The 111,259-nt window shown below is 29.0% G+C and carries 90 protein-coding genes, 1 pseudogene, 1 riboswitch and 1 other annotated feature; of the genes and pseudogenes, 25 read left to right on the top strand and 66 right to left on the bottom strand.

Annotated elements, in window-relative coordinates:
• Positions 1–401: 401 nt before the first annotated feature.
• On the bottom strand, positions 402–1,862 hold the full coding sequence (locus L1S46_RS16235) for a GH25 family lysozyme (protein ID WP_238900439.1): 1,461 nt from the start codon (positions 1,860–1,862) through the stop codon (positions 402–404).
• Positions 1,863–2,293: 431 nt separating this feature from the next.
• Here L1S46_RS16235 and L1S46_RS16230 point away from each other — a divergent pair, with 431 nt between their 5' ends.
• Entirely contained in the window at positions 2,294–2,443 is a 150-nt protein-coding gene (locus L1S46_RS16230) for a hypothetical protein (protein WP_017211686.1), read from the top strand.
• Between the two features lie 373 nt (positions 2,444–2,816).
• A complete protein-coding gene (locus L1S46_RS16225) occupies positions 2,817–3,206 on the top strand; it encodes a thioesterase family protein (RefSeq protein WP_238900438.1) in 390 nt (129 codons plus the stop codon).
• Between the two features lie 66 nt (positions 3,207–3,272).
• Here the strand turns inward: L1S46_RS16225 and L1S46_RS16220 are convergent, their stop codons facing one another.
• From L1S46_RS16220 to L1S46_RS16200, 5 genes are all read right to left on the bottom strand, one after another.
• Entirely contained in the window at positions 3,273–3,878 is a 606-nt protein-coding gene (locus tag L1S46_RS16220) for a TetR/AcrR family transcriptional regulator (RefSeq protein ID WP_017211688.1), read from the bottom strand.
• Between the two features lie 215 nt (positions 3,879–4,093).
• Complete coding sequence (locus L1S46_RS16215; protein WP_077856571.1) at positions 4,094–5,374, bottom strand: TolC family protein; 1,281 nt, start codon at positions 5,372–5,374, stop codon at positions 4,094–4,096.
• A gap of 233 nt (positions 5,375–5,607) precedes the next feature.
• Entirely contained in the window at positions 5,608–8,697 is a 3,090-nt protein-coding gene (locus L1S46_RS16210; protein WP_077856570.1) for an efflux RND transporter permease subunit, read from the bottom strand.
• Between the two features lie 12 nt (positions 8,698–8,709).
• Positions 8,710–10,005 (bottom strand): efflux RND transporter periplasmic adaptor subunit, encoded by a 1,296-nt coding sequence (locus tag L1S46_RS16205; RefSeq protein ID WP_238900437.1) that lies wholly within the window; start codon positions 10,003–10,005, stop codon positions 8,710–8,712.
• Positions 10,006–10,064: 59 nt separating this feature from the next.
• Positions 10,065–10,688, bottom strand: a complete 624-nt coding sequence (locus L1S46_RS16200) for a TetR/AcrR family transcriptional regulator (RefSeq protein WP_238900436.1) — start codon at positions 10,686–10,688, stop codon at positions 10,065–10,067.
• A gap of 449 nt (positions 10,689–11,137) precedes the next feature.
• On the opposite strand from L1S46_RS16200, the gene L1S46_RS16195 reads away from it, so the two are divergent.
• Both L1S46_RS16195 and L1S46_RS16190 read left to right on the top strand, forming a co-directional pair.
• A complete protein-coding gene (locus L1S46_RS16195; RefSeq protein ID WP_012058687.1) occupies positions 11,138–11,815 on the top strand; it encodes a response regulator transcription factor in 678 nt (225 codons plus the stop codon).
• Entirely contained in the window at positions 11,808–12,842 is a 1,035-nt protein-coding gene (locus tag L1S46_RS16190) for a HAMP domain-containing sensor histidine kinase (RefSeq protein ID WP_012058686.1), read from the top strand. Before L1S46_RS16195 ends, L1S46_RS16190 begins: the two co-directional genes overlap by 8 nt.
• 346 nt (positions 12,843–13,188) lie before the next feature.
• Here L1S46_RS16190 and L1S46_RS16185 read toward each other — a convergent pair whose 3' ends face one another.
• The 3 genes from L1S46_RS16185 to L1S46_RS16175 form a co-directional block, all read right to left on the bottom strand.
• Positions 13,189–13,899, bottom strand: coding sequence for a YdcF family protein (locus L1S46_RS16185; RefSeq protein ID WP_238861488.1), 711 nt, complete (start codon positions 13,897–13,899; stop codon positions 13,189–13,191).
• A gap of 290 nt (positions 13,900–14,189) precedes the next feature.
• Positions 14,190–14,624: a hypothetical protein gene (locus tag L1S46_RS16180; protein WP_238900435.1), complete on the bottom strand. Its 435-nt coding sequence runs from the start codon at positions 14,622–14,624 to the stop codon at positions 14,190–14,192.
• Positions 14,625–14,731: 107 nt separating this feature from the next.
• The gene (locus tag L1S46_RS16175; RefSeq protein ID WP_238861487.1) at positions 14,732–14,926 is read right to left on the bottom strand and encodes an alpha/beta-type small acid-soluble spore protein; all 195 of its coding nucleotides are present in this window, start codon (positions 14,924–14,926) and stop codon (positions 14,732–14,734) included.
• Positions 14,927–15,139: 213 nt separating this feature from the next.
• Here L1S46_RS16175 and L1S46_RS16170 point away from each other — a divergent pair.
• Positions 15,140–15,346: pseudogene (locus L1S46_RS16170) on the top strand (alpha/beta-type small acid-soluble spore protein).
• A gap of 216 nt (positions 15,347–15,562) precedes the next feature.
• Here L1S46_RS16170 and L1S46_RS16165 read toward each other — a convergent pair.
• On the bottom strand, positions 15,563–16,621 hold the full coding sequence (locus L1S46_RS16165) for a cell wall-binding protein (RefSeq protein ID WP_238900434.1): 1,059 nt from the start codon (positions 16,619–16,621) through the stop codon (positions 15,563–15,565).
• 349 nt (positions 16,622–16,970) lie between these two features.
• On the opposite strand from L1S46_RS16165, the gene glgX reads away from it, so the two are divergent.
• Both glgX and L1S46_RS16155 read left to right on the top strand, forming a co-directional pair.
• Positions 16,971–19,151, top strand: coding sequence for a glycogen debranching protein GlgX (gene glgX, locus L1S46_RS16160; RefSeq protein ID WP_238900433.1), 2,181 nt, complete (start codon positions 16,971–16,973; stop codon positions 19,149–19,151).
• Positions 19,152–19,286: 135 nt separating this feature from the next.
• Positions 19,287–21,278 (top strand): fructose-1,6-bisphosphatase, encoded by a 1,992-nt coding sequence (locus L1S46_RS16155; protein ID WP_238900432.1) that lies wholly within the window; start codon positions 19,287–19,289, stop codon positions 21,276–21,278.
• A gap of 54 nt (positions 21,279–21,332) precedes the next feature.
• Here the strand turns inward: L1S46_RS16155 and L1S46_RS16150 are convergent, their stop codons facing one another.
• Positions 21,333–22,082, bottom strand: coding sequence for a DeoR/GlpR family DNA-binding transcription regulator (locus L1S46_RS16150; protein ID WP_077830245.1), 750 nt, complete (start codon positions 22,080–22,082; stop codon positions 21,333–21,335).
• Positions 22,083–22,329: 247 nt separating this feature from the next.
• Between L1S46_RS16150 and L1S46_RS16145 the strand changes: the two genes are divergently transcribed.
• Positions 22,330–23,169: an HAD-IIB family hydrolase gene (locus L1S46_RS16145; RefSeq protein ID WP_238900431.1), complete on the top strand. Its 840-nt coding sequence runs from the start codon at positions 22,330–22,332 to the stop codon at positions 23,167–23,169.
• Between the two features lie 100 nt (positions 23,170–23,269).
• Here the strand turns inward: L1S46_RS16145 and L1S46_RS16140 are convergent, their stop codons facing one another.
• Complete coding sequence (locus tag L1S46_RS16140) at positions 23,270–24,208, bottom strand: GTP-binding protein (RefSeq protein WP_238900430.1); 939 nt, start codon at positions 24,206–24,208, stop codon at positions 23,270–23,272.
• A gap of 252 nt (positions 24,209–24,460) precedes the next feature.
• Here L1S46_RS16140 and L1S46_RS16135 point away from each other — a divergent pair, with 252 nt between their 5' ends.
• Positions 24,461–24,625 (top strand): hypothetical protein, encoded by a 165-nt coding sequence (locus tag L1S46_RS16135; protein ID WP_238900429.1) that lies wholly within the window; start codon positions 24,461–24,463, stop codon positions 24,623–24,625.
• A 774-nt stretch (positions 24,626–25,399) separates the two neighbouring features.
• On the opposite strand, the gene L1S46_RS16130 is transcribed toward L1S46_RS16135, so the two are convergent.
• On the bottom strand, positions 25,400–26,500 hold the full coding sequence (locus L1S46_RS16130) for a CobW family GTP-binding protein (protein ID WP_238900428.1): 1,101 nt from the start codon (positions 26,498–26,500) through the stop codon (positions 25,400–25,402).
• 223 nt (positions 26,501–26,723) lie between these two features.
• Here L1S46_RS16130 and L1S46_RS16125 point away from each other — a divergent pair, with 223 nt between their 5' ends.
• A complete protein-coding gene (locus L1S46_RS16125) occupies positions 26,724–27,689 on the top strand; it encodes a DUF523 and DUF1722 domain-containing protein (protein ID WP_238900427.1) in 966 nt (321 codons plus the stop codon).
• Between the two features lie 113 nt (positions 27,690–27,802).
• Here the strand turns inward: L1S46_RS16125 and msrB are convergent, their stop codons facing one another.
• From msrB to L1S46_RS16100, 5 genes are all read right to left on the bottom strand, one after another.
• Entirely contained in the window at positions 27,803–28,252 is a 450-nt protein-coding gene (msrB, locus tag L1S46_RS16120; RefSeq protein WP_077831656.1) for a peptide-methionine (R)-S-oxide reductase MsrB, read from the bottom strand.
• A 157-nt stretch (positions 28,253–28,409) separates the two neighbouring features.
• Positions 28,410–31,355, bottom strand: a complete 2,946-nt coding sequence (locus L1S46_RS16115) for an EAL domain-containing protein (RefSeq protein WP_238900426.1) — start codon at positions 31,353–31,355, stop codon at positions 28,410–28,412.
• Positions 31,356–31,794: 439 nt separating this feature from the next.
• Positions 31,795–32,817 (bottom strand): 2-keto-3-deoxygluconate permease, encoded by a 1,023-nt coding sequence (locus L1S46_RS16110; protein ID WP_077831858.1) that lies wholly within the window; start codon positions 32,815–32,817, stop codon positions 31,795–31,797.
• 478 nt (positions 32,818–33,295) lie between these two features.
• Positions 33,296–34,132 carry a 5-dehydro-4-deoxy-D-glucuronate isomerase gene (gene kduI / locus L1S46_RS16105; protein ID WP_238900425.1) on the bottom strand — a complete coding sequence of 279 codons (837 nt, stop codon included), beginning with the start codon at positions 34,130–34,132 and terminating at the stop codon, positions 33,296–33,298.
• 271 nt (positions 34,133–34,403) lie between these two features.
• Positions 34,404–35,402, bottom strand: a complete 999-nt coding sequence (locus tag L1S46_RS16100) for a LacI family DNA-binding transcriptional regulator (RefSeq protein ID WP_238900424.1) — start codon at positions 35,400–35,402, stop codon at positions 34,404–34,406.
• Positions 35,403–35,737: 335 nt separating this feature from the next.
• Between L1S46_RS16100 and L1S46_RS16095 the strand changes: the two genes are divergently transcribed.
• Positions 35,738–36,127, top strand: a complete 390-nt coding sequence (locus tag L1S46_RS16095) for a NusG domain II-containing protein (protein ID WP_012058670.1) — start codon at positions 35,738–35,740, stop codon at positions 36,125–36,127.
• Positions 36,120–36,650 (top strand): Gx transporter family protein, encoded by a 531-nt coding sequence (locus L1S46_RS16090; RefSeq protein WP_238861472.1) that lies wholly within the window; start codon positions 36,120–36,122, stop codon positions 36,648–36,650. Before L1S46_RS16095 ends, L1S46_RS16090 begins: the two co-directional genes overlap by 8 nt.
• A 166-nt stretch (positions 36,651–36,816) precedes the next feature.
• Here L1S46_RS16090 and rnfB read toward each other — a convergent pair whose 3' ends face one another.
• The 7 genes from rnfB to L1S46_RS16055 all read right to left on the bottom strand — a co-directional run bounded on the left by rnfB (position 36,817) and on the right by L1S46_RS16055 (position 42,415).
• Positions 36,817–37,668 carry an RnfABCDGE type electron transport complex subunit B gene (rnfB, locus tag L1S46_RS16085; RefSeq protein WP_017211713.1) on the bottom strand — a complete coding sequence of 284 codons (852 nt, stop codon included), beginning with the start codon at positions 37,666–37,668 and terminating at the stop codon, positions 36,817–36,819.
• 18 nt (positions 37,669–37,686) lie between these two features.
• Positions 37,687–38,262: an RnfABCDGE type electron transport complex subunit A gene (locus L1S46_RS16080; RefSeq protein WP_012058667.1), complete on the bottom strand. Its 576-nt coding sequence runs from the start codon at positions 38,260–38,262 to the stop codon at positions 37,687–37,689.
• Positions 38,262–38,885 (bottom strand): electron transport complex subunit RsxE, encoded by a 624-nt coding sequence (rsxE, locus tag L1S46_RS16075; RefSeq protein WP_077831465.1) that lies wholly within the window; start codon positions 38,883–38,885, stop codon positions 38,262–38,264. Before rsxE ends, L1S46_RS16080 begins: the two co-directional genes overlap by 1 nt.
• A gap of 1 nt (position 38,886) precedes the next feature.
• The gene (locus L1S46_RS16070) at positions 38,887–39,453 is read right to left on the bottom strand and encodes an RnfABCDGE type electron transport complex subunit G (protein ID WP_012058665.1); all 567 of its coding nucleotides are present in this window, start codon (positions 39,451–39,453) and stop codon (positions 38,887–38,889) included.
• Positions 39,454–39,457: 4 nt separating this feature from the next.
• Positions 39,458–40,495 carry an RnfABCDGE type electron transport complex subunit D gene (locus tag L1S46_RS16065; protein WP_238900423.1) on the bottom strand — a complete coding sequence of 346 codons (1,038 nt, stop codon included), beginning with the start codon at positions 40,493–40,495 and terminating at the stop codon, positions 39,458–39,460.
• A gap of 16 nt (positions 40,496–40,511) precedes the next feature.
• Positions 40,512–41,825, bottom strand: coding sequence for an electron transport complex subunit RsxC (rsxC, locus tag L1S46_RS16060; RefSeq protein WP_238900422.1), 1,314 nt, complete (start codon positions 41,823–41,825; stop codon positions 40,512–40,514).
• Positions 41,826–42,004: 179 nt separating this feature from the next.
• Positions 42,005–42,415, bottom strand: coding sequence for a SoxR reducing system RseC family protein (locus L1S46_RS16055; protein ID WP_012058662.1), 411 nt, complete (start codon positions 42,413–42,415; stop codon positions 42,005–42,007).
• A 626-nt stretch (positions 42,416–43,041) separates the two neighbouring features.
• On the opposite strand from L1S46_RS16055, the gene L1S46_RS16050 reads away from it, so the two are divergent.
• A complete protein-coding gene (locus L1S46_RS16050; protein ID WP_012058661.1) occupies positions 43,042–43,320 on the top strand; it encodes a GNAT family N-acetyltransferase in 279 nt (92 codons plus the stop codon).
• A gap of 130 nt (positions 43,321–43,450) precedes the next feature.
• Here L1S46_RS16050 and argF read toward each other — a convergent pair whose 3' ends face one another.
• Both argF and L1S46_RS16040 read right to left on the bottom strand, forming a co-directional pair.
• Positions 43,451–44,446 carry an ornithine carbamoyltransferase gene (gene argF, locus L1S46_RS16045; RefSeq protein WP_023974615.1) on the bottom strand — a complete coding sequence of 332 codons (996 nt, stop codon included), beginning with the start codon at positions 44,444–44,446 and terminating at the stop codon, positions 43,451–43,453.
• 702 nt (positions 44,447–45,148) lie between these two features.
• Positions 45,149–46,171, bottom strand: coding sequence for a hypothetical protein (locus L1S46_RS16040; RefSeq protein ID WP_238900421.1), 1,023 nt, complete (start codon positions 46,169–46,171; stop codon positions 45,149–45,151).
• A 297-nt stretch (positions 46,172–46,468) separates the two neighbouring features.
• On the opposite strand from L1S46_RS16040, the gene L1S46_RS16035 reads away from it, so the two are divergent.
• Together L1S46_RS16035 and L1S46_RS16030 are read left to right on the top strand one after the other, a co-directional pair.
• A complete protein-coding gene (locus L1S46_RS16035) occupies positions 46,469–47,629 on the top strand; it encodes a YibE/F family protein (RefSeq protein WP_238900420.1) in 1,161 nt (386 codons plus the stop codon).
• Between the two features lie 4 nt (positions 47,630–47,633).
• A complete protein-coding gene (locus tag L1S46_RS16030) occupies positions 47,634–48,410 on the top strand; it encodes a YibE/F family protein (protein ID WP_238861466.1) in 777 nt (258 codons plus the stop codon).
• 105 nt (positions 48,411–48,515) lie between these two features.
• Here L1S46_RS16030 and L1S46_RS16025 read toward each other — a convergent pair whose 3' ends face one another.
• A complete protein-coding gene (locus L1S46_RS16025; protein WP_238900419.1) occupies positions 48,516–49,043 on the bottom strand; it encodes a 2'-5' RNA ligase family protein in 528 nt (175 codons plus the stop codon).
• A 166-nt stretch (positions 49,044–49,209) separates the two neighbouring features.
• Positions 49,210–49,767: an NUDIX hydrolase gene (locus L1S46_RS16020; protein ID WP_238900418.1), complete on the bottom strand. Its 558-nt coding sequence runs from the start codon at positions 49,765–49,767 to the stop codon at positions 49,210–49,212.
• 350 nt (positions 49,768–50,117) lie between these two features.
• Here L1S46_RS16020 and L1S46_RS16015 point away from each other — a divergent pair, with 350 nt between their 5' ends.
• Positions 50,118–50,663 (top strand): hypothetical protein, encoded by a 546-nt coding sequence (locus L1S46_RS16015; RefSeq protein ID WP_238900417.1) that lies wholly within the window; start codon positions 50,118–50,120, stop codon positions 50,661–50,663.
• A 300-nt stretch (positions 50,664–50,963) separates the two neighbouring features.
• On the opposite strand, the gene L1S46_RS16010 is transcribed toward L1S46_RS16015, so the two are convergent.
• Positions 50,964–51,761, bottom strand: coding sequence for a cytochrome b5 domain-containing protein (locus L1S46_RS16010; RefSeq protein ID WP_238900416.1), 798 nt, complete (start codon positions 51,759–51,761; stop codon positions 50,964–50,966).
• A 387-nt stretch (positions 51,762–52,148) separates the two neighbouring features.
• On the opposite strand from L1S46_RS16010, the gene L1S46_RS16005 reads away from it, so the two are divergent.
• Entirely contained in the window at positions 52,149–53,177 is a 1,029-nt protein-coding gene (locus L1S46_RS16005; protein WP_238861461.1) for a 3-deoxy-7-phosphoheptulonate synthase, read from the top strand.
• Positions 53,178–53,363: 186 nt separating this feature from the next.
• Here L1S46_RS16005 and L1S46_RS16000 read toward each other — a convergent pair whose 3' ends face one another.
• Complete coding sequence (locus L1S46_RS16000) at positions 53,364–53,651, bottom strand: DUF503 domain-containing protein (protein WP_012058651.1); 288 nt, start codon at positions 53,649–53,651, stop codon at positions 53,364–53,366.
• Positions 53,652–53,677: 26 nt separating this feature from the next.
• Entirely contained in the window at positions 53,678–54,580 is a 903-nt protein-coding gene (locus L1S46_RS15995; RefSeq protein WP_012058650.1) for a 3'-5' exoribonuclease YhaM family protein, read from the bottom strand.
• Positions 54,581–55,032: 452 nt separating this feature from the next.
• Here L1S46_RS15995 and L1S46_RS15990 point away from each other — a divergent pair, with 452 nt between their 5' ends.
• The gene (locus L1S46_RS15990) at positions 55,033–56,910 is read left to right on the top strand and encodes a PAS domain-containing sensor histidine kinase (protein WP_238861460.1); all 1,878 of its coding nucleotides are present in this window, start codon (positions 55,033–55,035) and stop codon (positions 56,908–56,910) included.
• A 75-nt stretch (positions 56,911–56,985) separates the two neighbouring features.
• Here L1S46_RS15990 and L1S46_RS15985 read toward each other — a convergent pair whose 3' ends face one another.
• The gene (locus L1S46_RS15985) at positions 56,986–57,981 is read right to left on the bottom strand and encodes a C40 family peptidase (protein WP_012058648.1); all 996 of its coding nucleotides are present in this window, start codon (positions 57,979–57,981) and stop codon (positions 56,986–56,988) included.
• 577 nt (positions 57,982–58,558) lie between these two features.
• On the opposite strand from L1S46_RS15985, the gene L1S46_RS15980 reads away from it, so the two are divergent.
• Positions 58,559–58,828: a hypothetical protein gene (locus tag L1S46_RS15980; protein WP_012058647.1), complete on the top strand. Its 270-nt coding sequence runs from the start codon at positions 58,559–58,561 to the stop codon at positions 58,826–58,828.
• Between the two features lie 153 nt (positions 58,829–58,981).
• Here L1S46_RS15980 and L1S46_RS15975 read toward each other — a convergent pair whose 3' ends face one another.
• The 3 genes from L1S46_RS15975 to L1S46_RS15965 all read right to left on the bottom strand — a co-directional run bounded on the left by L1S46_RS15975 (position 58,982) and on the right by L1S46_RS15965 (position 63,106).
• On the bottom strand, positions 58,982–60,073 hold the full coding sequence (locus L1S46_RS15975; RefSeq protein ID WP_012058646.1) for a ribose-phosphate pyrophosphokinase: 1,092 nt from the start codon (positions 60,071–60,073) through the stop codon (positions 58,982–58,984).
• 326 nt (positions 60,074–60,399) lie between these two features.
• Positions 60,400–61,095: an ABC transporter ATP-binding protein gene (locus L1S46_RS15970; RefSeq protein ID WP_023974604.1), complete on the bottom strand. Its 696-nt coding sequence runs from the start codon at positions 61,093–61,095 to the stop codon at positions 60,400–60,402.
• 253 nt (positions 61,096–61,348) lie between these two features.
• Positions 61,349–63,106: a helicase-related protein gene (locus tag L1S46_RS15965; RefSeq protein WP_012058644.1), complete on the bottom strand. Its 1,758-nt coding sequence runs from the start codon at positions 63,104–63,106 to the stop codon at positions 61,349–61,351.
• A gap of 246 nt (positions 63,107–63,352) precedes the next feature.
• Between L1S46_RS15965 and L1S46_RS15960 the strand changes: the two genes are divergently transcribed.
• Positions 63,353–63,610 (top strand): hypothetical protein, encoded by a 258-nt coding sequence (locus L1S46_RS15960; RefSeq protein ID WP_238900415.1) that lies wholly within the window; start codon positions 63,353–63,355, stop codon positions 63,608–63,610.
• A gap of 410 nt (positions 63,611–64,020) precedes the next feature.
• On the opposite strand, the gene pepT is transcribed toward L1S46_RS15960, so the two are convergent.
• The 10 genes from pepT to L1S46_RS15910 form a co-directional block, all read right to left on the bottom strand.
• Positions 64,021–65,241, bottom strand: a complete 1,221-nt coding sequence (gene pepT / locus L1S46_RS15955) for a peptidase T (protein WP_238861459.1) — start codon at positions 65,239–65,241, stop codon at positions 64,021–64,023.
• Positions 65,242–65,641: 400 nt separating this feature from the next.
• Positions 65,642–66,214 (bottom strand): xanthine phosphoribosyltransferase, encoded by a 573-nt coding sequence (locus tag L1S46_RS15950; RefSeq protein WP_012058641.1) that lies wholly within the window; start codon positions 66,212–66,214, stop codon positions 65,642–65,644.
• Between the two features lies 1 nt (position 66,215).
• Positions 66,216–67,568 carry a nucleobase:cation symporter-2 family protein gene (locus L1S46_RS15945; RefSeq protein ID WP_023976519.1) on the bottom strand — a complete coding sequence of 451 codons (1,353 nt, stop codon included), beginning with the start codon at positions 67,566–67,568 and terminating at the stop codon, positions 66,216–66,218.
• Positions 67,569–67,712: 144 nt separating this feature from the next.
• A riboswitch (purine riboswitch) is annotated at positions 67,713–67,814 on the bottom strand.
• 148 nt (positions 67,815–67,962) lie between these two features.
• A complete protein-coding gene (locus tag L1S46_RS15940) occupies positions 67,963–69,696 on the bottom strand; it encodes a FapA family protein (RefSeq protein ID WP_012058639.1) in 1,734 nt (577 codons plus the stop codon).
• A 31-nt stretch (positions 69,697–69,727) separates the two neighbouring features.
• Positions 69,728–72,697: an EAL domain-containing protein gene (locus tag L1S46_RS15935; RefSeq protein ID WP_238900414.1), complete on the bottom strand. Its 2,970-nt coding sequence runs from the start codon at positions 72,695–72,697 to the stop codon at positions 69,728–69,730.
• A 59-nt stretch (positions 72,698–72,756) separates the two neighbouring features.
• The gene (locus tag L1S46_RS15930; protein ID WP_238900413.1) at positions 72,757–74,226 is read right to left on the bottom strand and encodes an extracellular solute-binding protein; all 1,470 of its coding nucleotides are present in this window, start codon (positions 74,224–74,226) and stop codon (positions 72,757–72,759) included.
• Between the two features lie 135 nt (positions 74,227–74,361).
• Positions 74,362–75,219: a S66 peptidase family protein gene (locus L1S46_RS15925; RefSeq protein WP_238861457.1), complete on the bottom strand. Its 858-nt coding sequence runs from the start codon at positions 75,217–75,219 to the stop codon at positions 74,362–74,364.
• Positions 75,220–75,367: 148 nt separating this feature from the next.
• Entirely contained in the window at positions 75,368–76,531 is a 1,164-nt protein-coding gene (locus tag L1S46_RS15920; protein ID WP_017213095.1) for an iron-containing alcohol dehydrogenase, read from the bottom strand.
• Positions 76,532–77,043: 512 nt separating this feature from the next.
• A complete protein-coding gene (locus tag L1S46_RS26360) occupies positions 77,044–77,613 on the bottom strand; it encodes a cell wall-binding protein (protein WP_077306720.1) in 570 nt (189 codons plus the stop codon).
• 232 nt (positions 77,614–77,845) lie between these two features.
• Positions 77,846–79,903: an RNA degradosome polyphosphate kinase gene (locus L1S46_RS15910; protein WP_039769754.1), complete on the bottom strand. Its 2,058-nt coding sequence runs from the start codon at positions 79,901–79,903 to the stop codon at positions 77,846–77,848.
• Positions 79,904–80,106: 203 nt separating this feature from the next.
• Between L1S46_RS15910 and ppx the strand changes: the two genes are divergently transcribed.
• Together ppx and L1S46_RS15900 are read left to right on the top strand one after the other, a co-directional pair.
• Positions 80,107–81,615 carry an exopolyphosphatase gene (gene ppx / locus L1S46_RS15905; RefSeq protein WP_238900412.1) on the top strand — a complete coding sequence of 503 codons (1,509 nt, stop codon included), beginning with the start codon at positions 80,107–80,109 and terminating at the stop codon, positions 81,613–81,615.
• 101 nt (positions 81,616–81,716) lie between these two features.
• A complete protein-coding gene (locus L1S46_RS15900) occupies positions 81,717–82,898 on the top strand; it encodes an AI-2E family transporter (RefSeq protein WP_238900411.1) in 1,182 nt (393 codons plus the stop codon).
• Between the two features lie 98 nt (positions 82,899–82,996).
• Here the strand turns inward: L1S46_RS15900 and tyrS are convergent, their stop codons facing one another.
• The 14 genes from tyrS to L1S46_RS15830 all read right to left on the bottom strand — a co-directional run bounded on the left by tyrS (position 82,997) and on the right by L1S46_RS15830 (position 101,950).
• Positions 82,997–84,208 (bottom strand): tyrosine--tRNA ligase, encoded by a 1,212-nt coding sequence (gene tyrS / locus L1S46_RS15895; RefSeq protein WP_238861456.1) that lies wholly within the window; start codon positions 84,206–84,208, stop codon positions 82,997–82,999.
• Between the two features lie 91 nt (positions 84,209–84,299).
• Positions 84,300–84,562: a binding site (T-box leader), on the bottom strand.
• 124 nt (positions 84,563–84,686) lie between these two features.
• On the bottom strand, positions 84,687–85,712 hold the full coding sequence (locus L1S46_RS15890; protein ID WP_238861454.1) for a transglutaminase-like domain-containing protein: 1,026 nt from the start codon (positions 85,710–85,712) through the stop codon (positions 84,687–84,689).
• 229 nt (positions 85,713–85,941) lie between these two features.
• Complete coding sequence (gene uvsE, locus L1S46_RS15885) at positions 85,942–86,904, bottom strand: UV DNA damage repair endonuclease UvsE (protein ID WP_238861452.1); 963 nt, start codon at positions 86,902–86,904, stop codon at positions 85,942–85,944.
• A 329-nt stretch (positions 86,905–87,233) separates the two neighbouring features.
• A complete protein-coding gene (locus L1S46_RS15880; RefSeq protein ID WP_238861451.1) occupies positions 87,234–88,577 on the bottom strand; it encodes an MATE family efflux transporter in 1,344 nt (447 codons plus the stop codon).
• 619 nt (positions 88,578–89,196) lie between these two features.
• On the bottom strand, positions 89,197–89,736 hold the full coding sequence (locus L1S46_RS15875; RefSeq protein WP_012058626.1) for an NUDIX hydrolase: 540 nt from the start codon (positions 89,734–89,736) through the stop codon (positions 89,197–89,199).
• 540 nt (positions 89,737–90,276) lie between these two features.
• The gene (locus L1S46_RS15870) at positions 90,277–90,912 is read right to left on the bottom strand and encodes a DUF3793 family protein (protein ID WP_039769757.1); all 636 of its coding nucleotides are present in this window, start codon (positions 90,910–90,912) and stop codon (positions 90,277–90,279) included.
• A 22-nt stretch (positions 90,913–90,934) separates the two neighbouring features.
• Positions 90,935–91,351 carry a flavodoxin gene (locus L1S46_RS15865; RefSeq protein ID WP_238861450.1) on the bottom strand — a complete coding sequence of 139 codons (417 nt, stop codon included), beginning with the start codon at positions 91,349–91,351 and terminating at the stop codon, positions 90,935–90,937.
• Between the two features lie 142 nt (positions 91,352–91,493).
• Positions 91,494–92,354, bottom strand: coding sequence for a DMT family transporter (locus L1S46_RS15860; RefSeq protein WP_238861449.1), 861 nt, complete (start codon positions 92,352–92,354; stop codon positions 91,494–91,496).
• 139 nt (positions 92,355–92,493) lie between these two features.
• Positions 92,494–92,937 carry a hypothetical protein gene (locus L1S46_RS15855; RefSeq protein ID WP_238900410.1) on the bottom strand — a complete coding sequence of 148 codons (444 nt, stop codon included), beginning with the start codon at positions 92,935–92,937 and terminating at the stop codon, positions 92,494–92,496.
• 142 nt (positions 92,938–93,079) lie between these two features.
• Positions 93,080–94,105: an IS1595 family transposase gene (locus L1S46_RS15850; protein ID WP_238900409.1), complete on the bottom strand. Its 1,026-nt coding sequence runs from the start codon at positions 94,103–94,105 to the stop codon at positions 93,080–93,082.
• A 139-nt stretch (positions 94,106–94,244) separates the two neighbouring features.
• Positions 94,245–95,015, bottom strand: coding sequence for a hypothetical protein (locus L1S46_RS15845; protein WP_077306714.1), 771 nt, complete (start codon positions 95,013–95,015; stop codon positions 94,245–94,247).
• A 193-nt stretch (positions 95,016–95,208) separates the two neighbouring features.
• Positions 95,209–96,276 (bottom strand): hypothetical protein, encoded by a 1,068-nt coding sequence (locus L1S46_RS15840; protein ID WP_238900408.1) that lies wholly within the window; start codon positions 96,274–96,276, stop codon positions 95,209–95,211.
• A gap of 92 nt (positions 96,277–96,368) precedes the next feature.
• A complete protein-coding gene (locus tag L1S46_RS15835; RefSeq protein ID WP_238861444.1) occupies positions 96,369–97,409 on the bottom strand; it encodes a phosphodiester glycosidase family protein in 1,041 nt (346 codons plus the stop codon).
• A 227-nt stretch (positions 97,410–97,636) separates the two neighbouring features.
• The gene (locus L1S46_RS15830; protein WP_238900407.1) at positions 97,637–101,950 is read right to left on the bottom strand and encodes a 2-hydroxyacyl-CoA dehydratase; all 4,314 of its coding nucleotides are present in this window, start codon (positions 101,948–101,950) and stop codon (positions 97,637–97,639) included.
• A 216-nt stretch (positions 101,951–102,166) separates the two neighbouring features.
• Here L1S46_RS15830 and L1S46_RS15825 point away from each other — a divergent pair, with 216 nt between their 5' ends.
• Positions 102,167–102,523 carry a CDC27 family protein gene (locus L1S46_RS15825; protein WP_012058618.1) on the top strand — a complete coding sequence of 119 codons (357 nt, stop codon included), beginning with the start codon at positions 102,167–102,169 and terminating at the stop codon, positions 102,521–102,523.
• 1 nt (position 102,524) lies between these two features.
• Here L1S46_RS15825 and L1S46_RS15820 read toward each other — a convergent pair whose 3' ends face one another.
• From L1S46_RS15820 to L1S46_RS15810, 3 genes are all read right to left on the bottom strand, one after another.
• The gene (locus L1S46_RS15820) at positions 102,525–103,244 is read right to left on the bottom strand and encodes a transglutaminase-like domain-containing protein (protein ID WP_171781030.1); all 720 of its coding nucleotides are present in this window, start codon (positions 103,242–103,244) and stop codon (positions 102,525–102,527) included.
• Between the two features lie 138 nt (positions 103,245–103,382).
• Positions 103,383–104,024, bottom strand: a complete 642-nt coding sequence (gene recX, locus L1S46_RS15815; protein ID WP_077855264.1) for a recombination regulator RecX — start codon at positions 104,022–104,024, stop codon at positions 103,383–103,385.
• A 35-nt stretch (positions 104,025–104,059) separates the two neighbouring features.
• Positions 104,060–105,301: a pitrilysin family protein gene (locus tag L1S46_RS15810; protein ID WP_012058615.1), complete on the bottom strand. Its 1,242-nt coding sequence runs from the start codon at positions 105,299–105,301 to the stop codon at positions 104,060–104,062.
• Between the two features lie 697 nt (positions 105,302–105,998).
• Between L1S46_RS15810 and L1S46_RS15805 the strand changes: the two genes are divergently transcribed.
• Both L1S46_RS15805 and L1S46_RS15800 read left to right on the top strand, forming a co-directional pair.
• Positions 105,999–106,670, top strand: a complete 672-nt coding sequence (locus L1S46_RS15805; RefSeq protein ID WP_238900406.1) for a response regulator transcription factor — start codon at positions 105,999–106,001, stop codon at positions 106,668–106,670.
• Positions 106,671–108,191, top strand: a complete 1,521-nt coding sequence (locus L1S46_RS15800) for a HAMP domain-containing sensor histidine kinase (protein ID WP_238861441.1) — start codon at positions 106,671–106,673, stop codon at positions 108,189–108,191. It begins immediately after the preceding gene.
• 11 nt (positions 108,192–108,202) lie between these two features.
• On the opposite strand, the gene L1S46_RS15795 is transcribed toward L1S46_RS15800, so the two are convergent.
• From L1S46_RS15795 to L1S46_RS15785, 3 genes are all read right to left on the bottom strand, one after another.
• Positions 108,203–108,946 carry an SDR family oxidoreductase gene (locus L1S46_RS15795; RefSeq protein WP_012058612.1) on the bottom strand — a complete coding sequence of 248 codons (744 nt, stop codon included), beginning with the start codon at positions 108,944–108,946 and terminating at the stop codon, positions 108,203–108,205.
• Between the two features lie 235 nt (positions 108,947–109,181).
• On the bottom strand, positions 109,182–110,117 hold the full coding sequence (locus L1S46_RS15790) for a dipeptidase (protein WP_077855263.1): 936 nt from the start codon (positions 110,115–110,117) through the stop codon (positions 109,182–109,184).
• 31 nt (positions 110,118–110,148) lie between these two features.
• Complete coding sequence (locus tag L1S46_RS15785) at positions 110,149–111,081, bottom strand: metallophosphoesterase (RefSeq protein WP_012058610.1); 933 nt, start codon at positions 111,079–111,081, stop codon at positions 110,149–110,151.
• Between the last annotated feature and the right edge of the window lie 178 nt (positions 111,082–111,259).

The following is a 111,259-nucleotide window of genomic DNA, read 5'->3' as shown; positions in this document are numbered from 1 at the left end:
CAAATTAAACATCTTGCATTTGGTTAAAATTTATTAAATTTTACTCAAGGATATTTTGCGCATTTTTATACTACAATAATTGCAATACAAAAATTAGCACAACGCGTTAAACTATGAAATATATTCATTTCGGCGAGTTATATGCATAAGTTCAGGTATTAGTGTGGTTATCTATATCTAAAGTATAAAAGTTTTTTTAACTAAAAGCGTTACAAAAAAGTTACAATATTATGGTGAAGACTTTCAGTAAATTCCTTTGTTAATTAGTAAAAAAATTCTATTGCAATAATATTAATTGATTATAATAAAGAATTTTTTCGTTTTGAGGCATATAAAAAAAAGCCATCCTTTAAGGATAGCTTTTCTTTTAAGCTGCTTTGCTTGCTTTTTGGGTGAAACATTTAATTGCTAAGAATATCTTGTGTAAATTCATCTAAGTCTACATCTCCATAGATTCCATCGATAACACCTTTATCTGTATATTGATGTCCTGCTCTAGAATTCCATACACTATTAGCTGGTAAGTTAAATGGACTCTTATAATAATTTGCTTCCCATAATGTATATTTAGATAATCTACTATCTAAATTATTTTTTATAAAATCTGAATATGTATATATACAAATGTCCATATTACTTAATTTTTTGAATTCATCTATGAACCTTAATGCATAACCCATGACATCAAATCCATCTTGTTCTATATCCAAAGCAGGTTTTAGGTCATTCTGCTTATCCTTTATGTTATTATAAAAATTACGTGCTTGTGTTTCAGGAGAGCTTGTCCCAACTAAAAAATGATAAAAACCTGTATTTAATCCAGCATTTTGAGCACCACTATAACTAATTCCTAAATAATTATCCACATAGGTTGTCCCCTCTGTAGCTTTTATGTATACACATTGGATCCCTGAAGCTTTGACTCTTTTAAAATCTATGTCCCCATTGTAGTGACTAATATCTATACCTTTTAATAAAGTATCAGAATTATTATTGACTGGATTTCCTGGCCCTATCTTCTTGCCATCAGAACCGATTTTATAGCCATCTATTGTAGAATTTGTAACTAAAGCTCCAGATGATTTATCTAAATAATAAGTATCACTTCCAGAATTTATCCATCCTGTTGACATTGCTCCACTAGATTTTAAATAATACCACTTTTCATCAATATTAACCCATCCTTTAGCCATTGCACCAGTATCATATAAATAATACCAAGTTCCATTATCTTTAATCCATCCAGTTGCCATGCTTCCACTACTGCTAGAGTAATACCAATTATCACCTGATTTATACCATCCTGTAGCCATTTCACCACTACTATAAAACATATAAATTTTATTATCAATTTTATTTAGTCCTGTTACCATAGCCCCTGAACTGTTTAAGAAATACCAAACATTATTTAATTTACTCCAACCAGTAACCATACTGCCTGATTGATCCAAATAATACCATATTCCATTCACATTAAACCAGCCAGTTACCATTCTTCCATCGTATTTTAAATAATACCACTTGTTATCTGGTTTTATCCACCCAGTTGCTCTTGTATTATCTGATTTATAGTAATACCAGTATCCATTCTCTTTTTTCCACCCAATAGTTGATGTTATGTTAACTTTTCCATCATTACTATTTACAATATCTTGGGTACTATATTTATAAATAACATTTAATTCACTTGGCTTATTTTCAGGTATACCTGGATTAGGAATTTCATCTGATATCTTGCTAACAGTATTGCTAGATACTACAGTTGAATCAGTAGTTGCAGCTTGTACATTTACTACTTGTCCAAAACTTATACTAGTTAATAAAACCAGTATAAATGAAGTAAGTTTCTTTCTAATATTCACATGGATCATTCTCCTTTTAATTTTCATTAAGTGCTTACTTATTTTTTAATCCGCTTCAATCAATTCATCTAAAATTATACAATTAATGTAATTTTCAATCAATTGATTTACTATGGATGTAGAGGAAACTTATGTCAACATCATCTTATATAGCTTACTAACTTCTTTATTTAGCCAACTATGATAGGAACTATACCAGTATTTATTCTCTAATTGTATATATAAAATTTACTAGGTAAAAAAGTTAATAAATTTTATATATACATCATAGATTTATAATAATACTGGAATAATAAAACTATTATGCTTTTTTATTCCACAAAAATAAATGTATTATACTGGATAATAATTATTATTTATTAATAAAATGTTGCAATTTTCCGAATATTCCAATATAATTAATGTAACATATAGGTAAGGAGTGATGTTAAATGAAAAAAATACTCTCTAAGGCTTTTGCTAAGAAAATTATCGAATTTTTGATATATGGTCCAGGGTATAAAGCTCCTGAATATGCATATGTTCGTGTAACTCCTCCATCTTCTAACAAAGATATTTACGAAGATAACTTGAGGCGATAAAATTATATTTTTAATATATACAACTTATTAATAGTAAATATTTACGTGTGCATATAGAAAAAATAACTAGTGGAATTTAATCTGCTAGTTATTTTTTATTAACACTTCCTTATATACTTTAAAATATAAATAATTTAATTCTTTACACACTTTTTTATTGCTTTTCATATGTAATTTTTATAAATTTTCCTTTTTAACTTTAAAACGATTTATACTTAAAACCATAAACCTTAAAAAAAAACAATCTTTTTCTTAATCCTTACCAATTTTTATTATTCTTGAAAAATACGAAAATATTTAGTACTATAAAATTATTATTAATGTAATATATCTAATAAAGAATCTATATTTATTGAGAGGAGAAATTTGTTCGATGGAATTTAATTTAAATGAAGGTACTTCATATGTCAAAGAGTTTAAAGTTACAGAAAATGAAACAGCTATAAAAATGGGATCAGGTGATCTAGAAGTCTATGCAACCCCTGCTATGATTGCTCTAATGGAAAATGTATCAAAAAGTTTAGTAATAGAGGAACTTCCAAGTGGCTATACTACAGTTGGAATTGACATGAGTGTCAAACATATTAAATCATCTCCAATTGGCGCAAATATAAAATGCAAATCTACCCTTACAAAAGTAGATGGAAAAAAATTATTTTTTGATGTGGAAGCAAGTGATGACCAAGGTACTATCGGAAAAGGTTCTCATATAAGGTTTATTGTAAACTCAGAAGATTTTATGAGAAAAACTAAAAATTGCTAAATAAATGATAATAACTATATTTAAAGAGATTCTCTCTTTAAATATAGTTATTGCTTTAAAATTGCTTTAAATTGGACTTACTCCGATACTTTTCCATAAATATTTAAAATTAGTTTTGAATAATAAATTTATATCGATACTTTGATTCATTGCCCAAAGTACCATAGAACTTTGCAACATCGACACAATACTCTTTGATGTAGATAGAGAATCAATTTCTGGCAAAATCTCACCTAATTCTTTTCCTTCTTCTACAACATTGTCTATTCCTTCCAATAATCTATGGTTAAAATCATTTACTAGATTTCTATTTTCATAACTTTTCAATCCTTCAATTGTTATAAATGTGACAGCAATATAGTTAAATCTATTTATATTTAGAATCTTTTTTAAATATGGTATTATTCCACAATATTTTATAAAAATTGTTTTCAGCCTTTTTTTTGCGGATTCATTGCATAAATTGGTAGTACCTATAATTTCATCAAAGTATGGAGAACAAAACTCTTCTATCACTTTATATATAAGCTCATCTTTACTTTTAAAATACTTATAAAAAGCACTTTTATTTATGTTAATTTGTTTAAAAATATCTCTAATAGACACTTCAAAAAAACCATTTTCCATAAATAGTTTGATAGATGACTTTAAAATTTTTTCTTTAATTTCCACCCTAAAATTCTCCCTCTTTTTATTTAGCATTTTCCACCATTAATAAAAAAAACAAACTAAATATTATAATCTAAACTTAGTTTAGATCGTCTTAAGGCCACTGAACTTTTATATATTATAAATAATTCATACTAATCACCTTATTTATGTGATAATTAGTATGAATATATTTTTGAAGTCTTCAGATTTCTAAAAATCTGAAATCCAAGTTAATACTATTGTGCTCCAGAAAATGCTATCCAAGGTTTTTGGATTTCTTGCTTTAATGTATTATAGTTATCAATTTGGCTTCTTAATTGAATATTTAGATCTTCACTGCTCAAAACTTGGGAATTGTAAGCAGATTCAGTTATCATTCCTAAGTCATATTTAAGTTTTGCATCACTAAGGTTCTTGTTGCTTAATTCTATATTTTGCTTAATATAATTAATATTATCTTGTGCTGTAATAAGATTTGTATAAAGTGTTCTTAGTTGATTTTTAAAGTTCTTTTTGTCCTCATCTATACTTGTTTGTTCTTGATCCACACTAAGTCTATTACCTAAATAAGTTAAACGTGCCGATATGGCATTTGCATATGCACTTTTAGCAGCTTGATATTTATTGTAATCTGTGAGATAAGCTTCAATATTTCCGTTATAATCACTTAATTTAGGTTCTTGAGCTTCATCTGTTATTTTTTTTGCATCACTTACATCGCCGTCACTTATTTTATTATCAGAATCATAATAATGATCTTTCTTAAGCTTAAGTATTTGTTCCCTGTATTTTAAATAGTTATCTATAACTTTATCTAGGTAAGTATCTATAGATCCATCTATTTTTAATGTTTCATAAGGAATATCCTGTTCCAAAGTATATTGTGTTACATCCTTACCTGTCAATACTTTGAAGCTATATTCAGCGTCCTTTAATGTATTTTCACTTGTTTTCTGTGTTATTTGTAAATTTTCAATTTCAAGTTCAGTTGATTTCAAATCACTTGATGTTACCATTCCTAGACTGCTTTTAAGTTTTGCATCATTTAATGTCTTGTTTTTAATTTGCAATTCTTTTCCGGCTTTATCTATTTTCATTTGACTTGTAACGATATTATTATATGCTTTAGTAACTTTTTGAATTAAAGCATCTTGATCAAAATCCCTTTGTTGCCTAGCTTTATTTGCATTAGCTTCTCTAGTATCATCATTAAAGTCTTCTTCATCTCCACTAACATCTTTAGAATCATCTAAGTCTTCATTTATGTCATTAGTCTTATCTTGGTAAGTTATTTTACTAGTATCAAGTTGTAATATTTCGCTTATGCTGATTGCCTCTTTTACAGCTTCATCTAAAGTAAGTAATGGCTTTCCGTTTACGATTTGTGAATTTGTTGCAGTGCTTGTACTAGTAGTTGTTTGTTGAGTTGAATCTGCTGCAAGTGCTGGTACCACGCTACCACTCATAACACTAATCCCTATTGCAAATGCTATTATCTTATTTATATTTTTTCTCATGTATAAATCTCCTCTTCATTAATATTTATTTTAATATAAATTCGAATTTTCTTTTTATTTACTAGATTATTTTTCTGTTGTAGCTTTATTTTACTACAATTTTATTGTTTAGTAAATGTAGTCATAATTTAGGATTTACTCCTGAACTTTGTATTTAAACTAATACACTTTATATATGGATCATACTAAAACTTAATTTTAGTATGATCTTATTAAAATTAGCAATTTCTTTGTTATATGCTTACATTTGATTCACTATCAATTGGTGTTGATTTTTTTCTATGAATTTTTTTTGCAAATCTTTTTTTCAATCCATCAAGTATTGTATAAACTATTGGAACTACGAATAATGTTAATATCGTTGAAGTGATTAATCCTCCAATTACCGCTTGTGCCATCGGCTTACGCATTTCAGTACCTGCTCCTGTAGCTAATGCTGTAGGAATCATACCAAATATCATTGCTAAAGTAGTCATGATTATAGGACGTAATCTTACAAGACCAGCTTCTACTAAAGCCTCATTTCTTGGCATTCCCTTTTTAATTCTTTCCTTTGCAGCATCAATAAGCAATATACCATTTTTAGCAACCAGTCCCATAAGCATTACAATACCTATTGCTGCCATCATGCTTAATTGACTTCCACCAACATATAATCCTATTATTGCTCCAATCAATGCTAGTGGTAGAGCGAACATTATAGCTATAGGGTCAACAAAACTTTCAAATTGGGCTGCCATAACTAAATATAATAAAAGAACTGATAAAACTGAATTTTGCACCAAACTAATCATACTCTTCTGCATAGTTCCATTCATTCCTCCAACAGACAAAGAAACTCCCGCCGGCAATTCACTTTTTATCTTAGCTAAATACTTATTTTGTAAAGTTCCAGTAGATAAACCTCTTACATTACAAGAAAGCTCGACTTGTGCCTGCTTATTGTATCTATGTAATGTTGAAGAAGTTGTTCCAACAACTTTTTTAGTTACTTCAGTTAGCGGAACAAGCTTATTGTTTGAACCCGAAACGTAAATTCCATCAAGATTACTAAGATTTTTACGCTGCTCATCTTGAAGCAAAACTTTAACATCATATCTATCTTTTCCACCATCATACTTAGTTACAGTTGAACCATTAAATAATGTAGCCAAGGTACTAGCTACGTCTGAACTGTTAACACCTAAATCAGCAGCTTTATCACGATCAACAGTCATTTTTACCTCTGGTGTACCTGAATTGGTATTAACACCAACATTAGTAGCATCTGGATCTTTAGCCATCTCTGCTTTCATCTTTTCTGCAAAAGCTTGAACTTTTGCTCTATCATCACCAACAAGATTAATGGCTACATCTTTTGAGGATCCGCCACCACCTCCCATAGAGGCAGCTGATGCTGTAATATCCATTCCAGGCAGTATCTTTAGATCTGTTCCAAGTTTTTGCGCCATATCTCTGGAGCTAATCTTACGTTGTTTCTTATCTACCAATGTAATATTAACTGTTGCTTTACTATTAGTAACTGTTGAATATACATATTCAACTTCTGGATTTTTCTTAACAATCTCTTCAATCTGTTTAGTCTCCTTACTTGCAGTATCTAATGTTATTCCTGAATCAAAATTAGCATTAACTGTTATTTGTCCTTTATCAGTTATAGGTATCATTACGAAACCTAATGATGGAATAAGCGAAAGACTCGCTATAAACATAACTGCACAAACAGCCAAGACTGTTATCCTCTTATGAAGAAGAAAAGCTAATAAATGTGAATATTTCTCGGCAAAAAGATCGAATTTATAATTAAACCACCCAAAAAACTTACCAATAAATGTTTTACTTTCTTTTCTTTCTGATCTAAGCATTCTAGATGACATCATTGGTACAAGGGTAAAGGATACAAACAATGAAACTGCCATACTAAAAACAATTGTAAGTGCAAACTCAATAAAGAACTTTCCAATTATTCCAGCTATCATTGCCATAGGCAAGAATACTGCAATAACAGCTAAAGTTGTTGCTATTACTGCAAATCCAATTTCTGAGGTAGCATCCTTAGCCGCATCAATTGGATGTTTTCCCATATGGAGATGCCTTACAATGTTTTCTATAACAACTATAGCATCATCAATTAAAAGTCCGACTGCAAGTGATAATGCCATTAAAGACATAGTATTTAATGTAAAGTCCATCTCTTTCATACAAATAAAAGTAGTTATTATAGATATCGGAAGAGATGATGCACTTATAAGGGTACTTTCCCATTCATTTAAGAATAGAAATACAATAACAACTGCTAATATACATCCTTCTATGATAGTATTCATAACATCATCTACTGTATCTTTTATTGATGTTGAATTATCAGTAACAATATCAGCATGCATACCTTCTGGTAATGAAGTTTTAACTTGTTCTAATGCTGCTTTAACTTCTTTTGCAACTTCTACTGTATTAGCACCAGATTGCTTAACAATATCAATACCAATTGACGGATTACCTTGATAGTAAGCTTGGCTTGTTTTTTCAACAATCCCATCTTCAACTGTTGCAATATCTTTTACTCTAATCTCTGTTCCGTTTTTGTTGGACACCAAGATATTCTTAAAATCTTCTACTTTTTGTATTTTACTATTTGTTGTAATAGATATCTGGTTATCTCCATCAATAACTTTACCAGTTGACTGATCAATATTATCACTCTTGATACTATTTATTACAGCACCTGATGTAAGGCCATATTGTAATAATTTATTATTATCTAACTTTATATGAATTTCTCTTGTATCCTCACCAGATACATTTACGGCTCCAACACCCGATACCGCATATAACTTTGGCTTTAAAGTATTATCTACAAAGTCTGTCATTTTTTGATTATCAGTTGAACCATAAACAGCTATGGATATAATTGATGTCGCCGACATATCAAACTTAGAAATTATCGGATCATCAGCATCAGTTGGTAATTTACCTCTAACACTTGAAATCTTATCTCTAACTTCTTGTGCTGCAACTTCACCATTTTTACTTAAATCGAACTCTATAACAGTTTGTGACATCCCTGAACTTACACTTGAAGTTATATTTTGAACTCCAGAAATTTGCTGTACTGCATCTTCTATCTGTTTTGTTACTTTACTTTCTATATTTTCTGGTGTAGCTCCATTTTCTGTTACTACAACGGAAACATAAGGCATATCAGCATTTGGCATATCATTAAGTGTCAATCCCTTATAGCATACAAAGCCTAAAATAGTAAGGACAATCATTATAACTGATATAAATACAGGTCTTTTAATACTAATATTTGCTATATTCATTTATTATCCCTCCTACTTATTTGTTGTATCATCTGCACCGCCATCTTGTTCAGAAGCTGTGTTATCTGAAGAACTATCATCCTTTATAATTGCATCTACTTCACTACCCTCTTGAAGCGTACTTATATTAGTACATATTACCTGATCCCCTTCTTTAATACCATCTGTTATTTCAACGTTATTTTCATTAGTTTCACCAATTGTAATTTTTTGCTTTTTAGCTGTTCCATTATCATTTAAGAAAACAGAATAATCTCCTTCGTTACCAGCTAAAGCACTAATCGGAACAGTTATAACTTGTGCTTTTTCCTCGCTAATAAGCTGTACCTTTCCAAAAATACCAGGTAACAGTGACTTATCGCCATTATCTATTTTTACTTTACAATTGAATACTCTAGTTGTAGCATCCGCTGCAGAGTCCATAGCTTCAATAGTGCCATCATATGTTTTATCATTTCCATCTACGGTAATTGTTGCAACTTGACCTATTTTTACTCCAGTTATTTTCTCTTGTGGCACTTGTATTGTTGCATATACAGACGATATATCATTAACTTTTGCAAGGGCCGCTCCCTGAGATGCCATCTGTCCTACATTTAAGGTTTTATCGCTTATAACTCCGCTTATAGGTGCTTTAATCACTGTGTTGGCCAAATCATTTTGAGCCTTCTGTAAATTTACTTTTTGTGCTTCTAAACTTGCTTTTGAACTTTCAATGCTTGCTTTTGCTGATTCAATACTTGCTAATCCTGAACTATAATCAGCTTTAGAAGTGTTTAGAGCTTTTTCAGCTGATTCAAGATCTGTTTTTGATATAGCGCCTCCATCAAAAAGAGTCTTTTGTCTATCATAATTACGCTGTGCATCGTCCATAAGAATTTGCAATTTCTGTAGCGTTACTTGCGATGAATTTAGTTGTTGCTGCGTTGAATTGACTTGCTGCTCACTAACTTCTACCTGAGCTTGTGCAGTTTTTATATTATTTTGTATATCTTGGTCATCAAGCGTAGCTATAGTATCACCAGCATTTACATATTGTCCATTCTCAACCGACACAGCAACAACCTTTGCTGCTATCTTACTAGTTACTATTCCTTGCTGATAAGCTTCTAGTGTTGCTTTATATGAATCCCCTAAACTTTTTTCTTGTGCTTTGGCAATCTGTACTTCAACAGTAGTTTTACTAGCAGCAACGGCAGTGGTTGCTTCTTTTTTAGCTGTGAATAACTTAGTTTTAGCTACTGCAGCACAGCCTATTACAGCTATAACAATTACAGCATATATAACTATTTTTTTTACATTTTTCATGTTTCACACTCCTAATCTGTAAACATATAGTTTATTTTGTTAATTTATATATTATAAAATTAATTTTTCTTTGCACCAATTCCATCCATAATGAAATTTATAAGCTTTTCATTTTCCTCTCTTCTTTGTTCTACTGAATAATAATTTTCATGACAAGTCCGATGACAATGTAATGCCACCATTCCTCCTATAACATTTGTAGCAAAATCAATATCTATACCTGTATGCCTTACCTCCCCCTCTTCGATTCCTTGCTTTAAAATATTGTATGTAATATTTCTCCCATTTCTTTTTATATCTTTTATAAAATCTTCAAGATCACGTTTTGCTTCAGGATTTAATTCTGAAATCTCATTTGCTATATAATAACTTATCCTTCCAGCCTTTTCTATAACAGCATGCTCAGTTAATTCTATAAGCTTTCCTAGCTTTTTAAGAAATGATTCTTCTTGTGATATCTTCTGGTTTGCATTCATAGTGAAATTTCTATGGTCGTACTTTAAAGCTTGTACAAATAAATCATCTTTACTTCTAAAGTATTCATATATTGTACCCTTACCTATCTGTGCCTTGTCCGCAATATCCTGCATATTAGTTCCCGAAAAACCTTTTTTGAAAAATATGTCTATTGCAGCGGCAAGAATTTCATTTTCCTTATTTTTCAATCTTGCCAAAAAAACCACCTCACTTATAAAAATACTGTATTACAATAAATTACTGACTCATTATATTCACATTTTATTTAAATGACCGACCAGACAGTCAATGATTCACATGCAAATAAATCATTGAAATATTTTATATGTACATGAAAATAATACCATACTTTTAATTTTTATACTTTGTTTGTAACCTAAAAAATATCTTAATTTTTATGAGTTACAAAACATATCTGCCTAAAATTGTTTGGATTATTATTTATCTATAGCTATCATTTGCTACTTATGTTATTTTAATATGGAGTGTATCATAGAATTGTTAACTGAATTTAAACTTTTCTATTTATTTGAAATTTAATTATTATAGTAAATATTTTATCTATAATTAAATACTTGAATTTATATATAGATATGATACTTTTAAACATAGATAAAAAAGTAGTATAATTAGTGCATAAAATGGAGGTATATAAATGTTTCATATTTTGATTGTAGAAGATGATAAAGAATTAAGAGAATTATTTTCAACTGTTTTACTTAAAAATGGCTATAAGACTACTGGTGCGAAAGATGGAATTGAAGCACTTAATGTTTTGGATAAAGAATATATCGATTTAATTATTTCTGATATCATGATGCCAAATATGGATGGTTTTGAACTAATAAAATCTATTCGTGATGCTCAATTTAATCTGCCTATATTAATGATTACAGCTAAGGAAAGATTTCAGGATAAACAACGTGGTTTTCTTCTTGGAATTGATGACTACATGGTTAAACCAATTGATGTTAATGAGATGGTGTTAAGAGTAGGTGCATTACTTAGAAGGGCTCAGATTATTAGTGAAAGAAAGCAAAGTGTTGGTGATACCATGCTTGAATATGATTCCTTGTCAGTATATCAAAATGGTGAGGCAACAGTCCTTCCACAAAAGGAATTTTATATTTTATATAAGCTTATTTCTTACCCTAATCGTATATTCACAAGACAAGAACTTATGGATGAATTTTGGGGGCTTGATTCTGAAACTGATATAAGAACAGTAGATGTACATATTAACCGTTTGCGTGATCGCTTTAAAAATAACATAGATTTTGATATTTTGACTGTAAGGGGACTCGGATATAAGGTGGTAAAAAATTATGAATGATAAACCAAATTTAAAATTAGGACTAGTCTTTTCATTTATTATTTTTTCAATAATGTTTGTATCATCAGTACTTACTGCAATTTTAGCTATATTCTTTCATCCAAATTTCTCTTCGGAAGCTAATAAGTTTCTTTGGCCAATTATCGATCTATCTATAATTAGTATAATAGTTGGGACAACCATATCAGCTATAATAGGTAAAAAAATATTAGCTCCACTAGTAAAATTTAGTGAAGCAATTATGGAAGTCGGAAAAGGTAATTTTAATATCAAATTAGATGAAGATAAGTATTACTACGTTGAAGAGCTAAAAAAAATGTCTCAAAACTTTAATATTATGGTAGACGAACTAAATAACATAGAGACCTTTCGAAGTGACTTTATTGCTAATGTATCTCATGAATTTAAGACTCCCCTTGCCTCTATTGAAGGTTACACAACTTTGCTACAGGATAACAATCTAAGTAAAGAAGAGAAGTCTAAATATACAGATAAAATATTAAATAATACAAAAAGGCTATCAAGCTTAGTTGGCAGCATATTACAGATTTCAAGATTAGAGAATCAAGATATAATAGCAGAAAGAAGTAGATTCAAATTAGATGAACAACTAAGGCAAACTCTATTGCTTTTAGAATCCAAATGGTCCAATAAAAATATTGACTTAGATATAGATTTAGACTCAATTACTTTTCATGGAAATGAAGAACTGTTGATGCAAGTATGGATAAACATACTTAGTAATGCAATAAAATTCACACCTGAAGATGGTACTATTAGATGCACTTTAAAGAAAGATAAAAACTGGATTACAACAAGTATTTCAGATAACGGCATAGGTATGAACGAAGATACCCAAAAGCATATCTTTGATAAGTTTTACCAAGGCGATAAATCACATTCTTCTGAAGGCAACGGTTTGGGATTAGCCCTAGTAAAAAGAATTATTGACTTATGTGGTGGAAAAATAGAGGTATATAGTGAATGTAAAAAAGGATCTACTTTTGTAATCAAGTTACCATGTTAATTCTTAATTTCTATAAACACAAAAAGGCTATCTTAATGAATAGATAGCCTTAAATTATATCTGCTTAGTTTTAAAAAAAATCCCATTTAGTTTTATAAAGTTAGTCTAATTTTGCTTGACGATTTCTATTTTTCAACTTTTATCGGTATCATAAAAAGCATTACATACAATTAATACTATGCAAACTAAAATAACTACCGCCAACATACTTATCCCCTTCTAACTAAATATATAATCCTTTATATTATTATATATTAATTATGTATATCTTGTGCTTGTAATCGTTTGTTGTTGTAAGTTAAATTTATAGACCTTGTTGTAGTATAATTATTTCACAATCACTCATTTATTTGTCAAGCAATATACTCTTAATAACTGCAGTGGATTCCCTAGCATATGTTGAAGGTACAAAATACCAAGGCATAGTGCTTGAATAATTATCAAAATTTTTATACCCATTCTTCTTTGCTAAAACACTACTTCTAAAAGCATGAAAGTCTGTTGTTACTATTTTTACTTTTATATCACTTATTGGTTTGTTACTAAATTCTTCAATCTTTTCTTTAGAATATTTTAGATTTTCATTAGTATCTCTTGATTTATCCTCTAATATTATTTTGTTTTTTTCTATCCCTTTAGCCTGTAAATATTCACTCATGGCCTGTGCCTCTGATATACTTTCATCTGTGCCTTGTCCTCCAGATAAAACGATATATTGGGCTAAATTTTCTTTCATACATTTTATAGCAATATCAAGTCTTTCCCGAAGTATTAAATTAGGAACTACTCCATGATCAAGTCCTGCGCCAAGTACAATAATATAATCGTCGCTATTTCGATTATACTTTGGATAGTTAATTATTAAAGCTTCTATTATTATAAAAGAAATAAATATTATGCAAGATGATATCTTGACATATCTAAAAATTTTACAGAAAACTATGTTCTCTTTTATTCTCTTCTTAGAAAAGTAATATGCTAAAATTATGATTCCTAAAATTATACTTGGGAAACCAAACGCAATCCATAATTCCGATAACACATATCTAATTTTCATCAAACTCATCTCCTCCAGATTAATTATCTATACATAATTTAGTTAATCTTAAGCTTCTTATAAATATTATATCTGTAACTGAGAAAGATGAAATACGCTTATATAAATCTTATAAAATATATAATAATATCGTAATATTGTTGTCATATATATCAATAATTTCATATTTATAAATTATTTTCCTAACCATATTTATAATTACTTTATGATGAAAAATATTCATATACTTTTTATTGGTAGTTTATAGAGGTAATAAATTCATGAAAAAATAGCCTTAGATTCTACTAAAGCTATTCATTGATGAATTTTATAAATTTTTCCTTTTTCATAAAAATTGACGCATATATACTTGAAGCTGCAAAAAATATATTGATTATTGGCACAATACTAATAATAAGTATGGTTATCAGTAGACCTCTTTTTTCCTTGTTACCAAAAATATTAATATTATTCTTGTTTAAAACAAGCCTAAATAATAGTAATATTAAGGATAAACAACTTAACTTTATTGATATAGTATATAAATATAACATATTATTCAACTCCTTTGAGTATATGTTTAATTGCCTTCTTTTACATTTTATACCATATTGTAAGGTAATTCCATATGAATTTTCTGCCATCTCTCTCATTTTATTTTCATTATTTTTCATAATCTCATCTATGCTTCTAATTTCTTTTATTCTCTTTTGTTTTCCATAGACTTCATTTGAATATAAATTCATACATAAAAAAAGCTAGTAGAACATAAATCATTAGCTATGTTCTACTAACTTTCATTTTAGGATCTATGGTAATTAATGAACCGAGTTACGACATTAAATATCTATTTCTAGAGACTTTGTTCATAACCCTCTATCATTCTCTTAACCATTTCTCCGCCAACACTACCATTTTGTCTTGAAGAAAGGTTCCCTTTATCAATGTTTTCATAGTTATTTAACCCAATTTCTGAAGCTACCTCAGTTTTTAATCTGTTTAAACCTGTTTTTGCCTCTGGAACTAAAGTTTTATTTCTTGAAGCCATCTTAATCTACCTCCCTTAATCTATGATTTTGTTTGGCATTAATATATTAACCACTCTCATAAATTTTAATCTATGCAAATACTTGTAAAAAAAGTATTAAAATCCTCCTTTCCATTAATTTTTCACAAGTTCCATTCATTTAAATTCAATAATTTATTAAGTATATTTTACTATAAATTTATAAAACTAATACTGATATGGAGGTGTTAAATTATGAGCAGAAGGCCTTTAGTTCCGGAAGCTAGAGAAAAACTAGATAAGCTAAAAATAGAATTTGGAAATGAACTTGACATAGAACTTAATGATAATTATAAATGAAATAAGTCATCAAAATTAAACGGACTTGTAGGTGGACCAATTGGAGGATTGATGACCCAAAAAATGATAGAGGAATATGAAAAAAATTTAATTGACAAATAATTTTCTTTTCAAAAAAATAAATGACTAGTTACTAAAATTATGTAACTAGTCAAAATATAATATTTATATTCTTTTTCATTTAAGTTTGTATTACTACTTATATAAATTCCTCAATTCTTCTATTTGAGTTTATATTTTAATTCAACATTAAATATATATTAAAATTAACTTAACAACCATAAAAATATAAATTTTATGCATTATCAGTATAGAAAATTATTCAGTAACTACTACATCAAATGAAGTCTTGGTTCCATTAACATTTATTGTAATAGTAGTTTTTCCTGCTTTGTATGCGATAACTGTTGGATGAATCTCTTTAAAAAATCCATCCTCCAAACTTAAATTTATTCCTGAAACGGCAACACTATCATCTTCACTCTTAGACAATGCTATTAAATTAGGAAATGATGAACTTTTATCATCTACACTACTTACTTTTATCATTCCTAAATCTATAGCTTGATTAGTTCTACAATATAAAGTGTTTCCATTAATAGTTGCCTTTGGTTTGGTATTGTCTAATTTGTAACCTGTTCCATCTTCAATTCTTACTCCATCCTTTTCTGGGTCATCTGAATTGACATCAGTTATAGTAAACATATTATTATCATCTAATTTAACTTCATAATTCTCTGTAGTTGATTTAGTAGTCAGTGCATATTCTGGACATAAATTATAATTTTTGTCACTAAGACATTCTATAACTTTGCCATCATCTCCTAAGCTATATTTTCTGCCACTTTCTGACGTATATTCGCCTTTTTGCAACACACCATTTTCATCAAAAATATATATATTACCATCTATATTCCATACACCTTTTAAATAATAGCTATCTTGAATTTTAAAATACGTATTTCCGTTTTCATTAAACAAGCTAAAATCTGGGGTTGTACTCATTTTTTCCTCTGAAGGAGGTCTGCTAATGTTCATATTAACATTTTTATTAGGAAGAGCATTATTTATCCATTTCCCATTATTATCAAGCTCATAATCCTTACCTTTAATTGATGTTTTACCAGATGCCATAGCGCCGTTATCCTGTAAATAATACCACCAAACCTTATCTAAAATCCATCCAGTCTTCATATAACCATCATTACCAAAATAGTACCATGATCCATTTATTTGTTTCCAGCCAGTACTATAAGATTTTCCTTCCTCATACCACCAACCAGTATTATTATGCTTCCATTCTGCTGAAACTTCTTTTGGTATTGCAGAAACTACCGCTGCTACAATAAGTAAACTGTAAATTATTTTTTTAGTCATCTATTTCCCCCTCATTCCCAAATCTTATAGTGTATATAGTTTCTCCATTTGTTTTATACAAAACATTCTTCATTTTGTTTATTATCTATAATATATTACCCTTCATCAGAGATTATTTTTTATATAACCAATTTTGTGCAATTAATAGCTTATATGAAAATTATACCACAACTTAAATATCTTAATCCCATATTTCTAACTTAATTAGTTTAAAACATGTAAATTGGAATCTTAATACAACAATTTAAGTAATAATTAAATAATGATTTCATTCACTGATTCAAATCATATTCGTTCTAATATAATAAAAGTAAGAGGATCCTAATAATATCAAGGAGGAAAATATATTATGGATACTTCTAAATTTTCAATTGCTGAGAATATAGAACTAGATATAAATACCTTAAAAAATACTGTAAATTTCGATGAATTTGTAAAAACACTCCAGAAAAATTTAATCCCCACGGACGAATTTGAGGGATTTAAAATTCGCCCTGGATTTTATCTAGAAAATGGTGCAGTAGTTATACCATGGGGTGTTAACTTCACTATCCACTCTCAGAACGCAACATCATGTAAACTACTCTTATTTAAGACTGCTATGTGTGAACCTTATGCTGTCATTCCTTTTCCTGAATATTATCGAATAGGTAATGTATACTCTATGATAGTACTTGGATTAGATATTGAAGAATTCGAATATGCATATAGTGTTGACGGTCCATATATACCTGAAAGAGGATTAGTTTTTGATAGTAGTAAATTTTTACTTGATCCCTACTCAAAAGCAATTGCTGGGCAAAGTGTATGGGGAACAAAAACACTATGTGGAAATCAATATAAATCAAGAGTTGTCTCTAATGATTTTGATTGGGGCAACAGTAAAAGGCCTTTAATTCATATGAAAGATTTGATTATTTACGAGTTACATGTAAGGGGCTTTACTAAGCATCCATCGTCAGAAGTTAATTATCCTGGAACATTTGCCGGATTAGCCGAAAAGATTCCTTATTTTAAAGAGCTTGGAATCAATGCAGTAGAACTTATGCCAATTTTTGAATTTGATGAAATGCTTGATGCACGATATGTTAGAGGTAATTTGCTTTGTGATTATTGGGGTTATAATCCTGTGTGTTTCTTTGCTCCAAACACCAGTTACACTGCTGGAATTGAACGTAATAAAGAAGGTGATGAACTGAAGTCTTTGATAAAGAAATTTCATGAAGATGGAATAGAGGTTATTTTAGATGTTGTTTTTAACCATACTGCTGAAGGCAATGAATATGGCCCATATATATCTTTTAAGGGGTTTGATAATAATGTTTATTACATGCTTACACCAGATGGTAAATATTATAATTTTAGCGGATGTGGAAATACTTTAAATTGCAATCACCCAATTGTTCATAGAATGATTTTAGATTGCCTTCGTTACTGGGTTACAGAATATCGCGTTGACGGATTCAGATTTGATTTAGCTTCAATCCTCGGTAGAAACGAAGATGGATCACCAATGAATAATCCTCCACTATTGCAAAGCCTAGCATTTGATCCTATTCTTGCAAATACAAAATTGATAGCTGAAGCATGGGATGCAGGTGGATTATATCAAGTCGGCAGTTTTCCATCTTGGAAAAGATGGTGTGAATGGAATGGAAAATATAGAGATGATATTCGCAGGTTTCTAAAGGGTGATTCAGGGTTAGCTGCCACTGTTGCTGAAAGAATTACCGGATCTTATGACCTCTATAATCCAGATATAAGAGGAAAAAATGCTTCAGTAAACTTTATTACATGCCATGATGGATTCACTTTATATGACTTATATTCTTATAATGATAAACACAATGAAGAAAATGGTTGGAATAACACAGATGGTGAGAACAACAATAATAGTTGGAATTGTGGTACTGAAGGAGAAACTGACGATGAAAATATAATAAAGTTGCGAAGAAAGCTAATAAAAAATGCTTGTGCTGTTCTTCTTTCTAGCCAAGGAGCGCCAATGCTTTTATCTGGAGATGAATTTGGAAATACACAGTTTGGAAATAACAATCCATATTGTCAGGATAATGAAATTTCATGGTTAAACTGGAGTCTTCTATATAAGAATCATGATTTATTTACTTTCTTTAAGAATATGATTTATTTTCGAAAACGGCATCCTGCTATTAAAGACAGAATTGAAGAATCACGATGTGGCTTACCTCCTGTTAGTAAACATGGTATAGAGCCTTGGTATTTAGATCCATCAGATAGTACTAGAACTGTTGGGATAATGTTTGCAGGATGGAATAAAAAAGAAAAAGAAGATGACATTGTGTACCTATGCATCAATGCACATTGGGAAACGCAATATATAAAATTACCTGAGCTCCCTATATATTTAGAATGGCGAATCGCTGTAAATACATCCATGCCTTCTGGAGAAGACATTAGCGATTCAATTGACCAGATGCTCCAAGTTGGAGAGACACTTGAAATAGAACCTAGATCTGTTATGATTCTTGTTGGTATAAGTAAAATATAAATTTATAGGATGATAAGAGCTTGATTCACTTTAAGCTCTTATTTTATTAATATTATTGTTTATTATCAAACCTTCTTCTATAATTTAATTAGTTATAGAAGATATTATCTTAATAGCAACAAAGGAGATGTAATAATGAAAAAATACGATCTATCAACTAATGAAATATCTGACAACTTACGATATTTAGAGTTGCTTTCTAAACAATATCCGACAATCAACGAAGCTTCTACTGAAATAATAAATCTGCAGGCAATTTTAAATTTGCCAAAAGGAACTGAACATTTTCTAACTGATATCCACGGAGAGTATGAGCCTTTTATTCATGTATTAAAAAACGCATCAGGGGTCATAAAAAGAAAAATTGAAGATCTTTTTGGTAATAGCTTGATGCAAAGTGAGAAAAAAAGTTTAGCAACCCTTATATATTATCCTGAGCAAAAACTAGAGATAGTATTGAAGCAAGAAGAAAACATAGATGATTGGTACAAAATAAATTTATACAGGTTAATTGAAATATGCAGATACGTTTCTTCTAAATATACACGTTCAAAAGTAAGAAAGGCTCTTCCAAAAGATTTTACTTACATAATAGAAGAGCTCTTACATGAACAGCCTAAAGGAATAGATAAATATGAATATTATGAACAAATTATTAGAACTATTATAGACACAGATAGATCAAAGGAATTTATAGTTGCTCTTTCTAAATTGATACAAAGACTTGTTATAGACAGACTTCATATTTTAGGGGATATATTCGATAGAGGTCCCGGTGCCGATATTATTATGGATACTTTAGTTGAATATCATTCTGTTGACATCCAATGGGGAAATCATGATATCTTATGGATGGGTGCTGCCTGTGGTTCAGACGTATGTATTGCTAATGTTATAAAAAATTCTCTAAAGTATGCTAACTTGGATACTTTAGAAAATGGATACGGAATTAACCTTCTCCCTCTAGCAACTTTTTCTATGGATTTTTATAAGGATCATCCCTGTAATATCTTCTTGCCTAAGATGGATTGTGATAAAAAATACAGCATTAATGAAATTAATTTAATAGCTCAAATGCACAAAGCTATAGCTATAATATTATTTAAACTCGAAGGTCAGGTGATTTTAAGGCATCCTGAATTTAATATGAATCATAGGCTTTTATTAAATAAAATTAATTATGCTGAAGGAACCATTAACTTAAACGGTAAAACGCATAAATTGAAAGATTCATTTTTTCCTACTATAGACCCTAAAAATCCATATGAACTTACTTATGATGAGAAAGAATTAATCGATAAGTTAAAAACCTCTTTTATTAATAGCGATAAGTATAATAAGCATGTTCGATTCCTATATTCAAATGGAAGTTTATATTTAAAATTTAATTCCAATTTACTATATCATGGATTCATACCATTAAATGAAGATGGAAGCTTTAAAAAAGTCAAAATAGCTGATAAAGAATATAAAGGTAAAGAACTTTTAGACAAATTGGATATGCTAGCAAGAGAGGCCTATTTTTCAAAAGACAAGGCTGATTCTGATAATAAAGAAGATATAATGTGGTATTTGTGGTGTGGTGCTTCTTCGCCATTATTTGGTAAGGATAGAATGACAATATTTGAACAGTATTTTATTGAAGAAAAAGAAACTCATTATGAAAGGAAAGATCCCTATTTTAGCTTAAGAGATAATGAGGATATCTGCAAAAAAATACTAAATGAATTTGGGCTTAGTTCACCAGAATCTCATATAATAAATGGCCACATGCCCGTTGAAGAAAAAAATGGAGAAAGTCCTATAAAAGCAAATGGAACTCTACTAGTTATAGATGGAGGTTTTTCAAAAGCATATCAGCCCAAAACTGGACTAGCTGGATATACGTTAATATATAACTCTTTTGGGCTTCAGTTAGTATCTCATCAGCCATTTGAATCCACCGAAGCAGCCATAAAAGAAGAGACTGACATATTATCCACAACTCTCTTACTAGAGCAAGTTGTAAATAGGAAAAGAGTTGAAGATACTGATGTAGGTGTAACTCTCAAGCAGCAAATAGATGACTTAAAGATGCTTCTTAACGCTTACAGAAAAGGGCTAATAAAGCAGCAAAATAAAATTTAATTAAGCTAAATGAGAATAAATTACGTAAATAATTTATTCTCATTTTCTATAAGATCACACTATTTCAATAACAGTTCCTGAGTCTTTCATTCTTTTTTCTATATTCTCAGGCGGCTCTTTTGTAGTTATTAATAAATCTATTCTATCAAATGAAATAGCTTTAAACGTGCTGGAATTGAAGAACTTTTCACTATCAGCTATAACACATACAAAAGTACTTCTTTCTGCTACCTTTCTCTTTATATATGAATCCTCAAAATCAACTACATAAATTCCATCTTCACTAATTGCTGCAGCACCTAAAAATGCTATATCAAAATGTATATCTTCGATTTGATTTATTGTGCCACTGCCATATAAAAAACGATTTTTACGTTGCAATTTTCCACCTAATAAATGAACATCACATTTTTTTTCAGCAAGTATTTCCATGTTATCTAAAGAATGCGTATATATAGAGATATCATCCTCAACACACTGACATAACGCTTCAATGGTAGTAGACACATCAAAGAAACATACTTGATTTGTTGAAACATATTTAGCTGCATATTTACCCAATTTTATTTTTTCTTCTGAATTTATAGATAAGCGGCTCTTATAATCCTTAATTTCAGTTCTTATAGATGGCACTGCAATTCCTCCATGAGTTCGAATAGCAACTCCTTCTTCTACTAATCTAACAATGTCTCTTCTAGCAGTATCCCTTGATATATTAAATGTTTCCATTATTTCTTTATTAGATAACACAGTTTTTTCTCTAAGTATATTTAATATTTCATATAATCTTTCTTCTTGATACATAAAATGTCCTTTCACTTCTAACTATCTTTTAATTACATACTATAATAAATTATATTTTAAAATAGTCATTTGTCAATTTTTTCATGAATGTCAGCACTCATGAACTTTAATGGATTTATATATCCTTATTTTCCTTGAATTGACAGCTTTCTTATGCTAAACTCACAATATATAAATTACTGTAATATAAATTCTCTTAATACTTATTTTACAGAAATCTTCTATCTTATATAAAGGGGTGCAATAAATGAATAAAAGAACATTATATGTAACAGATTTAGATGGTACCTTATTAAATTCTAATGGAGAAGTTTCACAAACATCACTAAAAATCTTAAAGAAACAAATAGAAAAAGGTACATTGTTTAGTATTGCAACTGCACGAAACCTTCAGGCTGCAAAAAGATTGATAAGTGAAATTCCAATTAACATTCCTATCATATTAAATAACGGTATAGGATTTTATGATTTAAATAAAGAGCAATATCTAAAAATTAATGAATTTCCAATATCTCAGTTAAATCATCTAATAAAAATATTTGATGAGTATAAAAGTTATGGATTTATGTATGCATTAAAAGATGGAGATATCCACTTCATATACAACAATCTTGATGACCCATCTGATCTTGAGTATTTTGCAGAAAGGCATTTATTATACAAAGGTCGTTGTCATCAATACGATGATTTTGAACAAGTTCCAAAGGATGGGTATACAATTTTATATTTTGTTTTGTATGGTTCTTTTGATCGTATAAAAAATGTTGAAAATTGCATTTTAGATAACCCTATATTAAAATGTGTTCCTAACAAAAATGTATATAAAGATAATTACTTTTTAGATATATTTAGTTCTAAAGCATCTAAGGCCATTGCTATAAAAGAATTAAAGGAACTGATTGACGCAAATGAAGTAATCGCTTTTGGGGATAATTTTAATGACATTGAAATGTTGCAATCTGCAGATCGTTCGTATGTTCCTGAAAATGGAATTTCTGAAGCAAAGGCGGTTGCAACAAGTGTCATCTCAAGCTTCGATGATGATGGAGTTGCAAAGTTTATCGAAAAAGACACCAGTATTAATTAAAAACTTTCAACAAATTTAACAAACAGAAAAAGCAGGTATATTAAGAAAATTTCCAATATACCTGCTTTTATATATTGACTTTATGCCAATGACTAATCTATTAAAAATAAACTAATTCTTCCTCAAGCTTATCTATTTTTTTATAATCTTGAACCACTATATATGGAATCTCCCTTTGTTCTTGCTGTATATATTTTTTATGAATTATACCTTCTAACTCGATCCATTCCTTATCTTTAAAATTAAATACCTTACTTGTTTGACACAGAATACCTAAAAATGATATATCATCTTCACAGCAAGTCATTGCATTTCTGCCAAATGCAAAAACACCTTTAGGATACTTAGGATTGCTATAAGCAAGACCTTTCACTCTTATATTTTTACCTTCGTACTTTTCTGGATATTCTGTTGCATCTAAGTACCAAACCCCATAATCGTAATCTTTAAATTCTATTACTTTCTTATGTATATCAAATGGTAATTCTAAGGGACTATCATCAACCTCGCCATTTTCTAATTCAAACATCATATTTGCTCTTGAATTAATAGCTTTTACACTATTTCTAAATTTCAATTTATTTGTTTTATCGTTGCAACGGTTAAATATAATCAAATCTGAATTCTTAAATTGTTCTATTAATAAAGACTTCATATTACTCATATAACTTTCAAATGTTGATGCATCAATAGTTGTTATAATTTGAGCAATCTCCCATCCATCAGGAAACTTCACATTATCAAAAATGTCAAATTGCCACATTCCATTGTATTCTAAAACAACCTTGGTTGGTTTATATTTCTGATTGAATTCTTTTAATGCTAAATATGTAAATTCTTCTATATTGCTGATGCTAACAATATTTGCATTGTGTTTTTTCAAAAATTCCACTTCATATTCTTCTACACCGTTCTCGCAAACAATTAAAAGAATTTTTTCCCCATCATAAAACTCTGGATCATTAAATATTTCTTTTATAAAAGTAGTCTTACCACTCTCTAAAAAACCAGTAATAAGAAAAACTGGTACATCAGTCATAAATCAATTCCTTCTTTCACTTATTTTTCTAATTAAATGCAACATAATTCTATCTATAAATTTACATTCATAATTTAAGTTTTTTAATATTTCAAAACTTAAATTATTTTTTCTTATGAATTTCTATTGCTAATTCTAAATTTCTTTCCTAATAATTATAAATACTTTATATTTAAATTTCATTTAATGTATATTTTATTTATATTAGTATAACCTACTACATATTAAATTCTATGAAAAGAGGTAATGTCCATGAATAGGAAATTACTACAGGACTATCAAAAAAGAATCTTATGGATAATTAAGGCCTTAGATGAGAAAAATTCTCTAACTATCCCTGAAATCGAAATTGATGAAAGTCCTTCTTCAGATATAAGTCAAAAAAATGTCATAATATCACTAAATAAACTCAAATGAATTTAAATTATTTGAATTTATTAAAGTGAGGAGTTTTATTATAGATACCCAACTTTAAAACTAAATTTATGTGATAACTTACCGAAATCATAAATATTTTGATTCCGAAAAGCTATGAAAATATCACTGAAGGTTCTAAGCAGCAGGTTTTATCCAATTTAGCATGCTCCAACTTTCCTAGGGAAGCTCGACTCATTACATTCGCTGAGGAAGTTCGACAACCCAAAATAAAATTTTGGACTCTCACTTCACAAGCTAAATTGGAACAACCTACAGCTAAGAACCTTTAACACTCATTTTCAAATGTTTTCTTCACAAATATATTTATGATTTCTAGCTAAAAATAATAATTTATATATAGTAAATGTGGAAATATGTTCTCATAATAAATCTAATTAATAATTGGGATATCTATGTAGATAAGCCAATTATAAGTTAAATTTATACTATGAAATATATCCCAACTAGAAATGGGTAATATACTTTTGTGGAATGTTTCATTGGTAATTTTGATGGATGTGATTCTTTGGCTATAAGTTGTTCCAAATGTGCTAGTTCAAAGCTTGTTCTTTGAGGCTAGCACTTTGGGTGCAACTTTATAGCCTTAGAATCACCCATCAGAATTACCTAGAAACTGGAACAAAAGTATATTATTCATTTCGGGGAGTTATATGCATAAGTTCAGGTCTAAGTTTGGTTATCTATATTATCAGTAATTTTCACTCCTCTTCCTTAATCACAATTTTTATATAAATCGAAATATTTAGCTTGTATCTATACATCAAATAATTCTTCTATTTCATTCTTATTTAAATTTGTACCTATAACGCATAACCTTCCTGTATAATCTGCTATTCCTTCACGTACTTCATACTCGCCTGGAACTAAATCAAAGTTTATCCAACCTCCATCTGAGCAAGGGATTATACCTTTAGCACGCAATATAATTCCATAATCAGAAGATTCCGATAAAGTTTTTAATATATTATTTATTTCTACTTTTGAAAACTTTTTTGGTGTTTCCATTCCCCAGCTCGTAAATACTTCATCTGCATGGTGATGATCATGTGAATGATGATCGTGTCCACATCCACACTCATGATCATGAGTATGATGATTATGGTTATGATCATTACAATTACAATCTATATGATGTTCATGATTATCACATTCTTCCTTAGTATGGTTCTTATTATTATTGCAACAGCACTCTTCGCTGTGTTGATGATTTTCAGACTTACTATTCTTTACTTCTACTAAAAGCTCTTTTTCAAGGGACTCTTTCCTTTCCATTGCAGATAGAATTTGCTTTCCATTAATCTCATCCCAGTTTGTTGTTATTATTGTTGCAAAACTGTTGTGTTCTCTTATTTGGGATACACATACTTCTAATTTTTCTTCTGAAATCTTTTGAGTTCGGCTTAAGATAATAGTATTTGCATTTTCAATTTGATTATTAAAAAATTCTCCAAAGTTATCCATATACATTTTGCATTTTACAGCATCAGCAACTGCCGTGAAACTATTAAGTTTAATATCTACTTCGCTTTTTATATTTTCTATTGCCTTAATTACATCTGATAATTTACCAACTCCCGATGGTTCTATTATTATACGTTCTGGTGAATATTTATCTAATGCTTCTTTAAGTGCAACTCCGAAATCTCCAACTAAAGAACAACAAATACATCCTGAATTCATTTCTGTTATTTCAATTCCTGAATTATTTAAAAATCCTCCATCAATTCCTATCTCGCCAAATTCATTTTCAATTATCATAAGCTTTTCACCCTGAAACGCTTCTTCTATTAATTTTTTAATCAAAGTAGTCTTTCCTGCCCCAAGAAACCCTGAAATAATATCTATTTTAGTCATATAAAAAATCCTTTCTATGTAAATATTAATTATATATTTAAAAGTTATTCTTTCTGGAAATATTTAAGGTCGTTTCCAGAAATATTTCATTTTTATCCTACCCTTAAAATCTAATACTGTCAATAATGATAAATCGATGATTTCTCTATTATTGACACTTTTAATGAATTACTTACTTATAAAATGATAATATTATAAGTAAAATGAAAAAAGGAGTGTTTTCATGGGTGATTTATTTAAACCAAATGTATTTTTTAGTAAATGTTTAGGTTTCGAAGCCTGTCGTTACAATGGACAAATGATAACTGATGCATTTGTTGAAAAATTGAAACCTTTTGTTAATATTATAAATGTTTGTCCAGAAACTTCTATAGGACTTAAAGTTCCACGACCAACAATTAGAGTTGTCTCTGAAAATAATGAATTGAAATTATATGAGCCTAAAGAAGGAAAAGAATTCACAAAAGAAATGGTTGAGTTTTCAGAATCATATTTGAAAAATTTAAGTAATATAGACGGTTTTCTCTTAAAAAGCGGTTCACCTTCCTGTGGACATAAAAATGTAAAAATTTATAATGGCACAGCTAAGGTTACAGGAAGCACAAGAGGTGCCGGAATATTTGGAAATAAGATTAAAGAAAAATTTCCTTATATACCAATAGAAGATGAAGGCAGATTACATAATTATAGAATTCGAGATAATTTTCTTACAAGAATTTTTATTAATGCAGATTTTAGAAAAGTCAAGGAATCTAATTCACTTAATGAATTAATACATTTTCAATGTAGAAATAAATTACTACTCATGGCAAATAGCCAAAAGTATACTAAAATCTTAGGTAGAATTACAGCAAATGGTGAAAATAATGATATAAAAAGTATTATAGCTGAATATGAGAAGAATTTGAATTTGGCATTTGAAAAACTTCCTAAGTATACAAATAATATAAATGTTCTAATGCATGCTATGGGATATTTTTCAAAATACATAACTAATGAAGAAACTCAATTATTACTTGATTCCTTAGAAAAATACAAGATGAAAAAACTTACAATAATGTCTCCTATGCTTTTAGTCAAATCCTATGTAGTTAGATTTAATATTGATTACCTTTTGGAACAAACTTATTTTAATCCTTACCCAGAAGATTTGATTGTATTAGAAGATTCAGAAAAGATAGAAATATAATTCAATTTTTGATTAAATTTTAACGGCGATACATTTACCGCCGTTAAAAAATATTAGCTTTATTGATTCTCTTAAAGTTACTTATAATTAATATCATGATGATGATACTACTATTATAGTATCTTATCTAAATATTCTTCATAACCTTCTTCCTTCATCTTGTCTTTTGGGATAAACTTAAGTGCTGCTGAGTTTATACAGTATCTTAAACCTCCCATATCTTCGGGTCCATCAGTAAATACATGTCCTAGATGTGCATCACCAGTACTGCTTCGAACCTCCGTTCTTACCATGCCATGACTTTTATCCATTTTTTCTTTTATTACCTTTCTATCTATTGGCTTGGAAAATGCAGGCCAGCCACACCCAGAGTTGAATTTATCGGTTGATACAAACAATGGCTCACCCGTAGTTATATCTACATAAATCCCCTTTTCAAACTGATTATCATATTCATTAGAAAATGGAGCTTCTGTACCATTTTCTTGTGTAATTCTATATTGTTCATCTGTCAGACTCATCTTTAATTCTTCATTGGATTTTTTTACATATTCTTGATTCATTTGTTTCCTCCCTGTTCTCTTTTGAAATTATTTATTTCTGTATACTTATTAATATTATGTGACAAATGAATAATACAAATTCATTTATAGGAATCTTATACTTATATGTGACCCTTATATTTTAACACCTTAAATGTAATCATACTTATTCACTTTTCTATTTTTCTAGTAATTCTTCAAGTTGATTAGCAAGAAGAGGTTTGCTAAAATAATACCCTTGAATATAATCACATTTCATTCTTTCAAGTATTAAAAGCTGACCTTCAGTCTCAACTCCTTCAGCAATAACTTTTAATTCCATACTATGTGCCATTTGAATAATATTTTTTATAATCGCTTCTTCTTTCTTATTTGAAGAAATATTGTCTATAAATGATTTATCAATCTTTAATGTATTTATAGGAATTCTTCTAAGATAGCTTAATGATGAATATCCCGTGCCAAAGTCATCAAGCGCAATTCTAATTCCCATGTCCATTAATTTCTTTAATATTCCAATACTAGAATCAAATGATTTCATAAGAACAGTTTCAGTAATCTCAAGTTCAATCATATTCGGATTAACAGATGAACTTTCAATAATTTCTTTAACATTATCTAAGAAATTTGTCTCTTGTAAATCAACTGATGAGATGTTAACGCTTATGCTATTAAATTTATAGCCTGCTTCAAACCACTTAGCACTTTGTCTGCAAGATTCCTTAAGCACCCATAAAGTTAATTGTGTGATATATCCACATTCCTCTGCTATTGGAATAAACTCTGCAGGGGATATAAAACCAAGTTCCCTACTATTTAATCTAAGTAATGCTTCAAAGCCAAATATTTTATTAGCCTGTAAATCATACTGAGGTTGATAGTTGATGATAAGTTCATTATTATCAACTGCCGTCCTTAATATTCTTTCTATGCTAGTCTTTCGTTCAAGACTTAGATACATTTCTGGATCGAAAAGTGAAAATCTATTTTTACCTAATTCCTTTGCCCTGTACATAGCGGCATCTGCATTTCTTAAAATTGTACTACTATCCCTTCCATCTTTAGGATACAAAGCTATTCCAACACTTGCAGTTATATACATATGCTTGTTATCAATTTTAAATACTTTATCGAACAAACCTAATAGCTTGTTTGCATAAGTTTGTATTTCGTCTTCTTTTGAATCAGGATGAAGTAATATAAATTCATCTCCACCAAGTCTAGATATTGTATCTTTTTCTTCAATTAAATTTTCAAACTGTTTTGCTAAACTTATTAGCAATTTATCGCCATACTCGTGTCCCATAGTATCATTTATATTCTTAAAATTATCTAGATCTATAAAAAATACAATTCCTTGTTTATTGGCGTAATTAGATAATTGTAGTTGTTCATTTAGCCTATTCATAAACAATGTCCTATTAGGAAGTTTTGTTAAAGAATCATAAAACGCCATGAATTTTATTCTATCCTCTGAAATCTTTCTTTCAGAAATATCTCTAATAGAACCAGTTATTTTTATAACTTTTCCTTCAGAATTTCTTAACGCTTTACCACAAGAGAGAATCCAAACGTACGAACTGCTCTTAGTTCTTATTCTAAATTCAGAGCTATAAACATCTGTAAGCTGATTAATATGATTTTTGAAATCTTTTTTCACTTTATCAAGATCATCTGAATGAACATTCTCATACACAAAGTTTCTCAAATTATTTATCTCATCCAACTTGTATCCAGTAATATCAATTAATTTATCAGAAGCAAAGAATATATCTGTAACTAAATTCCATTCCCAAATCGAGTCATTTGCACATTCTAGTGCGAGTTTGTATTTTTCTTCACTAACTCTAAGTGCTTCCTCATTTTGTTGTAATTCGTTATATTGTACTCTTAATTCTTCTTCTGTCGCCAGCAATTCCTCATAAACTGATGATAATTCCTCATAGCTTGAACGTAACTTACCAATCATCAAATTGAAAGATCTTCCTAATTTTCCAAACTCGTCATTTGAATTAATACTAGCTTTTACTGATAAATCCCCATTTCCAGCCGCTTGCATTAAAGAAACTAATTCTGTAATCGGTTTTGTTACCTTCTTAGTAACAATGAGTGTAACGAAAATAGCAAGAAATGAAACACCCACTGTTATCATAATTATTAAATATCCCATCTTGCTAGCTTTGCTTTCCAATTCACTTTTTGGTATAACTGAAGCCATCTTCCAACCAGTATCCTTACATGTATAAACATTAACTAAAACAGGATCTCCATTTATATAAGTTTCAAAACTTCCATTATCCAAATCTATAAATTTATCATAGTTATCAAATGAAAATTTTGAAGCTTCATCTGTTTGAGAATATGTATAACCTAACTGATTTAAATGTAAGATATTTTTAAAGTTTAAATCTATATCTGGGTGAGCTAACATAGTTCCATCTTTTAAATAAAGAAAAACATAGCCTGTATCTCCAATCCTAATATTTCTTATTATTTCAGATAACTTTTCCAAACTTAAATCTATACCCATAACTCCAACAATGCTTCCATCTTCATTTTTTACTGTTGTTGACGCACTTATAATTACATTTTTGGAATTATCAACTGCCGAAACGTATGGATCTGAAATTACCACTTCATCTTGATTTGATAATGCCAAAGAATACCATGGTCTTGTCCTTGGATCAAATGTATTAGTACTTAATCCATCAGGCCATTGAATATATCCTCCCCATTTAGTACCAATGTACACATAAGTTGTTTCTGGATGAGATGTTCCATAAGCCTCAAGCACATTATATATAGTACTCTCTATCCCAGGTATTTGTTTTGAATATTTTTTATTTATCGCAATATCAGGAATATTAAATAGAGCTGAAATAGATTGGTCTGCTTTTTTTGCATCTGAATAAGTTGCAAGAAACTTAGCATTGTACTTTATTTGCCCTAACATGTTAGAAAAGTTGTTATCAACCTGCACCATTTGGGCTTTAGCGCTTGAAAATAGATGCTCTTTAAGGGATTTATACATATAATTATAAGTTATTAGTGCAATTGGAATAGATATAGACAATATAATTCCTACAAAATAAAAGAATAGTTTTAATCTAAAAGTAAGCTTCATAGCAATGCTCCTTGATTATTTAATTTGTATATTTTCTAATTTAGGACCTTTTTCACTAATATAAAAATCAATGCTAGATAATGATATTAATATATATTTTACCATTTATACTTAATAATTTCAATTCTTTAGCTACCTATCTTCATACTGATAAATTATAGCTCTCTTAATTGAAATCTATATGTTGAAATCGAATTTCTATATTTTGTCCTAACTAAGTACTTATCTAACCAAAATTTTAACTATAAATTTATGATCACAATATATATATAATTTTTTCTGTATTAAATACCCAAACTATCCAATCAACCTTTTTTAAGTTATACCCTCAAGGAGTACCTCGTCCACTGATTTTACTGGAATATAAATTTCTAAAGAATAAAAAGGCTGCAGGCCAAATCTATGCCTACAGCTTTTGAATAAATTTATTTAACATCTTTTATGCAGAAATTTCACTTAAACTACTCTTAACTTCTTTATTTTTATTATACTTAGATGGCTTAATTGGTAATCCCTTAGCCCGTGCTCTTTTTTCAAACCACATAGTTACAATAGGAGTTAATATTGATGTTACTAATACACTTGTTGCGATAATTGCTGTAGCTGAAGCTGCAACTGGTTCAAATTGTGCATTTGCTTGTGCTATAGCATAAGGAACCGCAACAGCAGCACCAGCAGTTGATGATGCTGCCCAACCTGCAACACCATCAGATCCGGTTAAATATCTATCAATAAGGGATAATAATCCACCTGAAAGTGCTACCACTGCAACTCCCATTATAATTCCCATAAATCCTGATTGAATAATCATCCCAAAGTTTAAGCTAAATCCTAAAGTAAATGCAAAAAATGGAATCAAAGCCGGAACAACTGGAGCAAACATTTTACGAAAATCATGATCCAAAGTTCCAAGAGCAATACCCAATGCAAAAGGAATCAATGTAGAAACTAATGTTTGCCAAGGAAATGAGGCAATTCCTGCAATACCCATAGCCACCATTGTCATGAAAGGTCCAGATTCTATACTTATAAACGGAAATCCAGCAGCATCTTCTTTTCTTCCAAGAGTCGTCATTAATGCTAGATAAAGCCCACCATTTGTCTCATTAAATGCAGCAATAACTGCTAAAACTGAAAGTCCAGATAAGATTCCTGTTTGTATTCCATTAGCCGGAAGTATATGGGACATTAGTACTCCTAATAATGAAGCAAATAAAACCTTTCCTATTAATAATGAAATGCCTTTCTTTGCAATATAACCTGATGTCCGTAGATCAATAGTTGTTCCTATGCAGAAAAAAAATATGAATAGAATAACAGATGTTCCAGTTAAAAAATTACCCGTAAATCCTCCAAAAAACTTATTAACATCTGGTGAAAGCGTTTTAAGTAATGTTCCAAGAAATAAAGGCACTATCATTAAACCTCCAGGAACTTTCTCAATATTTTGTTTAATTTTCATAATAACAACTCCTTAAATACTATAGTTTAACTCTCATAACTGTTTCATTTGTATTGATATACTCATAACACAACATTATTCATACTAATCTTTTTGTAAAAACCACCAAAATAAATTCCATTAGATTTAAGTCATCACAACGTTTTCAATGACTATATAACTAGTTTACTTATATATTGCTATATTTTCATCCCTCCTTTAACTTACTATATTTTAAATTTATTTCTACATTAAAAATACCAACCTATCATTTGTATTTAAATTTTTATAGTATCGTATGTGCAATAGTTTTAAGATAATCATACATGTACTATGGTATTTTCTTAAAACTATCCTTCCATAATAAAGTTTCTGCGTTTAACTATTACCATATTAGTTAGAACTATGTCTCATCATTTTTAAACCATATAATTATAACTGCAATTTAGTAATTAGTATGCAGAAACTTGTTCTTTTGATTATGTTAGTATTAATTATATTATTTCAAGTCTTGGATTCTTATGTTATCCATATCATCAAATGTTATATTCTCTCCACACATTCCCCATATAAATGAATAATTCTGAGTTCCAATGCCTGAATGAATTGACCAGCTTGGTGAAATTACTGCTTGCTCATTCTTCATTACTATATGCCTTGTTTCTTGTCCTTCACCCATAAAATGAATTACTGCTTGATCTTCAGGTACATCAAGATATAAATATACTTCCATACGTCTTTCATGAGTATGACATGGCATTGTATTCCATCCACTTCCTGGCTCAAGTATTGTTAATCCCATTACTAATTGACAGCTTTCACATACTGCAGGATGAATATATTGGTTTATTGTTCTTTTATTCATGTTTATTTCATCGCCACATTTTATCTTATTAGCTTTTTCTAAATCTATTTTTACTGTTGGATATGATTTAAGCGCTGGTGCAGAATTTATATAAAACTTAGCTGGATTTTTTCCATCAGCTGATTTGAATTCTATATTTTTAGTGCCTTGTCCAACATATAATCCATCTCTATAATTTAGATTATATTCTACTCCATCCGCTATAATTGTTCCTTCTCCACCTACATTAATAACTCCAAGTTCTCTTCTTTCCAAAAAGTAACCTGTTCCTAATTCTTTAGACGCTCCAAGCTTTAATGCTTCTTTTACTGGTGTAATTCCTCCAAATATGATCCTATCATTATGGCTATAAACTAAATTCACTTCTCCATCTACAAATACTTTCTCAACTAAATAGTGTTTTCTTAAAGTTTCTGTATCATAGCGTTTAGAGTCTTCTGGATGATTTGAGTATCGAATTTCCATTTTCATAATATTCTCTCCTTATAATTTTTAGGCACACGTGTTCCTAATTGAGTAAAAAAATATTCAAAGTTTATATATACATTTTATCAAGAAGGTTTTACTAAAATTCCCAACCTTAATATTATGTAATTCCTTTGCACACGTGTTCCCTATTTCTTAATACAAGTATATACGCTTATGTAAATATTTGCAATAGTTTTTTATTCTCATTTTGAATTAAATTTTAAAGCTATAGTGAGGAAAACTTTTGCTTCACTATAGCTTTATATAATTTATTCTAATCTAAATCTTTAATTGAATTACCTAGTTCCAATTCTGATTCTATATATATTTTCTTAGTTGTTATATCTCGTTCATTATTTAGCAATCTTAAAAGTAAGTCAGTGGCAATTCTTGCTATTTCTCCCATAGGCCTTTTAATTGTTGTAATACTTGGAGTAATAAATCTGCCAATTTCATTCCCATCAAATCCTAGTATTGAAATATCTTCTGGAACCCTTAATCCATGCTCTGTAATAGCTTTTATTGCCCCAGTTGCCATTTCATCATTAAAAGCAAATATAGCTGAAAACTTTTCATTCATTTCTATTAATTCATTAGCTTTTTCATATCCACTTTTGACAGTAAAGTTCCCATTTAGCACCAGATTTTTGTCCAATTTAATATTATAGTTATTGAAAGCTTTTAAGTATCCCTCTCGCCTCATTTTAGTTGAATCGAAATTGATTGCTCCTTCTATTATTGCAATATCCTTATGACCATTTTTTATTAATTCCTCTACTCCCTTATACACCCCAACACTCTCATCTGTATATACATTTATAACATCATGATTTACCTTTCTATTTATGACTACAATAGGTATCTCTTTCTCTAATATTTCTCTAATAAAATCATCATCATCTATTTTTTGACTTACTACTAGTATTCCATCATAATTTTTAGGATTTATAGTATTTTTTTCATACATATCTATTCCTTTAACAATGACATTATACTTTTTGTCTATATTCTTGTACACATTATTTATAACAGTTTGAAATACAAATGGTGAGGTTCCATTACTTATAGTTGAAAAAAATACACCAATATTATAAGCTTTATCTATCTTTAAACTCCTCGCATTCATATTAGGAATATAGTTTAGCTCTTTAACTGCATTAAGTACCGCCTCTTTGGTCTTTTCATTTACAGATTTAGATCCAGTCAGTACTCTTGAAACAGTTGAATGTGATATTCCTAGTGCTTTCGCTATATCTTTAATCGTAGTAGCCATATTAATCCTCCAAATTTTTAATAAATAAAGCGCTTTTATCTCTAGCAAAGAATTAATTTTTAGTACGCAAATATAGCTAGAGGTTATAAATAATTTCTTTTACGCTCAATAATTACACACGTGTTCACAATCTTGTTTATTATTTTATAGCAGTAATTAGTAAATTACAAGCTTTGTGAGTATTTTTAATACTCAGGATACGTTATATTGTTTAAAACTTATATAATTAATTTCTTGATTTAAAAATTAACTTAATATACAATATTAACCATAATATATTTTAAAATTTTTGTCAAAAATGTATAATAAATTTATAGATTAAAGAAGGAAATAATATGTTTAAAAAATGGGATATAATTATAATAGTTATTCTACTATGTATATCACTTATTCCTGAACTTGTTTTTGGGGTAATAATGGGCAAACATTACAATGGAACATATGCTGAGATAACTATAGACGGTAAATTTTATAAGAAAATCAACCTATCTGAGCATAGAGGTGAGGACCAAATAGATATTAAAACTTCATACGGTGATAATATAATAGACGTCAAAGATAAATCTATTAAAGTAATAGATGCCGATTGCAAGGATAAAATATGCGTTAGATCTGGATTTATATCAGAACCAGGCCAAATTATAGTTTGTCTTCCACATAAACTTATGATTGAAATAAAAAGCAGTGATATAATGGCAAACAGTTTGAGGTGTTTAAATGAATAAAACTTTTCGTATAGTATTTATAGGTATTCTAGTATCACAAGCTTTGGCTTTGTATACAATTGAAAGTATGATTCCCGTTCCATTTATTGCACCTGGTGCAAAACTTGGGTTAACTAATTTAATTACTGTCATAGCATTATACATATTGAATAATAAAAAAGATGTTTTTTTAATTATAATATTAAGGCTTCTTCTTTCAACTATGTTTGGTGGAAATCTCTCTACACTTATGTATGGTGCTGCTGGAGCGTTGCTTAGTTTTTATATAATGCTTTTCGTAAAAAATATTTGGAAAGATAAAGTTAGTATAATAGGTGTAAGTGCTGCTGGAGCATTTTTCCACAATGTAGGACAATTAATTGTAGCCGCAATTATAGTTCAAAATATTGCAGTTACACTTTATTTACCAATTTTATCTATAGCCGGAATTGGTACAGGTATTTTTATTGGTATAACTTCTAATTTTATATTCAAACATATGTCCAAGCTTCCTTTCTTTAATGATTTAAATATTAGTCAATGAGTTTTATCACTATTAATAATAAAAATTCTCTCATACGTTTACTACAATGCCCCACTAATTACAAAATGTATAGCCAGTAGAAATGCACATTTTTTCATCTCTACTGGCTATACATTTAATAAATATTTTATATTAAACCATAATTTAATATAAAATACTGTAAATTTTAAATTGTAACTTTTACTGTGTCTGAATTTTTATTAGCAATTAATTCATTCGCAACTTTTATTGCTCCTGTTGGACATTTTGCCAAACATGTTGCTTCACTACATTTTTCAGCACATATTTTCTGATCCACCACTGCGAGATTATTTTGAACTTGAATAGCTCCATAGCTACAATTCTTTGCACAAAGTCCACAGCCTATACAAGCAGCACTACATAACTTTCTAGCAATAGCTCCCTTATCTTTTGAATTACAATCAACTTTTACTCTAGCATTTATTGATATCATTTGAATGACATTTTTAGGACATGATTCTTCACACTTACCACAACCAGTACATTTTTTTCTATTAACAACTGGAAGTCCATTTTCTCCCATTGTCATAGCTCCAAAAGGACAACTGCTTACGCAAGTCCCAAATCCAATACATCCATGCTTACATCCTTTTGGTCCTCCTTGTATTAGGCTTGCCGCCTTACAATCATGAACTCCTTTGTATTTATAACTTAATGCTGCTTTTTCACTTGTTCCTTTGCATCTAACATGAGCTATTCTTGGTTCCACTTCTTCTGCTTTTTTACCTGTAATTTCTGCTACAAGTTTTGCTACAGCATCCTTTCCTGGAACGCATAAATTAGGAGGAACATCATCTTTCATAACTACTGCTTCTGCATATGCTGCACATCCTGCATAGCCGCATGCACCACATTGTCCTTTAGGAAGAATATCTTCTACTTCATGAATTAGTGGATTCACCTCCATAGCAAATTTTCTATTTGCAAATGCTAAGATAAAACCAAAAACCGCACCTATTCCTCCAAGGACCACTAAAACCATTATAACAGTAAACATAATCTTTACTCATCTCCTTTATATCATTCCTGAAAATCCCAAGAATGCCAATGCCAACATACCTGCTAATATAAAAGCAACTCCTGTTCCTTCTAGTGGTTTTGGCACATCTGCATAAACCAGCTTTTCTCTTAAACTTGCCATAAGTACTAAGGCCAGTGCAAATCCCATTCCTGATCCAATTGAGAACACTACACTTTTTACAAACGAGTAGTTTGACTCAACACTTAATAATGGAACTGATAATACAATACAGTTTGTTGCTATTAAAAGAAGATATATTCCCCACATGCTGTATAATGTAGGTGCTTGTTTCTTTATAATTAATTCTAATAATTGCACAAAACTTGCTATAAGTATTACGAAAACAATAGTTGTTAAGAATGTCAAATGATATGGCAAAAGTACAAAATTATATACAACCCATGCTAACATTGAACTTAGAGTTATAACAGAGGTAACTGCCATTCCCATGCCTATTGATGCATCTAAACTTTTAGAAACTCCAAAAAATATACAAAGCCCAACAAATTTTGTTAAAACAAAATTATTTACAAGTAACGCACCTATAAACAATGTAAAATACTCTCTCATTATGCTTCACTTCCTTCTATTTTTTTAGCTTCTTTATGTGCATTGTGGAGCTTTATTGCTCCTATCATGTAACCTATTAGTATAAATGCACCAGCTGGTAGTATCATAATTAAAGGCGCGTTGTACCATGGGCCTAGTATTTTAAACCCAAGAATTGATCCACTTCCTAAAAGCTCTCTTATTACAGATATTGAAAGCATAGCTAATGTAAAACCACATCCCATTCCAAATCCATCTAAGAATGATGGAAACACTTTATTTTTTGATGCGAATACCTCTGCTCTTGCAAGTATTATAGCAAAAACAACTACTAAGTCTAAATAAATACCAAGAGCACTATATAATTCAGGTGATATTGCCTGCAATGCAAGTTCTACAACGGTAACTATAGTAGCTATAAATGTAATATAAACTGGTACTCTAACCTTTGGGTTTACAAATTTTCTTGTAAGCGATACAACTACGTTATTGCTTGTAATAACGAAGGTTACACATAAGCCCATAGTAAAACCATTGATCACTGATGATGTAACAGCTAATGCAGGACAAAGACTTAAGCATAACATAAATATTGGATTTTCATCGTACAAACCCTTGCTAAAAATTTTCCACTTTTCCTTCATATTATTTACCTCCTGCAAACTCTGTTACTTCATGCACAGCATTTTTGACAGCTAATGTTACAGCTCTAGATGAAATGGTTGCGCCTGTCATAGCTTGAATATCATCCTTATCAGACGCATCTTTTGTTACAGTTAAATTTGCTTCTTTTTTTCCTTTAAATTGACTTCTAAAAGGTTCTTTTGAAGCATTATCTCCTAGACCTGGAGTTTCATTATGTGCTAGTATCTTATAATCTATTACTTCTCCTGCTGGTGTAATAGCTACAAGCATTTTAATTTCTCCACCATATCCTCTGCTTTCTCCTGGAACTACATATGCAATTACTTTACCGCCTTTTTCGGCTGTAAACCAATCGGCCTTATCCGGAACAGCCTTGAAATTATCGGCATCACTAACTAATGCTCTCATAGATTCTTGTTTTGATATTTCTCTCTTTTCAGATGCAATCGGTGCCGTAACATAATATACTAGTCCTATTATTAAACCAGATGCCAAGCAAGTTATTATTAAATTTATCGCTATCTGAAAAATAGAATACTCCTTATTAATAGCATGTTCATTGGACATTTTACTACCCCCTTGCTCCAAATTGTTTTGGCTTTACAAAACGATCTATTAGTGGTGTTACAGCATTCATAAGTAAAAGCGAATAGCAAACGCCTTCTGGATAACCACCTATTAATCTAATTAATGATGTTATTAGTCCAGCTCCCACTGCAAAAATTATTTGCCCTTTTAAAGTTATAGGTGCTGTAACCATATCTGTTGCCATAAAAAATGCACCTATAATTAATCCTCCAGCCATCATATGGAAAATAGGATCACCACTAAATAAACCTGAAGGTCCGAAAATCCATGTTATCATTCCTACTGTTCCTATCATGCATACAGGAACTTGCCATTTTATATATCCCTTATATATAAGATACGCGCCTCCAATTATAAGAAGTATTGTTGAAGTTTCTCCTGCGCTTCCATTTCTTGTGCCAATAAACATAGCTTTATACAATTCTGTATTGCCACCAAAAGTTTCAATCAATTTAGAATATCCTTGTTGTTTTAATATGTTCAATGGTGTAGCAGAGCTAACAACATCTACTGAAGTTGTCATCTTTGTCCATGTTGTCATTGCAACTGGCCAAGATACCATTAATGCTGCTCTTCCGATATGAGCTGGATTAAAAATATTATATCCAAGCCCACCCATAGAATGCTTAGCTATTACTATGGCTACAAACGAACCCGCTATTATCATATAAACAGGTAACGTTGGGGACACACACATAGCTAGCAATAAGCCAGTTAAAAATGCACTTCCGTCAAATGCTGTGATCTTCTTTTTACGGAATTTTTGAACCAAATATTCAAAAGCAACTGCTGAAGCTGCACCAACAACTAAGTTAATTAATGCAGGGATACCAAAATAATATATAGAAAAAATAGCAGCTGGTGCTAATGCTATGTTTACATTCCACATTATCTTTGAGATTGATTCATCACAACGAATATGTGGAGATGCTGATACAGTAAAACTATTTTCCTGTGTATCAGCTTCTTTTGCTTTAATTCCTTGCACTTTACTTTCTTGTACTCCAATTTCGGAACTCATTTTACCCCTTCTTCCTTTACTTTTTTTGTGCCATTGCTAAATTTTGTGATTTTGAATATTTTATATACTGAACTATGTTACGTTTTGCAGGACATGTATAAACACAACTTCCACATTCAATACAATTTAGCAAATTATATTCTTCTTTGGCCTCTTTAAATTTATGACGTTCACCTAATATGCTTAGCATACTTGGGATTAGACCCATAGGACACGCCTCAACACATCTTCCACATCTTATACAAGGGGACTCCTCACCAGAATTTATGGCATCTTTACTTAATGCTAGAATTCCAGATACACCTTTAATTACAGGAACATCTAATGAAAATTGAGCCATTCCCATCATAGGCCCTCCCATAATTAGCTTCTCTGGCGTTTTGCTAAATCCACCACAATAACTTATGGCTTCTTTAAAACTTGTTCCTATTCTTAGTAATAGATTTTTAGGTTCCTTAATTGCATCTCCTGAAACAGTAGTAACTCTTTGAATTATTGGAATGCCATTTACTACTGCATCATAAATAGCTATAACTGTACCAACATTTTGTACAACAACTCCAACATCCATAGGCAATCCACCCGATGGAACTTCTCGACTTGTAAGCACTTTTATAAGCATCTTTTCTGCACCTTGAGGATACTTTGTAGGTAGAGCTACAATGTCAACTGATGTACCCTTAAATGCTTCTTTCATAACTTTTACTGCTTCTGGTTTATTATCTTCTATTCCTATAATTCCTTTGCTAACTCCTAGTGTTTTCATAACTATCTTAACTCCAGTTACTATACGGTCAGCATATTCAATCATCATTCTATAGTCTGCTGTCAAGTATGGCTCACATTCAGCAGCATTTACGATAAATGTATCAACTTCCTTGTTTGGAGAAAGTTTAACGTGTGTAGGAAATGTAGCACCACCCATTCCAACTATTCCAGCATTTTTTATGATATCAAGAACTTCTTTCTTCTCAAGATTTTCCCAATCTCGTTCTAATGGTATTCCATCGACCCATTCGTCTAACCCATCACTTTTAATAACAACTGATAAGCATTTTACTAACGATGTATGTGGCATTTCTGCAATACTTGTAACTTTTCCTGATATTGATGAATGTATTGGACTATGCATAAATGCTTCACTAGTTGCTATGACCTGTCCTTTTTTTACTATATCCCCAACTTTAACTATAGGTGTACATTGTGCTCCAATATGTTGGCTCATAGGAATAGTTACTGTTTCAGGTAATGGTGGTAACTCAATGGCCTTATCAGAAGTATACTTTTTACTGTCTTTCGGATGAATTCCTCCGAGAAAACTTTTTAACATTAATAATCGCCTCACAAACCTCTTAAGAATAAATTATTTACAATTAAATTTACATAACTACAATAATTCGTAAGATAATATTTATAATACAAGTAAATAATATTTACAATATGAGTAATATATACTTGAATAAATAATAGTTCATCAATTTTTTATTTAAATATCGAGAAATAAATCTATCATAAAATGCGAATAATTACTGGCTTGGACTTTTCATTTGCAGCACTTGCCTTATCGAAATGTTTTACAATAACAATAGATAAAGCAAATATAACTACCCCACCAATCACTTGGAACATAAATTTATTAACTCCTATATATTGACCTATAAACCCTCCTAACATTACACCAATAAATAAAGCAATCAACGGCAGAATAAATACAATAAAAGCTGCTCTCAGAACATTGGTTTCTTTTATTTCAAGAATTACTCTTTGCCCTGGCTTTGCTCCTATTTTATTATTCGCTTCTAAGATTAGGCTTTCGCTTCCCGGGCAAGCACCACAGTTTTTGCAATCACTATGTCTACCAACTTTAATTCTTGCCGAATTTCCAACCACCTCAATTACTAGGCCTTGTTCTGTTTTCATCGTTATCAAACTCCTTAAAATTGCTTATAACTTATTACACGAATACGTTTCTATTAACTTTCATCCAGTTAAAAAATATAGCATAAATATATCACCTCACAAATATACGTTTTCATAGCATTCAATATAATACATAAAATGTAATACCTTATTAATTAATGAATTATTTGGTATTTTGTTTTATTATAAACCTTTATATTTTTAATTTAAAGAATAGTTTTTAAATTAACATTTTTAAGACGTTAATTCTTTAACATTCAAATTGCTAATTAATGTTTAAATAAGTTATTATTTAAACATTAATTAGCAATTGACTATCTTTACTGTGTAAAAAATACACATTTAACTTTAATCTCTTTATTGAATTTTTGTTATATAATTGACATTTTTTTAACATAGTTTTACATTTAATAAATTTTTTACTAAATATAAAACTCACAATTTTATTTAAAATATATATTCTGAGTTTCTCTATTAATTAATTGAGTCGGCATATAGATTCCTTGATAAAATCTTTAATATTTTAAATTTTGTGGATTATTTTTATCTTTTGGATAAACTATTAAAGTATAATAGTTTTAATAAATAAATTTGAACTTTACTTGGAAATAGAAAGGAGAATTATTTTGGTTGAGATTAAGGAAGGTAATCATAAATTTTATATCGGTGATGACGAAGATAATATAAAAGCTGTAGTAACATATATAGATAGTGGAGAAAATAACATTATACTTGATCATACTTTTGTATCACCAGAACTTAGAGGAAAAAATATCGGTCAGCAACTGGTTAAAAGGGTCGTGGATTTTGCTAGACAACATAACAAAAAGATAATACCACAATGTTGGTTTGCAGAAGAGGAGTTTGTTTCACATAAAGAATATGAAGATGTTTGGTTCAAATAAAATTTTACCATTTCATGAGTATATTTGCTTATTTAAAAATAGATCAAAATTAATTAGAGAGAGTTACTATAGAAAACTCTCTCTAATTTAGTGAATAATTTTTGTATAATTAAGATTAATTCTGGATAATTTATGCACCAATTGTTGCTAACATTATCGCTTTTATAGAATGCATTCTATTTTCTGCTTCGTCAAATACTACAGATTGTTTTCCTTCGAATACTTCATCCGTAACTTCCAATGCAGTCATGCCAAATTTTTCTCCTACATCTTTTCCCACTTTAGTTTTTAAATCATGGTAAGCCGGTAAACAATGCATAAATATTGCGTTTTCATTTGCATTATTCATAACATCCTTGTTTACTTGATATGGGCTCAACAATTTTAGTCGACTTTCCCAAACTTCATCTGGTTCACCCATTGATACCCATACATCAGTATAGATCACATCTGCATTTTTAGTTCCTTTATTAACATCTTCTGTTAAAGTTATCGTACCTCCAGCTTCCTGAGCTATCTCCTTACATTTTTCCACTAACTCTTCTGATGGAAATAATTCTTTAGGTGCACAAGCAGTGAAATTTAAGCCCATCTTTGCACAAGCTACCATGAGAGAGTTTCCCATATTATTTCTTGCATCTCCCATATAGACAAAATTAACACCTTTTAGTCTTCCAAGTTTCTCTTCTATTGTTAGAAGGTCTGCAATCATTTGAGTTGGATGAAATTCATCAGTTAATCCATTCCATACTGGAACTCCTGCATACTTAGCCAATTCTTCAACTATTTCCTGACTAAAACCTCTATACTCTATTCCGTCATACATTCTACCAAGAACTCTTGCTGTATCTGCTATACTTTCTTTTTTCCCCATTTGAGATCCTGCTGAATCTAGGTATGTAACCCCCATTCCCAAATCTCTTCCAGCCACTTCAAATGAACATCTTGTTCTTGTAGATGTCTTTTCAAATAATAATACTATGTTCTTACCTTTCAGCTTATCATGTAAAATTCCAGTTCTTTTTAATGTTTTTAATTCCTTAGACAAATCTAACAGATATCTAATCTCTTCTGGTTTAAAATCTAATAACTTTAAAAAACTTCTTCCCCTTAAATTTACTGCCATGCTCATTCTCCTTCTATTTATAATATTTTTATAAATAAAAAATCTATTTTATTTAGTATATATACTGTAAATAAGTTTATACATAATATAGATGTCCAACTTTAAAACTAGACTTGTGTGATAACTTACCGAAATCATAAATATTTTGATTCCGAAAAGCTATGAAAATATCTCTGAAGGTTCTAAGCAGCAGGTTGTATCCACTTTGGCATGCTCCAACTTTCAGTTTGACAAGCTAAAATGGAACAACCTACAGCTAAGAACCTTTAACAGCTCATTTTCAAATGTTTTCTCCACAAATATATTTATGATTTCTAGTGAAGATATGAGCTTAAAGTTTTAGCAACTTTGTAAATATGTTCATCTAATAAGTCTAATTCTTAAATTGTTTATCTATGTATAAACAATATATAACTTAAATTTACGTAATAATTTTTTATTTAATCCATATATTATTTATTATATGAATAATTATACAATAAATAGCATTATTATTCAATGTTTTGATATTATTTATTTATATTCAATATTTAAATAATACTTTTTCATTTAGAATTCCAACAAGCCAAGTCGTGAACGAAAAAGAGCATCGTTTATAATCAAAATATAACCATTTTGCGATACTCCCTTCTTTAATTATTATTTTTTATAACCGTATACGATATCTGTTAAATATTATAACATATTAATATTAATTCAACTTTATTTAGAAGGTGTAAGAGCCTCTATTATAGTTGTTTCTTGATCAGTTGTTATTGTTCCTGCTGTTACTAATCCATCTAATTTAGTCTTTATCATCTCTTTATATTTTTCAATTCCTTTAGATTTATCTTTTTCTCCTAATTGCTTTTCTTGTGGTTTTAACGCATTCTCTATTGCTGTTTCTTTATCTGAGGTCAATGTTCCAGCTGTTACCAAATTATCTAAAACTGTTTTAAAATTCCCTTTTGCATCTTTAAATGCTGTTTCTATTGCTGTCTGCTCATCTGCTGTTATTGTTCCAGCTGTCACTAAATCTGATAGCTTAGTCTTAAAGAGATCTTTATGTCCTTCATTTTTATCTTCTGACTTTAATGAATTTTCTATTGCTGTCTCTTTGTCTGAAGTTAGTGTACCATTTGTTACTAAGTTATCTAAAACTGTTTTAAAATTCCCTCTTGCACCTTTAAATGCTGTTTCTATTGCTGTCTGATCATCTGCTGTTATTGTTCCGGATGTTACTAAATCTGATAATCTAGTCTTAAAGAAATCTTTATGTCCTTCATTTTTATCTTCTGACTTTAATGAATTTTCTATTGCTGTTTCTTTATCTGAAGTTAGTGTACCATTTGTTACTAAGTTATCTAAAACTGTTTTAAAATTCCCTTTTGCACCTTTAAATGCTGTTTCTATTGCTGTCTGATCATCTGCTGTTATTGTTCCAGCTGTCACTAAATCTGATAATTTAGTCTTAAATAAATCCTTATGTTCTCCATTTTTAAATCCGCTTTGTGGCATTAATGCTTCTTTGATAGCAGTTTCTTGATCTGAAGTTATCGATCCTGCTGCTACTAAAGAATCTAATTTTGTTTGGAAACCATTCTCTCTACCTTGATGTTGAACTGCTGACTTATTGTTTGAAACATTTAATGAATCTGCCGCAAATACTCCTGTACTTGCAGATATCACCATACTCGCTAAAATAACTCCTGTCATAACTTTACTCTTAATACTTTTATTTTTCATTTAAATTACATCCTTTCAAATATGTTATTCTATAGTCCAATTATTTTTGTATTAACTTATGTTTTCTTAAATTATATAAGATAATTTTTACAGTTTTGTCACAGAATTTAGTCAAAAATGTTACAAGAATAAAAAAATTCCATAATTACTTATCTTATTATGTAAAATCAAATAATTAGTAACTTTATATTTTTTGATCATAATATGATTGATTACACAACTTTATAAGAGTATAATTTTTTAGAATGTAAATTTACAATTTGTTATAATTATGTATTTTAAGGGAGCTACAGGTGTATGACTAAGAATTTATTAAATAAGTACTTATTTAAATTAGATGCAAATATAGGTAAACAACCTAATAAAAAGACTGTTTTAATTATATTAATTTTAATTGTTGTATCTTTAGCTAGTTTGTTTTTTATTTCTACTAATGAAAATTTATATGGAAATCCAATAGCTAAAATAACATCAATAACCGAAAATGAATCCGAAGAAGAAAATTCTACTGGAAAAATAGAACCTATGAAAAATCAAAAAATTGAAGCTATTATTATGAATGGTACATTTAAAGGAAATTCCATTGAACTTAATAATACAACATCATTTTCTCAAGTTAACGACTTAGATTTAAAAGTAAATGATGAAATTTTTATATCTCTGCAAAGTGACGATAATAATGAAATAACTTCTGCAAAAATTCTGGATCTAAAGAGGGACAAATATGTTATTTATATGATAAACATTTTTATAGCTCTGATATTACTCGTTGGAGGAATAAAAGGTTTTAAATCCTTAGTAAGTGTTGTTGTTAATATTTTAATTGTATTTTCAATAATTGGTATATTTTCCAAAGGTTATGACTTAGCTATACTTTCTATAATAGGAAGTATACTTTTTATAATTGCTTCTTTATTTATAGTATCAGGAAAAAATAAAAAAACAGCTTCAGCCATAATTGGAACTTTAGCAGGTACTTTCACCTCCATGCTAATAGCTGGTATTGTGATTAAGTTAAATAATTGGAGTGGAATTCACTTTGAAGAAATGGAGTTTCTAACTCATCCTCCAGAAAAGATATTTTTCATTGAACTTATTATAGGTACACTAGGTGGAATAATGGATATTGCAATTTCTATATCTTCTGCCATAGATGAGCTTTATGATAAAAATCCTAATATTGATAGTAAGTCCATAATTAAATCTGCTCGAGAAATTGGACAAGATATTATGGGAACAATGTCAAATACATTAGTTTTTGCTTATCTAAGTGGTAGTATGCCAATAATATTACTTCTGCTTAGAAACGGGTTACCTATAACTTATATTATAAATATAAATCTTTCTCTAGAATTTATGAGAGCGCTTATTGGAAGCATCGGAATAGTTTTAAGTATTCCAATAACAATTTTTACATCTATTGCTATTCTAAAAAAACATAAGATTGGAGAAGCTTAAGATCATGAATATAATACTAATATTATTAATTATTTTATTTATTCTTATGACAATTGTTGGAGGCACAAGAGGAATTAAATCATTTTTTACTTTAATCTTAAATTTCTTTACTTTTTTCTTTATGCTTATTCTAATTGGTGCAAAAATTGATCCTATTAAAGTTACTTTTATTTGTGCAATTTTCATTAGTTTTTTTAGTTTATTTTTTATTAATGGATTTAATAAAAAAACATTTTCTTCTCTATTATCTGTTATAATAGTTATTTTCTTAGTTATGTTTATAACATATAATATGAGTATGAATGCTCAAATACAAGGTTTTAGCAATGAGCAGGCAGAAACTGTTGCATTCCTATCTCTATATGTTCAATTGAACTTTTCAAAAATTGTAATATGTGAAATTCTAATTGGATTATTGGGTGCAATTATAGATGTATCTATATCAATATCATCATCAATGAATGAAATTTATAAGAATGATCCTATGTCAAGTAAGTATAGCTTATTTAAATCTGGAATGAATATTGGTAAAGATATCTTAGGAACTATGACTAATACCCTTCTCTTTGCATACATAAGCGGATTTATGACATTAATAATATATTTTAATGAACTCAATTACCCTATCTCTACTATTATAAATGAAAAAGTTTTTTGTTCTGAAGTATTTCAAGTTTTAAGCTGTGGCATAGGTATTATTCTTATAATTCCTATTACTGCATTAATATCTTCAAGGCTTTTAGTTTTAAACATGCACTCAAAGAAAAATATGACCGTATAAAAATTGTTTTAAAAAATAAAAAACTATTTTGTTGTCTATCTATCCTTTTAAATAGTTAAACAACAAAATAGTTTTTTATCTCTATATCCTTCAATTGTGGTTAAATTAACTTAATCTAAATTCCTTATATAATTTCCAAGTTCCTTCTTCCCATTTATAAATAGTTATATTATCGAAGCTACACTTAAACTCACAATTATATCCATGAATGTAATCCCAAACTTTATCATAAATAGATTTTAAATTCTTTGATGCCAAGGTCACATGAAAAGTTTTATTTTTTCCATCTTTTCTATCAAATGTAACATAAGGTATCTCACTCATTTTATCTATTAGTCTATCACGAACTTCTTTTGCCTCCTTAGACATATTTACCTTCATAAAAATTACCCTATCATCAAAATGATCATATCCATCAATTGTAAATGGCTCTGCTTTTTCCACTTTGATAAATTCATCGAGAACATTATTTAAATCTGTAATTCCATCATCATATTCAAAAGGTGCCTTAATTGTAAAATGTGCGGGAAGTTTAGATGATTTTGCTTTAAAATTTCTAAAAAGTTCTTTTCTTAAATTATTATTAAAATCTCCTGCTTCACCGTGTACTACAGAAACTATTACATACCTCATATCTATTTCTCCTTACATAATCAAACTTACTGTAATTAAGTTTATAATCAGATTCCCCTTCATAATTCTATTTTTTCATTACAATAAAATATTATGTAAATAATTATCAGCATTATTACCCTATCAATTTTATGCGCTGAAGGTATTTCCATGCATATCTCAATAACTATAAATTCTTTATCTTAGAAACTATTTTATCATATACTTTCTTCATGTGTAGTTCATTAGAAAATATATTTATTTCATCAATAGGTATCCATTTAACAGCACTGTTTTCATCTGGCTTAACAATAAGTTCCTCAGTTTCATCAGCTTCAATAATATATGCTAGAGAAGCATGTAAATGTGGAGAAACAAATTTTCTTTTTTTTATATGCCCAAAAACAGGTAAAATGTCTATTGAAGCTATTTCATTATTAACGGGTATTAGTTTTTTTACCCCAGTCTCCTCTCCTGCTTCTTTAATTGCAACAAACAACAAATCTTTTTCTCCATCAGCGTGGCCACCAGTCCATGCCCATGAATTATATATATTGTGATGAACCATTAAAGCCTTGCTTCTAGCTTTATTAATCACAAATGCTGAACTTGTCATATGTATAATTTCATTATCTCTAGTTAAAATATCATCAAATATTTTAGAATACTTTAATATAATTTCCTTATCCTTCATTTCCTGCTCATTACAGGGATTGTATTCCTTTACTGCATCAATCCACTCCATAATTTATCTCACTCTCACTAATTTTATATATTCTATAAACTACTATACCATATATTTGAAGTCTTTCAAGTTAACACTTAGCACGCCTCTAAATTGGACATTATTTCATATTTGACATACTATTGACACAATAATGATATATATTATATTTGAGATAGTAATTTAATTATTATTATTTCTCCCCATAATTAATAATTATATAAATGCTAACAAAGGTGTAAATAATGACTTATTCCCCTAAATAGGTCATTATTTATATTTTGCGCTCTAATGAATAAAATTTTTTAAAATATTAATAATATTATTAACATCAATAATCTATATTAATATAAATTCAAGAGGTGAAAAAAATGCTTAAAGCTTTGAGTTATATAGGAAATAAGTTTAATGATTTAAATATCGTTTGGGGTGCTGGGGGATCAGTCTTACTAAGTCACTTTGGTCTTTTAAATAACCTAAATGATATATCTATTTTTGTTGATGTAAACGATATTTTAAAAATTGATGAAATGTTTAAAGATATGAGTAATGAAATAGCAAACGATGAAAGTAAATTATATTCACCAAAATATTTTCATAAATCTATTATAGAAGGCTCTGAGGTTAATATTATAGCCGGATTAAAGATTAATCACAGCAATGGTACATTCAAATATATTTTTCATTCTGATTCAATCTCAGAATTAACGGAAATTAATAAGATTGATATCCCCTTAATGTCCTTAGAAGATTTGTATGTACTTTATCAATTAAATCCTAACACAAAAGAAAAAGCAGCGCTAATAGAAAAATTTCTATTAACAAATGACATAAAAAATCCCAATTTACTAGAAAGATCTTTAAGAGGTGATTTACCTTTAGAATTAATAAACAAAATCGAAAGAATGTTAGTATGATTCAGACCTCTAATTTTGATATTCCGTGTATGATAAACTTTATGATAACTTTCATTTCTAATTTTCTATAACTTGGAACATTATCATAAGTTAAACATATTCCTATTTTATATCTTAATGTAATGTAATTTAATCCCAAACTATTAATATTTAATCAATGCTTCTTTTTATTTTGTATTTAATAAATAATCTTATTGATAAATAAAATCTATATTGTAAATTAATATATTAGGCAAACTTATCTTTCTGCTCAAAAAGGATATGAATAATATCACATCCTTTATGCTTTTAATATCTAATCTAATCAAAAAAAAGTCTATTTCTTACTATTGATTCGCCTCTAGTGGTGCCTCCGGTTCCTATACCACCGCTTGTTGTTCCTCCAGTTCCCATGCCGCCGCCTGTTGTTCCTCCAGTTCCTATACCACCGCTTGTTGTTCCTCCGGTTCCCATGCCACCGCTTGTTGTTCCTCCGGTTCCCATGCCACCGCTTGTTGTTCCTCCGGTACTTGGTCCTCCTAATAAAGTGGTTGCTCCTGTATTCTGCCACTGTTGAACTTGTGTAATTGCTTCCTGAGGAGTTTTACCTAAGCCAACAAGCACTCCTAGTAAAATAGCTTTTTGATATGCGCGTCGTGCGCCAACACCTTGTAATCCAGCTCCCTGACTAGTATCATTCAAAGAATAACTCACTATTGGCTCAATATATCTAATCCAATCATCTGGTCTAAAATTCGATGTATTTTGCTTAACTTGCCTCTTCATATTTTCATTGATATCAAAATTCATGTCACGCATGTTATTATCATCTACTAATATACCAACTTTAGGTGCATTATTAAGAATTTGCATCATTCCATGACAAGAATTAAATTGGTCTGTTAAATCCTGACCTGCATTAAGACCATGGTGTGTCCCTCCGCTCCAATTTGATTCATTGCTTACATCATAAACGACACCTTCTATAGCTACATACGCAGGTTTTCCTCCTCTTCCATCATATTGTGATAAATCATCTAATGTAAGTTCTTTAGGTTGCCTAAAAGAATTGCTTCCTGTAAGTTCATTAATAGTTTTTAAATCAAAATAAATAGACATAAATACCTCTCAAATATTTTTACCTATAAAATATATGCAGTTTCCTTGAAATAAATTCCTAAAAAGCACTTAAATTGTAAATAATAAAAATGTTCCATTTATCTTTTCTGTCTCTGTTCGTAAATCGAACAAAGACAGAATCTACTTTGATTACTATTTCGTAAATTTTCTTAACATATTTATAAAAAATTCAAAATATTTTTGATAAATTCTAAACGTTACTAGATTTTTCAGCAATTATATAGTAATATAGATATACTAAATTTGATTTTTTTTCAAATGATATATACTTCTTTTAAAATAATATAACATTATATCATTTATAGTATACAACATATTTCTTTCATTCATTTTTAGATATATAATTTTATACAAGGGGGCTTTACAATGAGTTTTGTAAATGTAAGAAAAATACCATCTCCAGAGGAAATAAAAGAAATTACTCCTCTAGCTGACAATCTAAAAAGGATTAAAGCAGAAAGAGATGAAGAAATCAAGAAAATATTTTCAGGCAATAGTGATAAGTTTGTAGTTATAATAGGACCTTGCTCGGCAGATGATGAAAATTCTGTTTGCGATTATGTTAACAGACTTGCAAAAGTAAATGAAAAAGTTAAAGATAAGCTTTTTATTGTTCCTAGAATTTATACAAATAAGCCTAGAACTACGGGTGAAGGATATAAAGGAATGTTTCATCAACCAGATCCTGAAAAATCACCTAATATTCTTGAAGGATTGATTTCAATCAGAAAGATGTTTATTCGTGCTATAGAAGAATCTGGGTTAACTCCAGCAGATGAAATGCTTTATCCTTCGAATTATATGTACTGCGATGATTTACTTACTTACGTGGCTATTGGAGCAAGAAGTGTTGAAAATCAACAGCATAGACTTACAGCCAGTGGGATTGATGTCCCTGTTGGTATGAAAAATCCAACAAGCGGAGACTTATCAGTAATGTTTAACTCAATCCAAGCGGCTCATGCAAAACATAATTTTTTATATAGGCACAATGAAGTAAATACTACTGGTAATCCTTATGCGCATGCAATTATGCGTGGTTCAGTTAATAAGCATGGTAATAATATTCCTAATTATCACTACGAAGATTTGATGAGAGTTTCTGAATTATATGGAGAATGCAACTTTCCATATCCAGCAGTAATTGTCGATGCAAATCATGCTAACTCTATGAAGAAATTTGCTGAACAACCCCGCATAGTTAAAGAAATACTCTACAGCAGAGGATATAACAATGATTTAAAAAAATTAGTTAAAGGTGTTATGATCGAAAGTTACATAGAAGAAGGATGTCAAAAAATTGATGAACACATTTATGGCAAATCAATTACTGATCCTTGCTTAGGTTGGGCTGCTACTGAGCAATTGCTTTACTATATTGCAGAACAAGTTTAATAAAATATATTAATTAAATAATCAAGTCAGTATGAAAATTTTATCATACTGACTTGGTATTCTTTAGAACTAATTACACAATTTATTAAAAAGTATCGGATTTAAATTTGTAATTTTATATATAGAATCTAAAATTATTGCTCTATGACACATCCCTCAAACACTTATATTTATGTGTCTCTATCTTTACACTCTAATATCTTCTCTTTGTATATCTATTATTTCTGCATCTGTATTATTTTCTATAAAGGTTATAATGTTCTCCATAGTAGAATCGGATTGAGCTGAATTCGAACATATTCCTGCAATACCTATAACTATTGTTTTATGAACATCTTGTTCATAAGCCTCAGATACAGATATGTTAAACTTATTTTTTAATTTTTGTGTTACGCTTTTTACAATCATTCTTTTCTCTTTTAATGAGTGAACCCACGATGCTCTTAATGTGACTTTCATAAATAAAATATTCATATAATAATCGCGTCCCTTTTCTTAAACTATAAATATAATTTAGTTTCAATTCTTCTGTCATATTCTGACCAGTTTCCTGGCTCTGTTCTATCTTTTATTTGAGAAATTTTATTCATTGTTGCATCTATTGAATCTGCATAATTTATTATAAAAGATTCTTCCATTCTCATTTCTCTAGGTGAACCATATTCAAGTTTTCCATGATGTTGAACTACACAGCCTTTTATTCTCATGATAAAATCTTCACTATAATATGAAGGATTTTTCATGATTGCCTTATCTATCATTTCAACACCAATAACTATATGCCCTTCCATTTCACCTCTAAGAGTATATTTAAACGGTCCATCATAAGACAACTCATAAATCTTCCCTATGTCATGCAGTTTTGCAGCAAGTATGGCAATTTCTGTTCTTCTGCAACCATATCTTTCGCAAAGCATTAAAGTTAAATGCATAACATTTAATGTATGTTCCGCAAGTCCTCCTATGTAATTATGATGCATCGATACTCCGCCTATACCTCTTTTAAATTTGTCTAGAAACTCTTCGTCTTTAAAGAAATAATCGTTCAAGGCTTTAGCCTCTTTTGAAACAATATACTTACTTGTATAAAGCTCTATTTCCTGCATAATATCATCAATAGGCCTATTTACTGTCGGAAGATAATCTGAAATGCTATAGCTTGTAATAATTTCATATTTTTTCACATCTAGAATTCCATCTTTAATTCCCTCAACTTCTAAAACTATTCCATCTGTAATATCATCTTTCTTGTTGGGTAAATTTGCCTTCGTTTCTCCACTTTTATCAGCCAATATGCAAACTATTTTTGCAGGATCTCTAAATAATATTTTCATGACCATTAGTGATATTTTTACGCTTTCACCGCTTTTCACATTGCTTAAAAAATTCTCTTTTGTATTCATTGTTTCCTCCAATTTTATCAGCTTATTTTATATATTGCTTCTAAGTTAAACATAGTATATGCAAAACAGTAACTTTATAATATTAAAAATTATATTTGTATCATCTTTCATTGTTTTATCTCTTCATTTTAAATTTACCTTGCTCTTAATACAAGATACTATCTACATTTTATAATATCAAATAAACTGTAAAAATGGGTAATTTTATAGAATTTTAGAAAAAAAAGGGGTATAATATTAATGCATTTGTTTAATCAACTTTTTATGTTAAAACAAATTTCTGATAAATTATAAATTTATATATACTTAGCCAAGCCTATATACATAGCTAATTATTTAAACATATGGAATAGTCACCTTTACTTACAAAATCGCTATTGAATAATATATGATCTATTAGTAAAAATCAGCTATGAGGTAAATTAATCTCTTAGCTAAAATGGGAGGATAACATGAAAACTAATTTGGGTATAGTAATTTGTGAAAATTTTATTGAAGAGATTGAATTTGCAGTAAAGACTTATAATATAAAAAATGTTATGATTATACCATTTACATCCACATGTTCAAAAGCAACAAACACAAAAAATCACTGTTTAATAGAGGCTATTAATTTATGTGAAAAAATGTGTAATAAAATTTTTGTTATTATTGAAAATAATTGTTGCAGCTCTAACTTAGAAGATTTTATTAATAACAAAGAAAAATGCACACTATATAAAATGGAACACTGTCTTAACTTATTTATTAATAAAGATGTAGTTAATAATCTTTTAGATACAAATTCATATGTTATAACATCAGGCTGGCTTAAAAACATGGATAAAGATAATACCTCATTTATTTTAGATAAAAAACCCAATAAGCTTCTCCTATTAGATACAGGAATTTATGAGGACAGCACAAAAGAAATTCAAATACTAGCTAACAACTTAAATTTACCTTACGATTCTTTTTTTGTCGGTTTAGATTTTTTTCATATGTTTATTGAAAAGATTATGCTTGATTGGAAACTTGAATTAAAAAATAAGAAAAAAATTAGTAATATAAAAATTCTCAGAGAAGAGAAATATAAAAAACTAAAAGACACTTATAAGTTAATTGAAAAGAAAAAGGGGCAACTCTTATACATATTAGACAGTATTTATGAGGGAGTTTTTATTTTAGACACAAATTATAAAATTCTTTTTGTAAATAAAGGCGTGGAAAAATTACTAAACATTGATAATTTTAAAAACATTCTAGGTAGAGACTTATTTGAAATTGGCATTGTTCATAAGGATTATCGCGATATTATACTTAATAGATTTGAAAAAGTGCTTAAGCATAATATATCAGTACCTATAATCGAAGAAAAAATGATTCAATTCGATGGAAATGTTATTCCAGTAAATATATACTCCGGAGCTATTGAATATGAAGGCAACCCATGTATATTAAGTGTTATCCGAGATATTTCGGAACATAAAAAATCTGAAAATCTTAGATTAAAAATACAAGAGCAAAGTCGGTTATTAGATAAAGCTGCAGAATATGATAAACTTAAAACAGAATTTTTTGCAAATTTATCTCATGAATTTAGAACCCCACTAAACGTAATGCTTAGCACACTGCAGCTTCTAAATTTAATTGGAGCAAACAAAACTAATACAGATAGTAAAGACAAAATAAGCAAATACTATAATATTATGAAACAAAACTGCTATAGGTTATTAAGGCTAGTAAATAATTTAATAGATATTACTAAAATTGATGCTGAATACTTTAAACTCAGCTTAAAAAATGAAAATATCATATCCACTATAGAAGATATAACTTTATCTGTAACTGATTATGCTAAAAACAAAGGTTTAGACATTATTTTTGATACAAACGTTGAAGAAAAGCTAATGGCTTGCGATGCGGATAAAATCGAAAGAATAATGCTTAATCTTCTTTCAAATGCCATAAAATTTACTTCTTCTGGAGGAAGCATATTTGTAAATATACTAGATAAAGATTCAAGCATTATAGTCTCTGTAAGAGATACTGGTGTTGGAATCCCTAAAGATAAACAATTATCCATTTTCAAGAGATTTGTTCAAGTAGATAAATCACTTTCGCGAAAAAGAGAAGGAAGTGGCATAGGACTTTCTCTCGTAAAATCTCTTGTTGAACTTCACAATGGTACAATTAAAATCAATAGTGAATATGGCAAAGGCAGTGAGTTTATAATAGAGCTTCCCGTTAAAGCTTTGCCAGAAAGCGAAAATGTTACTTCAGATGAGGATTTAGCAAAAGAAAGTAATATTCAAAGAATAAAAATAGAGTTTTCTGATATATATGATTAAATATTTTTAACATCAGTACATAAGGCCGCTATTAATATTTTAAGTACCTTATGTGCTGTAATTTTTAATATGACTCTAATCTAATACTCTTCCAACATATTTCATATTGGACCTACTTAATCTGCTTATTTTAACAACATCTCCAGTTCGAGGCGCTTGAATATACATATCATCCCCTATATACATCCCTACGTGTGTAGATTCTGATGGTTTATTAAATACCAAATCTCCTGGTTTAATTTCAGATATGCTAATTGTTTTCGCAAAACGCTGCTGGTCCTGTGATATTCTAGGTATATATATCCCTTGCGACTTAAATACATATTGAATCAACCCCGAGCAATCAAAGCCTGATGGTGACTCTCCTCCCCATAAATAAGGAACTTTCAAATATTTTTCAGCTTCTTCTATTAGAGACCTTTTCTGACCAGTAATATCAGATGATAATGTAACCGGAACAGTTATGCCTGTATTCCTGCTCAATAATATATTATTATCTTTAATATATTTTAATAGTTTATCTTTTTGATCCTCTAATTCTACAACTTGATTTCTAATATCGTTTTCATTTTTTTGCAAATCAGCTTTTCCTTTTTCTATCTCTTCATTTACTTCTATGATCCTTTTTTCGGACTCTTTTGCTTGTAAAATCATATTTTTATCATTTTCACATATTTTATATATTAATGATGCCTTATTCATTGCTTCTAAAACATTTCCCGAAGAAATTAAAGCATCTAAGTATTGAAGCGTTGTTGATTCAACACCTCCATTTAACTGTATACCTTTTAATCTATCGGCTAATTTCTTATCTTTCTCTTCTACATCTTCCTTAGCTATCTTTAATTGTTCTTCATTATCCTTTATTTGCTTTTCCTTTTGAGAAACTTCTTCTTTAATCTTATTTAGCTTGTCTATATTATTATCAATTTTGCTATCACATTCTTGAATGTTTTGTATAGCTTGTTCGAGTGATAGTTCAGGTTCTGCAAAAGCTGGCAATTCATTACTCATCATTGTCATAAAAAATAGTAAAGCTACTATTAACGCAAATTTACACCTAATTTTCATCTTATCCTCCCCTGGCATCTACTAAATATAAATCTCAACATTCTAAAAACAAAATCTTAATATATGAATATTCTTAACTAACAATAACAACATAATTTATCTGATGTCTAGTCACATTTGTCATCACTTTTTAAGCAGGTGGAAACTTTGGGTAGACCTAGATAAGTTAAACTACGATTTAGCCGGGCATTTCCCCACCTGAATCAAGTTTCACTTGATATTATATAGTTTTATAAAAAGTTATTTTACTTAATTCTCTTTCACATTATATATATTAACTAATCATAACTTTTATTACTGTATTGTTACTAAAATATATTAAATTTTTAATCCATTTCAGAAGAAATTTGTATTAAATTTATTAATTATTAACATTTACCAAACCTTTATTACTATAAAGATAATATTAAATTTATTTTCATAAATATCTTCAGAAAATTGCCTACAATTTTACCAAATGGGAATTTATATGAGGATGCAGTTTTTATATAAATGATTTATATTATTAGTATAGAAGTAATAAAAAATTAAATATCATTAAAAAGTACAAATTATTTTTTAAACTGGAGGGATTATTATGAACGGTAAAGCTATTAATAAATCTAATTTTAAATTGGTAACCTATACAACTAATAAAAATATTTCCCTTAATAAGGTTTCAAAAGGTATATCTAAAATTCTAAATTATGCATTTAAACTATGTAAGTCTGTTTTAAATTCACTTTTCAGTAATTCAGAATATATTTACAATAAAAATTCAGCACATTCTAAAGGTAGTGAATATAATTATGATATAACAGATGCTACTGAGCTTAGATTAATAGCATCAAGAAGAACATTTTTATAATTAACATTATTGTAGTATGTACACTGCTTTATTATATAAATTTACTTTCACTACTATAACTATTAAAAAGAGCTACTTAATTACTTAAATGAAATTGTTATTTCATTTAAAAACCTAAGTAGCTCTTTTCTTATAAATATAGATATAAAGTAATTACTTATTTAATAAGCTATGTATTATTCTTGTCGCATCCATGTATTTAGCAATTGATCTTCCATAATTTAATCTATTGATAATTCTAGCACAAAGCTCTGACATATCAACGCTCTTAAACCAAGCTGAGTCTTTTAACTCTTCTGGTATATATGTTAAATTAGTAGAATATATTCTTGCTAATAAACCTTCCTCATGAGCCTTATTAAACTTTTCAACGCCTTCTGTAAAGAAAGCAAAAGTTGCTGCAACATATATATTCTTAACATTTCTTTTCTTTAATTCCTTAGCTATATCAAGAACAGACTCTCCTGATGCTATCATATCATCAACTATTAATACATCTTTGTCTTCAACAGCTCTTCCCATATATTCATGTTGAACAATAGGATTTTTTCCATTAACAATTGTAGAATGATCTCTTCTCTTGTAGAATAAGCCAACATCTACTCCTAAAGCACTTGAGTAATATATAGCCCTATCCATCGCTCCGGTATCAGGACTTATTACAAGTAGCTTTTCTTTATCTAATTCTAATGATTTCTCATTTGATAAGATTCCCTTTACAATATCATATGTTGGATATACATTTTCAAAAGATAGTAAAGGAATAGCATTTTGAATATTAGGGTCATGTACATCAAAAGTGATAATTTCATCAACACCTAATCTTTCAAGTTCTTGAAGTGCTAAAGCACAATCCAAAGATTCTCTACCTTTACGTCTATGTTGTCTTGATTCGTATAAAAGAGGCATAATTACAGTTATTCTTGCTGCCTTACCTCTAATTGCTGCAACAGTTCTCTTTATATCTTGAAAATGTTCATCAGGACCCTTGTGATTTTCAATCCCAAACATCTTATATGTACAGCTATAGTTTCCAACATCACATAAAATATAAATATCCTTTCCTCTGATAGATTCAGAAATTTTTACTTTTCCTTCTCCATTAGAAAATCGTATTTCATCAAGTGGCACTAAGAATGACTCAGTACAATTTCTGTTTTTTTGGATATACTTGTCTATAGCATTTCCTAATTCTGAACAACTTTCTAATGCTATAATTCCAAGTTCATGATTTAATTCACTCATTTGCGTTCCCCTTTTTAAATTATTTTGTAAATCGGCTTATTATTATAAAAAAACTCAAACAATTAAAGTATACCTCAAAATTGGATATATATAAATATATTATTACAATTTTCAAGAAAATTTTATGATAATTTTAAAGTTAACCTTTTCAATTCCTTATAAAATTCCATTTTAATATAATCATTGAGATAAATTTTCAAATTCGTATATTACTTTAGCGATGTTATTGGTATTTGTGAACAACATTTCATAAATGTGCTATACTATTACAATAATACGGAATTATTTAATATGGAATATCAATAAATAATTTGAGTTTATATTTTTTAACAAAGATGCTTTTCCCCAATAATTTTTCCATCTTTTATAGTTAATATCCTTTGGGTTTCACTTGCTAAATTATTATCATGCGTAATTAGCACTATAGTCTTTCCTTGCTTTTCATGTATTTTATGAAATAAATTCATGACTATTCTTCCTGTTTCTGAATCAAGCGCTCCTGTTGGTTCATCAGCAAGTATAATATCTGGATCATTTGCTAATGCACGAGCAATAGCAACTCTTTGCTTCTGCCCTCCTGACAGCTCACTAGGCAGGTGAGTTAACCTATCTCCCATTCCAACTAACTCCAATAGTTCTTTTGCTCTATTAATTCTTGTTCTTCTATCCATTCCATAGTATAGCATTGGCAGCTCTACATTTTGGATAGAATTTGTTCTAGCTATTAAATTAGAAGTCTGAAATACAAATCCAATTTTCTTATTCCTAATCTCTGCTAATTTATTATCGCTTACTTTACTAACATCTATTTCATCAAGAACATACTGACCTGATGTTTGTCTATCAAGTACTCCTATAATATTCATTAATGTACTCTTTCCAGATCCAGATGAGCCAACAATGGCTATAAATTCACCTTTTTGTACATTAATATCAATATCCTTAAGTATATCTAATTGATTTTCTTTCCCTATAAAAAAACTTTTAGTAATTTTATTCATTTCGATAATATTATTACTCAATCAGCTACCTCCAATATTTCATGAAAAATTGAAATAGGACAAATTTATCTATTAACATTATTACTCTATGTTTTCAATCTCATATTATTGTCCCTTATCATATTTTGTTACTAATTTTAAATCTTTCTTAGGTTGCTAATTTTATAATGTTTATTTTGAAATGTGTTTTTACGAAATAATAGGTAATAACAAATTTAAGTAAGCTTAATACTCAATTTATTATTACCTATTACATCATTAATTATTGATATTATTAAAGTCTTAATAATATATCATTTATTTCTTCACTTACTTTTAATCTCTCATCATAAACCCATTGAACGTCTAGTTTTAAATTAAATATTTTAGAAAATGAGTAATACATGTTTATCTTCTGATAATAAATTTCTAAATCATCCAAACCACCATTAAAGTTTTGGGGTTTAAATAATTCTTTCTGTTTATTCACAAATAGTTCATCTACATAATTTAAAAATGCATTCATAAGTTCATCTCTAGACACATCAAATGGAACTTTCAGTAAATCCCATTGAATTTCTTCATTAAGCTTGTATTTCCTTAGCCTATCCAAGATCAAAATATATTCACTTACATCCATCTTAGTATAATAATCTAATTTTTCTGTTCTTGTACTCCAAAGGGCTAATTTTTCATTTAAAGGCAGACTTCTAATCTTAAGTATTGCTTCTGATGGTCCTATAACAGCTTGTTTTATAACCTCGTCTTCTGTTTCTAATTTAGATTTAATTATATCTGCATTGCCGCCAACACTGGCAATATACCCAACGTCATAAATACCAAGCCTACCAGCACGCCCTCCTACTTGCTTTATTTCCTGCGAAGTTAGCTCTCTTACTTCTTCTCCGTCAAATTTCCTTATACTCATAAATATAATTCTTCGAATAGGAAGATTGACTCCCATTCCTATTGCGTCAGTAGTCACAAGAATCTTTGTTTCTTTATTAATGAACTGTTCGTATTGCATTTTCCTAACTTCAGGTGGTAAATCACCATAAATTATACTTGCCTTGATGTTTCTACTTGAATATTCCTCTGCTATTTCTAATACTCTTTTTTTAGAAAAGACTACAACAGCATCACCTTCCTGAACATCATTATAACTAAAATTCTTATATTCAACTTCTAATGGTATAGCTCTTGTATATTCTCTTATTTCATATTCATCTTTACAATCACTTATAATTGTTTCTAATATATATTTAGCATTAGCAGCTCCACATATATGTATTTCATCACATTGAAGCCCTAGTAGAGCTTTACTCCATGCCATTCCACGAAAAGGATCACTTATCATCTGAATCTCATCAATTACAGCTATATCATAATGTTCTTTTAAATTAACTTTCTCTATTGTACATGATGTGTGAGTAGATCCTACATTTATTATTTCCTCTTCACCAGTTAAAAGATCACAAATTACTCCTTCTCTATTTAACTTTTCAAAATTTTCTAAAGCTAGAATTCTAAGTGGTGATAAATAAACACCTTTTTTTGCACTTTTAAGACGTTCTAAAGCATTATAAGTTTTACCTGTATTTGTATCGCCTAAATGTATGTAGAACTTTCTTTTCATACTTCTTGCTTGACGATACTCATCTTTAGGATTACTTGGGAAATTTTCTTCAAATTCTTTTGCAACTAATTTGGGAATATGTTGTTTTGTTAATATTGTCATTAGTCCTTGATTTAAAAAACTATTATAATTTCCACGCACTACTTCATAAAAATCAAAACTTGTATTATTATTTTTATTATAGTAATCAAGCATTTTCTTTGAAACAGTTTCTAATAGCTCTTCATATCTCTCATAAACCTCATTAAAATCTCTTAAACTCTGATTTTCTAATTCCTTAAGATGTCTAAGTTTCTTTCTTATTGAACTCTCATGCTCTAATAATGCTCCTGGCTTTGAATGCTCAACTATTTCTTCTATTTGATTTATCTGACCCTTATACTTTTTAAATTCTCTTTGTGCTGCATTATTTTTCATTTATCCCACTCCATATACTAATATAATATTTAACTGCAAAAATATTTCTTATTAATAATATAACTATGATTAAATATATTTATTCCTTTATAAGATTACATGAAAATTATACCATAACTCATATCGGTGATAAAAATTACTTTAATATTATTATGTAATATTTCATAAGCTAGACTCATATATTTAGTTATCAGTAAATTTATTTAATACTTTTATTTTAATTAATAAGTATAAGGCGGTGCGTTCATGGAATTAATGTATGTAAAATATATAAATGGCGAAAGACATTCTATAATAAAGAACGGAGATGATATTATAATGAGCAATTCAAAAATAATAAAATTCGATTCAGCTAAAAAGCAAAAATTTAATGAACATACTCCTTGTTTAAAAAAGAAAAATAATCAAGTCCATAATAATTCTAATGATAAAATTAATGAAGAAATTACCGACTTTTTCTTTAATGCTATTCACAAGAACTACCTATCTAATAGAAATAAATAGAATAGCTCGAACAAGCTATATTAGTAATTTTTATACTATTCTAAGCATAATAACTTAAATCTATTATTTATGGTGATTTCTATATACTCTACAAACCCTTATGTTCCCTATAAATTATTAACTTTCTAAGTTTTTTTATTGTTAAAAATTTAAATTCTTATATTCCTTTATTCTTAAATTCTCGACTTTTTAAAAAGTTTCATTTAAATACATCTTCCATTAAAAAAGTATTCATTAGTAAGAACTTATATATTTTCTGCATTTTATAAAATAATATAATAATACCTCAGGCTCTTAATGTAATTAAAAACCTGAGGTATAATATTTAATTTAATAATTCATTTTTTATAATCTCATATTTTCACTTGTAATTTAATCCAAAAGAATTATTTCAAATTAAATATTCTCATTTATTGATTTGCATATCTCTTTAGAATTTCTATTATAATTTCAGTGCAAATGTCCATACTCTCAACTGCAATATGTTCAAATTCACCGTGGAAAGCATGGCCTCCTGTTCCAAGGTTAGGACATGGAAGTCCCATATAACTTAAAGTAGCACCATCAGTACCTCCTCTAATAGGTTCTATTATTGGAGCAACACCTAAATCTTTCATAGCATCTGTAGCGTTATCTATTAAATGCATACAAGGTTTTATAAGTTCAACCATATTTTTATATTGATCTTTTAATGTAACCCTAACTGTTCCTTCACCATATTTTTCATTCAATAATTTTTCTATTAATTGCATTGTTGATTTTCTATTTTCAAACTTTTCCTTATTATGATCTCTCAAAATATACTTTAGTGATGCATGTTCAGTATTTCCATTAAAACTATCTAAATAATAAAAACCTTCATATCCTTCTGTATGCTCAGGTCTTTCACATGATGGCAGCATAGAATTAAATTCAATAGCTACATTTGTTGCATTAATCATTGTATTCTTTGCAGACCCTGGATGAACTGATACCCCATGAATATTCACTTCTGCTGCTGCAGCATTGAAATTCTCATATGAAATTTCACCTTCCTCGCCTCCATCAATTGTGTATGCAAAATCTGCCCCGAAATTTTTTACATCAAATAAATGCGCTCCAAGTCCAACTTCTTCATCTGGAGTAAATCCGACACATATTTTCCCATGAGGAATATTTTCATTTATTATAGTTTCACATGCAGTAAGTATTTCTGCAATACCTGCTTTATCATCAGCTCCAAGCAATGATGTTCCATCTGTAGTAATTATAGTCTTACCTCTTAAGTTTTTTAAATGTGGAAACTTTTTAGGTGACAAAATGCTATTATTTCCTTTTAAAATAATATCGCCGCCATCATAATTTTCTATGATTTGTGGTTTTACATTTTTTCCATTAGCCGCTGGTGCTGTATCCATATGAGCTATAAGCCCCATACTTGCCTTATCTTCATATCCTTTTGTTGCAGGAATAACTCCATATACATAACAATGTTCATCAACTTTACAATCTTGAAGTCCAATTTCCTTCATTTCTTCAACTAATATATTAGCTAAATCAAATTGTCTTTTAGTTGTTGGATGTGTTTCTGAAGATTCATCTGAGGTAGTATATACCTTAACGTATTTTAATAAACGTTCATAAGCTTTCATATCTTTGTCTCCTTTTTATTTTATATAGCTTTCCAATAAAGAATTTCATATATTGGAAATTAATTATATATCTATTTTACTTTTTAGAATGACATAAATCAATAATTGATTTAAGAAAGTATTATACTCCCTTTATCCTGATAAAGTATTTTATTTTATATCTTGTGTATATTAAACACAAAAAAATGAATTCCATTGAAAAAAAGTTATATAAAAAATAATTTTTATATAACTTTTTAATAACTATTAGATAATTTAAATGTTCTGTAAAATATTAAAAGTTGTTCAACTTTGCTTGTATTATGCAAAATTGAACAACTCTAATTTATAAGATCTTTATTAGACACTCGTTAAAATGCTAATAAATATAATTTAATTTTTACTTTGTAATAAAAATACTTTATTTAACAAATTCTATTATACCTTTTGATAGTTTCGCTATTCTTGCCAAAGAGTATACATCATATCCTTTGTCCTTAAGCATTTGAGCTCCTTTTTGGAATGACTTTTCTATTACTATTCCTATTCCTGCAACTTTTGCTCCAGCTTCTTCTATCAAACGTGCAGCCCCAAGTGCCGCTTCGCCATTTGCTAAAAAATCATCTATAACTAATATATTATCTTCATCATTTATATATTTTTTAGATAATGTCAACTCATAATCTAAACTTTTAGTAAATGAATGTACAGTTGTTTGATAAACATCACCATTCAGTATTTTTGAGTTTTGCTTTTTTAGAGTAACCATAGGCAAATTCATTTGCATTGCAGTCATCACAGCAGGTGCTATACCAGAACTTTCAATTGTAAACACCTTTGTTATTTTATGATTCTCAAAGTAATTTTTAAAGTATGTACCCATTTCGTACATTAATTCCGGATCCACTTGATGATTTAAAAATGAATCAACTTTCAGTACATTTTCTGACAATGCTTGTCCTTCTTCTAAAATTCTTTTATGTAAGCTTTCCATTCTATTCTACTCCACTCTTTTCTTGTTTTAATAATAAATTTAATATTAGCGCTGCAATAGTTCCAGTCGAAATACCTGATGAGAAAATCATTTTAAGACCTTCTGGTAATTGACTTATAAAATCAGGACGGAATGTAATTCCAACACCAAGTCCAATTGCTGTTGCTATTATTAATAAATTACGGTTATTTAATTCTACTCTGCTTAAAGTCTTAATACCCGATGCCGCAACTGTACCAAACATTACAATACCTACTCCACCCAAAACTGGTTGAGGCATTATATTTATTAGTGCTGCAAATTTTGGTAAAAACCCTAGTATTACGAGTATTATCCCAGCCATCATAGCCACATATTTACTTGCTACTTTTGTTAACGGAATTAAACCTACATTTTGACTGAAACATGTATTAGGGAAAGTTCCAAGAATACCTGCAAGCATGCTTCCAAGTCCATCAGATAATACTCCTGCTCCAATTCTCTTATCGTCCATTTCAACCTTCGAAACTTCTCCGATAGCTTTTAAACATCCTACTGTTCCAATTGTTGTAACAAAATAAGCAGGAATAAATGGAAGTACTAATTTAGGATCAAAGTTAACTCCATGCTCAAATATCTTTGGAAATGATATAAAACTTGCTGAACTTACTGATGAAAAATCAACCATTCCAAGAGGAATACAAACAATGTATCCAATTGCCATTCCAATTAATATTGAGGCACTGCTTACTAATCCCTTTCCATATCTGTTTAACAATAAAGTTATAATCATTACAATCATAGCAATTGAAATATTAGTTAAGTTTCCATAATTAGGCGAACCACTACCACCAGCAGCCCAATCCATCGATACAGGTAATAGAGTTAGTCCTATCAATGTTATCACTGTTCCTGTAACAAGTGGTGGAAATAATTTCATCATAGGTCGTATTACAAAGCTTAAACCTATTCCGACTAATGACCCAAGTATTGTCCCACCTAATATTCCTGGAAGTCCGTAAATACTCCCAATTGCAATTGATGGTGCTACAAATGTAAAATCTGTTCCCATTATACATGCAACTCTTGCACCAACAGGACCAATACCTTTCGATTGAATAAAAGTTGCTATCCCAGCTGACAATATAGTTGCACTCATAAGTGCTGTTGATGTAACTATATCAAAACCTAATGCACTAGAAATAACTAATGGAACTACTATAATTCCTCCAAACGCAGCAAATATGTGCTGAAATCCTAGCAAAATTTGTGTAGATAAATTAGGCTTGTCTTCAACTCCATAAAGAAGCTCGCTAATTTCTTCATTTTTACAGTCCAAATCTTCGATTAAAATCTCTTTGTTACTTAATTCCATTTTCTTTCAATCTCCCTATGTAAAATTTAATCATACATAGACACGCAAATTCTTTATACATATATTCAGAAAAGTTTTCAAAAAAATACAACACCCCATCTTAAAGCTGAGGTGTTGTATTTATATGCGAATATAATAATACTTAGCACTAAAACACTACCTCGTAGTCTGCTAATTTACGGATAGCAGGTAGAGACTTTCCAACCATAATATCGGAAATATACGAGTCTTTTGTATGAACTGTTGACTTATTATATCACATATATATTTTTTAGACAAATACTTACTTATTATTTTTATAATTCTTTAATTTTCTCCAAAAATTCTTTTAAAACAAACATATTTTCTCGAACCATCATACCCTATATTTTTTATATTTTTAGAGTAGATAGTTTTACAGTGCCGTTTTACCAAATTCAATTGCCCTTTTCTCACTATTAAAATACACATTAATATTTTTCAGATCTTCATCCAATGTAACCTTTGTCCTACCAAAACAAAATACTGTGTTTGCATATGCTTTAGCAGCAGTTATTCTCCCATACTGTGGTACCATTAACGTTGTAGGTATATATGCTCTGCTCCCTACTACTCCTAAACTTATATTTTGACCGGCAGATAAAACTCCTCCTCTGGCCACCGAATCAGATCTTGTAAAAATTATATCCTTCATTGCAGTTAACTTTGAAGTATATTCACCTTTACCACCTATGATAATATTTCCTGTAGATTTTATCTCGCATTCTTGACAATAACCAATCCGAATATCTAGGGGGACTATTATATTCTTATCATAATAATCTATTTCATTATCCAATATGTTAAGTAAAGTTTTTAGATCATAAATTGACTTTATTTCCAAGATATTAAGTCCTAATATCTTTCCTTTTATAAAATCTACAAGTTTGCTGCGTTTTGTTTTATTTTTTATATTTAAAGAAATTATATTTAATGCTACTTTTTGAAAATTCCCAAAATTCTTCTCAGTCAGTGTCTTTACAAAATCTTTTCTTTCAAAATTTTGTAGATTCAATCCGTTAATATACTCTATCATACTAACTAAAATATTTTTAAATTCAGTAAGTACATCTGAATATTCTTTTTTTCTTATATCTACTTGTCCTGATAATATCTTTGAATTAATTGTGTTTCCTAAGATTGTTATTTCTCCACCTGTAACAACATTAGCCATATTAACATTTTGACTTACATCTAATGAACCTCCAGCGCTAACAAACATATTATCCTGTACGCTATCATAAACTTCTACATCTCCATAAAATTTAATGTTGCAAGTTTCCATATTTACTGATTCCACGGTGTAAATAGGATTTACGCTTACACTTCTATTAGCAATATGTGCTTTTCCATCAATAAGAGATATAATATGATTATTTTCAATCTTACATCCTTTTGATGCATCAATTGGTAAGCTTCTAATATATTCGCGCTCTATAACTTTACCAAAAATATTCATTCCATTCTTTCCTGGAATCTCAGGGATTATTTCTGCGATTTTATCTCCAGCATTAACATTGGAAATTCTAAATAAATTTTTAAAGTCTACTTTCTCATTAGAATCTGGTTCTGGAAAAACCATTTGAGTTGGTGTAAAAAACAACTTTACCTCACTCGGTGTATCCTTAACTGGCTCCAATCCTTCTGCGACCAAAACTTCACTCGAGCACCCTTTTAAGATCAATTCTAAAGATTCTTCCTTTATTCCAAAAACTATTCCTTTTTCTTTTAGTTTTTTATATAACTCTTGAACAGTAAAGTATTCAGGTTCTTCTTTCAACAGAACTTCAGTAGATACAGCTAAATTTATGTAAAATTCCCTGTCCTTTATTTTGTATTCAGTCTTAGGTATATACTCCACTGTCATATAAGCTTTCATTTTATCTTCAGATATAGTTATATTTACTTCTCTCTTTGCAGGAGTTGTCTCGCAATTATAAGTAATCTTATCTTTTGAACTTACTTCATATGGTTTAAACTTTTCACATTCTACATCATTAATAAATAGATTTACATTTTCTTTAGCTTTTATAGTTATAATTTCCCCATTTATCCCATCAGCTATTATTATTTTCCCATTAACAACTTTAGCGCCTACTTCTTTTTCCATTAGTATCTATCCCCCAAAATATGACTTGGTTTTATTTTGTGTTAAATTCTTTATTGATTTCCAGAATATCCATAACTGAGTCTTTACTTATCTCAGGTGGAGTAAATTCTGGTTTGCTAAAATAATATCCTTGGAGATAGTCAACTCCAAATTCTATAAGTTTCGTTAATTCTTCTCTTGTTTCAACCCCTTCAGCTACAACTTTAATTTTTCTTTGTTTAGCATAAGATATGAGGTTTTTTGAAATCTGCTGCCTATTTAAATCTTTATCAATTCCTCTTACAATTTCCATATCTATTTTAACATAATCTGGTGTAATTGCTAACAATACTGCTTCATTATTATATCCTGAGCCAAAATCATCAATAGCAAGTTTGGCATTCCACTTTTCAATTACTTTTCTTTTTATAGAAATGTTATCTCCATTAGAGCGTTCATTTTCAAGTAGTTCTATTACTAATCTTTCAAGATGTTCTCCATACAATTCTTCAAACCTCTTCCTATCCTCATATGATAAGACATAGTTTGGCAAAGAATTTATAAAAAGTTTAGCATCCTTGAATTCCTCTTTATTCCTTACAAAGCTCTCAAGAGCTTTAAAAAATGTAATTTTCTCTATTTCATATAATCGTGAATCAGCAGTTGCAAGCTTTATTATATGAAGCGGATTTTTAAGGGACTCTAACTGTGAACGCATAAGAGCTTCATACGCAAATATTTTTCCTGTTCTTGCATCTATTATTGGCTGAAATGCATACTTAATAAGTTTTTCATCAAGTAATTTATTTAAATCTTCTTGACTGCTGAACAAGAAAGAATCCTCAGTATATTCTTCTTTGTTAAACTCACTTATATTTCCTTTTACTGTTTTCTTAATTTTATACATTGCGAAATCTGAATATTTAGCTAAATCCTTAAAAGTTATAGCATCATGTGGATACCATGCTATCCCTGTTGATATTCTAACTTTCAATTCTCTATTATTAGGTAACTTAAGTACTGAATTCTCGATACCAGAATGAATACTTTTTACAATTTTTCTAATTTCGTACTTATCTTCATATCCGTATAAAAATGTATAGAATTCATCCCCTGATCTTCTTCCAACAACTCCTCCATATTTCTCAAATTCCTTTAATATTTCGGATGCTTTTCTTATGTATTCATCTCCATAATCATGTCCATAAGTATCATTTACATATTTCAAGTTATCTAAATCCCACATTATAAATGCTCCTACTTTAAGATCCTCGCTTTCTAATATTTCTTTTACTGTATTATGAAATGCTCTTCTATTTAACATATTAGTAAGTATATCATAATCTCTTTCATACTCTATTTTTTGCTTTTCTAAAATTTCTTGTGTAATATCACTTACTACTCCTAGAGTTCTAGACTCTTCCTCTAAAATTTTTAACTTAATCCACTTAGTTTCTTTATTCGCTCCTTTAATCCTATAAGTTTCTTCTTGAAAACTTTCTTTCTCCTCTGTTATCTTCTTTATAATTTTACTAAAATATCTTTTATCTACGTATGAATCAAATCGCTTTGATTTTTCAATTCCTATTACATCAAAAAATGTGTCTGTACATAGCACTACTTCATGTCCTATTTTATATTCAAAAGCGCCTATGGGCATATTGAATAATTTTATAATTTGAGACATTTTCGAAGCAGAGTCTGCCACGTTAGAACTTAACGTCATTATTGCTGATGACAACTCATCGATTTCTGAGATACTTATTTTCCCAAGTTCTATTGGTTTACTAGGATTACTTTCTCTAACATCCTGAGCTAAATTTCTTATTGGCTTCGTAACCCTTTCACCTACAATAACAATTACTATTATTCCCCCCAGAGTCGAAATAATTAATGATACCGATAGAAGCCTTTCAAATCTCTCTGAATAATATAGAAGATTATCCTTTTCTATTATTCCAATAATTGCCCAAGTATCTTTTTCAAATGGTGTATTTGTATTATATAAATTAATATATTTTGTTGATGCATAAGCTATATTTTTTGAATCTGGTTCTTTTATCTCATATATTGAATCATATATTTCTTTTTTATTAAACTGAATATTTTTTTCTTCTCCAAGTATTTTTCCTGCTAATGGTCCTGTTGTTGTAATCTTTTCAAAGTTCATATTCTTGTTATCGTCAACGCCTACTAGATAAACACCTCTCCCATTAGAGTCTATTTCATCATATGAAAGTAATGAATTTAAATAATTTAATGAAATAGCAATTCCAAGAACTCCGTATGGTTTGCCATTTTCATCTAACAACGGAACTGAATAAGTAACAATTTGTATATCTTTATCACTTAATGAAAATGGTTTACTCCAATATCCTAAATCCTTATAAGATAATCCTTTATTATCTACAGCTGCGTTGATAGGCTTTGAAAAAAATTCTTCTGGAGATGAATTCTTATTCTGATTAAATATAAACCTGTTATTCCACCATGTATCTAAAGGAATCCCCAAATTTTGTGCAATGGAAGCAGGACCTCTTTCCATCAATAAATCTGATTTATCACTTGGATTTGAATTAGGATCTAAATCTCTAAAATATAATCCTACTTTTTCTTCAGAATTATTATCAAGTATTAAAAATGCTCCAGTTACATAATTCTTTCTGAGCATAAATATCAAATTACTCGAAACATCTTCCAATAACTCTTTAGTGAATTGTGTGTTGCTGTCCAAATCCTTTACCGTAATCCCCTTACTATGAAGCTTGTGCAAAATATTAGCATTAATCAAGCTTTCAGATTCACTAACATTACTCCAATGTTGAATCATCTCATTTTGAATGTAACTACCTCTTGATTGAATTTTCTGGTTTAACAAATTAAATGAATTATTTTTAAGAATCCCAACAATTCCACTCAATAGAACCACACTTACAAAAAGCACTACTTGTGCTAATACAACAATTACCATTGGAATAAGTAACTTTCTAATTATAGAGTTCTTATTTTTTATTAAGAACATTATTTCACCCCGCTCGCAGTGACTTTGAACCTTTGTAATTTTATGAATTACAAATCAAATTAAGTAACTGCATTAATGCTTTTTCTTAAATCTTCAAGCCAATTATTAAAATTATCATCTGTGTTAAAACTCTTTATAGCTTCTTCTCTAGAAATTCCTTTTTTCAACAAAGATTTAACTTTTTCTCTATCTATTTTTGCTTTTTCCAGCATAGATTTTTCTAAAATATCTCTTGCTTCATCTGCGCCATTAAAAGCTTTACTTGCATAAAACTTGTATGTTCTTTCCTGATCTATAGCTTCTAAAACAGCTTCTTGTGACTTTTTGGGGACATCCAAAACATCGTTATTATTAATTTTCCCCTCAATAAATTCACTATGATTTGCTTCTTTCTTAACAGGTAAATATCCAGCTGCTATTGAAAACTTAGCATTTCTATCAGAATCTGTAAACCACTTCAAAAATTCTGTAACTGCATATTCATGTCTAGAGTCAGATTTAATCATGACCATACCTGCACCTTGCTGTGGCATATACGCAACTTTTGAATCTTTAAACTTAGGAAGCGGTAAAATCATCGATTCAATTTTATAGTTTTGATCATCATTTGTTATAACTGAATCTGGAAAATACCCTGCTCCAGACGTAGATCCTACTAATGCGATTATATTTCCTACCTTTGCATCATCAGAACGAAATCTGCCATATGCTCCGTAATATTCATTTATATATGGCACATAAAAATTATCCCATAGCTTCCTCATAACCTTTTCATTAATATTAACCTCTAGCTTGCCATTAGTAACCTTGAATATCTCCTCACCCAATTCTTGACTTCCAATTATCATGTAATTTGCCATAGCATCTCTTCCGAAAAAAGTTTTCCCGTCATCTTTAGCTTCTGTTTTTCTATCAGTCCAATCATAGTATTTTTTAGCTAAATTTGCGATCCCTTCCCAAGTATTAAACTCACTTATATCTGCATTTGTTTCTTTGGAAAACGTTTCCCAATCTGTTTTGTTTACTATTAAAATTTCTGTAGATTTAGCTAATGGAAATATAGTTAGCTTATCTTCAGTATCCAATTTTCCTTCATTTATGTAACTGTCTATATATTTATTTATTTCATTCTCTGACATATATTTGCCAAAGTCTGATAAAAGTCCTAACTTCTCTATCTCATAAGCTGTATCTGGATATGCCATAAAAGCATCTGGCATTTTTTCTGCTCCAACTTTTTTCTTTGTGATATCAATAACCTTATCCGTAATTTCACTTACGCTTCCTTGATTAAATGCCTCAACAATTATTCCTTTGTCTTTACCTACGCTTTTATTAAATTCCTCTACCATTTTATCAAACTGTATTTTTTGTATTCCATTATAATAATGCCATACTTCCACTGCAACAGGATTGTCCTTATCCAGACCATAATTATCTCTTGTATCAATTTTACATCCTGTAAAAGCAATAGAATTTATTAATAACATAACTATTGTTATAGATAATGTCCTAAAGTTTTTTAACATTTTCCCCTCCCATTATAATATTTTCATTATGTACTATATAATTATAGGTTAAAATTCATATAAATTCCATAAAATAATGTAAAAACCATGTATATAAAAGAATCACTTCTACTCGCACATGGTTTTTCATATAAACTATAGTTTTATTTTCCCTCCAATTATTATGCATTTTGAACTTTTGCTATGACCAATTTCACTAGTTTTTATAATTGGAATATTAGAATTTTCTACTATCTCTTTAGTAATTTCCGAAATGTTTGGAACGTGTTTTTCTCTTTCCATTTCACTGAATTCACCAAGAATTATTCCTTTAACTTGTTCAAATACTCCCAGTTGTTTATATTGTGTCAAATACGTGAACATCTTTGGAACGTCACCACCTAAACTTTCTAAGAAAATAATTTTATCTTTAAAATCCGGCATATATTTTGTACCTGCCAGTTTTAATAAACATCGAAGATTTCCTCCTACCACAATTCCTTCCATAGCACATCCTTGCACCCATTCATAATTAAATGTTAAAAGTTTACTTCCATTATCCATAAATGTATTTTTAAATTCTTCCACTTGAACTTCTCTTCTATCACCAATTAAATTCCTTATTTGATATAAATAAGTCTTCATATTTGTTTGAGAATATATAGCATTAATAACTACAGACAAATCACTATACCCCAAAAATGGTTTCATATTATTTCTTATCGTTTCAAAATTCAAATGATCCAATATGCCATTAGCTAAGTCTCCACCGGATACATCAAAAATCCCCTTAATATCATTATCTATAAAAAAATTCATTAATATTTCAGCTTTTTCTTTATTACTCCCATTAAATACAGAATAATTTTTATATAAATTATCACTAAATACAGGTATAAGTCCTAATTCTTTCAATGCTTCTCCTAGCTCGTTCATCTTTAATATATTACTTTTATCTAAGCCATTTGAACAAGCAACAATTCCTACTTTATCACCTTTACTAAATAATTTCATAAACATTATCTCCCTCTAAATTTATATAGTATTAACGGCAGTAAGTATACTGCCGTTAATATTTTAGTATATAATTTTCATAAAATTTGTACGCTATTAATCTAATATATTTAGACTTTTCTTACACAAGCGTACACTGTGGTATTTGCTAAAGTGCTGCTTTAAAAATCTTTAATATATCATTTTCATCTAATGGCTTAAAAGCATACTTAAAATATGGATTCATAGCCTTTTTTGCCATTAATTCTAACTTATCTTCTTCAATGCCAACTTCCCTTAAAGTACTTGGTATACCCAATTCCTTAAAGAATTCAGATGTCTTTTCTATTGCTTTATTTGCTATTTCAAACTTATCTAAGTTTTTATCTATTCCCCAAACATTTATTCCATATTGAGCAAACTTAAAAACAGTAGTATCGTCTAAAGAATATTTCATCCAATGAGGTGTTAATATAGCCAATCCAACCCCATGTGTTATATCATAAAAAGCACTCAATTCATGCTCCATTGGATGTACCACCCAAGGTGAATTTGTTCCATATGAAATCAAGCCATTAATAGCCCAGCTTGAAGCCCACATTAAATTTGCTCTTGCATCGTAATCCTTTGGATTCTCTATTGCAATCTTACCATATTTTATGCAAGCTCTAAGTAATCCTTCGGCTGTACTATCTTGGATATCCACACCCTTTGTATGATTAAAATAAGTTTCAAATATATGACTCATAATATCAGCAGTTCCAGCTGCAGTTTGATTTTTAGGAACTGAATAAGTATACTCAGGATCTAAAATTGAAGCTTTTGGTTTCATATTTTCATGACCTGTACCCAATTTTTGATTAGTTGTCATATCAGAAATCACAGCATGTGGATCCATCTCAGAACCAGTCGCTGATAGTGTTAATATTGTTACTATAGGCAATACTTCATTAATTTTTTGTGGACTAGTTACTAAATCCCATGGATCTCCTTCGTATTTTACTCCTGCCGCAATAACTTTCGCACAATCTATTGTACTTCCGCCTCCTACAGCAAGAACTACTTCAACATTATTTTCCTTACAAATTTTAATTCCTTTTCTTACTGTTTCAATTCTTGGATTTGGCTCTATTCCTGACAATTCAACATATGATATTGAATTATCATTTAATATTTTAATCATTTCATCGTATAACCCAATTTTCTTAATACTTCCTCCGCCATATGCTATAAGTATTTTATTACCATATTCTTTAATTATGGCAGCAAGATTTTTGATTTGCCCTTTTCCAAAATAAACTTTAGTAGGTATTGAATAATTAAAATTTTCCATAAACGCTCTCTCCTTATAATATATAATTTAAGTTATAATTATTAAAAATAATAATCCATGAATTTTGTTTCTCATACCTCAATCTATATTATTTTTTCATATCATAATATAAGAATATCAGGTAATAAATCCATGAATATGAACCTTTCCTATAAATTTTACACCTTAGAGTTAACTTTATGTCAAGTATATATATTTATTATTTTGGTAAAATGAAAAACTAACTTCTTGATTGCAAGAGTAAATTCGTTATTAACGACTTTACTCTTGCACTTAACTATATTTATTATGTTTAAAATTTTAAATGTCATTATCTTTTATCATTTTATAAATAATAATTTTATCATCTTTCATTTTTCCATTTAAGATAAATTATTATACCCTACTTGTTAAATATTAAGATTCAACTCTTTTCTATTCAAAATAAAAAAGACAAAACTCACAGCTTGATTGATTAAACCAAACATAAGTTTTGCCTAGAAATTACTTATAACAATTTATTTTTTAATAGACTATTGCATAACACCGTTCCAATCAAGATAATAACCGCCTACATACGTATTATATGCCATAGATCCATCTGAATTTAAATAATACCAGTTGTTTCCATCGTTTATCCATCCAGTCTGCATTACTCCATTAGAATCCATGTAATACCATTGTCCTCTTACCATTTTCCAACCACTTACGGGAACACCTTGTTCAATCAATATCCATTTTCCATCTGAAGTCTTTCCCCAAAAATCTCCTCTGTTTCCTGTGCTCGGTGAACTGCTTACGATAGCATTTCCTACACTTGTGTCTACGGCAGTTGTTGTGCTTGAAGTATTATCTTTACTTGTTGTATCACTAGTATCCTTATCCTTTGCATCTGGGGTCTGCGTACTTGAAAATGAGTTTTTATAGGAATCAACTTTATAGTTACTTTTGTCTATGTCTTTTGCATCCCATCCTGGAGTTAAATTGTTTAATTCATCTTTAGTATAATCGCTCTTATCCGAACTTGCTGCATAAGTACAAGATCCTTGAGCTAGGAATGCTAATAAGGCTAAAGATAAAATTCTTAATTTGTTATTCTTCATTTTGCTCATCTCCTAGAATATTTAATGTAATTTAATATTTATGTCTCAATTATATTCTTATAATTAATTATCGATTATGACTATTAACACTTTAGCCTTTTTTATCTCTATTTAACACTACTTAAGCTAATTTCCATTTTCAAGAATCCTAATTATTAAATTCTATCGAATTTTATTTGCTTATATCACTTCTGCTCAACATATAACATATTTATTTAAATCATATATTTATCTAACTTTTCTGATTAAACTTTTTACAAATCTCTATCATATCCTTCTGTGCATTAACAATTTTACCTTCACTTTTAATTTTTGTATAAGAACCATCTTCTAGTAATATCCTACTTTTAACATTATCTTTTATATATAATTCAAGCATTTCTTTAAGTTCCTTTTTTATAAGATTATCTTCTATTACTGTCATAGTTTCAACTCTTTTGTCTAAATTCCTATACATCCAATCAGCACTTGATATATATGTGTCTTCTTTTCCATTATTATAAAAATAATATATTCTGCTGTGTTCCAAATATCTTCCTACAATGCTTCTCACTGTTATATTATCACTTAAGCCTTTAACTCCAGGTCTTAATGAGCAAATTCCTCTAACTATAAGTTCTACTTTAACTCCAGCTTGTGATGCCTTATATAAGGCTATCATAAGTTTTCTATCAACTAACGAATTCATTTTTGCAATTATTTTTGCTTTCTTTCCATTTTTAGCATGCTCAGTTTCTCTTTCAACTAGATGCTCCAACTTTTTTCGTAATCCGTACGGTGCAATAGTTATTTTACTCATATTTTCAGGTTTAAAATATCCTGAAAGCATATTAAATATAACTGATGCATCTTCTCCATATTCAGGCTTTGATGTTATTATCCCAATATCTGTATAGAATTTAGCTGTTACATCATTATAATTTCCAGTTCCTAAATGAACATATCTTTTAATACCTTTTTTTTCTTTTCTAACAATCAATAATATTTTACTATGAGTTTTTAATCCAATCACACCATATATAACATGACATCCCGCTTTTTCAAGCTGCCTTGCCCAATGAATGTTATTTTCTTCGTCAAACCTAGCTTTAAGTTCAACTAATACTGTTACCTGCTTTCCGTTTTCTGCTGCTTTTGAAAGCGCAGCTATTATAGGTGAATTCCCACTTACTCTGTATAGGGTTTGCTTTATAGCTAGTACTTTTTCGTCCTGAGCAGCAGTTTCTACTAATTTTACTACTAATGAAAAACTTTCATATGGGTGGTGTAGAAAAATATCCTTCTTGCTTATTTCTTGAAATATATCCTCTTCTTGTAATTCCTTAACTTGCAGACTCTTTATTTGCTCAAACTTAAGTTCACTATATCCCTTAATACTATATAATTTATTTATAAATGTTAAATCAATTGGCCCTTTTATACAAAATATTTGATCCTCCGAAATTTCAAATTCTTGTTCTAATTTATTTATAATCCTGGTATCATTTGTTTCTTCAATTTCTAATCTTACGGCAAGCCCCCACCTTCTCTGCTTAAGAGATTCTTCTATTGTTTCAAGCAAATCTTCTGCGCCTTCTTCATTTAAACTTAAATCTGCATTTTTAGTTATTCTATAGCACGCTGTTGTTAATACTTTAAATCCAAACAATTCCTTTAGGTGGTTTTTTATGACATCTTCCAATAATACAAAGTTTTCACCTATCCCCCCTGGTATAGGAACTAATCTCCCTAAAACTGATGGTACTTGAATTGTAGCAAACAATTCTTGTTCACTCTTACTTTCTTTTAATATAACCCCTATATTTAATGTTTTATTCAACAACAAAGGAAATGGTCTACCTGAATCAATTACCATAGGTGTTAAAACTGGATATAATATATTTTTATAATAGTCATTTATAAATTCTAATTGTTCTTCATTTAACATATCATACGTGAAAATTCTTATATTTCTGGAACCTAAGTGGTCATATAAATGCTCATATGTATGATATTGGTCCTTAACCATCTCCCTAACTCTATAAAGTATTTTACTAATCTGTTCACTTGGTGTTAATCCAGAAACTTCTCTTTCATCAAATCCTGCTTGAATTTGACTGTATAATGATCCAATTCTCACCATAAAAAATTCATCGAGATTGGAACTTGATATGGATAAAAATTTTAATCGTTCCAATAAGGGGTTCGTATTATCCTTAGCTTCATCTAAAACTCGTTGATTAAATTCCAACCAACTAAGTTCACGATTAAAAAAATTTTCGTAATTATCATATGTATAATTTTCATCCATAATTATTCTCCTCATCCTATAAGCTAATCATTTTCAACTTAATTTAATTATTTGTAAATATAGTATTTTAAATACACATTGAATAATGTAATATATTTAAATGTATACTAATATAATCTAATATTTTTGTTAACTTTAAGTTAAAATGTTATTATATACAAGTTAACTTTTTATCATATTTTTATATAGAGGAGGAGTGAACAATGAAAAATATCGCAGTTATTGATATAGGTTCCAATTCAATGAGGGTTCTAGTATATGAAATATATGAGAATAATTCATTTAAAATAATTGATGAAGAAAAAAGAATGACAAGACTTGGTCAGTTTATTGATGAAAATGACAATTTATCAAATGAAGGAATAGGTAAGTTGTTAATTACTTTAGAATTCTTCAAGATTTTATGCGAGAAAAATGATGTAGTCGAAATAATTGTAGTTGCTACTGAGGCAATCAGACGTGCAAAAAATAGAGATTATATTTTATCTTTGGTTAAAGATAAGACTAACTTAGATATTAGAGTTCTTAGTGGAATTGAAGAATCAGCTTATGGATATATAACAATCAAAGCTACCATGGATATAAAGGATGCTTTACTTATTGATATTGGCGGTTCAAGCATGGAAATCACTTTAATGAAAGATAAAAAAATACTTAATGGAGTAAGTTTGCCCCTCGGATCCATACCACTAACTAAGCTATTTCCTTTTGATGTGCCCGCAGATAAAAATACTATTTCAGCATTTAAGAAATTTATATTTAATGAATTTGATAAGTTGCCTTGGCTAAAACTTGCTAAAAATTTGCCTTTAATAGGAATTGGCGGAACAGCTCGTTCGATTGGTAAAATTCATAAGAAATTTATTAAATATCCACTTGATCTGCTCCATAATTATACTATGCTTTTTGATGAAATTAAAATAATTCATGAATATGTTCTCAATCTTAATACGAACCAAAAGGCAAAATTAAAGGGATTACCTAGAGAAAGATCTGACATATTTACTGCACCTTTCTCGGCACTTGTAATGCTTATGAGCTATTGCAATTGTCCTGCTTTTAGAATTAGTCAATATGGAATCCGTGAAGGTGTTTTATACGAAAAACTCTTGAATAAAGATCTTGATAATCTTGATATTTTAGATTACTCATTGAACAATATTTTAACAAATAATGACTTAAATATTTCACATGCTGAAAAAATACGTGATCTATCTCTTGTATTTTTTAAATACCTTGAAAAACCAAATTATGAATTTTTAGAATTAGAATATAAACTTCTTGGTGCAGCAGCTAAATTGCATGATTTAGGGATAAGTATTTCCATAAAACATGCTTATAAACACAGCTTATATATCATAATTAACTCCTTAATTTCAGGACTTACACATAAACAAATATTAATGCTTGGTTACGCCATAGCACTAAGCGGTAAATTTGATTACAAATTATCAGATGAATATAAAAACATCCTTAGAAAAGAGGAGATTCTAATATGCAAAAAAATTTCAATAATATTATGTCTTGCTCATAAAATTGATAAGTATTTTTATAATAGTTTATCCGAAGTCACAATTATAAACCAGAAAGATACTTTTAAGTTAACACTTCCAAAGAGTAGTGTTAAATACATGCAAGATAGTTTACCTGTAGAAATGGATGAAAGCTTTAAGAAATGTTTTAACAAAAAGTTATCTATTATCCCATTATAGGTTTTACTTAAATATTTATATGATATATTTGCTTTAAAATATGATATAATTCATATAATAGTAAATTAAGTTAAAATAAAATAAGGAGATAGTACCGTTATATGAAAATTGAATTTGATAAAAAATTATTCAAGTATTCCATATATATAGTTATTACAGCAGTTATACTATATATAGCATTTTTAATTATTTTAAATATGGGATTATTATTTAGATCTGCATTTGACTTTCTAGGATATTTAACTAATTTAATTAAGCCGCTGATTTTCGGTATCATAATAGCATATCTTTTATATCCTATAACTAGAAGCATTGAAACTTTTCTAAAGCAGAACAAACTATATAAATTAGAGAAGGCATCTACTCGAAGAATTATAGCAATTATGATTACATATGTCTTAATTATTGGTATATTTTCAGGCTTAATCTTAGGAATCTATTTTATGATAGGCGGTCAGATATCAAATAATACTACTATTATAAATATGACTCAACACATTTCCCTATACTTAAAGAGTAATTCCTTTTCAACTGAATCCATAAAAGGGACTTTAGATAGGCTGGATAATTCTTTTATAGATAATATAAAACCTTATATTATTAGCGGAATTATATATTTACAAAGATATGTTGAAAGCAACTTAGGTAATATGACCTCATATATAATGTCAATTGGAAGTGGTGTTGCAACATTTTTTATTGCACTTGTAATCAGTATATATCTTCTAAAGGATTCTGAATATTTTATAGGACTATGGAATAAGCTTTATTATTTAGTATTTGGTAAAAGTATTTTAGGCAGTAAAATTATTTACGTTTTTAGAGTTGTTCATGAAGTCTTTGCTAAGTACCTGCGCGGTCAATTGCTAGAAGCTTTTTTCGTTGGAGTTTTATCAGCGATAGCACTTTCAATTGTTGGAATAGACTACGCTTTTGTAATTGGTATAATTGCAGGAATAAGCAATATGATTCCATATGTAGGCCCAATTATTGGCACTATTCTTGCTGCTATTATGGGACTTTTAAGTGGTACACCTATAAGAATAGTTTACGCCATAGTTGCTATGCTAGTTGTACAACAAATTGATAATAATCTTCTAGCCCCTAAAATTGTTGGAAATAGTGTAGGTTTACATGCGGTATTTACAATGATGGCTATACTAATTGGTGGCAATGTATGCGGGTTATTAGGAATGCTCCTTGCTGTGCCAGTTGCTGCTTCATGTAAAGTTCTATTTAATAATTGGTACGAAAATTACATAGAAAAGCAAAAGCAGTCATAATTCTTTATGAATTAATTTATTAAAAGAGGCAGTTCAATTGAGTGCCTCTTTTAATATAGTATATATTCTTTCATTTAATTCTTTTAATACACTTTTAGCTACTTTACTATTTTAACAAACTTCTTCTTGCCTAACTTTATTATATCTCCATTTTTAATTGTTATATTGTTAAAATCAGATACTTTTTGCATATTTACATATACTCCACCTTGACTTAAAATCCTTTTAAATTCATTATAGGATTTTATTAAGTTACTTTTAACAAGAACTTTTCCAACATCTTCTAACAAGCTACATTCAGAAGATATATTTATTTCAGGCACCTCATCAGGTATATTTTTATTTTTAAATACATTTTCAAAATATTCAAGTGCGAATTTACTTTCTTCTTCTGTGTGATATAATCTTGTTATAATTTTTGCAAGCTCAAATTTGACATCTCTTGGATTTTTGCCATTATCCAACTCTTCTTTAATTCCTCTAATTTTATCTGGATGCTCATCGGTAGCAAGTTCGTAATATTTTATAATTAAATCATCAGGAATTTCCATTACTTTCTTAAACATTATTTCTGCTGATTCTTGTATTCCTATATAATTTCCTAAACTCTTACTCATTTTTTCCTTTCCATCCAGTCCTTCTAATATAGGCATAAATATTGCTGTTTGTTGCTCCATTCCAGCATTTTTTTGTAATGTTCTCCCCATAAGAATATTAAATGTCTGATCAGTTCCTCCTAATTCTATATCCGCCTTTAATGCGATAGAATCATAACCTTGCATTAGAGGATAAAAAAATTCATGAATTCCAATAGGAGTATTAGAATTATATCTCTTTTTAAAATCTTCTCTTTCCAGCATTCTTGCAACTGTTGTAGTCGCAGCCAGTTTTAAAACTTCTTCAAATGACAGTTTAGATAACCATTCACTATTAAATTTAATTTCTGTTTTATCTCTATCTAAAATTTTGAAAATTTGCTTTTGATACGTTAATGCATTTTCTACTACTTCTTCTTCGGTCAGAGGCTTCCTAGTTTTAGATTTTCCGGTTGGATCTCCTATTTTACCAGTAAAATCCCCAATTATTATAACTGCTCGATGCCCTAAATCTTGCATTTGCTTAATCTTTCTTAATACAACCGCATGACCTAAATGGATGTCTGGCGCAGTTGGATCTAACCCTAACTTAATTATTAAAGGTTTATCTTCTTTTGCCGATTTAATAATTTTTTTCTCCAAATCACCAATGCTAATTATGTCTGCAGCTCCTTTCCTTATAATTTTAATTTGTTCTTCAGCATTCTTTTTCATCTTCTTAACTCCTAAATATTTCTTATTTTTAATATAAGTAAGCGTTACAAGATTCAATATGTGCAATAAAAAAACTCTTGTCCTTTAAAATATAAAGGACAAGAGTATAACTCCCGTGTTACCACCTTAATTCATTAATCGCTCACACGATTAACCTCTTCAAGTACGCCAAAATTTTGGTTATACTTTAGCACTATAACGGGTGCAGGGTTCCGTCATCACCTACTCAAAAGAAATTTTTTTCAGCTTGAAGCTCTAAGATGTATTCAAAACCAGCTTCCATGCACCTCTCATCAACCGGTAACTTTCTGTATGGCATCACTAATTTCTACTTATTCTTTTCATTGCTTTTATTGAAAATCTAGAATAAAGAAATATAATAAATTACTTTCCTTATTATGCGATATATTAAATTGTTTAAATTGTACAAAAAACTTAAGCTTTTGTCAATATAAACTTTATTGTTTAATTGCTACAGCTATGATATCCATGCTCCATTTGAATCAACTCTATATTTTCCATCAATAACGGAATTAAGAGCCATAGCCCCGCTTCCAGGATAACAATAATACCATTTTCCATTAGAGTATATCCATCCTGTTTTCATTATGCCATCATTGCCTAAGTAATACCAATTATTATCTATTATATTCCATCCAGTTGCATAACGTCCTGTGTTTTCCATAAAACACCACGCAGAATTAACTAAATTCCACTTACCATCTTTATTTGACTTAAGCTCAGATAATAATCCAGCATAACTGCTTGCCTTATTATTCTCATAATTATAATCCTCAGAGCATTCTGGATAATCACTTTCTTTCCATGTAAATCCATCATTTTTTAGAACCTTATCTTGTCTTAGAAAATATTTATTATTTCCTAATGCATCATTATTTGTGACATCTAAATGGTACCACTTATTATTTAATTTAACTAAGTTCCATCCATGAGGAACGCCATCTAAATTTCCAATAATAATTTTATTCTCTACACCTGCTAATTTAAGCATTTTATAAGCAGTCATGGCATAACCTTGACATGTAGTTTTTCCAGTTGTCAATGCAGAATAGGCATTATTAGATACAAGACTATCATCATATTCAAATCTATTTATTAAATATTCATTTATTGCCTTGACCTTATCAAAATCGCTCATTCCATTGGTAGTTATAGAATTAACTATTTTAGTTAGCTCTTGATTAATATATAACTCTTGATCTTTAGTTGTTCTATAAGTAACCTTTAATGTTGCTTTATCTCCAACTCTTTCATAGACCATTTTCTCTAGTGATCTCATTAAGTAATCATCATCTTTTGCAATATTTTGTACCACTTCTAATACATCAGATTTATAATAATCAATTTGAAACTCTGTGTCCCAATTTTCTAAATGGTTATATACATATGAGTTTAAATCATTATCTGCTGCAAAAACAGGTTGTCCTATTATTGCTGATATTATTATTAATCCAAGTAATAGATTTCTAATAACGTTTCTCATCAATAAATCCCTTCTTTCTTCATATGAATCCCATTGGAATAATTTTTGTTAATATTATGTTATAAAGCAGCACAATTCAATACTTTCCTCCTTCTCAGATTATTATTTACCTCCCAAAACATATATATCTATTATATCAGAATATTATCAATGATGCTAAATTCAAATATATATTCATAAAAATAACTACCTAAAATATTAAATTTTCTAGGTAGTTGCTAAAACTATTTTATAATTCAAAAGTGCTGTTATCGATCCATTTATACTGTGGTCTTATGACTTTTATATCTTTTACTAATTTATACAGTGCCTCATCTTTCTGCTTGCATTCTAGCATTATATCAAGATCCCTATCTAGAACCTTGGCTTTTTCTAAGAATTCAATAAGATCCTCTGCATTTATATAATCAGCATGTTTTCTATCTTTATCGTGGTCTTTAGGCGTTGAAAAATGTATTTTAGGTGGGAAAAATTCATTATCCCATGTATTAAAAATCTCCTCAAGTAAGTCCTCTATATTTTCACCATTATTATTGCAATTGTGATGGTGAACATCTAACACCATTGGAAGATTTAAAGTCCTGCATATATCTAAAACTTCCTTTGCCGTATATATTTTATCATCATTTTCAAGAATTAATTTAGATCCTATTTCTTCTGGAATTAGAGAAAAGTTATCAATGAATCTGCTTATTCCCGACTCTTTTCCACCAGTTGCTCCTCCAACATGCAAAACCATTTTTCCATGTAAATACCCAAGATCCTCAAACCATTCTACTTGACGCATTAAATTGCTGATAGAATTTTTAACGATCTCATTACTTGCACTATTTAAAACATTAAACTGATCTGGATGTGTATCCACTCTCATATTATTTTGCCTAATTATTCTTCCAACAAATTCAAAATCCTTTTTAAAAATCTCTCTATGTCCCCAATAACCAACATCAGGATGAGTAACTAAAGGAATTAAAGCAGATGTTATTCTATAAAAGTGTATTTGATTCTCCACATTATAATTAAGTATTTTCTCTAGATCATTTAAGTTAGATAGTGTTATGCTCTTTAGTTTATCTAATTTGTTCTTTTCAGAAATAATTTTATTATAATTTGTAAATGTAACTGTGCTTGAACTAGAAATCTTTTTACCCAACCTCATTGAAATTGCTACATAGCCAAACCTTATTCTCATAATTCTTCTCCTATGTACTTAATATTTCTTGAACATAATAAAAGAACTCCAAAGTGGAGTCCAATTATATGTAAAGAGATTAATGAGTATTAGAGGTTATATTAAAAGTTAGATTAATATTTAATAATTTAAACTTTTAAACACTCTATTACTTATTATAATCTTATGCGTTATTATTGTAAACATTTTCTTTTAAATTATAACTATTTTTTTAATATCTTTGCAAATTTTTTATAACTATATAAAAAGAAGTTATCTAAAAATAATAAAAATTAATGTTAATCATCCATTATTATTTTCCTATTCTTAGATAACTTCTTTTAACTATTTTAGTCAGAAATTCTATGCTTAAGCCAGTTATTTCCTCTAAGCCTAAAGCAGTACATAAGTCCACGTACAATCCAATCAATATACATAGCAATCCAAATTCCTAAAACACCAATTCCTAGAACAATACCTAAAATATAACCTGCAAATATTCTAAATATCCACATACCTATAAATGCAGTTAGCATAGTATATCTGGTATCACCAGCTCCTTTAAGGCCTGATGAAAGTATGAAAGATATCCCCCAAGCAATTAATGCTATACTGTTGCTTCTAGTTAATGTTGCTGATATATTTATTACCTCTGGAACATTTGTATAAAGAGATGCTAACCATTTTGATATAGGTATAAAAATCAATCCCAAAGATACTAAGCAAATAGTACCAAACTTAGTCAAGTATATTAATGTACTCTTTGCACCTTTAATATCATTTCTCCCTACATACTGTCCCACAAAAGTTGTTGCTGCTAAACAAAGTGAATTTCCTGGAACATTTATCATTATAGCAATTGATGATGAAATTGCATTGGCAGCAATAGATGCTGTTCCCATTGTAACTATAAACATCTGAACTATTAATTTTCCTGCATTAAATATCACTTGTTCCATGCCCGCTGGAATTCCTATATTAAATATATTTTTCTGTATTTCCATATCAAATTTAAATGGAAATATATTTTTTAATTTTATAATTTTACTTCCTCTAAATAAAACTAACATTATAATTAAAGTACCAATAAGTCTAGCAATTGCAATTGCTACTGCTGCACCAGCTATTCCAAATGATGGTATATTCAGTGTATTAATTCCAAATATCAATGTATATCCTAAAGCAATATTTATAAGATTCATAAATATTGTTATTTGCATAGGAGTTTTTGTATCTCCACATCCTCTGAGTATACCATTAGCAATTTGTTCTATTGCTATAAATGGATACGTAAGCAAAGTAAACTCCAAATATAGTTTTGCATCGATTTTAACTAATTCTTCTGCTGAACCATAAAGTACATTAATTAATTTAATCCTGAAAATCCACAAAAGCAGTGTTATAATTAATGATACTAAAATACCTGATACAATAGCTTGTTTAGCTGTTTCATTTGCTTTCTTAGGTTTATTTCTTCCTATCTGCTGCGCAACTACTACCGTTGCACCAACTGATAAAGCTGCAAAAAATGATATGAACATATTGTTTATAGAATCAACCATTCCTATTGCTGATACAGCTTGTTCACCAATATGTCCTGCCATCATTGTATTACATGTACCTAATAACATAACAAATGTTTGCTCTATCATTATAGGTATTGCTAACTTTAAAACATCTTTTCTTATTAACACACAATATCCTTCTTCCTTCTAGTAAAACACCCAAGTTACTAGTTTTTTCTGTTAACGTTAAACAAAAATTAAAGCTATATATTTATAGCTATTACCCCTGTCCATTTTCAATTCATATTATATATCTTCATATTCGTCTTTATATCACTCCTCGCTACTCCAACAATTTAATGCTCATATATTCAATAATAAATTCCATCTTCCATAATGTATTCTAATACACGCTATCCCAAAATCAATAATTTATAATATATTTTTTATAAAAACACACAAATAGAATGACATATCGTTAATATTTCATAAACATATATCATTCTTTCTTTGATATAAAATTTTTATAACTATTTATAATCTTATCACTTATTACTAAAAATCACCACCTTACTCTACATACTTTATCACTAAAATAAGGTATTTAGATTATTCTTCTTTTGACTAACACTTGTTTTTATTAATATTCTGTGCAATATGAATTAATTCATAAAATTTCTTACATTTCTTTCGAGCCTTTTTAATATATATTCTTTAATTAAATTTCTACATTTAAATTGCATATTAGTATTTCACTTACTAAAACTTTAGATATAAATTTATTACAGCAATATATACGTATTAATTATTATGTTATTTTATTAAATCTATTTATATAATCTCTTATCACTTTTAGCACATAAGTTTCTCTAAAAATCCAGTTTGGAATTGTTTCTACTCCTGATGATATTATTTTTTCATTATTATTAATAGCATCTTCTATTTGTATCCACTCTGGCCTAAATTTTAATTTAGCCTCATATGGATCCAATTTTTGAGCTTTCCTTACATTTGATACTTCTGCTAAGTAATAGTAAGAGATCATCTTAAAAACTCTATTATTAACATATTTATCTTTGCTTCTTTCTGTTATAATTCCAAGTTGATCACCAATTTTACTGCAAACATATCCAGTTTCTTCTTCTACTTCTCTTTTCAGAGCATCTATATGCCCCTCATCCTTTTTCATTCCTCCTCCTGGAAACTTATAATCCTTATTCTTGGAATGTACCATTAGAATCTTTTTATCCTTTATTATTATTCCTCTTACTGCTTCCCTAAAATTGATTTTTTCAATTGAATCACTTACTTTATCTATTTCAAAAAGTTTGTTGAACATAATATTCATTTTCTCACATCCTTATTCTTCAAAATTCCCTATACCATAAATAATTTATCTACTAAATCTTTGATTTCGCCCAGATATTGTTAAAATAATAATTAATTTAGTTAGCCATTAATGATGTTTTTTATATTTTTTACTATTTTACAGAAAAATATCCTTAAATAAATTATACTTTAATTATCTATTATTGTAAAAATTTATTAAAATTTTAGACCCACAAAGTTTTTGCAAACCTTGTGGGCCATATTTGAATTTTATGAAATGTATCTACTTTTTTATATTAAATAGAAATTGTTCGTTTGTACTATTTATGAAGATATTCATAATGGTGTGTGGACATTAACAAATATCTTTTAATCATAATACTTAGTGGTGTGTGGTCACTAAATATTAAACTTTTGGTGGTTAATTACTCACATTCATGGTAGTGTGCGTTACCAAGAATATTTTATTTTGTATTCAAAATTTTGATAAAACTTTTTTAATTATATTAATCAATTTTAATAATCTAAATTATCTATTTGCTAAATACAATTTTTATAATCAAATGTATAAAGCATTTTTATAAAAGGAGTTTTTTATACTTAAAGCGAGGTCACGCGATAAACTTCCCTCAAGCATATTATTTATTGTATATTCTTTAACTGTGTCATATGCGTTAAAAATCATCTTTGCTTTCTTACTATCGTTATATACCTTCCAGTATCCACATAGTAAACATTTTTTAGTAGTACATTCCATAAAATCTTTAACATCTTCAAATGGTATTCCTAGGAATAATCCAAGCTCATGAGGGCAGTGATATTTATTATATCTAAATTTTAATGTATCAATATATCTATCTATTTTTATTTGGGAAGGATACCCTATGTTTGCTAAAAAATCTATATGTGATTTTTTATTTAACTCTTTTTCTAATATATTTTCATCATAAATCATTATTATCATGCAATCATTATTTTCTCTTAACTCTATGAATTTTAGATTTATATTCTTTATAAATTTTTTTCCGAAGTCATTCCAGCCAATATACATCTTTTCATTACTTTTTTTCAAATTTATAGTTACAGCTGGTTTAACTCCTGCGATTACTAATGATGAATTATATACCAAGAAATTTTCTATATATTCCTTCTCATCCATCAAATCTAATCTTTTGTAAAAATCTAGATATTTCATATCATATCACCACCAAATTTAATTATATATTAGCAATCTTCTTACCAAAGTCTATGCAATCTTGTTCAGCTTCATCTGGCTCATTTTGAACTATTAATGGTGTTTCTACTATAACACAACCATATCCATTCATTCTTTCTTCAAAATCTCTCATCCATTTTCCATCGCCCCAACCATAAGAACCGAAAAGCGCAACTTTCTTACCTGATACCTTAGTTGAAATTTCCTCTATAAATGGTTCAAACTCTGACTCTTCTAATACTTCATCCCCCATTGCTGAACAACCTAGAATAAGTATATCCTCATTTAGTAATTCGTCTATATTTACATCTGAGACATTTATAGTATTAACATCTTTCCCACTTTCTATGATTCCTTTTGCAATTAATTCTGCCATTTTTTCTGTGTTTCCTGTTCCTGACCAATATACTATTTTCATTACTTATACCACTCCCTATTTATTTAAATAATCTTGAAAATCATTCTCAATTAGATAATATTATATATAACCACTTTTGTCAAGTTTTATTAATAAATTTTATATTTTTTTCCTTAACTAATATTTTTTATATTATTTATAATCAATCTTTATTGTATACAAACATATATAAGGATGCACTGAAGATGATAATATATCCCACAAGACTTAAGTAATCAGGAAGTATTCCAAATAAACATAAACTTATTATTGCCGAAAAAATTATATTTGTATAATCGAATATTGATATTTCTTTTGCTGGTGCATACTTATACGCTAAAGTTATTCCAAATTGTCCAAGACTTGCAAAAATACCAGCTAAAAGCAAATAGATAAGTTGCATTATATTCATATTTTCATAGTATATTATCATTAATGGAAAAGTAATTACACTAGAAATAAAAGAAAAATAGAACACAATAGTTTCCGGATGTTCTTTTCCACTTAAAGCTCTAACACATGTATAAGCTGCTGCTGCTGTGACGCCACCTAAAATTCCAGCTATTGCAGGCATTATTTCTAAGTTTAAAGATGGCTTTATTATGAATAAAGTTCCTATAAATGCTACAATTATTGCTATAATTTGTTTTATATTCACTTTTTCTTTTAAAAATATCCCCGAAAAAATAATTACGAAGAAAGGGCTTAATTTATTTAACATATTAGCATCTGATAGAACCAATTTATCTATGGAGTAAAAATTAAATAAAATCCCTAATGTTCCAAATATTGATCTAAGCAATAATGTCTTCTGATTATTTCTTTGACCAAAAAAGTTTCCTCTATGTTTTGATATTAGTGCAAATGCCACTATGAGTGATACTATATTTCTAAAAAAAGTTTTTTGAAATGATGGCAAATCACCAGAAATCTTAACAAATGCTGACATCATTGCAAATCCAAATGCAGATGCAGTTATAAATATTATTCCTTTCTTTCTGTTACTTAAATTTGTTAATTTCATTTTTCCTCCTATTATTATCTATTTTTAATATAAGGCTATGTTTTAATATAGTGTTGAAATATAGCCAATAAAAATATAGGTGGGATTGTCCACCTATAATACTTAATATAAGAAAATGGAGAATTAAATTGTGTAAATTTTAGAATATATCTTCAATTACATAAAGTTTTTTTGTATCAGTAAAAAATATTAAATATATTTTTGATGAATCTTTATCTTTAGATGTATAGTATTTATAGTTGCTTTGAAAATTTGGCATATTTTCCTTTGGGACATTTAGCGTAGAAAGGACTTTATTTATTTCTGTTTCAACAGATTTATCTTTATTATTTTCCCAATCTACAGATTGATTAATATCTTCTTCGTTAGTATATTCAAAAACATGGTATCTCTCACCATCACCATGAAAACTTGCTTCACTCTCTTTTGAATAAATTTCTTTATATGAGTTTGGTAGTTTAATAGACCAATTCCTATCAATGCCTTCAGTATATGGTTTATTTATTTGTATATAAAAAAATATAGAAATTAAAATTATAGTTATTAATAAAAAACCACCTATGAATATAAATATTTTTTTCACTGATTCACCCCATTAAAAACAATTTTATATTAATCATCTTTATCATATAGTTCAATATCTAATTCGTTAAAATTTACTATTGCTCATTATTATAGTTTTTCATAACACTTATTATAACATAATTTACAAAATATCACACAGATTATACATACATTGGCTCTCTATTTTTCAAATCTTTTACTTTGATATATGAATGTGTTACATTGCTTTGAACCATAAAGTTCTTAGCCTTTATTATATCTTTATCTGTATCAAATATTTGAAGCCATTTGAACCACTTAATATAATTACTGATATATTTTGTTGCAACACCATTAAACCTATTCATCCATTTCTTTAAATTGCTATGGAGAGCATTGATATGTTGAATATGATATAATCCTTCTTTATGTTTTCCTCTTTTTATACGTTTATGTTCTAATGATAAATCATTTGCAAATTGAATATAACTTTTATGACTATCAGTACAAAGTATAGAGCCATTTGCCATATGTCCATCATATAATGTTTCTAATTCATTAGATGTAATTCTACCTTTACAGGCTAATTCCATAATTAAATTACCTTGCCTATCAATAGCAGTAGCAATGCAGACTTGTTCCTTAGAGATACCTCTTTTCTTAACTTGTTTGCCTCTTTTACGAGAGTGCCTTGGCATGTTACAAGGTTTTGTACCTTTAAAACTTTCTGCAAAGAATACTTCATCTGCTTCAACGACACCATCAACGTATCCTTTACCTAAAAATGTGCTTATGCAATCAAGAATTTTATGTCTCCAGAAAAAACTCGTTTCTATGTTAATTTCTACAATTTTAGCACTTTTTCTAATAGAGTAACCATTAACCATGCACTTAGCGTATTTAAGCCACTTATCTAATGTTTTCTTACTTTTATAGGTTGCAGAATTAGTGAAGTCAGTAAAAGTTTTCTTACAAGATTTGCAGATATATCTTTGTTTACCATTATACTTTCCATTCCTCGATATAGTTTCAGAGGCACAAAGTGGGCATACTTTCCCCTTAGAAAATCTAAATTCTTTAACTTCTTGTTCTACTTGACTTGCTTGTGAACCTAAGACAAGAATTTCTTCTAAAGTTGACAGTATTTGTTCTTTCTGATGTAATGGTAACTTTTCAATATCATTTAATATAGACTTCACATTTGGCATTATTCTACCTCCTAAACACTATTCTATCTATATTATAACCTATTTTTCTAATAAATATCCATTTTCAACACTGATTTAAAACATAGCCTAATATAAAAGCGCATAAGCTACTATAAATAAGTGCCCATACGCTTATATTTTATTCAATCAATTCTAAAACCGGTCTATACCCTACAGTTTCATACTTTAAGTCCTTAACTGACTGCTTAGAATATGTTGTTGAATAATATCCTCTTATTATACAGAATTTTTCACTTCTTAAGCCTTCGCTTTGAGTGAAAGATGAGAAATTATACCAATGCCATAAAGCATTATTATTTCCATTAATCTTCTCATCATCAAATTTCTTTATATTATTATCTACATCATAATCTTCACTTGGTGGAAGTCCATCAATTTTATTAGGATTTACTATATACTTATCCCATTCATTATTCTTATAATTTTTCTTTTCACTATATCCAGTTAAAAGCCTTAAGATGTATTTTTCCCCTTCCACTATCACTACTTTACCAAAAACTAAATTTTGATCATTTAGTTCATTCCATGAAATATTTTTCAAAATATTTCTATCACAAATCAATAATTTCTTTCCAGCATCATTTATCTCTATCCAAGACAATTTATAATCATCATCTTTATCAGTATCTTTAATTTCTATTTTTTGGCCTGCAAATGAAGTAATGTCTTTAAACTGCAAGAAATCTCCTGGTACCTTCTGCTTTTCATCATTTAAATATAAAGTACCAAAACTCCTTATTACACCTGTTGAATATGTCTTAATATCAATGATCTTTTTTATTTTTCTATTTCTAAATCTCTTACCCATTGCTATGGCACCACTTAATGCTGCCATGGATCCAACAATAACTCCTGTACCAATTAACTTATTTTTTTTACTTTTATCCATGAGTTCCACCCCTTTTACCATTGATTTTATATTTACATAAATTTAATTATATGACTTTTTTTATATTTTATTCTTTTAAAACTTATATGAATTATTATATCTTATTATGATAGATCCTTAAATACAAAAATTTCTTATATTTTTGCATTATCAAAATCACGATTATTTAGTACAGTAGTTTTTATTAAGAATATTATTGCTTAATGGAAATTCTGTTTTCTCCAATCTCGTACTTTGTTAACTTATTTCCATTTATAGAAATAATCCCTTTAGAATAAGATTGTAGAAGATCTCCTTCATAATTAATTGTCTTCTTACTAATAAGCTCTAAAACACTTTTGGCAGATTTATCATTAATATACACCTTTCCTGAATAATCTACAATTATATCTTCTTTACTTACTGGCTTTGGCAAAATCAGCATATTCCATTTTATTTTTCCTTCGTTTAATGCTGAATAATATATTTTAGTAATATTGCCGCTGACTTCTTCACCAAAATATACATTGTCATTAATATCACTGCCTAGTATTTTTATAACTTTTGCATTTGGTATTTCTATGTTATTGGGACTATTTAATATGGTTGCTCCATTCCCCATTTCCATTACCGCATTTGTACTTGTAGTAGGAACCACTATATTTCCAATTTCTTTATTTGATCTGACTTTCTCTAATTGATTCATTACATTAGCATAATATAAATCACTTTTTCCATTCGCTTTATCAATTTTTATGTAAAGACTATGTGTTGCAGTAGAAAATACTACATTGCCTACTTTATCGCTTGTATTCCTTGTATCTATTTTCAACTCATTTAAATTAAAATCTGCAAGTTGTCGTGTTTCTCCTTTCTTTGCATCAAAAGAGACTGGCTCAAAATAAGCGCCTCCTTTTTTTTGCACTTTTTGTATAACTATTATATTGTTTTCATTTGTTAACCATTTATAGAACACTACATCTCCGCCATTATCACATTGGAATTCTTTTTCACTATTATCATTGCTATCTAATACCTTAAGTTTACTATTTTCTATATAAGCAACAAATCTGCCATCTGAGGATACTGATGCTTTAGACACCCCATCTTTAATATTAATTTCATTTTGCTTATTATCTTTTGGAGTTTCCTTTTCTTCAACTTTTTCAGCTTGAATTTTTACATCTGAAGATAAATATATATTTTCTACATATAAAAATATACCTTGTTGAATTACTATTGCTATAAGTGTCCACACTACTATTCTTATCAGGTTTTTCATTAACTATCCTCTCCTAAAAAGATACTTCAAAATCACTTCTACTTTTGTGTTATATGTAATATTTATTATGATAATTTTTCATAAAATTTATTTTACTCAACGTAAAAAGCTGTGGCAACAGATCTTTCACCATCCCAAGCATTTGGAGAATTTATCACTTCTCCCTTATAGTACATTGTAGAAGAATAACCACCATCAAGAGCACCCGCATTAATAGCACCTCTATCTAACATTATTTCTTGAACATCATACAAACTTGCTCCAGGCGCTGTGATTTTTCGCCCATCAATAACCAAAAATATAACTGTACCATCTTCTTTTTGCCCTACTGCAGTTCTAGGATTAAGCCCATCAGATGTCTTATCTTTAACTTGAGGCTTACCATTTATAATAATATTAGGCCTTCTAAAACACATTGCTTCTTGTACTCCTAGCTTTTGAAGCTCATCAAGAGTATGATCTCCCACAATAAGCTGACCACCTTTAGTAAAGGCTATAACATTTTCAACATTAGTCCTATTGATATTGCTCTTAGGATATACAACTTTTCCACCTGATATAACAAATCCTCCTGGCTCTGCCCCAGTTCCTGCATAAAGCGTTCCATCAGAAGATTTATCTACAAAAGATCCACCATTAATAGCTGCAATAGCATTATTCTCTTCTGCCATTTCGCTGGTTTTCTGTCCCATTTTTCCTAAATATTTTGTCATTGCAACTTTAACTCCTAATGGATTTTTTATTTCAAGTATATATCCATTATACCTGTCCGTATGTATATCATATCTAGTTATTTCATTTCCACTAGTATATTTAACTTTTACTTTATTTAAATCTGTTTCTGTATTTTGGGTACTGTCATCTTTCGTTTCTTCTGTATTTTTGTTAACTCCTAAGATTTTATTTATTTCTTCCTGAGACATAAAATCAGTTAATAGATATGCATGTCTTGTTCCAAGTAATGTTGAAACAAATACTTTTCTTGTATTTTCATACGGTCCAAAAAATAACACTAGAGGTGTACTTATACACAGAAAGAGAATTATGTATATTATCCCCAAAAAGAATACTAACGGTTTAAATTTTTTATTTTTAATTTCCTCTTTTTCTTGATGATTACTTTGCGTATCCATCGATTACCTCCTAATAAATTGCACATTACTTTAATAGCCTATAAAACTGTACAATAACCATCATATAAACTAAAACTAACATAAAACAATAATTGTAATAAAAACAATTACATGTAAATTCCTTCAAAAGCTTTAATGCATAATGTACGTTAATTATAAATTATGTACATTATGCATTATAAATACATGATTATGCTAACTAAAACATTAAATTTAACACAATTTAATTAAATATTGTCTTCAAGTGTTAAACCTGCCTCATTATGAAATTGCTGCTCCACAATACTTTCATTTTGTTTTTTATGATATTTAAGTTCATCGCCTAAATTTTTAAAGGCAACTGACAACATTAGCTTAATTCTATTTAACTGGTTTACATTTGAGGCACCAGGATCATAATCTATTGCCACTATATTTGATTTTGGATATCTTTCTTTTAGTGCTTTTATCATACCTTTTCCAGTAACATGATTAGGCAAACATGCAAAAGGTTGAAGACACACTATATTACTTGTACCAGACTCAATAAGTTCTATCATTTCTGCTGTTAAAAACCAACCTTCTCCAGTTTGGTTTCCAAGAGAAAGTATAGGTGCTGCCATACTTGCTAATTCTTTTATGTGCTTTGGCTTAGAAAATCTAACGCTTTTTTCTAGTTGTTTTTTCATAGTTTTTCTGTATGTTTCAATATACGAAATAGCCATATTACATAAATTTTTTGAAAGCTTACTTCCTGCCAAATATTTTGCTTTAAAGTCTGCGTCAAATGCTGAGTAGAAAAAGAAATCTAAAAGATCTGGCACCACTGCTTCTGCTCCTTCATTTTCTAAAATCCCTACAATATCATTGTTTGCTGTTGGATGAAACTTAACTAATATTTCTCCAACAACACCAACCTTAGGTTTTTTAACATTTAGTAGTGGTAATTCATCAAACTCTTGAATGATTTCTTTTATGTTGTTATTAAACTCTCTCTTGCTTCCATTGACTAAATTCAATTTTACCTTTTCATTCCACTTCTTATAAATATCATTAGCAGATCCTTTAACTTTTTCATAAGGCCTTGTCCTATACAATACTCTCATGAATAAGTCTCCATATACTAATGCCATTATAGCTTTATGAAGCAATTTTGGAGTAATCTTAAAACCTGGTTGTTTTTCAAGTCCTACTGCATTTAACGATATAACAGGTACTTGTTCAAATCCAGCATGCTTTAAAGCCATCTTTAAAAATCCAATATAATTTGTTGCTCTACAGCCACCGCCAGTTTGAGATATTATAACTGAAGTATTATTCAAATCATATTTTCCAGATTTTAAAGCTTCAATTATTTGACCGATTACTATAATTGATGGATAACAAGCATCATTATTAACATATTTTAATCCTTCATCAACAGCTTTCATGTCCATTGATGGTAAAACCTCTAAGTTATAGCCTGATGCATTCACAGCTGTCTCAATCAAATCAAAATGAACAGGTGACATTTGAGGACATAAAATTGTATGTTTTTTTCTCATCTCAGGTGTGAATACTGGATTTTTGTATACTATTTGTTCCTCAACTGGTTTATAATTTTTTCGTTCTCTTTCGCCCATTGCAGCTTTTAATGATCTAATTCTAATCTTAGCAGCTCCTAAATTATTCCCTTCATCTATTTTTAAGACTGTATATATCTTTCCTTTTGAAGATATAATTTCAGAAACTTGATCTGTTGTAACTGCATCTAATCCACAACCAAAGGAATTTAGCTGAATCATATCTACACAAGGCTCATCAGCAACAAAAGCAGCCGCTCTGTATAATCTTGAGTGATACATCCACTGATCTACAACTCTAAGTTTATCTTTTAATATACCTAAATGAGACACACTATCTTCTGTTAACACAGCCATATCGAAAGAATTTATTATATCAGGTATTCCATGATTTATTTCAGGATCTACATGGTAAGGTCTTCCACTTAATACTATTCCTTTTTTATTATTCTCTCTTAAGTATGAAATAACTTCCTCACCTTTTTTTTGAATATCCTTTTTGAAACTCTCTCTTTCTTTACTTGCTTCTTCCACTGCTATTTTAGCTTCTTGCATGCTTACATCAAATGCCTTGAATTCATCCACTATTCTTTTTATAAGTTCCTTTTCGTTATCCAAAGATAAAAATGGTTCCATGAAATTAATGTTGCTTTCCTTTAATTCATCCATATTATTTTTTATCGCTTCTGGATAAGAAGTTACCATAGGACAATTGTAATGATTTTGAGCATCCATAAACTCTTTTTTCTCATATGATATACAAGGATAAAATATATTTTTAATTCCTCTATTTATTAAATTCATTATATGACCATGCACCAATTTTGCTGGATAACAAGCTGACTCTGATGGAATTGTTTCAATTCCAAGTTCATATATCTTCTTGCTTGAAGGTGCTGATAATTTAACGCTAAAGCCCAAGTTAGTTAAAAGTGTAAACCAAAATGGATAATTTTCATACATGTTAAGAACTCTTGGAATTCCTATAACTCCACGTTTAGCTTCTTCTTCTTTTAAAGGCTTATAGGCAAATGTTCTCTTATATTTATAATCGAATAAATTTGGTAGTTTGTTTTCCTTAGACTTTTCTATTCCAAGCCCTCTTTCGCACCTATTTCCTGAAATGAACTCCTCATCTGTAGAGAATTTATTTACAGTAAGCAAACAATTATTCCCACACTTTCCGCATCTTCTAAATGATGCTGTCATTTCAAATTGGTCTATTCCATCTCTAGGTAATAAAGTTGACTTTTCTCCTTCAATATATCGTTCCTTTGCAATAAGCGCACAACCAAATGCTCCCATTAGTCCTGAGATATCTGGTCTTACTGCTTCTCGGCCTGATATAAGTTCAAAACTCCTAAGTACAGCTTCATTATAAAATGTTCCACCTTGTACTATAACTTTTTCACCTATGTCTTTTTCATCTCTTAACTTTATTACTTTAAACAAAGCATTCTTTATAACCGAATATGAAAGGCCAGCTGATATATCTGAAATTTCAGCTCCTTCTTTTTGAGACTGTTTAACTCTAGAGTTCATAAATACTGTGCACCTAGAACCTAAATCCACTGGAGCTTTAGATTTTAAGGCTTCATTTGCGAAATCCTCTACCTTCATATCAAGAGACTTAGCAAAACTCTCAATAAAAGATCCACATCCTGATGAACAAGCTTCATTTAAAAGTATTCCATCAATTGCATCATTTTTTATCTTTATGCACTTCATATCTTGTCCGCCTATGTCCAAGATAAAATCTACACCTGGTAAGAAATGGTCTGCAGCCTTATAATGTGCAATTGTTTCAATTTCTCCTATATCTATATGAAGTGCTGCTTTAATAAGAGCTTCTCCATAACCTGTAACAGAAGAGTTTACAATCTCTATTGTTTCAGGAAGTTTTTCATATAAATCTTTCATGATTTCTACAACTTTATTTAACGGATTTCCTTCATTGCTTCCATAGTAAGAATATAGAAGCTCGGAATTCTCACCTATAAGTGCTACTTTAGTAGTTGTAGAACCAGCATCTATTCCTAAAAATGCTTGTCCTTTATATTCCCTTAACTCTCCCCTTTTTACAACATTTTTATCATGTCTCTCTTTAAACTTGTTGTAATCTTCTTTATCTTTAAATAACGGTTCAAGTCTTGGTTCAGTATCATCCTTTATATTAGAAATATCAGAAATTTTATCTACTATATTTTTTAAAGATGTTGATTTTTCCTTTGTTGACAATAGAGCCGCTCCCATCGCAACAAAAAGTTGAGAATTTTCTGGTGCAATAATTTGGTCATCCTTTAAATTCAATGTTTCAATAAATCTTTCCCTTAATTCTGAAAGGAAAAATAAAGGACCTCCTAAAAATGCCACATTGCCTCTTATAGGCTTACCACATGCAAGACCTCCTATAGTTTGGTTAACTACAGCTTGAAATATTGATGCAGCTATATCGCTTTTTTTAGCGCCTTCATTTATCAATGGCTGAACATCTGTTTTCGCAAAAACACCACATCTTGATGCTATAGGATATATTACTTTATATTCTTTAGCATACTCGTTTAACCCCATTGCATCAGTATTCAATAATATGGCCATTTGATCAATGAAAGCTCCAGTACCGCCGGCACAACTTCCATTCATTCGTTGCTCTATTCCACCTCTAAAATATGTAATTTTTGCATCTTCTCCGCCTAATTCTATTACAACGTCAGTCTCCGGAATAATTGTTTCAACTGTTTTTGAACATGCAATTACTTCCTGTACAAAACCAAGATTAAGCCATTTTGATACTGACAATCCTCCTGATCCTGTTATATTAATTTTGCAGTTAATATTCCCTAATTCATCATAGCATTCCTTTATCAAGTCAATTATTGTACTTCTTATATCTGAAAAATGTCTTTTATATTTACTATATATTAAAATGTTCTCATTATTAAGAACCACTAATTTTACTGTTGTTGATCCTATATCTAAACCAATTTTATAATTTATCATATTTATTTCACCTACTCTGTTTTTTCAATGTACATATTGGTTATATAATTTTAAAGCTTAGGCACATGAAAGAAAATAATCCCCCATGCATACTGGTCTATTATTTTTTTGATTATGCCTTAATAAATAATTCCATATGTATACTAATATAAAGTATTGTCTATAATTATAAAGAATTTAAGTTATTATTTACAATTTCGCTATTGGAGGTCACAAATGAATTATTTTACCGAAGGAAACAAATTTTACAATATGAAGGATTACGAAAAAGCCATGGATTTTTATAAAAAGTCTGCATCAGAAAATTTAAACACGGCTTGTTCATACTATAATTGTGGAGTTTGTTTAATTAAACTCAAAAAATTTGATGATGCAATAATTATGCTTAACAAAGCAATTTCTCTTAAGCATGAAAGTAAATACTTTTTTAATCTTGGATATTGCTATGTCATGAAAGAAAGCTTTAATACAGCTTTACGTTTTTTTAATTTAGCATGGTCAATAGATCCTAATGACAAAGATTGTGAAAAGGCCATAGATCTTATTATTTCAAAATTTAAAAAAGCAAACTAATTTACCATTCACCAGCAACTTCTTCTACATTATGCTTATTAAATAAATTGGAATCAAAATAATTTCCTCCATCATAGAAGGTTGTATCTACATTGATCCATTTATTTTCATCCTCTAAATAAACTTGGTTCCATGCATGGCCAACATATTGTTCTCCATCATAGGCTTGGCCTCCTAAAAGCCTAACTTTAAGATTAACAGCTCTAGACATCGCTACATAAAGACATGCCTTATCAAAACAAATACCTGTTCTACTACTGAACGCTGGTATTGCACCGCTTTCTGGCATTTTTTCAGTGTCTCCTCCACTTAAAACTTCTTGAGCCTTTTCATTATCGTACTTTATATTACTTCCAATCCAACTATATAATATTTTTGCTCTTTCCCTATCAGTTTTAGCACCCTGAGTTAATTTTAGCGCTTTATTATCAATTTCTTCATTTGATTTAATACCGTCTTCTATAGTAACTCCATTATAAAGAATAATTTCTTTTGATGATGCATTTTTAGTTGACTGTATGTTCTTAAATAATTTACTATTTACAATCTTGCTATTTTCATTTGGTGAATATTCTTGTTTAAGAACATTTTCTGTAAATGAGTGAACTGACGTGGAATTAAATATTATACTAGGAAAGACTAATAGTGCAATTATGATACTTACTTGGATACATCCTGAGATGATTCCATTAACTACTAACATAGTTTTATTTTCATTCATAATTTTTCCCCCACAAATAATATTTTCACCCTATTATAATGTATATTCTAATTATATCAAAAATGAGAACATAAGCATATTAAAAATACATCTAAAATATGCGCTTTGAATTTCAACGGGCGAAATATAAAAACACTATTAAAAATCATCCACGTCTACAGCCATAACTTTTTTGATTACCTGACTAGTAACCTCTGTATTATATCCCTTTGAAATTAAATACCTATATAATTTTCCTGAAATCTTATAAGTATCGGTCTCTTTATTCTTTATTAAATTATATTTTTTTTGTGCTATATCAAATGCAACATCTTTTTCATTTTCTTTATCTAGATTTAATAATTCCTCATCAATGATTTCTTTGCAAATTCCTTTGCGAAGCAATGTATATTTTATTTTCTGACTTCCCATTGATCGTAATTTATCTTTTATAAAAATTTTTGTATAATTGCCATCATTTATAAAATTATATTCTTTAAGAAATTCAATAGCTTTGTCAATAGATGATTCGTCATACTCTTTAAGCCTTAGCTTATCTCTAACCTCTTTTTCGGTTTTATATGTTTTTTCTATTATTCTCAAAGCAGATTCCTTACACCTCATAAAGTTTTCACTTTCTGCTAGTGTCCTCAATTTTTCAGGATTTATTTCACTATTTACTTTAAGACTTTCTTTATAAACCAATTCTGCTGAAATAGAAAATGCATACTCACCATCTAAGAATAAGTTAACTCTTTCTTTGTTTCTCTTTTGAATTTCTATTTTCGTTATTTTTGCCATAGTTAAAACTTTCACCTTTTTTATTATTTAATTTACTAGTTAGACTTTAATATGTGTATCGTTGGGCTTTTTAAAACTTTTTTTCCAACTTCATTAATCTTTAATATATCCACCATATTTAATCGATCCATATCTTTAACAAATTCAAATATGTCCTCGCCCTCTAATGCCTGATGAAGCATGTAATTGCATAACTCAGATGAATCCTCCAATGTTGATATTACAGCTGTCTTATGGACTTTCTTCATTATATTTAAATCTCTATCTCCTATTTGAATCTTTCCATCAACTACGCTTTTTATTGTTTCCTCAATGGCCGCTTTAGCTTCATCAATGTTTTCCTCACTAACTGCTGTGTATATATAGAGAGTTTTTATATTATTGGTTATTTCTAAATGAGTATAAATATCATAAGCTAATCCCCTATTCTCTCTAATTTCTCTAAAAAGAAGTGAATTCGAACTTTCCCCAAGTCTATGATTCAAAATTCTTAGTGGAAGTTCATTTGATTTTTCTAAATCATTGAAGGTATATAAATAGACTATAGTGCTTTGCTCTATATCCTTCTTATAACTTATTCCTGTTATTTCTTTATTTTTTTCTATTATAATATTTATAGGTTCCGGCTTTTGCCCTTCCCATTGACTGAAATAGTTTTTCACTAAGTTTATAGCTTCATCATGCTCTAAAGGCGATACCATAGTTATAAGAGAATTTTTTGGTGTATAGTACCTTTTATAAAAAGACATCAATTTCTTTCTGGTAAATCCAGAAACATTCTCTTCAAGTCCAGTAACTTCATATTTCAAAGCACTTTTATTAAATGCAAGTTTATTTACATTTTTAAAACTAAAATCCTCTATATCATCTTTGCTCATCCTTATTTCTGATAAAATTACACCTCGTTCTTTTTCTATTTCATTTTTATCAAATGTTGGATTTACAATCATATCAGCCAAAAGCTCTGTTGCTTTTTTAAATTCTTCAATCAAGCAGCTAATCGTATAAACCGTAACATCATAATCTGTATAAGCATTATATTCTCCACCTAAAGCCTCTAATTCATCATTTAACTCTTCACCAGTTCTATTGATGGTTCCTTTAAACAAAGTATGTTCAATAAAGTGACTTATACCTTTTTCTTTCATATTCTCATATAGAGCACCGACCTTAACTCCTATATTAATAGATGCAATTTGAGTATCCTTCTTAATAGTTATTACTTCCAAGCCATTTTCAAGTGTATGTCTCTTCACATCAAAATTTAATTTTATCATTCACTATTCTCCTAATTAAATATCAAATATCCTGATACTTTGCGATCTTTTCATTTAAAATAACACTAGTAATGCTAATCACGTTTTAAAGTATAAATATGCCATTCATAATCATATCACAAAACAAAAGTAAATTTCTATAATCAAAAATAATCTATACATCTATATAATAACACAAATATATGTTCCAATTCAAAATTAGTATTATTATCCATGCAAGATGTGTGACGTATATTCTTAAAAATCTTTTTTATTTCTTCCAAATTCATGATAATCATTATAAATTTATTATTTATAGATAATTATTATCCAATATAATATATGAGCGTATTTACATTATTATACTATAACGAATTTAATATATACCTTGTAATTGAGCTTGCAGATTTTAGTCCTGCTTAGATCTTGTTTTATTGCAATCTTAAATGTAGATTTACTATTATAACATACATATTGATCTTTATATGCTAAACTTAATATAATATGTATATTGCAATTCACAATTACAACCAAAATTCTTGTAATATTTTTAGAGTTTTGATAAAGGATTATTTTTGCAATATTATATTGCGCTTAGGACACAAAAAATTGTACAATGTGATATATAATTGTAATAGAATTGCCTTATTTGTAAGGTATTATGTTATTATAAGCATTGTATGAATTTACACGTTCATATATAAGGAGATGAAATGTTATGAGAAAGTCTATTTTAATTGTTGAAGATGAACTAAGAATTAGATTTTTACTTAGAGATTATTTAATAAAAGAAGATTTTAATGTTTTTGAAGCCTCAAATGGCGAAGAAGGATTATTTGTATTTAGTACACAAAAAATTGATTTGGTACTTTTAGATATTATGATGCCTGTTATGGATGGATTAACTATGTTGGAAAAATTGAGAGAAGTCTCTACCGTTCCTGTAGTTTTACTCACCGCAAAAGGTGAAGAAGAGGATAAACTTCAAGGTTATGATTACGGAGCTGATGATTATATAACAAAACCCTTTAGGCCTAAAGTTTTAATTGCTAAAGTTAAGGCTCTTCTAAAAAGAACCAGAGAAGACTTAGATTCGAGCTTTCAAGATTTTAACGGTTTAACTATAAACAAACTTTCCCATGAAGTAAAAATTGATGGCAAAGAAATAATATTATCGCCAAAAGAGTACGAACTTTTAATGTACTTAGTTACTAATGAAGGAATTGCTTTAAGTAGAGATAATATATTGGATAATGTTTGGGGGATTGACTACTATGGAGATATACGTACAGTTGACACTAACGTTAAAAGACTTCGTGAAAAGCTGTTAGATAAATCTAATTATATAATTACAGTTCGTGGCAGCGGCTATAAATTTGAGGTTAAATAAATGAGGCGTAGTTTATCTAAAAGGCTATTTAGCATAACATTAGGCCTTGTTCTTGCATTAATGTTCATAACTTACTTTGCACAAGCTTTTTTCTTTGAAAGTTTTTATTCTTACAAAAAAACAATTTCATTAGTTAAAGAAGTTAATAAGTTTCATGATTTATATTCACTTCATATTGACAATGATGCCGATTTGTATAAGGCCTTGCAAAAATTTGAGAATGATAATAATGCTAAAATCATCATTACATCAACAAATGGAGATATAAAATATTTTTCTAACAATATTTATAGTGATAAGGAGAGTTTTGATACCTTAACTTCTTTTGGTAAAGAATTAATAAATAATAGCGATTTGATTAATGATGTTATTACTCATTCTCAAACCAAGTATACAACTTTTACCAATGAGAGCAGCGGCTTAAGTAAGATTGGTGTAATTAGCCCTATGTCCATAACCACCAAAAATGATAGTCTTATTTTTTGCGTTGCTTCAATTCAGCCAATAAAGGAAGCCTCTGAAGTTATGAGTGAATTTTTTGTATATTTGTTTTTTGGATTGATTGTTATATCAATAATACTTTCTTCAATTTACTCTAACCTTATATCTAAGCCTCTTGTAAACTTAACCAATACAGCAAACAAAATATCTCATATGGATTTCTCAGCAAAAGTTTGTGAAGCTGATAGAGATGATGAAATAGGAAGCCTTGCCAAATCGCTAAATTTTTTATCTAAAAATCTACAAGCTGCTTTAGTAGATTTACAGCAAAAAAACAAGAAATTAAAAGATGATATTGAAAAAGAAAGACAATTAGAAGATATGAGAAAAGATTTCATATCTAACGTTAGTCATGAACTAAAAACCCCAATAGGAATTATAGAAGGATATGCAGAAGGCATTAAAGATGGTATTGTATCTGGCGAAGACGCTAATTTATATTTAGAAACTATAATTGATGAGTCAAAAAAGATGACTGTATTAGTCACTAATATGCTAGAACTTTCAAAACTTGAATCTGGGATTATAAAACCAAATTTTGAATCTTTTAATATTAATAGATTAATTAATAAAATATTAAAGAAGCATAAGCTAGACTTTGAAGAAAATAAGTTCAATGTAAACTTTAATTCATCAATACCTTATAGCTATGTTTATGCAGATCCATTTCAAATGGAGCAGGTTTTAACTAATCTTATAACAAATGCAATTAAATATACTCCTCCTGGCAATGACATAAACGTAAATATTGAAGAAGGTCTAGACAAGTTTAAAATATCTGTTCAAAATATTGGCGTAGTTATTCCTGAGGCTGAAATAAGCAAACTTTTTGATAAATTCTATAGAATAGATAAATCTAGAGAAAGAACTCAAAAGAACAGTACTGGAATTGGCTTATCAATAGTTAAAAATATACTACGTCTTCATAACAGTGAGTTTAATTTACAGAACATCAATAATGGTGTAGAATTTTATTTTTACTTGGAGAAAATAGTATCACCTGAAGGTGAAGAAGATTAAGCGGATATACATTAAATATATCCACCATCTGCTCTTATTATTTGCCCTGTTATATACGATGAATCTTCACTAGATAAAAATACAGCAATTTTACCGATCTCACTTGGAAGTCCAAATCTTCCTAGAGGAATTTCTTCCTCTAGGGATTTTTTTTCATCTCCTTCTAAAAATGAGTTCATTTTTGTATCTATTACTCCTGGAGCTATACAATTTACTCTTACATTAGAAGGCGCTACTTCTTTTGCAAGTGCTTTTGTGAATGAATTCAATCCGCCTTTTGTAGCTGAATACAACACTTCACAAGAGGCTCCAACTTCTCCCCACATAGAAGAAATATTTATGACAGTTCCACTTTTTCTGGAAATCATATTATTTAGGACATTCTTTGTTAAATAAATTGCTCCTAAAAGATTTGTATTCAATATCCTGCTTATTTCTTCTTCTGTTAAATCCATAAATAAGCCTATATGACTTATGCCTGCATTGTTTACTAGAATATCAATCTTCCCCATTACTTTTAAAACTTCTTCAACTATCATTTGGCAATTATCGAAAGCTGATATATCTCCTTTTACTATAACTCCATAGCCGTTTATACTCTTTATTTCTTCCAAAGTTTCCTTTGCGCCTTCGTCATCAGTAGAGTAATTTATTATAACGCTTGCACCTTCCTTTGCGAGTTCTACTGCTATAGCTCTTCCTATGCCTCTTGATGCACCTGTAATTAATGCAACTTTACCCCTTAATTTATTCATAACAAACCTTAGTCAGATATTATATAACTGAATATCTGACAAATTCACCACCTTTTAAATTTTCATTGTATTCTACTATATAACTTCTAAATAACATATTCACTCTTCATAAAATTATTTAGTTTGTATTGACTGATAATTTAAGATAATATTTTATAAATTAAAATTTTTTATAACACATGCATTTCAAGAATTTAGTCGTAATTTTCAATTGCAGCATATATATGAATTTTTATTATTTCAAGTTTTCTTCAAAAACCCTTAGGACATTTTTATAAAATATTTTTTCTATCTCTGATTCCTTAAAATGATTTTGTTTAAGTGCCAAATATAATTTATTAAATTCTGAAGCGTTTTCTATTTCCACCTCATTGTGTATTCCATCAAAATCGCTTCCAAGGGCAAGTACATCAATTCCTCCAATGTTCCTAATATGTTTTATATGACAAATCATTTCTTCTATTGAAGATACACTTTCATTTCCTAAAAAATCAGAACAAAAGTTTATCCCCATTACTCCACCCTTTTCAGCTAATAATTTTATCATATTATCATCTAAATTTCTAGGATGCTCTGTGATCGCACGTGCATTAGAATGTGAAGCTATAAATGGTTTTTGGCAAATTCTAATCAAATCATAAAATCCAGCATCTGATAAATGAGATACATCAGGAATCATGCCTAAGGCTTCACATTCTTCAATAACTTCGACTCCTTTTCTAGTTAATCCTTTATTTCTATAAGTATAACCTGCGTTAGGATACCCTAATGAGTTTTGGTAATTCCAAGTAATTGTTATGATTCTAATTCCCATATCATATACAGTTCTTAGCTTTTGTATATCTCCTTTAATGACTTCTCCTTCTTCTATAGATAAAAAAGCCCCAATCTTACCTGATTCTTCAGCATTTTTTAGCTCAGTTATATTTCTTACAATCTCTATCTCTCCTGTATTTTTACTTATTTCTTGAGTAAAGCTATTATATAATTTTATAAATTCATCATATGGATCTTCAATTGATTCTTTCTCTATGAAAAATGCAAAAACCTGACCTAAATTTTCGCCTCTTTTTAAATTTTCAATATTAACTTTACACTTCTTATGATTAAGATTTAACTTTTCATAAAAAATTCTACTTGCAGTATCACAATGTAAATCAATAAACTTCATACATAATCTCCTTTTTAAACGTTCTTCTACTCTAAAACTGTTTTGCATAATAAAAGTACTTTTCTAAATTTTCAGGACCTCCAATTATAGTTTTATTAATGTATAAAACATCTTTACTATCAACTTCTATAGCCCACTTAATTAATGATATTTTACCACCTGTTAATTCAATACAAGTTACTGCTGATGGAAACACACAGCAGCCATCATTGAAATAAATCCCCTCATCTGCTTCAGGAAATATATCGTTGTGAGTATGCCCGCAGATTATAACTTTTTTCTCCTTACGAGCTAAATGTCCAAGTATATGATCTATTTTTGTTCCTTTATCATAATTACTTGCCGGACTAGTTGGAGGTTTAAACCCTGCAACTCCCTCCATAAATCTCCATACATGTCTTACTAGAAACCTACTAGTTTTCCACATCTCACAATTAATAAAATCTACTTGATGCCCATGGAATGCAATTATATCCTCTTTTGATGGCATATATCTAAGTATAACACCTTCATAAAAAGTTATATTGGAATATAAGTTTATCATCTCACGTCCAAAGCCACTTCCGGCATTTGCAAAAAGTCTTTCTTGCCGTTTTATAAATTCTGGGTTAGCTTTTACTATATCATGATTTCCGTATACCAAGCACAACCTGTTATCATCATAAAAGCCATTAAGCATTGAAAAAACATCTTTATAATTATAGGCGATATCTAAACAATCTTTATTTTTCCATAATTCATCACCATCACCCAATTCTATTAAAGTATATCCATTTTCATAATAAAATCCAAGCGCAGCTTTATAAATATTTCTGTTTTGTCTTAAAGAGTCAGCATACCCGCCGTCGCCCCTATGAACATCACTTATAAATACTATTTTAGAATTTTCATCAAATTCAATTAATTTACCCGTTTTATATATTCTCTTAAAAAAATCATTGCTTTCTGTACATTGTTCTTTCATATAAAAGCCCTATAACATTATATTGATTTCATTTATTATATGAATACGAAGTTTTATTTGATGACTAAAATATTTCTTAATATCCAAATTTAAAACTGTATTTACGTGATAACTTACCGAAATCATAAATATTTTGATTCCGAAAAGCTATGAAAATATCGCTGAAGGTTCTAAGCAG

Origin of the sequence: Clostridium sp. YIM B02500 (genome assembly GCF_022324665.1) — a bacterium.
In the GTDB taxonomy this organism is placed as follows: Bacteria; Bacillota; Clostridia; order Clostridiales; family Clostridiaceae; genus Clostridium; species Clostridium beijerinckii.
Note: the sequence above shows the minus strand (reverse complement) of the source record. Positions and strands in the feature narration are given on the sequence as shown.

Excerpts from the sequence above, each read along its gene's own strand:
- L1S46_RS16095 (WP_012058670.1), top strand. The coding sequence starts at position 35,738 with ATGTTTAAAAAATGGGATATAATTATAATAGTTATTCTACTATGTATA.
- L1S46_RS15920 (WP_017213095.1), bottom strand. The coding sequence starts at position 76,531 with ATGGAAAATTTTAATTATTCAATACCTACTAAAGTTTATTTTGGAAAA.
- rnfB (WP_017211713.1), bottom strand. The coding sequence starts at position 37,668 with ATGTTTACTGTTATAATGGTTTTAGTGGTCCTTGGAGGAATAGGTGCG.
- L1S46_RS16190 (WP_012058686.1), top strand. The coding sequence starts at position 11,808 with ATGAATGATAAACCAAATTTAAAATTAGGACTAGTCTTTTCATTTATT.
- L1S46_RS15980 (WP_012058647.1), top strand. The coding sequence starts at position 58,559 with ATGAACGGTAAAGCTATTAATAAATCTAATTTTAAATTGGTAACCTAT.
- L1S46_RS15990 (WP_238861460.1), top strand. The coding sequence starts at position 55,033 with ATGAAAACTAATTTGGGTATAGTAATTTGTGAAAATTTTATTGAAGAG.
- L1S46_RS16150 (WP_077830245.1), bottom strand. The coding sequence starts at position 22,082 with ATGTATCAAGAAGAAAGATTATATGAAATATTAAATATACTTAGAGAA.
- L1S46_RS15850 (WP_238900409.1), bottom strand. The coding sequence starts at position 94,105 with ATGCCAAATGTGAAGTCTATATTAAATGATATTGAAAAGTTACCATTA.
- L1S46_RS15820 (WP_171781030.1), bottom strand. The coding sequence starts at position 103,244 with ATGAATGAAAATAAAACTATGTTAGTAGTTAATGGAATCATCTCAGGA.
- L1S46_RS16020 (WP_238900418.1), bottom strand. The coding sequence starts at position 49,767 with ATGGAGTGGATTGATGCAGTAAAGGAATACAATCCCTGTAATGAGCAG.
- L1S46_RS15890 (WP_238861454.1), bottom strand. The coding sequence starts at position 85,712 with ATGAGAAACGTTATTAGAAATCTATTACTTGGATTAATAATAATATCA.
- L1S46_RS16115 (WP_238900426.1), bottom strand. The coding sequence starts at position 31,355 with ATGAAGCTTACTTTTAGATTAAAACTATTCTTTTATTTTGTAGGAATT.
- L1S46_RS16195 (WP_012058687.1), top strand. The coding sequence starts at position 11,138 with ATGTTTCATATTTTGATTGTAGAAGATGATAAAGAATTAAGAGAATTA.
- L1S46_RS15945 (WP_023976519.1), bottom strand. The coding sequence starts at position 67,568 with ATGGAATTAAGTAACAAAGAGATTTTAATCGAAGATTTGGACTGTAAA.
- L1S46_RS16210 (WP_077856570.1), bottom strand. The coding sequence starts at position 8,697 with ATGAATATAGCAAATATTAGTATTAAAAGACCTGTATTTATATCAGTT.
- L1S46_RS16015 (WP_238900417.1), top strand. The coding sequence starts at position 50,118 with ATGCTTAAAGCTTTGAGTTATATAGGAAATAAGTTTAATGATTTAAAT.
- L1S46_RS16000 (WP_012058651.1), bottom strand. The coding sequence starts at position 53,651 with ATGAATATTTTATTTATGAAAGTCACATTAAGAGCATCGTGGGTTCAC.
- L1S46_RS15810 (WP_012058615.1), bottom strand. The coding sequence starts at position 105,301 with ATGATAAAATTAAATTTTGATGTGAAGAGACATACACTTGAAAATGGC.
- L1S46_RS15785 (WP_012058610.1), bottom strand. The coding sequence starts at position 111,081 with ATGAAAGAACAATGTACAGAAAGCAATGATTTTTTTAAGAGAATATAT.
- L1S46_RS15840 (WP_238900408.1), bottom strand. The coding sequence starts at position 96,276 with ATGAAAAACCTGATAAGAATAGTAGTGTGGACACTTATAGCAATAGTA.
- L1S46_RS16110 (WP_077831858.1), bottom strand. The coding sequence starts at position 32,817 with ATGAAAATTAAACAAAATATTGAGAAAGTTCCTGGAGGTTTAATGATA.
- L1S46_RS15995 (WP_012058650.1), bottom strand. The coding sequence starts at position 54,580 with ATGAATACAAAAGAGAATTTTTTAAGCAATGTGAAAAGCGGTGAAAGC.
- pepT (WP_238861459.1), bottom strand. The coding sequence starts at position 65,241 with ATGAAAGCTTATGAACGTTTATTAAAATACGTTAAGGTATATACTACC.
- L1S46_RS15965 (WP_012058644.1), bottom strand. The coding sequence starts at position 63,106 with ATGAAAAATAATGCAGCACAAAGAGAATTTAAAAAGTATAAGGGTCAG.
- L1S46_RS16180 (WP_238900435.1), bottom strand. The coding sequence starts at position 14,624 with ATGAATTTATATTCAAATGAAGTCTATGGAAAACAAAAGAGAATAAAA.
- msrB (WP_077831656.1), bottom strand. The coding sequence starts at position 28,252 with ATGAATCAAGAATATGTAAAAAAATCCAATGAAGAATTAAAGATGAGT.
- L1S46_RS16125 (WP_238900427.1), top strand. The coding sequence starts at position 26,724 with ATGGGTGATTTATTTAAACCAAATGTATTTTTTAGTAAATGTTTAGGT.
- L1S46_RS16040 (WP_238900421.1), bottom strand. The coding sequence starts at position 46,171 with ATGAAAAATAAAAGTATTAAGAGTAAAGTTATGACAGGAGTTATTTTA.
- L1S46_RS16080 (WP_012058667.1), bottom strand. The coding sequence starts at position 38,262 with ATGAGAGAGTATTTTACATTGTTTATAGGTGCGTTACTTGTAAATAAT.
- L1S46_RS15865 (WP_238861450.1), bottom strand. The coding sequence starts at position 91,351 with ATGAAAATAGTATATTGGTCAGGAACAGGAAACACAGAAAAAATGGCA.
- L1S46_RS15860 (WP_238861449.1), bottom strand. The coding sequence starts at position 92,354 with ATGAAATTAACAAATTTAAGTAACAGAAAGAAAGGAATAATATTTATA.
- L1S46_RS16215 (WP_077856571.1), bottom strand. The coding sequence starts at position 5,374 with ATGAGAAAAAATATAAATAAGATAATAGCATTTGCAATAGGGATTAGT.
- L1S46_RS16230 (WP_017211686.1), top strand. The coding sequence starts at position 2,294 with ATGAAAAAAATACTCTCTAAGGCTTTTGCTAAGAAAATTATCGAATTT.
- L1S46_RS16145 (WP_238900431.1), top strand. The coding sequence starts at position 22,330 with ATGAATAAAAGAACATTATATGTAACAGATTTAGATGGTACCTTATTA.
- L1S46_RS16165 (WP_238900434.1), bottom strand. The coding sequence starts at position 16,621 with ATGACTAAAAAAATAATTTACAGTTTACTTATTGTAGCAGCGGTAGTT.
- L1S46_RS15805 (WP_238900406.1), top strand. The coding sequence starts at position 105,999 with ATGAGAAAGTCTATTTTAATTGTTGAAGATGAACTAAGAATTAGATTT.
- L1S46_RS15935 (WP_238900414.1), bottom strand. The coding sequence starts at position 72,697 with ATGTTCTTAATAAAAAATAAGAACTCTATAATTAGAAAGTTACTTATT.
- L1S46_RS15910 (WP_039769754.1), bottom strand. The coding sequence starts at position 79,903 with ATGGATGAAAATTATACATATGATAATTACGAAAATTTTTTTAATCGT.
- rsxC (WP_238900422.1), bottom strand. The coding sequence starts at position 41,825 with ATGTTAAAAAGTTTTCTCGGAGGAATTCATCCGAAAGACAGTAAAAAG.
- tyrS (WP_238861456.1), bottom strand. The coding sequence starts at position 84,208 with ATGAAAAAGAATGCTGAAGAACAAATTAAAATTATAAGGAAAGGAGCT.
- L1S46_RS16155 (WP_238900432.1), top strand. The coding sequence starts at position 19,287 with ATGAAAAAATACGATCTATCAACTAATGAAATATCTGACAACTTACGA.
- uvsE (WP_238861452.1), bottom strand. The coding sequence starts at position 86,904 with ATGAGAATAAGGTTTGGCTATGTAGCAATTTCAATGAGGTTGGGTAAA.
- L1S46_RS16025 (WP_238900419.1), bottom strand. The coding sequence starts at position 49,043 with ATGAGGTATGTAATAGTTTCTGTAGTACACGGTGAAGCAGGAGATTTT.
- L1S46_RS16010 (WP_238900416.1), bottom strand. The coding sequence starts at position 51,761 with ATGTCTATTTATTTTGATTTAAAAACTATTAATGAACTTACAGGAAGC.
- L1S46_RS15800 (WP_238861441.1), top strand. The coding sequence starts at position 106,671 with ATGAGGCGTAGTTTATCTAAAAGGCTATTTAGCATAACATTAGGCCTT.
- L1S46_RS15830 (WP_238900407.1), bottom strand. The coding sequence starts at position 101,950 with ATGATAAATTATAAAATTGGTTTAGATATAGGATCAACAACAGTAAAA.
- L1S46_RS16185 (WP_238861488.1), bottom strand. The coding sequence starts at position 13,899 with ATGAAAATTAGATATGTGTTATCGGAATTATGGATTGCGTTTGGTTTC.
- L1S46_RS16130 (WP_238900428.1), bottom strand. The coding sequence starts at position 26,500 with ATGACTAAAATAGATATTATTTCAGGGTTTCTTGGGGCAGGAAAGACT.
- L1S46_RS16225 (WP_238900438.1), top strand. The coding sequence starts at position 2,817 with ATGGAATTTAATTTAAATGAAGGTACTTCATATGTCAAAGAGTTTAAA.
- L1S46_RS15825 (WP_012058618.1), top strand. The coding sequence starts at position 102,167 with ATGAATTATTTTACCGAAGGAAACAAATTTTACAATATGAAGGATTAC.
- L1S46_RS16035 (WP_238900420.1), top strand. The coding sequence starts at position 46,469 with ATGACTAAGAATTTATTAAATAAGTACTTATTTAAATTAGATGCAAAT.
- L1S46_RS15960 (WP_238900415.1), top strand. The coding sequence starts at position 63,353 with ATGGAATTAATGTATGTAAAATATATAAATGGCGAAAGACATTCTATA.
- L1S46_RS15835 (WP_238861444.1), bottom strand. The coding sequence starts at position 97,409 with ATGGATACGCAAAGTAATCATCAAGAAAAAGAGGAAATTAAAAATAAA.
- L1S46_RS15795 (WP_012058612.1), bottom strand. The coding sequence starts at position 108,946 with ATGAATAAATTAAGGGGTAAAGTTGCATTAATTACAGGTGCATCAAGA.
- L1S46_RS15790 (WP_077855263.1), bottom strand. The coding sequence starts at position 110,117 with ATGAAGTTTATTGATTTACATTGTGATACTGCAAGTAGAATTTTTTAT.
- L1S46_RS15985 (WP_012058648.1), bottom strand. The coding sequence starts at position 57,981 with ATGAAAATTAGGTGTAAATTTGCGTTAATAGTAGCTTTACTATTTTTT.
- kduI (WP_238900425.1), bottom strand. The coding sequence starts at position 34,132 with ATGAAAATGGAAATTCGATACTCAAATCATCCAGAAGACTCTAAACGC.
- L1S46_RS16135 (WP_238900429.1), top strand. The coding sequence starts at position 24,461 with ATGAATAGGAAATTACTACAGGACTATCAAAAAAGAATCTTATGGATA.
- L1S46_RS16100 (WP_238900424.1), bottom strand. The coding sequence starts at position 35,402 with ATGGCTACTACGATTAAAGATATAGCGAAAGCACTAGGAATATCACAT.
- L1S46_RS16065 (WP_238900423.1), bottom strand. The coding sequence starts at position 40,495 with ATGAGTTCCGAAATTGGAGTACAAGAAAGTAAAGTGCAAGGAATTAAA.
- argF (WP_023974615.1), bottom strand. The coding sequence starts at position 44,446 with ATGGCAGTAAATTTAAGGGGAAGAAGTTTTTTAAAGTTATTAGATTTT.
- L1S46_RS15875 (WP_012058626.1), bottom strand. The coding sequence starts at position 89,736 with ATGAATATTATGTTCAACAAACTTTTTGAAATAGATAAAGTAAGTGAT.
- glgX (WP_238900433.1), top strand. The coding sequence starts at position 16,971 with ATGGATACTTCTAAATTTTCAATTGCTGAGAATATAGAACTAGATATA.
- L1S46_RS15845 (WP_077306714.1), bottom strand. The coding sequence starts at position 95,015 with ATGGATAAAAGTAAAAAAAATAAGTTAATTGGTACAGGAGTTATTGTT.
- L1S46_RS16030 (WP_238861466.1), top strand. The coding sequence starts at position 47,634 with ATGAATATAATACTAATATTATTAATTATTTTATTTATTCTTATGACA.
- L1S46_RS16070 (WP_012058665.1), bottom strand. The coding sequence starts at position 39,453 with ATGTCCAATGAACATGCTATTAATAAGGAGTATTCTATTTTTCAGATA.
- L1S46_RS15975 (WP_012058646.1), bottom strand. The coding sequence starts at position 60,073 with ATGAGTGAATTAAATCATGAACTTGGAATTATAGCATTAGAAAGTTGT.
- L1S46_RS16090 (WP_238861472.1), top strand. The coding sequence starts at position 36,120 with ATGAATAAAACTTTTCGTATAGTATTTATAGGTATTCTAGTATCACAA.
- L1S46_RS26360 (WP_077306720.1), bottom strand. The coding sequence starts at position 77,613 with ATGAAGAATAACAAATTAAGAATTTTATCTTTAGCCTTATTAGCATTC.
- L1S46_RS15870 (WP_039769757.1), bottom strand. The coding sequence starts at position 90,912 with ATGAAATATCTAGATTTTTACAAAAGATTAGATTTGATGGATGAGAAG.
- L1S46_RS16005 (WP_238861461.1), top strand. The coding sequence starts at position 52,149 with ATGAGTTTTGTAAATGTAAGAAAAATACCATCTCCAGAGGAAATAAAA.
- L1S46_RS15900 (WP_238900411.1), top strand. The coding sequence starts at position 81,717 with ATGAAAATTGAATTTGATAAAAAATTATTCAAGTATTCCATATATATA.
- L1S46_RS15930 (WP_238900413.1), bottom strand. The coding sequence starts at position 74,226 with ATGTTAAAAAACTTTAGGACATTATCTATAACAATAGTTATGTTATTA.
- L1S46_RS16175 (WP_238861487.1), bottom strand. The coding sequence starts at position 14,926 with ATGGCTTCAAGAAATAAAACTTTAGTTCCAGAGGCAAAAACAGGTTTA.
- recX (WP_077855264.1), bottom strand. The coding sequence starts at position 104,024 with ATGGCAAAAATAACGAAAATAGAAATTCAAAAGAGAAACAAAGAAAGA.
- L1S46_RS16205 (WP_238900437.1), bottom strand. The coding sequence starts at position 10,005 with ATGAAAAATGTAAAAAAAATAGTTATATATGCTGTAATTGTTATAGCT.
- rsxE (WP_077831465.1), bottom strand. The coding sequence starts at position 38,885 with ATGAAGGAAAAGTGGAAAATTTTTAGCAAGGGTTTGTACGATGAAAAT.
- L1S46_RS15940 (WP_012058639.1), bottom strand. The coding sequence starts at position 69,696 with ATGGAAAAAGAAGTAGGCGCTAAAGTTGTTAATGGGAAAATAATAATA.
- L1S46_RS16140 (WP_238900430.1), bottom strand. The coding sequence starts at position 24,208 with ATGACTGATGTACCAGTTTTTCTTATTACTGGTTTTTTAGAGAGTGGT.
- ppx (WP_238900412.1), top strand. The coding sequence starts at position 80,107 with ATGAAAAATATCGCAGTTATTGATATAGGTTCCAATTCAATGAGGGTT.
- L1S46_RS15925 (WP_238861457.1), bottom strand. The coding sequence starts at position 75,219 with ATGAAATTATTTAGTAAAGGTGATAAAGTAGGAATTGTTGCTTGTTCA.
- L1S46_RS16055 (WP_012058662.1), bottom strand. The coding sequence starts at position 42,415 with ATGAAAACAGAACAAGGCCTAGTAATTGAGGTGGTTGGAAATTCGGCA.
- L1S46_RS15950 (WP_012058641.1), bottom strand. The coding sequence starts at position 66,214 with ATGGAAAGCTTACATAAAAGAATTTTAGAAGAAGGACAAGCATTGTCA.